Source organism: Pseudomonadota bacterium (genome assembly GCA_027620075.1).
Classification (GTDB): domain Bacteria; phylum Pseudomonadota; class Alphaproteobacteria; order Rickettsiales; family UBA6187; genus 1-14-0-20-39-49.
On sequence record JAQCEY010000006.1, the window covers coordinates 1 to 115,343 of the forward strand.

116 protein-coding genes, 1 rRNA gene and 1 pseudogene (1 of these 118 running past the window's edge) are annotated in these 115,343 nt (G+C 39.7%); 65 read left to right on the forward strand and 53 right to left on the reverse strand.

All coding sequences use genetic code 11. The features are described 5' to 3' along the window. On the forward strand, nt 1-594 hold a 594-nt coding region (locus tag O2942_08355), incomplete at its 5' end, for a hypothetical protein (GenBank protein ID MDA0782259.1). A 222-nt stretch (nt 595-816) separates the two neighbouring features. Here the strand turns inward: O2942_08355 and O2942_08360 are convergent. The 4 genes from O2942_08360 to O2942_08375 form a co-directional block, all read right to left on the reverse strand. Further along, nucleotides 817-1,731 (reverse strand): bifunctional riboflavin kinase/FAD synthetase, encoded by a 915-nt coding sequence (locus O2942_08360; protein MDA0782260.1) that lies wholly within the window; start codon nt 1,729-1,731, stop codon nt 817-819. 10 nt (nt 1,732-1,741) lie between these two features. After that, nucleotides 1,742-2,650: a protein translocase subunit SecF gene (gene secF / locus O2942_08365; protein MDA0782261.1), complete on the reverse strand. Its 909-nt coding sequence runs from the start codon at nt 2,648-2,650 to the stop codon at nt 1,742-1,744. Between the two features lie 211 nt (nt 2,651-2,861). Next, a complete protein-coding gene (locus tag O2942_08370; GenBank protein MDA0782262.1) occupies nt 2,862-3,263 on the reverse strand; it encodes a response regulator in 402 nt (133 codons plus the stop codon). Between the two features lie 60 nt (nt 3,264-3,323). After that, complete coding sequence (locus O2942_08375) at nt 3,324-4,154, reverse strand: chorismate mutase (protein ID MDA0782263.1); 831 nt, start codon at nt 4,152-4,154, stop codon at nt 3,324-3,326. Nucleotides 4,155-4,209: 55 nt separating this feature from the next. Here O2942_08375 and O2942_08380 point away from each other — a divergent pair, with 55 nt between their 5' ends. Further along, on the forward strand, nt 4,210-5,376 hold the full coding sequence (locus O2942_08380) for a homoserine O-acetyltransferase (GenBank protein MDA0782264.1): 1,167 nt from the start codon (nt 4,210-4,212) through the stop codon (nt 5,374-5,376). Between the two features lie 55 nt (nt 5,377-5,431). After that, nucleotides 5,432-6,040: a methionine biosynthesis protein MetW gene (metW, locus tag O2942_08385; protein MDA0782265.1), complete on the forward strand. Its 609-nt coding sequence runs from the start codon at nt 5,432-5,434 to the stop codon at nt 6,038-6,040. 7 nt (nt 6,041-6,047) lie between these two features. On the opposite strand, the gene O2942_08390 is transcribed toward metW, so the two are convergent. After that, nucleotides 6,048-6,578: a hypothetical protein gene (locus O2942_08390; protein MDA0782266.1), complete on the reverse strand. Its 531-nt coding sequence runs from the start codon at nt 6,576-6,578 to the stop codon at nt 6,048-6,050. After that, nucleotides 6,578-7,171, reverse strand: coding sequence for a hypothetical protein (locus tag O2942_08395; GenBank protein MDA0782267.1), 594 nt, complete (start codon nt 7,169-7,171; stop codon nt 6,578-6,580). Before O2942_08395 ends, O2942_08390 begins: the two co-directional genes overlap by 1 nt. A gap of 285 nt (nt 7,172-7,456) precedes the next feature. On the opposite strand from O2942_08395, the gene O2942_08400 reads away from it, so the two are divergent. The 8 genes from O2942_08400 to O2942_08435 all read left to right on the forward strand — a co-directional run bounded on the left by O2942_08400 (nt 7,457) and on the right by O2942_08435 (nt 16,770). Continuing rightward, a complete protein-coding gene (locus O2942_08400) occupies nt 7,457-9,259 on the forward strand; it encodes an ABC transporter ATP-binding protein (GenBank protein MDA0782268.1) in 1,803 nt (600 codons plus the stop codon). Next, nucleotides 9,228-9,941, forward strand: a complete 714-nt coding sequence (locus tag O2942_08405) for a lysophospholipid acyltransferase family protein (protein MDA0782269.1) — start codon at nt 9,228-9,230, stop codon at nt 9,939-9,941. The genes O2942_08400 and O2942_08405 overlap by 32 nt, the downstream gene beginning before the upstream one ends. Further along, nucleotides 9,942-11,288: a 3-deoxy-D-manno-octulosonic acid transferase gene (locus O2942_08410; GenBank protein ID MDA0782270.1), complete on the forward strand. Its 1,347-nt coding sequence runs from the start codon at nt 9,942-9,944 to the stop codon at nt 11,286-11,288. A 361-nt stretch (nt 11,289-11,649) separates the two neighbouring features. After that, nucleotides 11,650-13,266, forward strand: coding sequence for a sulfatase-like hydrolase/transferase (locus O2942_08415; GenBank protein ID MDA0782271.1), 1,617 nt, complete (start codon nt 11,650-11,652; stop codon nt 13,264-13,266). Between the two features lie 118 nt (nt 13,267-13,384). Further along, nucleotides 13,385-13,669, forward strand: coding sequence for a hypothetical protein (locus O2942_08420; protein MDA0782272.1), 285 nt, complete (start codon nt 13,385-13,387; stop codon nt 13,667-13,669). A gap of 82 nt (nt 13,670-13,751) precedes the next feature. Beyond that, on the forward strand, nt 13,752-15,110 hold the full coding sequence (locus O2942_08425; GenBank protein MDA0782273.1) for a hypothetical protein: 1,359 nt from the start codon (nt 13,752-13,754) through the stop codon (nt 15,108-15,110). A 9-nt stretch (nt 15,111-15,119) separates the two neighbouring features. Beyond that, complete coding sequence (locus O2942_08430) at nt 15,120-16,028, forward strand: zinc ABC transporter substrate-binding protein (GenBank protein MDA0782274.1); 909 nt, start codon at nt 15,120-15,122, stop codon at nt 16,026-16,028. Next, the gene (locus O2942_08435) at nt 16,018-16,770 is read left to right on the forward strand and encodes a metal ABC transporter permease (protein MDA0782275.1); all 753 of its coding nucleotides are present in this window, start codon (nt 16,018-16,020) and stop codon (nt 16,768-16,770) included. Before O2942_08430 ends, O2942_08435 begins: the two co-directional genes overlap by 11 nt. Nucleotides 16,771-16,852: 82 nt before the next feature. On the opposite strand, the gene O2942_08440 is transcribed toward O2942_08435, so the two are convergent. Beyond that, complete coding sequence (locus tag O2942_08440) at nt 16,853-18,202, reverse strand: HAD family hydrolase (protein MDA0782276.1); 1,350 nt, start codon at nt 18,200-18,202, stop codon at nt 16,853-16,855. A 409-nt stretch (nt 18,203-18,611) separates the two neighbouring features. Between O2942_08440 and O2942_08445 the strand changes: the two genes are divergently transcribed. Continuing rightward, nucleotides 18,612-18,989: a hypothetical protein gene (locus O2942_08445; GenBank protein ID MDA0782277.1), complete on the forward strand. Its 378-nt coding sequence runs from the start codon at nt 18,612-18,614 to the stop codon at nt 18,987-18,989. Nucleotides 18,990-19,329: 340 nt separating this feature from the next. Here O2942_08445 and O2942_08450 read toward each other — a convergent pair whose 3' ends face one another. From O2942_08450 to O2942_08460, 3 genes are all read right to left on the reverse strand, one after another. Further along, nucleotides 19,330-20,007 carry a hypothetical protein gene (locus O2942_08450; protein MDA0782278.1) on the reverse strand — a complete coding sequence of 226 codons (678 nt, stop codon included), beginning with the start codon at nt 20,005-20,007 and terminating at the stop codon, nt 19,330-19,332. Nucleotides 20,008-20,068: 61 nt separating this feature from the next. Further along, nucleotides 20,069-20,920, reverse strand: a complete 852-nt coding sequence (locus O2942_08455) for a hypothetical protein (protein MDA0782279.1) — start codon at nt 20,918-20,920, stop codon at nt 20,069-20,071. A gap of 98 nt (nt 20,921-21,018) precedes the next feature. Further along, complete coding sequence (locus tag O2942_08460) at nt 21,019-21,819, reverse strand: class I SAM-dependent methyltransferase (protein ID MDA0782280.1); 801 nt, start codon at nt 21,817-21,819, stop codon at nt 21,019-21,021. 78 nt (nt 21,820-21,897) lie between these two features. Here O2942_08460 and ppa point away from each other — a divergent pair, with 78 nt between their 5' ends. After that, nucleotides 21,898-22,428 (forward strand): inorganic diphosphatase, encoded by a 531-nt coding sequence (gene ppa, locus O2942_08465; GenBank protein ID MDA0782281.1) that lies wholly within the window; start codon nt 21,898-21,900, stop codon nt 22,426-22,428. Nucleotides 22,429-22,552: 124 nt separating this feature from the next. Here the strand turns inward: ppa and uvrC are convergent, their stop codons facing one another. Then, nucleotides 22,553-24,403, reverse strand: a complete 1,851-nt coding sequence (uvrC, locus tag O2942_08470) for an excinuclease ABC subunit UvrC (GenBank protein ID MDA0782282.1) — start codon at nt 24,401-24,403, stop codon at nt 22,553-22,555. 131 nt (nt 24,404-24,534) lie between these two features. Between uvrC and O2942_08475 the strand changes: the two genes are divergently transcribed. From O2942_08475 to O2942_08495, 5 genes are all read left to right on the forward strand, one after another. Then, the gene (locus O2942_08475) at nt 24,535-25,008 is read left to right on the forward strand and encodes a hypothetical protein (protein MDA0782283.1); all 474 of its coding nucleotides are present in this window, start codon (nt 24,535-24,537) and stop codon (nt 25,006-25,008) included. A 178-nt stretch (nt 25,009-25,186) separates the two neighbouring features. Continuing rightward, a complete protein-coding gene (locus tag O2942_08480; protein MDA0782284.1) occupies nt 25,187-25,339 on the forward strand; it encodes a hypothetical protein in 153 nt (50 codons plus the stop codon). A 141-nt stretch (nt 25,340-25,480) separates the two neighbouring features. Continuing rightward, a 16S ribosomal RNA gene (locus O2942_08485) occupies nt 25,481-26,983 on the forward strand. Nucleotides 26,984-27,405: 422 nt separating this feature from the next. Continuing rightward, nucleotides 27,406-28,023 (forward strand): hypothetical protein, encoded by a 618-nt coding sequence (locus O2942_08490; GenBank protein ID MDA0782285.1) that lies wholly within the window; start codon nt 27,406-27,408, stop codon nt 28,021-28,023. Between the two features lie 323 nt (nt 28,024-28,346). Further along, nucleotides 28,347-28,949, forward strand: a complete 603-nt coding sequence (locus tag O2942_08495) for a hypothetical protein (GenBank protein ID MDA0782286.1) — start codon at nt 28,347-28,349, stop codon at nt 28,947-28,949. Between the two features lie 189 nt (nt 28,950-29,138). Here the strand turns inward: O2942_08495 and O2942_08500 are convergent, their stop codons facing one another. Both O2942_08500 and grxC read right to left on the reverse strand, forming a co-directional pair. Then, the gene (locus tag O2942_08500; GenBank protein ID MDA0782287.1) at nt 29,139-29,489 is read right to left on the reverse strand and encodes a hypothetical protein; all 351 of its coding nucleotides are present in this window, start codon (nt 29,487-29,489) and stop codon (nt 29,139-29,141) included. Nucleotides 29,490-29,577: 88 nt separating this feature from the next. Then, nucleotides 29,578-29,832, reverse strand: coding sequence for a glutaredoxin 3 (gene grxC, locus O2942_08505; GenBank protein MDA0782288.1), 255 nt, complete (start codon nt 29,830-29,832; stop codon nt 29,578-29,580). A 112-nt stretch (nt 29,833-29,944) separates the two neighbouring features. Here grxC and uvrB point away from each other — a divergent pair, with 112 nt between their 5' ends. After that, the gene (gene uvrB / locus O2942_08510; GenBank protein MDA0782289.1) at nt 29,945-31,921 is read left to right on the forward strand and encodes an excinuclease ABC subunit UvrB; all 1,977 of its coding nucleotides are present in this window, start codon (nt 29,945-29,947) and stop codon (nt 31,919-31,921) included. Between the two features lie 605 nt (nt 31,922-32,526). Here the strand turns inward: uvrB and O2942_08515 are convergent. After that, nucleotides 32,527-33,375 (reverse strand): SDR family oxidoreductase, encoded by an 849-nt coding sequence (locus O2942_08515; protein MDA0782290.1) that lies wholly within the window; start codon nt 33,373-33,375, stop codon nt 32,527-32,529. Between the two features lie 116 nt (nt 33,376-33,491). Further along, entirely contained in the window at nt 33,492-34,013 is a 522-nt protein-coding gene (locus O2942_08520; GenBank protein MDA0782291.1) for a GNAT family N-acetyltransferase, read from the reverse strand. A gap of 155 nt (nt 34,014-34,168) precedes the next feature. Between O2942_08520 and addB the strand changes: the two genes are divergently transcribed. Both addB and O2942_08530 read left to right on the forward strand, forming a co-directional pair. Then, nucleotides 34,169-37,090, forward strand: a complete 2,922-nt coding sequence (gene addB, locus O2942_08525) for a double-strand break repair protein AddB (GenBank protein ID MDA0782292.1) — start codon at nt 34,169-34,171, stop codon at nt 37,088-37,090. 132 nt (nt 37,091-37,222) lie between these two features. Continuing rightward, nucleotides 37,223-37,873, forward strand: coding sequence for a hypothetical protein (locus O2942_08530; GenBank protein ID MDA0782293.1), 651 nt, complete (start codon nt 37,223-37,225; stop codon nt 37,871-37,873). A 110-nt stretch (nt 37,874-37,983) separates the two neighbouring features. On the opposite strand, the gene O2942_08535 is transcribed toward O2942_08530, so the two are convergent. From O2942_08535 to O2942_08555, 5 genes are all read right to left on the reverse strand, one after another. Continuing rightward, nucleotides 37,984-38,562: a CarD family transcriptional regulator gene (locus O2942_08535; protein ID MDA0782294.1), complete on the reverse strand. Its 579-nt coding sequence runs from the start codon at nt 38,560-38,562 to the stop codon at nt 37,984-37,986. 180 nt (nt 38,563-38,742) lie between these two features. Further along, nucleotides 38,743-39,192 (reverse strand): DNA polymerase III subunit chi, encoded by a 450-nt coding sequence (locus O2942_08540; GenBank protein ID MDA0782295.1) that lies wholly within the window; start codon nt 39,190-39,192, stop codon nt 38,743-38,745. After that, nucleotides 39,189-39,533 (reverse strand): gamma-glutamyl-gamma-aminobutyrate hydrolase family protein, encoded by a 345-nt coding sequence (locus tag O2942_08545; protein ID MDA0782296.1) that lies wholly within the window; start codon nt 39,531-39,533, stop codon nt 39,189-39,191. The genes O2942_08540 and O2942_08545 overlap by 4 nt, the downstream gene beginning before the upstream one ends. Beyond that, entirely contained in the window at nt 39,514-39,657 is a 144-nt protein-coding gene (locus O2942_08550) for a hypothetical protein (GenBank protein MDA0782297.1), read from the reverse strand. Before O2942_08550 ends, O2942_08545 begins: the two co-directional genes overlap by 20 nt. Nucleotides 39,658-39,724: 67 nt before the next feature. Continuing rightward, a complete protein-coding gene (locus O2942_08555; protein ID MDA0782298.1) occupies nt 39,725-41,212 on the reverse strand; it encodes a leucyl aminopeptidase in 1,488 nt (495 codons plus the stop codon). A gap of 104 nt (nt 41,213-41,316) precedes the next feature. Here O2942_08555 and O2942_08560 point away from each other — a divergent pair, with 104 nt between their 5' ends. Continuing rightward, nucleotides 41,317-42,123: a M48 family metallopeptidase gene (locus O2942_08560; GenBank protein ID MDA0782299.1), complete on the forward strand. Its 807-nt coding sequence runs from the start codon at nt 41,317-41,319 to the stop codon at nt 42,121-42,123. Between the two features lie 84 nt (nt 42,124-42,207). Here O2942_08560 and O2942_08565 read toward each other — a convergent pair whose 3' ends face one another. The 6 genes from O2942_08565 to O2942_08590 form a co-directional block, all read right to left on the reverse strand. Then, nucleotides 42,208-42,636, reverse strand: coding sequence for a nuclear transport factor 2 family protein (locus O2942_08565; protein MDA0782300.1), 429 nt, complete (start codon nt 42,634-42,636; stop codon nt 42,208-42,210). Nucleotides 42,637-42,671: 35 nt separating this feature from the next. Further along, nucleotides 42,672-44,075, reverse strand: a complete 1,404-nt coding sequence (gene lpdA, locus O2942_08570; GenBank protein ID MDA0782301.1) for a dihydrolipoyl dehydrogenase — start codon at nt 44,073-44,075, stop codon at nt 42,672-42,674. A 91-nt stretch (nt 44,076-44,166) separates the two neighbouring features. Continuing rightward, nucleotides 44,167-44,604 carry a DNA starvation/stationary phase protection protein gene (locus O2942_08575; GenBank protein MDA0782302.1) on the reverse strand — a complete coding sequence of 146 codons (438 nt, stop codon included), beginning with the start codon at nt 44,602-44,604 and terminating at the stop codon, nt 44,167-44,169. Beyond that, nucleotides 44,597-44,875, reverse strand: coding sequence for a hypothetical protein (locus O2942_08580; GenBank protein ID MDA0782303.1), 279 nt, complete (start codon nt 44,873-44,875; stop codon nt 44,597-44,599). The genes O2942_08575 and O2942_08580 overlap by 8 nt, the downstream gene beginning before the upstream one ends. 70 nt (nt 44,876-44,945) lie before the next feature. Beyond that, nucleotides 44,946-46,130, reverse strand: coding sequence for a 2-oxoglutarate dehydrogenase complex dihydrolipoyllysine-residue succinyltransferase (odhB, locus tag O2942_08585; GenBank protein ID MDA0782304.1), 1,185 nt, complete (start codon nt 46,128-46,130; stop codon nt 44,946-44,948). A gap of 46 nt (nt 46,131-46,176) precedes the next feature. After that, complete coding sequence (locus O2942_08590; GenBank protein MDA0782305.1) at nt 46,177-49,026, reverse strand: 2-oxoglutarate dehydrogenase E1 component; 2,850 nt, start codon at nt 49,024-49,026, stop codon at nt 46,177-46,179. Nucleotides 49,027-49,409: 383 nt separating this feature from the next. Here O2942_08590 and O2942_08595 point away from each other — a divergent pair, with 383 nt between their 5' ends. The 5 genes from O2942_08595 to O2942_08615 all read left to right on the forward strand — a co-directional run bounded on the left by O2942_08595 (nt 49,410) and on the right by O2942_08615 (nt 53,193). Further along, nucleotides 49,410-49,802, forward strand: coding sequence for a hypothetical protein (locus O2942_08595; protein ID MDA0782306.1), 393 nt, complete (start codon nt 49,410-49,412; stop codon nt 49,800-49,802). 197 nt (nt 49,803-49,999) lie between these two features. Beyond that, nucleotides 50,000-51,094 carry a hypothetical protein gene (locus O2942_08600; protein MDA0782307.1) on the forward strand — a complete coding sequence of 365 codons (1,095 nt, stop codon included), beginning with the start codon at nt 50,000-50,002 and terminating at the stop codon, nt 51,092-51,094. A 451-nt stretch (nt 51,095-51,545) separates the two neighbouring features. After that, nucleotides 51,546-52,280, forward strand: a complete 735-nt coding sequence (locus O2942_08605) for a hypothetical protein (protein MDA0782308.1) — start codon at nt 51,546-51,548, stop codon at nt 52,278-52,280. Nucleotides 52,281-52,438: 158 nt separating this feature from the next. Continuing rightward, nucleotides 52,439-52,687 (forward strand): CDGSH iron-sulfur domain-containing protein, encoded by a 249-nt coding sequence (locus O2942_08610; protein ID MDA0782309.1) that lies wholly within the window; start codon nt 52,439-52,441, stop codon nt 52,685-52,687. Between the two features lie 23 nt (nt 52,688-52,710). Beyond that, complete coding sequence (locus O2942_08615; protein ID MDA0782310.1) at nt 52,711-53,193, forward strand: PDZ domain-containing protein; 483 nt, start codon at nt 52,711-52,713, stop codon at nt 53,191-53,193. A 63-nt stretch (nt 53,194-53,256) separates the two neighbouring features. Here O2942_08615 and O2942_08620 read toward each other — a convergent pair whose 3' ends face one another. The 3 genes from O2942_08620 to O2942_08630 form a co-directional block, all read right to left on the reverse strand. After that, nucleotides 53,257-53,814 (reverse strand): cytochrome b, encoded by a 558-nt coding sequence (locus O2942_08620; protein ID MDA0782311.1) that lies wholly within the window; start codon nt 53,812-53,814, stop codon nt 53,257-53,259. 19 nt (nt 53,815-53,833) lie between these two features. Further along, complete coding sequence (gene pdxH / locus O2942_08625; GenBank protein ID MDA0782312.1) at nt 53,834-54,421, reverse strand: pyridoxamine 5'-phosphate oxidase; 588 nt, start codon at nt 54,419-54,421, stop codon at nt 53,834-53,836. A 99-nt stretch (nt 54,422-54,520) separates the two neighbouring features. Further along, nucleotides 54,521-55,063, reverse strand: a complete 543-nt coding sequence (locus O2942_08630) for a hypothetical protein (GenBank protein MDA0782313.1) — start codon at nt 55,061-55,063, stop codon at nt 54,521-54,523. 255 nt (nt 55,064-55,318) lie between these two features. On the opposite strand from O2942_08630, the pseudogene pstC reads away from it, so the two are divergent. The 3 genes and pseudogenes from pstC (at nt 55,319) to pstB (ending at nt 58,298) form a co-directional block, all read left to right on the forward strand. Then, a pseudogene (pstC, locus tag O2942_08635) lies at nt 55,319-56,212 on the forward strand (phosphate ABC transporter permease subunit PstC). Beyond that, on the forward strand, nt 56,205-57,521 hold the full coding sequence (gene pstA, locus O2942_08640) for a phosphate ABC transporter permease PstA (GenBank protein ID MDA0782314.1): 1,317 nt from the start codon (nt 56,205-56,207) through the stop codon (nt 57,519-57,521). Before pstC ends, pstA begins: the two are co-directional and overlap by 8 nt. A gap of 3 nt (nt 57,522-57,524) precedes the next feature. Then, nucleotides 57,525-58,298 carry a phosphate ABC transporter ATP-binding protein PstB gene (pstB, locus tag O2942_08645; protein MDA0782315.1) on the forward strand — a complete coding sequence of 258 codons (774 nt, stop codon included), beginning with the start codon at nt 57,525-57,527 and terminating at the stop codon, nt 58,296-58,298. Nucleotides 58,299-58,328: 30 nt separating this feature from the next. Here pstB and O2942_08650 read toward each other — a convergent pair whose 3' ends face one another. Beyond that, complete coding sequence (locus tag O2942_08650) at nt 58,329-59,486, reverse strand: hypothetical protein (GenBank protein ID MDA0782316.1); 1,158 nt, start codon at nt 59,484-59,486, stop codon at nt 58,329-58,331. A 219-nt stretch (nt 59,487-59,705) separates the two neighbouring features. Here O2942_08650 and O2942_08655 point away from each other — a divergent pair, with 219 nt between their 5' ends. Together O2942_08655 and O2942_08660 are read left to right on the forward strand one after the other, a co-directional pair. After that, on the forward strand, nt 59,706-61,982 hold the full coding sequence (locus O2942_08655) for a hypothetical protein (GenBank protein ID MDA0782317.1): 2,277 nt from the start codon (nt 59,706-59,708) through the stop codon (nt 61,980-61,982). Between the two features lie 15 nt (nt 61,983-61,997). Further along, on the forward strand, nt 61,998-62,450 hold the full coding sequence (locus tag O2942_08660) for a tRNA (cytidine(34)-2'-O)-methyltransferase (GenBank protein MDA0782318.1): 453 nt from the start codon (nt 61,998-62,000) through the stop codon (nt 62,448-62,450). A gap of 5 nt (nt 62,451-62,455) precedes the next feature. On the opposite strand, the gene O2942_08665 is transcribed toward O2942_08660, so the two are convergent. Both O2942_08665 and rpmJ read right to left on the reverse strand, forming a co-directional pair. Continuing rightward, nucleotides 62,456-63,178 carry a hypothetical protein gene (locus O2942_08665; protein ID MDA0782319.1) on the reverse strand — a complete coding sequence of 241 codons (723 nt, stop codon included), beginning with the start codon at nt 63,176-63,178 and terminating at the stop codon, nt 62,456-62,458. 172 nt (nt 63,179-63,350) lie between these two features. Continuing rightward, a complete protein-coding gene (rpmJ, locus tag O2942_08670) occupies nt 63,351-63,467 on the reverse strand; it encodes a 50S ribosomal protein L36 (protein ID MDA0782320.1) in 117 nt (38 codons plus the stop codon). Nucleotides 63,468-63,617: 150 nt separating this feature from the next. Here rpmJ and dapA point away from each other — a divergent pair, with 150 nt between their 5' ends. From dapA to O2942_08685, 3 genes are all read left to right on the forward strand, one after another. Continuing rightward, the gene (gene dapA / locus O2942_08675) at nt 63,618-64,493 is read left to right on the forward strand and encodes a 4-hydroxy-tetrahydrodipicolinate synthase (GenBank protein ID MDA0782321.1); all 876 of its coding nucleotides are present in this window, start codon (nt 63,618-63,620) and stop codon (nt 64,491-64,493) included. After that, nucleotides 64,493-64,960, forward strand: coding sequence for an SsrA-binding protein SmpB (gene smpB / locus O2942_08680; GenBank protein ID MDA0782322.1), 468 nt, complete (start codon nt 64,493-64,495; stop codon nt 64,958-64,960). The genes dapA and smpB overlap by 1 nt, the downstream gene beginning before the upstream one ends. Nucleotides 64,961-65,274: 314 nt before the next feature. After that, a complete protein-coding gene (locus O2942_08685) occupies nt 65,275-66,291 on the forward strand; it encodes a nitronate monooxygenase (protein MDA0782323.1) in 1,017 nt (338 codons plus the stop codon). A 73-nt stretch (nt 66,292-66,364) separates the two neighbouring features. Here O2942_08685 and O2942_08690 read toward each other — a convergent pair whose 3' ends face one another. Next, a complete protein-coding gene (locus O2942_08690) occupies nt 66,365-66,946 on the reverse strand; it encodes a YceI family protein (protein MDA0782324.1) in 582 nt (193 codons plus the stop codon). Between the two features lie 194 nt (nt 66,947-67,140). Here O2942_08690 and O2942_08695 point away from each other — a divergent pair, with 194 nt between their 5' ends. Further along, nucleotides 67,141-68,379: an aspartate kinase gene (locus O2942_08695; GenBank protein ID MDA0782325.1), complete on the forward strand. Its 1,239-nt coding sequence runs from the start codon at nt 67,141-67,143 to the stop codon at nt 68,377-68,379. Between the two features lie 18 nt (nt 68,380-68,397). On the opposite strand, the gene O2942_08700 is transcribed toward O2942_08695, so the two are convergent. Then, entirely contained in the window at nt 68,398-69,144 is a 747-nt protein-coding gene (locus O2942_08700) for a hypothetical protein (GenBank protein ID MDA0782326.1), read from the reverse strand. A gap of 109 nt (nt 69,145-69,253) precedes the next feature. After that, a complete protein-coding gene (locus O2942_08705) occupies nt 69,254-70,135 on the reverse strand; it encodes a LysR substrate-binding domain-containing protein (GenBank protein ID MDA0782327.1) in 882 nt (293 codons plus the stop codon). A 116-nt stretch (nt 70,136-70,251) separates the two neighbouring features. Between O2942_08705 and O2942_08710 the strand changes: the two genes are divergently transcribed. Next, nucleotides 70,252-70,665, forward strand: a complete 414-nt coding sequence (locus O2942_08710) for a VOC family protein (GenBank protein MDA0782328.1) — start codon at nt 70,252-70,254, stop codon at nt 70,663-70,665. Nucleotides 70,666-70,754: 89 nt separating this feature from the next. On the opposite strand, the gene O2942_08715 is transcribed toward O2942_08710, so the two are convergent. Continuing rightward, the gene (locus tag O2942_08715) at nt 70,755-71,195 is read right to left on the reverse strand and encodes a hypothetical protein (protein MDA0782329.1); all 441 of its coding nucleotides are present in this window, start codon (nt 71,193-71,195) and stop codon (nt 70,755-70,757) included. A gap of 113 nt (nt 71,196-71,308) precedes the next feature. Then, nucleotides 71,309-72,019 (reverse strand): hypothetical protein, encoded by a 711-nt coding sequence (locus O2942_08720; protein MDA0782330.1) that lies wholly within the window; start codon nt 72,017-72,019, stop codon nt 71,309-71,311. Between the two features lie 175 nt (nt 72,020-72,194). On the opposite strand from O2942_08720, the gene O2942_08725 reads away from it, so the two are divergent. Beyond that, nucleotides 72,195-72,905, forward strand: a complete 711-nt coding sequence (locus O2942_08725) for a heme ABC transporter permease (GenBank protein MDA0782331.1) — start codon at nt 72,195-72,197, stop codon at nt 72,903-72,905. A gap of 68 nt (nt 72,906-72,973) precedes the next feature. Then, complete coding sequence (locus O2942_08730) at nt 72,974-73,309, forward strand: ferredoxin family protein (protein MDA0782332.1); 336 nt, start codon at nt 72,974-72,976, stop codon at nt 73,307-73,309. Between the two features lie 101 nt (nt 73,310-73,410). Here O2942_08730 and map read toward each other — a convergent pair whose 3' ends face one another. Next, entirely contained in the window at nt 73,411-74,202 is a 792-nt protein-coding gene (gene map / locus O2942_08735) for a type I methionyl aminopeptidase (protein ID MDA0782333.1), read from the reverse strand. 95 nt (nt 74,203-74,297) lie between these two features. On the opposite strand from map, the gene O2942_08740 reads away from it, so the two are divergent. The 3 genes from O2942_08740 (at nt 74,298) to O2942_08750 (ending at nt 78,458) form a co-directional block, all read left to right on the forward strand. Continuing rightward, nucleotides 74,298-75,029: a molybdopterin-binding protein gene (locus O2942_08740; protein ID MDA0782334.1), complete on the forward strand. Its 732-nt coding sequence runs from the start codon at nt 74,298-74,300 to the stop codon at nt 75,027-75,029. Between the two features lie 237 nt (nt 75,030-75,266). Next, nucleotides 75,267-77,798 carry a type I DNA topoisomerase gene (gene topA, locus O2942_08745; GenBank protein ID MDA0782335.1) on the forward strand — a complete coding sequence of 844 codons (2,532 nt, stop codon included), beginning with the start codon at nt 75,267-75,269 and terminating at the stop codon, nt 77,796-77,798. 93 nt (nt 77,799-77,891) lie between these two features. Continuing rightward, entirely contained in the window at nt 77,892-78,458 is a 567-nt protein-coding gene (locus O2942_08750; protein MDA0782336.1) for a hypothetical protein, read from the forward strand. A gap of 3 nt (nt 78,459-78,461) precedes the next feature. Here the strand turns inward: O2942_08750 and O2942_08755 are convergent, their stop codons facing one another. From O2942_08755 to hisA, 4 genes are all read right to left on the reverse strand, one after another. Next, nucleotides 78,462-78,839, reverse strand: coding sequence for a histidine triad nucleotide-binding protein (locus tag O2942_08755; GenBank protein MDA0782337.1), 378 nt, complete (start codon nt 78,837-78,839; stop codon nt 78,462-78,464). Continuing rightward, nucleotides 78,826-79,167, reverse strand: a complete 342-nt coding sequence (locus tag O2942_08760; GenBank protein ID MDA0782338.1) for a phosphoribosyl-ATP diphosphatase — start codon at nt 79,165-79,167, stop codon at nt 78,826-78,828. Before O2942_08760 ends, O2942_08755 begins: the two co-directional genes overlap by 14 nt. Before the next feature lie 62 nt (nt 79,168-79,229). Continuing rightward, on the reverse strand, nt 79,230-79,988 hold the full coding sequence (hisF, locus tag O2942_08765) for an imidazole glycerol phosphate synthase subunit HisF (GenBank protein ID MDA0782339.1): 759 nt from the start codon (nt 79,986-79,988) through the stop codon (nt 79,230-79,232). A gap of 110 nt (nt 79,989-80,098) precedes the next feature. Beyond that, nucleotides 80,099-80,827 carry a 1-(5-phosphoribosyl)-5-[(5-phosphoribosylamino)methylideneamino]imidazole-4-carboxamide isomerase gene (gene hisA / locus O2942_08770; GenBank protein ID MDA0782340.1) on the reverse strand — a complete coding sequence of 243 codons (729 nt, stop codon included), beginning with the start codon at nt 80,825-80,827 and terminating at the stop codon, nt 80,099-80,101. 152 nt (nt 80,828-80,979) lie between these two features. Between hisA and O2942_08775 the strand changes: the two genes are divergently transcribed. The 11 genes from O2942_08775 to era all read left to right on the forward strand — a co-directional run bounded on the left by O2942_08775 (nt 80,980) and on the right by era (nt 91,418). After that, nucleotides 80,980-81,702, forward strand: coding sequence for a hypothetical protein (locus tag O2942_08775; GenBank protein MDA0782341.1), 723 nt, complete (start codon nt 80,980-80,982; stop codon nt 81,700-81,702). Nucleotides 81,703-81,785: 83 nt separating this feature from the next. Next, nucleotides 81,786-82,388 carry a dCTP deaminase gene (gene dcd, locus O2942_08780; protein ID MDA0782342.1) on the forward strand — a complete coding sequence of 201 codons (603 nt, stop codon included), beginning with the start codon at nt 81,786-81,788 and terminating at the stop codon, nt 82,386-82,388. Next, entirely contained in the window at nt 82,381-83,661 is a 1,281-nt protein-coding gene (gene murA, locus O2942_08785; GenBank protein MDA0782343.1) for a UDP-N-acetylglucosamine 1-carboxyvinyltransferase, read from the forward strand. Before dcd ends, murA begins: the two co-directional genes overlap by 8 nt. A 158-nt stretch (nt 83,662-83,819) precedes the next feature. After that, entirely contained in the window at nt 83,820-85,136 is a 1,317-nt protein-coding gene (locus O2942_08790; protein MDA0782344.1) for a S41 family peptidase, read from the forward strand. A gap of 22 nt (nt 85,137-85,158) precedes the next feature. Beyond that, complete coding sequence (locus O2942_08795) at nt 85,159-86,271, forward strand: divergent polysaccharide deacetylase family protein (GenBank protein ID MDA0782345.1); 1,113 nt, start codon at nt 85,159-85,161, stop codon at nt 86,269-86,271. Between the two features lie 12 nt (nt 86,272-86,283). Next, nucleotides 86,284-86,778 carry an RNA pyrophosphohydrolase gene (locus O2942_08800; GenBank protein MDA0782346.1) on the forward strand — a complete coding sequence of 165 codons (495 nt, stop codon included), beginning with the start codon at nt 86,284-86,286 and terminating at the stop codon, nt 86,776-86,778. Further along, nucleotides 86,762-87,271 (forward strand): DciA family protein, encoded by a 510-nt coding sequence (locus O2942_08805; GenBank protein MDA0782347.1) that lies wholly within the window; start codon nt 86,762-86,764, stop codon nt 87,269-87,271. The genes O2942_08800 and O2942_08805 overlap by 17 nt, the downstream gene beginning before the upstream one ends. A gap of 221 nt (nt 87,272-87,492) precedes the next feature. Further along, entirely contained in the window at nt 87,493-89,028 is a 1,536-nt protein-coding gene (gene gpmI / locus O2942_08810) for a 2,3-bisphosphoglycerate-independent phosphoglycerate mutase (protein MDA0782348.1), read from the forward strand. Next, nucleotides 89,025-89,846 (forward strand): signal peptidase I, encoded by an 822-nt coding sequence (gene lepB / locus O2942_08815; GenBank protein MDA0782349.1) that lies wholly within the window; start codon nt 89,025-89,027, stop codon nt 89,844-89,846. Before gpmI ends, lepB begins: the two co-directional genes overlap by 4 nt. After that, nucleotides 89,843-90,538 (forward strand): ribonuclease III, encoded by a 696-nt coding sequence (gene rnc / locus O2942_08820; GenBank protein ID MDA0782350.1) that lies wholly within the window; start codon nt 89,843-89,845, stop codon nt 90,536-90,538. The genes lepB and rnc overlap by 4 nt, the downstream gene beginning before the upstream one ends. Beyond that, nucleotides 90,528-91,418 (forward strand): GTPase Era, encoded by an 891-nt coding sequence (era, locus tag O2942_08825; GenBank protein ID MDA0782351.1) that lies wholly within the window; start codon nt 90,528-90,530, stop codon nt 91,416-91,418. Before rnc ends, era begins: the two co-directional genes overlap by 11 nt. A 100-nt stretch (nt 91,419-91,518) precedes the next feature. On the opposite strand, the gene O2942_08830 is transcribed toward era, so the two are convergent. From O2942_08830 to bamE, 5 genes are all read right to left on the reverse strand, one after another. Further along, nucleotides 91,519-92,763 carry a pentapeptide repeat-containing protein gene (locus O2942_08830; GenBank protein MDA0782352.1) on the reverse strand — a complete coding sequence of 415 codons (1,245 nt, stop codon included), beginning with the start codon at nt 92,761-92,763 and terminating at the stop codon, nt 91,519-91,521. Nucleotides 92,764-92,859: 96 nt separating this feature from the next. Beyond that, on the reverse strand, nt 92,860-93,318 hold the full coding sequence (locus O2942_08835; protein MDA0782353.1) for a hypothetical protein: 459 nt from the start codon (nt 93,316-93,318) through the stop codon (nt 92,860-92,862). 130 nt (nt 93,319-93,448) lie between these two features. Further along, the gene (locus O2942_08840) at nt 93,449-93,883 is read right to left on the reverse strand and encodes a PAS domain-containing protein (protein MDA0782354.1); all 435 of its coding nucleotides are present in this window, start codon (nt 93,881-93,883) and stop codon (nt 93,449-93,451) included. Between the two features lie 275 nt (nt 93,884-94,158). Beyond that, nucleotides 94,159-94,974 (reverse strand): carbon-nitrogen hydrolase family protein, encoded by an 816-nt coding sequence (locus tag O2942_08845; GenBank protein MDA0782355.1) that lies wholly within the window; start codon nt 94,972-94,974, stop codon nt 94,159-94,161. A 20-nt stretch (nt 94,975-94,994) separates the two neighbouring features. Then, a complete protein-coding gene (gene bamE, locus O2942_08850; protein ID MDA0782356.1) occupies nt 94,995-95,465 on the reverse strand; it encodes an outer membrane protein assembly factor BamE in 471 nt (156 codons plus the stop codon). Nucleotides 95,466-95,590: 125 nt separating this feature from the next. Here bamE and rpmF point away from each other — a divergent pair, with 125 nt between their 5' ends. From rpmF to O2942_08880, 6 genes are all read left to right on the forward strand, one after another. Beyond that, nucleotides 95,591-95,806, forward strand: a complete 216-nt coding sequence (rpmF, locus tag O2942_08855) for a 50S ribosomal protein L32 (GenBank protein ID MDA0782357.1) — start codon at nt 95,591-95,593, stop codon at nt 95,804-95,806. A 215-nt stretch (nt 95,807-96,021) separates the two neighbouring features. Further along, nucleotides 96,022-97,056 (forward strand): phosphate acyltransferase PlsX, encoded by a 1,035-nt coding sequence (plsX, locus tag O2942_08860; protein ID MDA0782358.1) that lies wholly within the window; start codon nt 96,022-96,024, stop codon nt 97,054-97,056. A 31-nt stretch (nt 97,057-97,087) separates the two neighbouring features. Next, on the forward strand, nt 97,088-98,047 hold the full coding sequence (locus O2942_08865) for a ketoacyl-ACP synthase III (GenBank protein MDA0782359.1): 960 nt from the start codon (nt 97,088-97,090) through the stop codon (nt 98,045-98,047). Nucleotides 98,048-98,075: 28 nt separating this feature from the next. Beyond that, nucleotides 98,076-98,732 carry a hypothetical protein gene (locus O2942_08870; protein ID MDA0782360.1) on the forward strand — a complete coding sequence of 219 codons (657 nt, stop codon included), beginning with the start codon at nt 98,076-98,078 and terminating at the stop codon, nt 98,730-98,732. A gap of 191 nt (nt 98,733-98,923) precedes the next feature. Further along, on the forward strand, nt 98,924-99,238 hold the full coding sequence (locus tag O2942_08875) for an integration host factor subunit alpha (GenBank protein ID MDA0782361.1): 315 nt from the start codon (nt 98,924-98,926) through the stop codon (nt 99,236-99,238). A gap of 45 nt (nt 99,239-99,283) precedes the next feature. Next, nucleotides 99,284-99,874 (forward strand): MerR family transcriptional regulator, encoded by a 591-nt coding sequence (locus tag O2942_08880; protein ID MDA0782362.1) that lies wholly within the window; start codon nt 99,284-99,286, stop codon nt 99,872-99,874. 18 nt (nt 99,875-99,892) lie between these two features. On the opposite strand, the gene O2942_08885 is transcribed toward O2942_08880, so the two are convergent. Beyond that, entirely contained in the window at nt 99,893-100,411 is a 519-nt protein-coding gene (locus O2942_08885; protein MDA0782363.1) for a hypothetical protein, read from the reverse strand. A gap of 320 nt (nt 100,412-100,731) precedes the next feature. Then, on the reverse strand, nt 100,732-101,478 hold the full coding sequence (locus tag O2942_08890; GenBank protein MDA0782364.1) for a ComF family protein: 747 nt from the start codon (nt 101,476-101,478) through the stop codon (nt 100,732-100,734). 37 nt (nt 101,479-101,515) lie between these two features. On the opposite strand from O2942_08890, the gene O2942_08895 reads away from it, so the two are divergent. From O2942_08895 to O2942_08915, 5 genes are all read left to right on the forward strand, one after another. Beyond that, entirely contained in the window at nt 101,516-102,325 is an 810-nt protein-coding gene (locus O2942_08895) for a methyltransferase domain-containing protein (protein ID MDA0782365.1), read from the forward strand. A gap of 85 nt (nt 102,326-102,410) precedes the next feature. Then, nucleotides 102,411-104,987 (forward strand): response regulator, encoded by a 2,577-nt coding sequence (locus tag O2942_08900; protein MDA0782366.1) that lies wholly within the window; start codon nt 102,411-102,413, stop codon nt 104,985-104,987. Next, nucleotides 104,984-106,486: a HAMP domain-containing sensor histidine kinase gene (locus tag O2942_08905; GenBank protein ID MDA0782367.1), complete on the forward strand. Its 1,503-nt coding sequence runs from the start codon at nt 104,984-104,986 to the stop codon at nt 106,484-106,486. Before O2942_08900 ends, O2942_08905 begins: the two co-directional genes overlap by 4 nt. 80 nt (nt 106,487-106,566) lie before the next feature. Next, nucleotides 106,567-107,385: a hypothetical protein gene (locus O2942_08910; GenBank protein MDA0782368.1), complete on the forward strand. Its 819-nt coding sequence runs from the start codon at nt 106,567-106,569 to the stop codon at nt 107,383-107,385. An 83-nt stretch (nt 107,386-107,468) separates the two neighbouring features. Beyond that, nucleotides 107,469-110,387: a S8 family serine peptidase gene (locus O2942_08915; protein ID MDA0782369.1), complete on the forward strand. Its 2,919-nt coding sequence runs from the start codon at nt 107,469-107,471 to the stop codon at nt 110,385-110,387. Nucleotides 110,388-110,390: 3 nt separating this feature from the next. On the opposite strand, the gene O2942_08920 is transcribed toward O2942_08915, so the two are convergent. From O2942_08920 to O2942_08935, 4 genes are all read right to left on the reverse strand, one after another. Next, nucleotides 110,391-111,146 (reverse strand): hypothetical protein, encoded by a 756-nt coding sequence (locus tag O2942_08920; protein ID MDA0782370.1) that lies wholly within the window; start codon nt 111,144-111,146, stop codon nt 110,391-110,393. Between the two features lie 60 nt (nt 111,147-111,206). Then, entirely contained in the window at nt 111,207-111,857 is a 651-nt protein-coding gene (gene mnmD / locus O2942_08925) for a tRNA (5-methylaminomethyl-2-thiouridine)(34)-methyltransferase MnmD (GenBank protein ID MDA0782371.1), read from the reverse strand. Nucleotides 111,858-111,883: 26 nt separating this feature from the next. Then, a complete protein-coding gene (locus O2942_08930; protein ID MDA0782372.1) occupies nt 111,884-112,075 on the reverse strand; it encodes a hypothetical protein in 192 nt (63 codons plus the stop codon). 178 nt (nt 112,076-112,253) lie between these two features. Beyond that, nucleotides 112,254-113,867, reverse strand: a complete 1,614-nt coding sequence (locus O2942_08935; GenBank protein ID MDA0782373.1) for an ABC transporter ATP-binding protein — start codon at nt 113,865-113,867, stop codon at nt 112,254-112,256. A gap of 131 nt (nt 113,868-113,998) precedes the next feature. On the opposite strand from O2942_08935, the gene O2942_08940 reads away from it, so the two are divergent. After that, nucleotides 113,999-115,343: the 5' portion of a hypothetical protein gene (locus tag O2942_08940; protein MDA0782374.1), read on the forward strand. It continues 899 nt past the right edge of the window; the window shows 1,345 of its 2,244 coding nt (coding positions 1-1,345); its start codon is at nt 113,999-114,001; its stop codon lies beyond the right edge, outside the window.

The window sequence follows — 115,343 nt, forward strand, 5'->3', positions numbered from 1 at the left end:
AAATATATGGTAGCAGAGCCTAACCGTACCGTAAAAGCCGACAGAACAAAGATAGGAAGCTATGAAAGCTTCGTTTTAGAAAGCGGCGGAAGTAGCTCGGGAGGTGGTGGAACAACGCCTCCGACAAGTAGCGGTTCAAGTAATCTACAGGTTAGAATAAACGGAGAGTGGAAAGCGGTATGCTGTGAAGGCGGCACACTTAAAGTATCCGATCAAAGCTGTTCTTGGAAGGAAAGCAGTCGCTATCTGACGGAAGGCGGTATAAAACTTAACTGCCCTGAAGTTAAAGACAGACAAGGCAGTGCATGGTCTAAATACACCGACCTTTACCCAAAAACATGTAACTGCACTACCGGCGGTGAAGCCATGCATGGTGCTCCTCACCAGAACTCCGGCGCTCACGTAAAAGAAAGTTTAAAATTAAATGACGGTGCACCTATATTTCCGAATAACGGTCGTGAAAGATGCGTTAAGGTACAAAGTGACGGTCAGCTAAAAACCGAACGTTCAAGTGTTAGAGGTGAAAAATGGAGCAATAGTTCCGGATGGCCTGATAAATCTTGTCCGCATTTTAGATTAATTAACTTCTATTAAAATCTATTAAGAAAAGCCGTTCATAAAAATGAACGGCTTTTTTTATACTTATTCGGATATTTTACCGGTGTTTTTATATGTAAAGTATAGTAAATTTGAATTTAATTTACGCATATTTGTCATGCTGAATTTATTGCAGCATCTCACTTTATTTTAAAAAGACCGTGAAACAAGTGCACCGGTGACAAAAAAATATAAAAAACCAATTAATGGGACATTCCGTTACTTTTTTGCAGCTATACAATCCTGTTTTATCTGAACTACCAGTTCACTTACGTCTTGGAATTTCCGTTCCTCACGAATATATGATAGAAACTCTATTTCTGCCGTTTTTCCATATACATCACGGTTAAAATCAAATATATGTACCTCTAATACCTCTTCAGAGCCGCTGAAGGTAGGTTTTATGCCCAAATTGGCAACACCCCTCAATATCTCGTTCTTGCCCCCGATTGTCACCCTGACGGCATATACGCCCCTTTTAGGACGCAAATATTCACCCATATCTACATTTATGGTAGGAAAGCCAATGGATTTCCCCCTGTTTTCACCCTTTACAATAATGCCGGATAGTTTGTAATTTCTGCCAAGAATAGAGCTTGCTTCCTTTAAATCACCATGTTTTAATGCATTCCTTACACGTGTCGATGAAAAACGTTGCTCATCGCCCACTGCTTCTACTTTGGTATACCCAAAACCATGCGTTTTTGAGTATAGTTCCAGCATATCGGCATCACCGCCCTTATTATAACCGAATATGAAATCATAACCGGTTACGATGTGAGAAGCTTGTAATTTTTCCAGCAGTATCTTCTCAATGAAATCTTCTGCCGTTATTGCCGCAAACTCCTTATTAAAATTTACAGCATAAAGATAATCAATCCCTAACCTTTCTAGTAAATATGCTTTTTGCTCTTTGTCGGTAAGGCGGTAATTCTTTATTTCAGGCTTAAAAACATTTATTGGGTGAGGTTCAAAGGTCATAACTGCCGACGGCACTTTATTTTCCACGGCTATATTTACTGTCGTGTGTATTAGTTTTGCATGTCCCTTATGTACCCCGTCAAAATTACCGAGGGCTATAACACTTCTGTTTGCGGCATCAGGTCTTTTATTATAATCGTTAATAATCAGCATGGTCAAAGGGTTAATTTGTATCCGGTCTTAGCTTCATGTAGATAAGTACAGGAGATGCAATATAAATAGACGAGTACGTACCTATGATAACGCCGAAAAGAGCCGCTAAAGAAAAGCTCTTTATAACCTCACCACCCATTAAAACCAATGCTAAAAGTGCTACAACCGTAGTAAGGGAGGTAAGCATGGTACGAGTCAGGTTATTATTGACGCTGACATTAATAAGCTCATGCATAGGCATCTTTTTATATTTGCGTAAGTTCTCACGGATACGGTCGAATACTACCACCGAATCGTTTATTGAGTAGCCGATAATCGTAAGTATAGCTGCGATTGAGGATAAGTTAAACTCAAGCTGTGTAAGGCTGAAAAAACCAAGCGTAATTACGGCATCATGTATTAAGGCTATAATGCCTCCGACACCATATTGCCACTCAAAACGAAGCCATATATATACCATCATCGCAGCGAACGCTAAAACAAGCGATAATGCTCCTGATCTTATAAGCTCGCCGCCAACTTTAGGTCCTACGTATTCAGTATTACGGTACTCGATATTTCCGCTGAAATTAGATGCCAGTATTTCCTTTATATTGTCGATAATTACTATCTTGTCGGACTCAATATCCGAATTTTCACCGACGCGGATAAGTATGTTATTAGGCTCGCCGAAAGTCTGTAAGGAAACATCACCTATATCCGCACCTTTTAAAAGGTCACGCATCTTGCTCAGTTCTACAGGCTGTTCGAATTTTGCGTCTATCAATATGCCGCCTGTAAAATCTATACCGAAATTAAGCCCCTTGGTCGCAAGTAGAAAAATTGTAGCGCATAGCAAAAATGCCGAAAAAGCGAATGCTAAAATTTTACTTTTAATAAAATTTATCTTTGTGTCGGAAGGAATAATTTTTAATGCCATAATTTTTATACTTTAATATATTATTTTTAACGACTTATATAAAATAATCAACGTCGCTCATATTACTATACTTAAGCCGTTGCCGTATAGTAATATTTTAATATTCAGTTACAATCCTTAAAAAAACAAATGAATTGACTATAAATAACAAATGCTAACTAACATAGTTTTTTATAGTTGGCAATATTTGGTGGGATTTACTTTGTTCAACTTAGTCAAGAAGACCGGATTTTATCAGTTTTGTTTCAAGCATTTCAGGAGAGAACGGCTTTAGGATATAATCATTTATGCCAAGTTTGGTCATTTTATGAACCGTGGCCTCATCGTTCCGTGCAGAACAGGCAATAACATATGTCCGTTTGTCCCCCTGAATATTACGGAACTCACGTAAAAACTCTATACCGTCCATTTTAGGCATCATAATGTCAAGTATTATCAGGTCGGGTTGCGTTTTCTTGCAGTATTCTAATGCTAATTCGCTGTCACCCATTTCAACGGGGTGGACATGTAGTTGGGAAAGAACCTTGGACGCTACCTCACGGGCTATTTCATTATCATCTAAAACCATAAATAAAGGCATACTAACCTCAATATCAGCACATATCAATACCACTTGTGTAACTTATATGTTACAAGGAAGTGGTTAACAAATGATTAACTTTTGTGAGATGCACTATAGCCTTATAGGAACCGCATAAGAACCCATAAGCCTTATATATGAACGGTTATCGCCTTTGTTGAACGACAAATTAATGTCTTTTAATACCGAGCTACCGACCTCTAAGAACTTATCTACCTGTATAAGGCGTGCATCGTTTTTTCTTGCGAGAATAGTAGCGTTCAGGTCAAAGCCTTTGAAAATATCAATAATAACCCCGTTATCACATGAGCCGCAAAATGATATTATCGAAACGTCGTCATCGGTCTTTTCAGGCATAACATTAGCAATTGCCAAACTTGGTTTTGACCTGTCATCACTGCTTTCTATAAAAGGAATACGTGCAAATATATATATATTATTTTTCTCGTCTTGCGGTCTGTCCCACCATGGTTTTTCAGATGTATCGAGCAAAGGCAGCATACCTATGGAAGAATTGCCCGATGCTACGTTATCTATAACTTGCTGTGTGGATTTCTCGCATGTTGTCCTGACGAATGTTCCGTAATACTCCCTTGCGTGCCAATAGCAGTCATTATGGTCGGAATCGGCATAAGCACTTATGGACATTTCCTGCTCGGTGCATAATGATGTGGAGATTATCATACGCCAGATAGTGGCTATCGCAGCGGGAGGAAAGCTGCTATTTGCTTTTTTTGTCAAATCACGAAGCATTGAAGCTTCACGTCCTGCCCTTATGAAATTTTGCGTAGGGCTGTTCTGGGATTTATACTTGCCGACCTGCTTTACTATCTCCATTCTTTCTTGCAAAAGAGATATGATTTTATCATCAATTTTATCAATTTGTTTACGAAATTGCGATAAATCTTCTTTTTGTGCTGACATAATTGCAAAATCCTGTATTTTGAGCGAGATATTTTTTTATATTAATAAGTAATGCATGTCAAAGAAAGTTAAAGAGATATTCGGACCCGAATATAAAGAGTTTGAAATCGGCGATATAATCTATCTTGCCGAAGAAGAACCGCTTATGCTTGATTGCGGGAAAGAAATATCAAATTTCCCCATAGCCTACCAGACGGCAGGAAAGCTGAATAAAAATAAATCCAACGCCATATTGCTTTGTCACGGTCTTACCGGCGACCAGTATTTTATGAGAACTCACCCCGTTACAGGTAAACCCGGTTGGTGGGAGGAGATAGTCGGTAAAGGTAAACTGATAGATACCGATAAATATTTCGTTATATGTGCCAATGTGCTAGGCGGTTGTATGGGTTCTTACGGTCCTAAGCATATTAACCCCGAAACAAATAAGCCTTACGGGCTTGATTTCCCCATAATCACTATCGGGGATATGGTGCGTTCGCAAAAGCTATTGATAGAGCATTTGGGTATAAAAAAGTTGGCTGCGGTAATAGGCGGCTCAATGGGGGGTATGTTGGCACTTGAGTGGGCGGTAAGCCACGGTAAAATGGTATATTCCGCTGCCATAATAGCCTCAGCCTCACGTCATACGGCACAGAATATCGCATTCCATGAAATCGGTCGCCAGACTATAATGGCTGACCCCAACTGGTGCGAAGGTAAATATATTGAGGAGAAGAAATATCCGGTAGCAGGTCTGTCCGTTGCGCGTATGACGGCACATGTAACATATCTTTCCGAACACGGGCTGCAACGCAAATTCGATAGGGGGCTACAGGACAGGGAAGCCGTAACCTACGGGTTTGATGCGGACTTTCAGGTTGAAAGCTACCTTCGTTATCAAGGGCGGTCGTTTGTTGACAGGTTTGACCCTAATTCATATCTGTATATTACAAGGGCTATGGATTATTTTGATTTGGTAGATGCAAATGGCGGTAATCTGTCAAAAGCTTTTAAAAACGTAGATACTAAGTTCTGCATAATTTCCTTTTCAAGTGACTGGTTGTTCCCGACTTCGGAAGCTAAGAATATCGTACATGCATTAAGTGCCGCTGCGGCAAAGGTCAGCTTCGTGGAGGTGGAAACCGATAAAGGGCATGATGCCTTCTTACTTGATGAGCCTGAGTTCTTTGAGACATTAGGCGGTTTTGTAAACGGAATTACCGAGGAGCTAGGAATTTAGTTTTTAATAATATAAAAGTATAATAGTTTATAAGAAAGATGTCTTTAGTGAAAAAATGGAACATAAAAATTTAAGACCCGACCTACAACATATCGCCGACCAGATAGAAAAAAACAGCCATATTATGGAAATAGGCTGTGGTGACGGGTTGTTGCTTGAGCATTTAGCCAAGCATAAAAATGTTGACGGCAGGGGGATCGAACTATCGCAAAAAGGCGTAAGCAGATGCGTAAAGAACGGCTTGTCGGTTATTCAGGGTGATGCCGATGAGGATTTGCAGTATTATCCCGACCTGTGCTTTGATTATGCGGTTTCCAGTCAGGTTATACAGGCTACCAAAAACCCTAAGGAAGTATTGCAGGAAATGATGAGGATATCTAACAAATGCATAATATCTATTCCTAATTTCGGATATTGGTATAACAGATATTACCTTACGCTAAAAGGTCGTATGCCTGTTTCAAAAACTCTCAGCTATCAATGGTATGATACGCCCAATATCCACTTTAGCACAATAAAGGATTTCGAGATTTTGTGTAAGGAGTTAGGATATAAGATAGAGAAAAAAATATATCTACAACCCTCAGGAGAAGTGGCAAGCTCAATGTTAGCAAAGGCATTTCCTAATTTTTTCAGCGAGAAATGTGTTTTTGTGATTGCGTAGAAATCTATTAAGATTTAATAGTGTTTTCTTCAGGTATTGATTCGGTAGCATCGACCTTGTGACCATTTACAATTTTATAAAACGTTATTTTTTGTTTCAACTCATTCAGTTCCTTCTTACACCGCAAGCTGTGAAAATAGTTAAAAAGGAAGCATAGCGGTAATGGGGCTACTAATAATAAATCAATCCAAGCAAAGTAAGTGTAATAGTTCGAACTGGCTCTTGTGAGAGAAGAATAAAATAACTGGCAGGATAAAATAAGTGTGAAGAGTGCGGCGACTTTTTTAGCATTGTCCGTGCAAGATTCCGATTTTTCTGTAAATGAATCCTTTATGTCGTTAGCCATTAAAAGGATATTGTTAATTTTACCTTGCTCTGAAGTAGAATCTTTCGCCATATCAAGTATATCTTTACGGACTTCTTTATAGAAATGTGTCACCGGTTGTGAAACTTTTTCTCTTACCCCTTCAAAAAGGGTAAATAGAAGATTTACTCCGATTGCAAAGCAAACAAAATTGTTGAGGGCTTCCAGTTCCATTATATTGATAAAGCCTCATTACTGTTTTCAAACATCTTGTTAAAACGAGTATGAAGTTTTATTGCGTTTTCGTGGTTACCGAAATTAGCGACCGCTGTTCTTTTTAATCTATCGGTTTCTTCCCTGTATGCCGAATTATCCATAACGGTAAAATGATCGGAAGTTTCGGAGGTAGTGCGAACATTTAAATTACCTACTTTTTTCTCGTCGCTTTTACCTTCTCTCTTTTTTCTAAATAGTGCAGAACCTACTTTGTAAATAAGCGGTCTATCCAAAAAATCATTGCCGACACTTTGTTCAAGAATAATATTTATCTGTCCTTTACGCTTAGTTGTGAAAGAAATGGCATTTTCAATCAGATCCGCATTGTCGTACACTTCATCGGACAATTTTTCGCAGTAGATATTTACGTGATTTTTTGCGTTTTTGAACATAGCAGACAGAAGCACCGAGGCGTGCGATGTTGCACTATTAGATATATCCTTATTAATGCCCCTTGCAGCCAGATCATTTACCATTTCCTCATATGAGGAATATGTAATAACCTCATTGTCAGAGTTACAGTCTTTATCCGAATAGTTTTCTTTTTTCATGTTGCTTTCCCATCACATTTACCTAATGCAACTTTTGTTAAGTTTATTCTATCAATTTTTTAAAGAAAAGAAAGTAAAGATTACTAACAATTCTAAATTGAATTGCAAGTAATTTAATAAAATCATTATAAGATATCTGAAATTGTTGCGCAAGAATGTCCCGATACATAATATAGGATATATGGTCGTATTATAAGTTTACTCAATAAGTGACAATTTACTATAGTTAGTTTATAACCTTTATTGCCATAATGACGGCGAGTGAGAAAAATAAAATAAAACACTATGACTAACGAAATTATAGTATCTGAAAATTATAATAACAGCTCATATCTTATAAAGAGGCTGTTTTTCCATCATATGCGTCCATATCTTGGTATAGTGGGCATTGCGGTGGTATGTATGATATTGGTTGCGACCACTACCGCCGGAACCGCATATATCATGGAACCTATAATGGACGATATCTTTTTAAAAAAAGATGAAACAATGTTAAAGGTAATTTCGTTATCCGTATTGCTCATCTTCTTAGTAAAAGGTGTTGCCATGTTCGGGCAGAATTATCTGATGCAATGCCTTGGACAGCGGATTATTACCGATATGCAGATGGCATTATTCAGGCATCTTTTGTGCCTTGACCTTTCGCAGGTAACCGTAGAATCGTCCGGTAAGATAATCTCACGTTTTACCAATGATATAAATATATTAAGGCAAAGCGTGGTTATAATCCTGACCGGAATGGCAAGGGAAACATTAACGCTTGTAATGCTTGTGGGGCTTATGTTCTATCAAAATGCCAGTCTGGCGTTAATAGCGTTCTTCGCTTTTCCGGTTGCCGTATATCCTGTTATCAGGCTTGGAAGGAGAATGAGAAAAATATCAAATAATACTCAGGAAGAAATGGGAGAGTTTACGCACAGGCTTGATGAAACATTCCGCAGTGCAAAAGTAATTAAAGCTTATCAGCAGGAAGAATACGAGATATCAAGGGCAACAGATGCGGTAGAAAGAATATATGCCCTATATAAAAAGGCCGCCAGAAACCAGTCTGCCGCATCACCTATTGTTGAAACAATCGGTGGTTTTGCCATAGCTGCCGTTATATTTTATGGTGGAATGCAGGCAATTGAAAGTGACGCTACTTCAGGCAACTTTATGTCGTTCATTACAGCCGCATTATTGACCTACAGACCTGCCAAAGTGCTTTCTAAAATGAACACCACTTTACAGGACGGGCTTGCCGCTGCAAGGAGGTTGTTCATACTGCTTGATACCGAGCCTCAAATAAAAAATTCTCCTAACGCCAAAACCCTTAAGATAGTAAAACAAGGTGCATCTGTCGGCTTTAAGGACGTAAAGTTCAGCTATACGGAAGAAAAGCCTGCCTTAAAAGGTGTATCAATAGAGGCGAATGCAGGTGAAACTATAGCTCTTGTCGGCCCTTCCGGAGGAGGAAAGTCCACTATAATGAACCTGATATTGCGTTTCTATGACGTAAGTGAGGGAGTAATTACGATAAATGGCAGTGATATAAAGGATTTTACCATCTCCAGCCTGCGTGACAATATCTCGTATGTCAGTCAGGAAATATCATTGTTCGATGATTCGGTAGCGGCAAATATAGCATATGGCAACCCTACGGTTTCTATGAAAAAAATCGAGGAGGTGGCAAAAGCTGCCGCCGCACATGACTTTATCTCCAAACTGCCGGATGGTTACCATACCCTTATAGGGCAGGACGGTACAAGGCTTTCAGGCGGTCAGAGGCAAAGAATATCTATTGCAAGGGCAATGCTAAAAGGTTCGCCGATATTGCTGCTTGATGAGGCAACATCCGCTTTGGATAAAATCTCCGAAAACAAAATTCAGGCAGCCCTTGAAAAATTAATGAAAGGAAAAACTACTATAGTTATTGCACACCGCCTAAGTACCATAGAAAATGCCGATAAAATATATGTGATAAAACAGGGAGAGGTGGTAGAAGAGGGCAAACACAGCACACTCATAAGAAAAGAAGGTGAGTATAAAAAATTATATAAGGGTATAGAAAAAGACAATGAGACCGGGAAAAAAAATCCTAAAAAGTAAGGCGTTCCATGTTTTTATCTGTTGGTTAGCCCATAAATATATATGGTTTGTTTACCTTACGAGTCGTTGGGAAGTAAGAGGGGCGGAACACAGGATAAAACTGGAAGAACAAAAGCAGCAATGTATATTTGCTTTCTGGCACGGAAGGTTACTGATGATACCGCCTTTTGCCCCTAAAGTGGCAAAGATACACGTGCTTATCTCAAACCATAATGACGGCGAACTTATTGCACGTACCATGACACATTTCGGTTTCGGATTGGTAAGGGGTTCTACAGGAAAAGAAGGGCTGACAGCCCTGCGCAATATACTAAAAATATTCAAGAAAGGTGAAAATCTGGCAATAACCCCCGATGGTCCTAAAGGTCCTCGCATGAGAGTTTCAGGAACTGTCATAGATATAGCTAAAATGTCGGGACTGCCTATCATTCCGCTAACCTTTTGTGCAAGTAAATGCAAGGTGCTGAGAAGCTGGGACAGATTTATTGCAGCAAAACCGTTTTCAAAGGGTTGTTTTATATATGGTGAACCTTTATACGTTAAAAAAGACGCAAATGAGGAAGAATTGAAAAAAGCTGGTATTGAGCTTGAAAATAGGTTAAATAAAATTACTGAAGAAGCGGATATGGCTGTAGGTATTGAACCTGTTCTTCCTTGTGAAGATGTAAAGGAGAAGCGATAAATGGAAAAATTTCCGAATCCGTCGAATGATAATACTTTTAACGAAGCGAAAAATAATTATATGTTGTTAAAACTATATAAATTCCTGACCTTTATAGGCTCACCGCTGATAGACCTGTATCTTTTTAAGAGAAAAAAAACAGGTAAGGAAGACAGCAAACGTTTTCCTGAAAGATTGGGTTATCCTGCCTTTCCAAGACCGGAAGGTACGTTGGTGTGGGTGCATGCCGCAAGTGTGGGCGAGGCTTTATCGGTGTTGCCTATCATAAAGAAATTATCCGATTCCAATGAAGATACAAATTTCCTGCTTACAACGGGAACCACAACCTCTGCCAAATTAATTGAAAGCAGATTGCCCGATAAAGCGTTCCATCAGTTCGTGCCTGTCGATATGCCGCTTGCGGTAAGGCGTTTTTTAAAACACTGGAAACCCGACCTTGCCCTATGGGTGGAGTCGGAGCTTTGGCCGAACCTTGTTACCCAGACAGGAAAAAAATGTAAGATGATATTGGTAAACGGACGTATTTCCGATAATTCATACAGGAAATGGTTACGTTATAAATCGCTTGGTCAGCAAATATTAAGGTGTTTTACCCTTACATTGCCGCAAAGCAAACTTGATGCAGAGCGTTTTGAAGCACTTGGTGCGGGTAATGTTAAGTATTTCGGTAATATTAAATTCGATGCACCGGCATTGCCATCTGATTCGCAAAAAATGGGAGAGTTGGTAAGTCAGGTAGGGGAGCGTCCCGTATGGCTGGCTTCCAGTACCCATGAAAATGAAGAAGTAATAATAGCTAATATCCATAAAGAACTAAAAGAAGAAAACCCTAACCTGCTTACTATTATAGCTCCTCGCCACCCTAAACGTATGGCGGAGATAGTAAAGGATATAAAAGAAACAGGGCTTAATATTGCAGTGCGTTCAAAAGAAGAGCCTATAGAAGAAGAAACAGATATATATATAGCCGACACATTAGGGGAGCTGGGTATTTTTTATCGTTTGGTATCTATTGTTTTTATCGGAGGCTCATTGGTGGATAAGGGAGGACAGAACCCTCTGGAAGCGGCAAGGCTTGACTGTACTATTATTTACGGCCCTTACATGGATAATTTTAAAGAAATAAAGCATGAGTTGGAAGAAGCGGAAGCCGTTATTTGCGTTAATAATAAGTCCGACCTGAAAAACACAATAGAAGAACTCATAAAAGATCACGAAAGGCAGGACGAACTTGCTAAATCCGCCCGTAAACTTGTCGATGAAAAAGCCGGTGTACTGGATTCCTACGTAAAGGAAATAAATACATATCTTGAGCAAATTACAGGGAAAAAAGACAAAGCCGCCTAAATGCAAGGCTAACTAACTGTTTTTTTTAAATTCTATTTGCATACACATTGTCATGTGCAGGCTTTATTTACGTTCGTATCCGCACACGATCGCATGGATTCGCCGAACGGATTCGGTGAATGACAACAAAAATACCACTATAAAAAAACAGAGAGCCTTCAAAAAAACAGAGAGCCTTCTTAAAGGATTTTGCACAAATTTAGATGAGTTAGCATTGAATGTTTTCTTAAAAGAACTTTAAAAAAAGTAATAATGGTACTATAATGAAAAACTAACTTTTAAAATAATTTAACATAGCATGAAATATTCAAGACCTTTATTTGTATTTATAATATCGATAATATACTTTTGTATGTACAGCATGTCGTCTGTTATGCACGAAACCTTCCTGATAAATAACTATAACACTATGATAGCAGAGGACAAGGTGCTTCTTCATACACTCCTGTATGGACTTGAATCTTTTCAAAGGGCGTTTATCATACTGTTCGTTCTTACGATACATAGATATGTATTTGCTTTGTTCGTACCTTTTTTATTTGTATGCAGTGCATCTGCATCATATTTCATTTATTATTTCAAGATACAGATAACTCCGTATATTATGGCTGCTTTTTTTGAGGCTACAAATAATGAGATAGCTTCTTTCATGAATTTACAATTAATTTTATGGTGTGCTTTTGCTCTGATATTATCTCTTGTATTTGTATGGATATTCGTTAAATATGATAAGAAAGATACTAATAGGAAAAGAAACAATATATTTGTTTTTTTTACAGGCATCTTTGCCCTATGTGTTATAGTATTGCCCGGACACGCAAAAAATACTCAGTATATGCCGTTCGATTTTTTAAAAAGTACATATAAATACACCGTCAACAAATATATAAAGGTATTACGCGATGATATTTCTAAGATACCTGCTACCGTAAATGAAGAAGATCTGGTTGTTGTACTAATTATCGGGGAGTCTACCAGAGGTGACCATTTCTCTCTTAACGGTTATGAACGCGAAACAAATCCTAATCTCAAACAAATAGATCATCTTATTAACTTCACTAATGCCGGATCTTGCCACAACCTTACCGGTGTTTCGGTACCTTGTATGCTTACAAGGGCTATAAAAAGCAACAAGGATCCTATATATGAAGAAACTTCTGCAATAAGTGTTTTCAGGAAGCTCGGCTTCAAGACTTTCTGGATAGATAATCAGGGCTTAAGGAATACTATAGTTCTTTCATCTATATCCGACCTTATACAGGAGGCTGAAGTAGCGATTTCTTCTAACCGCATATCCGAGGGGCTGGATAAATCGGAGAAATTATACGGTGACGAAAAGTTGCTTCCTATATTAGACGGTATACTTGCCCAACAGGGCAAAGATAAAAATAACACACTGGTTATTTTACATACTATGGGTAATCACTGGCAGTATGACCACACATATAATCCCAAATATAAAGTATGGAGTCCTATATGTAGACCTTCTAAAGAAAATTATGACCCCGACAGAGAAGTAAAGTGCGATACGAGTGTTCTGCTTAATTCATGTATAGCAGCTAATAACATGGCACTATGCAGTAAAGATGAGTTGATAAACTCATATGATAACAGTATCTTACAAACAGATGCATTTGTCAGTGAGGTTATTAAAAGGCTAGAGGACAAAAAAGCTTTCGTAGTATATAGCTCGGATCACGGCGAGTCACTTGGCGAGGACGGTTTTTACCTACATGGTCAGGGCAGTGACCATTTTTTCAGACCTGAACAGTTCCACATACCTATGTTAATATGGGCTTCTGAAGAATATAGGAAAAATAATCCGGAAAAGTACGAGAACATAAAAGCTACCGCTGATAAACGGGTTGAGCATGACGTTCTTTTCCATACTTTGCTCGGATGCAGTAATATTGAAACCGAGCTGATAAATAACGAGTTGAACCTTTGCAGTAGTGAGGCTGACTTGCCTAACAAGTAAAAATCCGACTATAATAAAATACCGCATATAAAACGCCTAATGATGTAACAAAAAAACTACTTGACAAGTGTGGTATAATGTAAAATTTTAAGGTGTCATATAACTTAATTTGTTAAAAATGAGCAAAAAACTCGGTTTATTTATTATTGTTAGCTTGGTTAGCGTGCAGATACTATCGTTTTTGCATATGGCTAATTATGGCTTGGAAAAGCACGAGCATGATGGTCGGGTTTGTGATATTTACCTGCATTGCGAGAATACTAAACACAGCACACCTAGCGTTGCCGTTGTACCTAACCTCACCGAATATTCCACATTTTCCCTCGCTTTGCCTGAGCTTACGTTGGTCGGGTTGCAAAGCTATAGCTTAGCATCGCCACGCGCACCGCCTTTTTTCTTCTAAACACCAAAACTATATAAACAATTTTACAAACCGCCCTGTTATTCAAGGGGTCGGTTATATTTAGTCTTTAGGAGAAAAGAAAATGTTAAAAACAAAATTTGCGGCTTCTGCCGCTTTAATCACTATGCTTTCAAGCACTTCTGCACCGGCCGCATCGGATAAGGATATCGAGGCATTACGTGCCGAGATTCAAAATATGAAAAAGACCTATGAAGGTCGTATTGCCGAGTTGGAATCAAAGCTTAGCAAGGTGGAAAAAACTCAGGCTAAGGCGGTCGCACCTGTACCTGCTGCACCTGCCACTCCTGCCACTGCAAGGCGAGATGTGAAGGATAACAGTTTTAATCCTTCCATAGGAGTAATCTTAAACGGGCAGTATAATCAGTTTTCTTCTGATGAAGGAGAAATTGCAGGATTTGCCGTCGGTCACGAAGGGGAACGTCCTCGTGAGGGATTTGCGGTAGATCATACCGAGATTAACTTCTCGGCTAATGTCGATGACAAATTCTTTGGCAGCACCACGGCAGCAATCGCCCAGCATGAAGGGGAAACCGAGATAGAACTTGAAGAAGCCTTTGTTCAGACACTACCCGGCATAGGGCTACCAAACGGTATGAGCGTAAAAGCCGGACGTGCCTTTTGGACACTGGGTTATCTCAATGAGCATCACAGCCATGCAGATGATTTTGCCGATCGTCCGTTGCCTTATCGTGCATTCTTAAATGAAGCCTTCAATGATGATGGCGCCCAGATATCTTATGTACTGCCAACCGACTTTTATTCTGAAATCGGTGGCGGTTTATTTCGAGGTGACGACTTCCCGTTTGGTGAAGGTGACGGCGAAGGAATCGGAGCTTGGTCGGCATTTGCTCGTATCGGCGGTGATATAGGCGATAACCAAAGCTGGCGTTTAGGGGGCTATATCCTATCAGGCGAAGCGGACGGTTCACGCCTTACCAATGAAGATATGGTTAGCTTCACAGGCGATACCGATATTTACGCCACTGATATCCGCTATACATGGGCACCTACCGGCAACGCACACAACCAAGAAGTAATCCTACAGGGGGAATATTTCCTGCGTAATGAAGACGGTGTGTATGAAGATACCGATGCGGGTACAGGTGCGGTCAACTTTGATGATTCTTCAAGTGGCTGGTATGCACAGGGAGTTTACAAGTTTGCTCCGCAGTGGCGTGTCGGTTTGCGTTACAGCCGGCTTGAAGCTGCCGATGTTCCTGCCGGTTTAGCAGGAAGTGCATTGGATTCTGAGGGGCATGACCCGAAAGCTTATAGCACGATGCTGGATTGGACAAATAGTGAATTTAGCCGTGTACGTCTGCAATATAACCGTGAAGAACTAGCACGCGGGCAAGATGACGATCAGTTAATGGTGCAATATATCATGAGCATTGGTGCTCATGGTGCGCATAAATACTAAGGTGGCGTTATGAAACAATTCCTCGGATTATTTGTGGTGGGGCTGCTTTGTGCAGTTCCACTTGCTGCACAGGCGAAGGTTAATATCTTCGCCTGTGAACCTGAATGGGCTGCACTGGCAGAGGAAATCGGCGGCGACAAGGTGGAAGCCTTCTCCGCCACCCATGCCGGACAAAACCCGCATCATATCCGTGCCAGACCAAGCCTGATTGCCAAGGCACGTAATGCCGATTTGATAATCTGCTCCGGTGCAGGTTTAGAAGTCGGCTGGCTTCCTATATTACTGCAAAAAGCAAGTGCGGAAGTTCAGCCGGGGGCGGTCGGTCATATTATGGCATCGGAGTTTGTGCCGATACTGGAAAAGCCGTTAGAAGTTGATCGCAGTATGGGTGACGTGCATCCTGAGGGCAATCCGCATGTGCATCTAAATCCGCATAATATCCTGTTAGTAGCCGCTGTGCTGACTAAAAGGTTGGAATCAATTGATATAGCCAATGCTGATTTTTATCGCAGTCAGTCGGAGGATTTTACTTCTCGCTGGCAGAAGGCTATTTCTCGTTGGGAAAAAGAAGCTGTTGACCTGAAAGGAAAGCCGGTGGTAGTGTATCACAAATCGTTTAGTTACCTGCTTGATTGGTTAGAGTTAAAACAGGTAGCCTCTTTGGAGCCAAAGCCCGGTATTCCGCCTACTGCTTCGCATTTGGAGGGATTATTGCAACAACTCAAAGCAAAGCCTGCCAAAGTAATTATTCGCACGCCGTATGAGCCGAATGATGCCGGTAAATGGTTATCGGAGAAAACCGGCACACCTGCCGTTGTGCTGCCTTATACGATTGACGGAGATACTGAAAGTAGCGATTTATACGCACTGTTTGACCGCTCTATCGGTCTATTAAAAGAGGCAATAGATGGTAAGTAATGAAATGATAAGCATTGTGGGGCCGGCATTAGTAGCCGGTCTTATGATTGCTTTAACCCACGCACCGCTCGGCATAGAAGTTCTAAGGCGTGGCATTATATTCATTGACCTTGCAGTTGCCCAGATTGCAGGGCTTGGACTGGTGGCGGCATCAACCTTTCTACACCAACCGTCAACATTGCTGATACAAGGGACGGCACTTTTATGTGCTATTATAGCAGGACTGTTTTTCCGCAAAGTAGAAAAGGTTATACCCGAACAGCAAGAGGCAATTATAGGCGTAAGTTTCGTGCTGGCAGCATCACTGGCTATTTTAATTCTGGCAGATCATCCGCATGGCGGTGAAGAAATCCAACACCTATTATCCGGGCAAATGCTGTTTGTTACATGGGAAGATGTTTTAATGCACGCACCGATCTACGTTCTGATTATTGCGGCATGGTTTTTTAAACCGTCCTTACGCAGCGGCATCGGTTTTTATCTGCTGTTTGCACTAGCCATAACCTCATCGGTACAGATGGTCGGAGTGTATGTAGTATTTGCCGGCTTGATTCTTCCTGCATTGGCAGCAGTAAAGTCCAATCACCCGCATAAGGTAGCATGGCTGTGCGGTATATTTGCCGTAGTAGCCGGAATTATTACAGCCATGATTTCAGACATTCCCGCAGGGCCGTTAATTGTGGTGAGTTACGTTTTAACTGCCGTCAGTTTTGTAATCGGAAGAAGATTAACTCGTGTATAGAATGAGGCACTGCTTTTCTTCTCCCAAACCTTCACCTTCACGGAAATGCCTGTAAATTGTAGGGAAGGGTTTCGAAATACTTTCACTGAAACTTACTAATTACTTCGATAAGTAACTCTTTTAACCATGGGGCAGCTATTATAATAAGCCCTATCAAATAGAATGTATTTAGCTTTTGAGCGGAACGTATTTTAAATCCTAAAAACGTAGAGGGACTTTCATTTGAAATAGATTTTGTTAGTGCTAATTCCGGCAATATATGAAAGTACTTATTCTCTATACTCTCTGCTTGTTTTACCGCTCCTATAAGTAATGGATGATAATGGAGTCTATCCATTATAAAAAAAGCAATCCAAGCACATGATAAAGCAGAAGATATATGAGAGATTATTGAAGAATCAATTCCCTCACTACCTACTTTTATCCCATATGCTCCTATTGATATTCCAAGTATGGAAATTGCAAGCGATCTTATTTTAAGAGCAATGTCATTGAAATGCTTTTGAACATCTATAGTTTGTTTCCATATATCAACGATATTTTGATTTATATTATTGTTAATATTTTTTTGAAAAGGAATAAATTCAAAAAATTTTTTTATTTCGTCAAAAGAGTTTAGAGAAATAGATGGCTCAACATCTTTAACCTTTAACTCCCTTTCTTTTTGAACATCTTCATCTGTCCAGTGAGTTACTTTTTTTAATAACTCATATTCCTTTTTTTTATGCGACACACCATATTTTGCGTGAACATCGGTTATACACGCATGTTGAGCCATCACTATGTCTTTAAAAAGGCTATCTCCTATATACACACACTCATCTAAATTTGCGTCAATATCCTTTATAATATCTTTTAAAAGCTCAGGGTTTGGTTTAACTTCATCTACAGGTGTAAATCTATGTTTTGTATGCTTAAACTTATATTCTTCCGGAGAGTATTTTCTTATTTCTTCTTTTTCTATATGCAATCTATGATCTTGCGACGAATATAGTATATCTATGATACCGTCGAGCTTAAGCTTTCTAAGCCGATAATTTGTATAATATGCCATAGACTCCGTATAAGCCACGACAAGACAACCTTTTAATTTAAAAAACTCAAGAGTTTCTTTTACTCCGTCATATAATTTTAGGTGCTTTTTTCGTTCAGAATTAAAAGCGTGTATTGCCTCATCGTAAACTTTTACCAATTCTTCATTGGGGTGCAATCTTTTTAAAGAAGGAATCTCTTGAATCAAGAAAGCATACTCGGCAGTACCATATTTTTGATGAATCTCCTTAATTTCAGGAAGTAGATTTTCTTTACTAATACCGCTTATTTTTTCAATTTTATTAAGCATAGCGTTAAATGGATAGTACCAAATGTCAAACCAGTTGTATAAAGTATTATCCAAGTCTGTAATAACCACTGAAACCTGTTTCTTGTTCATTAAAAAACCTTTTAAATTAAAATCTACAATATTATTCTCAATCTGCCTATTGTACCCTCATTTATCTCTCTATGCCCCCCCGATATTTGATAAATCTATATAGGAAAAACATAAAACCAAAGATACGAACAATATCTTTATATATCAAGGAAATCCGCCACTTTGTAGGATTGAATGACGGGAGGGTGGGATTCTAACTTACGGTACGATTGTTTGCTTGCAGGTTTTCAAGACCGGTTCCTTAAGCCATTCGGACATCTCATCTGAAATAAAAAGGAAAGCTACTTTTGACTACTATATCATGTCTCGTTTTCAATAATTATTGAAAAGACCGAAACACTATATTTAATCCTTTTTTAATATTTATATGTAAAAATAAAGTCACAACAATTGCATATAAAGATGTAAAATGAAACTGACATTATTAACATTGATTTGTATTATTTTACAAAGCTGCTCTGTAAGTACGGCAATGAAAGGGAAAAAAACACCTGACTTGTCCGCCATAAATCTTGGTGCGGATTACGATACGGTAAACAGTATTCTGGGCGAGCCTGACAAAGTAAAAACGATATATAACGGAAAGCGTCTTCATATCTACAAAAGAATTGCCGGGCTAAAACCGAACATGATAGAATTCGTCCCTAACTTAATCCTCGATATATCATCGTTGGTGTTATGGGAATTTGTACCATATAACAGCCGAAAATTGTCCACATACTACATAACATACGATGATAACCGGAAGGTTGATAGTATAAACAAATATATTATTGATAACTCATGATATTGAACCTACTTAAGCCTATATTATTTATAAAAGCAAATTTATAAATAATATTATATTTTACACTTATGATTATATTATCAAAAATTTTACAAGAACTTCCTGAAAATTCATCTGTACTTGACTATGGCCGCCTTGGTTGGAACCTGACCGAAATATCTGTCCGGAATGATATAACACATCATGGTTGCGATCTATCAAAGCCTCATGACACCCCTAAAGGTGTCGTATTCCATCAAGTTGACCCTATCGCACGTAAAATCCTTATCAGGAGCGATTATTTCGACCTTGTTGTAGCATCGCATGTTTTTGAGCATGTACAAGACCCTTTAGAGCTGTTTCAGGAACTTGTACGCATATTCAAACCGCTACTTTTTTGCCCCGACTTAAACAGTGCCAAACTCCCATTGCCATCTTGTTCTTTTGAAGATTCTTTTAACCCCGCCTCAATTTTTTCTCCAGCTGAGCTTTTTAACTGAGCCGTTTTATAGGCAGTATCGTCTTTTTTGTTACTTATTTCACGGTTGGTTTCTGTTGAAGTAACATCGGAGGCTTTTTTTGTATCGGTAGCTCCGTATTTTTTCAAAGTTTCTATCGTTTTATCAAGTTCTTCAGGCTTTGCTCCCCTATATTTGTCATTTGTCTTCAAGGACTCTGCAAATTCAAGAGGAGAATGTAAGCCTCCAATCTTTCTATTAACATCTGCACCGCTTTCAAGTGCGGCTTTCACTCTACCGGCATCACCTCTTATAACTGCCGTATCAAGTATGCTATATCTATATTTTTCAACAACTTTACTATCGCCGGATTTTTCCTGAACTCTTTTATATTCCTCACTATCCTTACTAACTCCCATAATCTCCGCCAAGCGATCGATTTTTTCATTGAGATGTTGCTTTAAACCTTCATCGTCGAAAGTGTTCTTTCTACCGTTTTTATCTTTATTTGTGTATGTTTCCTGAGATTTGTCCTGCTTTTTCTCATCTGGCTTGGGTCCTGTTAGCTTTTCCCCATTCACATAAAGTGTTTCTGCGGTGTTTAGTGCAAGTGATGATATCTTATCAAAGTTAGTTGGCCCCTCATGATTTATAATCTTTCAGATTCTCAGTTCCAAATGCAAAAGAAGTCGGATACTTACGGCTTGAATATGCTACAAAATCCATCTGCTCTTCTGGCAAAGGTGGTTTTGCCGTACCGCCATGGCAACTTCCTACAACCATAAGAAATTTATTGCCGCCACCTTCTTTTTGTTCATCTTTGGGCAAACTTTCTTTTATACGTTCGCCTATTATATCTATTGCACCTTGAGTATTTGATTCTCCGTACCTTCCTTTTTCTTCCCTTTGTTGTTCACCGTGCTGATGGATTACTATTAACGCACCTTCAGCCAATTTATCTGATTTTGGAAAATCACGATCTATGCTTCGTTTATCTAAAAATTCCTCTTGTGCGTCACCTATGATTCTATATGAATCGTTGCTTTTATTTTCTTTTTGTGCCTTTTTATCCAGAATATTTTCAAAATCTTGAAGATGTTGTTTTGACAACTCTTTACTTGTTTGCATTTCCGAGCCAAATGCCAGTAATGTGCTGACTTCATTTTTTTGAGGCAGCACTTCTTCTTCTTTATTTAAGGGTGTTTTATCTTGTTTTTTGAAAGGCTTGAAACTTGGTATGGCTAGTTTTTTTGTCGGTTTCGGCGGTTTTTCTTTCTTCACTTCCTGAGTACCGAAAAAATCATCGGTTCCGAATATATCATTGCTTTCAAATCCTTTTTCCCAATCTGAATCAGGTTTAAGCGAACTAAAATCAGCAAAAAAATCATCTCCGAAACCATCAGATTTATTTAATGGAGTTTCAGCTTCTTGCCCCTTGTCCATGTTTTTACTTGGTTTTTTACCGTCTTCAAAATTTTCCCACTCATTATTCATTACATGATACCTTTTTATCCCTTTGATGTATCCATTATACCACATATGGTCGGTGGTTAAAATAGAATTATGGTGTTTTCGCTTGTTTATAGGGGCAATCACCGACTATCATAGGATTTGGAGTCAACCGTATAAACATCAAAACGATTGGCTTTACCCTCCATCATATAAGTAGGGGCTTTATCCATGAGGTGAGGGGACTTTCGCGGACGTTTTACCACTACCCGACGCTTTGCTTTTTCAAGTGATATATCAAGGAGTTTGTCGGAGTCTTCATCAGTACCCAATATATTTTTTAATATACGCATTTCCTTTTTTACCAGAGCCGATTTATCCCTTTGCGGAAACATCGGATCAAGATAAATAATATCAGGTTTTCGGATAAGCGAGGATATATAAGAATAGGAGTCCTCGCAAGTCAGGGACATGTTATTTATTATTGAAGGTATCCCGCCCTCTTTTTTTGCACGAATAAGACCGTCTTGTAAAAGTGCGTTTATTATGGGGCTTCGTTCAACCATGTCCACTTTGCAACCAAGACAGGCAAGAACAAACGAATCCCGCCCCAGACCTGCGGTAGCGTCTAATATATGCGGATTTTTGAACTTATTTAAACCTACAGCCTTTGCTAGCATTTGCGACTTGCCGCCACCGAACTTGCGGCGGTGGTCTGCCTTGCCGGATACAAAATCAACATAGATACTACCGGGTGCGTCCTTACCGGTTTTTTGCAGAGATATTTTTTCAGCGTCTATTACCAGTACCGCAAAATAATCCGTTATGTTCCGTATATCCTGCTCGGCAAGTAGTGGGACTGAAAGTTTTTCAGATAGGATTTTAGCCTCATTTGCAAGCTGTTCGTTTGATATAACGGCGATTTTGTTATTTAAAATAATCATAATTTTAATTGAAAATATAACAATATTAATATATATAAACACAAAATATATCACTTATGAACAAAATAAGGAATTAAAATGGATATCAGTAAAATACCCGTAGGCAAGAAAGCCCCTGAAGAAGTTAATGTTATAATAGAAGTGCCTCTTGGTGCCGACCCTATAAAATATGAAATGGATAAAGAGTCGGGTGCAATTTTTGTAGACCGCTTTTTGCATACTGCTATGCATTATCCTTGTAACTACGGTTTTATTCCTCACACATTATCTGATGACGGTGACCCTGCCGATGTTCTTGTTGTAGGTCGTCGCCCTGTTATACCGGGAGCTGTTATGCCTGTGCGTCCCATAGGTGTGTTGCTTATGGAAGATGAGTCGGGTATGGACGAGAAAGTGTTAGCCGTTCCTGCATCGTCATTACACCCTTTTTATGATGATGTTGATGAATATACGGATCTGCCGAAAGTACTGCTTGACCAGATAGCTCATTTCTTTGAACATTATAAAGACCTTGAGCCTAATAAATGGGTAAAGATAATCGGCTGGAAAGGTAAAAAAGAAGCTCATGAAATTATCAATAAGTCTATTGAAATGGAAAAGGCGGCTTAGTTTCAACAGCAGAAGATTTAAAAATAGTGAAAAGTCGCCTTGGAAAAACTAAGGCGGCTTTTTTTATTAGACTCTAAAGCAATTTAAGTGTGATAAATTCCCACGAGCCATATTGTTTTTACTCTTAATGAAAATAATTATAAATAATTTCAGCCATTTTCTTATCTATTCCCGATGCTTGTTCCAGCTCTTCTAATGTTGCAGCTTTTACATCTTCTGCCGAACCAAAATGATTTAGCAATATCTTTTTGCGTTTTGGACCTATACCCGGAATTTCATCAAATGCGGATTTTGTAACGGACTTAGCCCGTTTGTTCCTGTGTGAACCTATAGCAAAGCGGTGAGCCTCATCACGCAATACTTGCAAAAAATACATAGCAGGGTCGGTTTTCGGCAATGTGAACGAATCCCTTCCCAACATGTGGAATTGTTCTTTGCCCGCATTCCTGTCCACTCCTTTGGAAATACATACGAAAGTAAGATCATCGGTTAAGCCTAAAGAATCAAATACCTTTGTAACCGTGGTCAGATGTCCCGCACCGCCATCTATCAGAACAAGTTCAGGCCATATTCCCGCAGTTTTATCGGGGCATTCCATTTTTAGACGTTTGAAGCGGCGTGTTAAGACTTCTTCCATCATTGCATAATCGTCACCGCCCTTCATGAATTTATTGCGGATATTAAAACGTCGGTATGCCTTCTTATTAAAGCCTTCTTCGTCCGCTACGACCATTGCACCTATCTGATCCTGCCCGAATGTGTGGCTGTTATCATATATCTCTACACGCTTGGGGGGCGATTGCATATTGAACAATTCGGCAAGTTTTCTCAGCATGTCCTTCTGCCTTGTCTTGCCGATAAGTTTTTGCTGCAAAGCAGCTTTTGCATTGCGGTTAGCCTCATCAAGAAGTTTTTTCTTATCGCCTGATTTAGGTATGGTTATCCTTACTTTATAATTGGCACTATCGGAAAAAAATTCCTCAAGAAATTCCTTATCCTCAATATTCTCGGATATGATTATATCCTTAGGAGGAATATTATTGTCCTGATAATATTGGCATAAAAAGGCATTCAATATATCGCTATCGGACTGTTCAGCGGTGTTTTTAGGAAAGAATGAGCGGTTGCCGTAATGCTGTCCGCCCCTATAGAAAAACACCTGAATACAGGCTACGCCACCTTCATTGGCAATCCCTATAATGTCAGCGTCATTTAATGTGGTCACACCGATTGTCTGTTTTGCCTGAACCTGATTAAGTGCCTTTATGCGGTCACGATAGACAGCAGCTTTTTCATAATTGAACTTACGGCTTTCCTCTTCCATTTTCCGGACTAGTTCTTCTTGAATGGCACGGCTCTTGCCGCTCATGAAATCATTAGCCTGTTTTACCAAAATTGCATATTCTTCCTTTGATATATAATCAACACACGGAGCAGAACATCTTTTTATCTGATATTCAAGGCATGGTCTTTGGCGGTTGTTAAAATAACTATCGGAGCATGGACGTAGCAAAAACGCTTTTTGTAAATCTGATATTGCCGTATTTACCGCTCCTGCCGATGCAAAAGGGCCGTAATATTTACCCTTTGTTTTTCTTGCTCCGCGATGCTTTACAACTCTTGGGAAATCTTTTTCAGACTCTATCAGGATAAACGGATAGGTCTTGCCGTCCTTTAACAGTATATTATAACGAGGCTCGAATTTTTTTATCAGGTTGGATTCAAGTAGTAATGCCTCTGCCTCAGTCTTGGTGGTAATAAACTCTACTTTTTTTACGTTGGAGATCATTGCTTGTATGCGATATTCAAGCCGTTCGGGGCGTGTATAATTTACTACCCTTTTCGCCAGATTCTTTGCCTTGCCGACATAAAGAACTGTTCCGCCCTCATCTATCATTTTGTAGATACCGGGGGAGGTGGGCATCGCCTCCAGATGCTTTTTTATTATTTTTATTCCGTTTTTGATGTTGGTCATTTTTAGTTTTTCAATTTTTATATCCGGTAAGTATACCTAAAAAAAGAAAATTATAGAACAGTAATATATTGACATTGATGTTTTAATAAATAAATTCCAACAAAATAAGTGTAATTTATAGGGTAAAATAAATGGCGGATGATAGATTCCACAAGAACATGAACGCAGCGTTTTTAGGGCTATTTGCCGGTATGAAAGTTGCCGATAATTATTCACAGAAAGCTTTTGATGAAGGTAAGGTTGTACAAGGTGCGGCAATAATGACGGTATGTGCAGTTGCCGGAGCTTTTTTCGGCATCATTAATAATGATGCTATTTACCAAACGGCACATGATGAAGGTAACCGATATAATATAAGTAGTACTACTGAAAATAAAAAGAGACTTGCCGTTGCGGGAGCTTTGGCCGGAGCTGATATAGCCAATAGTTTTTTGCCGGATATTTATAAAAAAGAATTACCTGAGATAGGTTATAGTATCGTTGCTGCAAGTGCTGTCGCCGGAGGGGCTTTAGGATATCTAAATAGTATATTAACTGAAAATGAAGCGTTGAGTCATGCTAACGTAATTTTAAATGAAAGGACTAACAATACTATTGAGCGATAATTTTTAGGAAAAATATGATTAACGCTAAAGGAGTGATGTAGAACGGATATTATTCTCAGCTTTGTTAGAATTTACTATAAACGATGTTATGATTAGGCTAATTATTAGTTAATCGTATATTTAAATTATAGTCGCAATTAAATTGTACGTACGTTAAAATCTTGTTTTTTATAGATTTGTGAAAAAAAATGCAAAAAAGTTTAAATTAGTGTTTGACAGGTTGGAAAGAAATGCGTATAACACACCTCCCGACACGATGCAAAACGCATTTAAGTGTCAGCAAGGTGAGATGTTTGAAATTGTAAATGAAGAAGAGAAACAAAGGCGGTAGCGTACTAAATAATACATTTTGTACGTTGTTGTCTAAGTTTTAAATAACGAACTTTATTGGTTTTATATCAATATAAGTCAGCGCAACAATGTGCGGAAAAAAGAAATTTTTTCTGTCAATTAATTGACAGGACAAACTACTCAACTTGAGAGTTTGATCCTGGCTCAGAACGAACGCTGGCGGTATGCTTTACACATGCAAGTCGAACGAGTATGGACCTAGCTTGCTAGGGACCCAGCTAGTGGCAAACGGGTGAGTAACGCGTGGGAACCTACCTTATAGTATGGAATAGTCTTGGGAAACCGGGTTTAATACCATATACGCTCTACGGAGGAAAGATTTATCGCTATAAGATGGGCCCGCGTTAGATTAGTTTGTTGGTGAGGTAATGGCTCACCAAGACTACGATCTATAGCTGGTTTGAGAGGATGATCAGCCACACTGGGACTGAGACACGGCCCAGACTCCTACGGGAGGCAGCAGTGGGGAATATTGGACAATGGGGGAAACCCTGATCCAGCAATACCGCGTGAGTGATGAAGGCCTTAGGGTTGTAAAACTCTTTCAGTAGGGAAGATAATGACGGTACCTACAGAAGAAGCACCGGCTAACTCCGTGCCAGCAGCCGCGGTAATACGGAGGGTGCAAGCGTTGTTCGGAATTACTGGGCGTAAAGCGCGCGTAGGCGGCTTGGAAAGTTGGAAGTGAAAGCCCAGGGCTCAACCCTGGAATTGCTTTCAAAACTATCAAGCTAGAGTATGGTAGGGGATAGTAGAATTCCTAGTGTAGGGGTGAAATCCGTAGATATTAGGAGGAATACCAGAAGCGAAGGCGACTATCTGGGCCATTACTGACGCTAAGGCGCGAAAGCGTGGGGAGCGAACGGGATTAGATACCCCGGTAGTCCACGCCGTAAACGATGGATGCTAGTTATTGGGGCAATTTGCTTCGGTGACGCAGCTAACGCGTTAAGCATCCCGCCTGGGGAGTACGGTCGCAAGATTAAAACTCAAAGGAATTGACGGGGACCCGCACAAGCGGTGGAGCATGTGGTTTAATTCGATGCAACGCGAAGAACCTTACCACCTTTTGACATCTGGATCGCGGAACATGTAATGTGTTCCTTCAGTTCGGCTGGATCCAAGACAGGTGTTGCATGGCTGTCGTCAGCTCGTGTCGTGAGATGTTGGGTTAAGTCCCGCAACGAGCGCAACCCCTACCCTTAGTTACCAGCGGTTCGGCCGGGCACTCTAAGGGGACTGCCCGTGATAAGCGGGAGGAAGGTGGGGATGACGTCAAGTCATCATGGCCCTTACAAGGTGGGCTACACACGTGCTACAATGGCGGTGACAATGGGTTGCTACACAGCGATGTGATGCTAATCTCAAAAAGCCGTCTCAGTTCGGATTGGAGTCTGCAACTCGACTCCATGAAGTCGGAATCGCTAGTAATCGTGGATCAGCATGCCACGGTGAATACGTTCCCGGGTCTTGTACACACTGCCCGTCACGCCATGGGAGTTGGTTCTACCTGAATTGGCTAAGCTAACCTTTTAGGAGGCAGGTCAACACGGTAGGGTCAGCGACTGGGGTGAAGTCGTAACAAGGTAGCCGTTGGGGAACCAGTGGCTGGATTACCTCCTTTCAGACATTTGATGTTAGCTTCTGTTTTTTAGCAGAAAATACTAACATCTATAAGTCAATGAACATAGTATCGCTACCGTCTTTGCTTCTCTTTTTTAATTACAGTTTATTCTAAACGCATCAATCAAACACAAAATAATAATGTTTAACATATTGTTATACGTTAATTAACTTAATCCCTTTGCGAATTATAAGTTATCTATGGTGTTATATATTTCATTCATTTTTATAGTATTTACCGTTTTCAATAATTATACGTCAATCGTACAGCTCATATCGCCTTGATTTCCTATAATTTTCTACGAAAATTCTAGAAATGACAAACTATGACACTTCTTGCTTGCAATACCGTTTGTAATAAAAGCTTAACAAGGGTGCGTTAAAATATATATAGTCATAATATGTAAAGAAAAATTGGGCGATATGGATAAAAAAACAGAAAACGGTATTTTATATAAAGAGAAACAATCCAAACTAAAAGGGAGAATGGTTAGTTTTGCCGACGATCCGGTTTCAGGAAAGCCGGTTACGACAGAACATGAGAATAATATTGAAGGATATGTAGACGACATGGCCGCAAGAAAAGAGCATATAGATATTATAATAAACAGTATTCGTAGCGATCCTATGGAGCGTTATGCAATGAAAAACGATGTTCGTGATTTGAAAATGGAGTGGAAGAGAGAGGCGGAACAAAACAAAACGGAATTAGATGTCGATTCTTCTTATGAGACCGAAAACCAAAGGGATAATAAAATTCGGGAAACGGCTGAACAAAAAAGTGATTTGTCGGTTTATCAGGAGGCAAATTTCGGTATGACAGTTATGGTACTAGATGAGAAGGAAATGGAGTCCGAGCAAAATACAACGAAAAGCCAAAGAGAAGGTAATAAACATCGAAGGCAACAATCTCGTGGAACTCAAGATTTTGAATCAATCTTCTCAAGTAAAGAAGGTAAGGAAACAAAATGGGCTGATGCCGTTAAGAATGAATCCGATAATAAAGAAAAATCCAATAGGGATAAGTCGCCTTCTTTTTGAGATAAAATTGCAAAAAAAGCGAAAACGCTATATTACGGCGTGACAGGTTCTTCACGAGATTGGGTAAGTCGTTGATTAAGAATATTCCCGTACCGTGATAGATGTTTTACTTTCGTATAGTTGATAATGAAATGAGGTTAATAAGAGTTCTGCATCAGAAACAAGATTTTTCTTCAAAGTCTTTTGATTAAAAGTTCCTATGACCAAACTACTGCGTATAATTGTCTTTATTTCATAAATTATCTCTTTAATGGTTATATAAGATCCTTGTTGACAAAAATCAATAAATGTAGTAAAAACGGGACATTGGGGAGGGGCTAGGTATGGAAGGAAAAGATAGATTTTTGTTAGTGTGTGATAGAAAAGATTTAGTCATCAAGTCAGGGTATTGTCGTTTACGAGATAAGTATGACATACCTGATGAAAATATTATATTTTGGAAAAACCAACCAACTGAGGATGATATTAGAGCAATATCTAGTATTTCAAGGAATCAGCGTCTTTGCATAGTGGCACACGGTGATTCGGATTGTAAGGGAATAGCTGCAAAACCTCATGATTCATCAAACAGACATGTTAAAACTGAAAAGAAATCAGCATCAGATGTCGCTGATAAGTTATCTGAAATGGGATTAAGAGAAGCCGGTATTCTAAGATTCGAATCCTGTTTTAGTTCCAGCGAGTTTTTACATGATTTTCATAATGCTGCTAAAGACCGAGGAATCAACTTTGGCTATATTAGTGGATATGAAGGTGCACTTGCATCAAGCATCTTTCGACCGGGAAAGCCGACAGGTGTTTCATTGCACGTTCCACAAAGAATGAGAGAAAAAATGACACCTGAATCTATACAAAAATATAATGATATTCTCAGTATACCTAATGGTCATTTTTTCCTTTCTCAAAAAAACTATCAAGTGCAGTAATAAAAGGTGATATTGATATAGAGTTTCCCGGAACCAGATATACAGGATCAGGAACGGTCTGGGCTAACAAAGTGAGTCGTAATACAGAACCACCAACAAGAGGTTAAAAATCTTGGTATTGCTAGCTAATCATAGTTATTTTGCAAAAGAGAAGTGTATATAAAATTGCAAAAAAGCGAAAACGCTATATTACCGCTCTCTGCCAGGATTGTTATTACGTTGCTGATTAATCCGTTCCTGAAACGTATCGTCCTGCTGTACTTCTTGTGGCGGCTGGGGGGCTTGTGCCGGTGGTGCCGGTTGCGGAACATCAGGATTCGGAATCCTTGCCTCTATTATCCTTTGCAATCTTGGAGCCTGATTAGGAGCCGGATTGTTACGGGGCGGCTCAAAAGCATCCCTTAATTCTTGTTCTCTCGCCTGACGATCTCTTTGGCGTGCAGCCTGCCTTTGCTCTTCGACGGAGTCATCTGAAACTACCCTTGATATTTGATTTTGTTCGTTATTGCCGTTCTGACCGTTCTGACCGTTTCTATCCATGCTATATTACCCTATTTGTTGTATGCCGCATTATAGTATAGTAACACAAATGAATCATGCATTCAATGTTCAAATGTATTGTTGTCAATTAACCGGCAAGCAACTCATCAAGTTTTCCCTTGCTTTCAAGCTCATACAGGTCATCAGCACCGCCTACATGGGTATCGCCTATATATATTTGCGGAACTGTTCTTGCACCGCCTGTTTTTTCTATCATTGCGTCACGGTCTTCGGTTTTGCTTACATCAATTTCCTTAAAATCAGCACCTTTTTTCTTTAGAAGCATTTTTGCCCTTACGCAGTGTGGGCAAACTTGTGTGCTATATATTGTTACTTTTTGCATGTCTGATTCCTTACTTTATCCGGTAAATATTTATTAATTATATTTAACATGTTTTTAGTTAAGATGACAATTATTAATATACATGTATATTAGCAAAAAAAACAAAACAAATATGGCTAAAAAATTCCAATTAAATTCTAAATTCAAACCGGCAGGTGACCAGCCTGTTGCAATAGAAAGGCTCGTAAGCGGTATGAATAACGGAGAGCAAAATCAAGTTCTGCTCGGTGTTACAGGTTCGGGCAAAACTTTCACTATGGCAAATATTATCCAACAAACTCAACGCCCAACCCTGATAATGGCACATAACAAAACTCTTGCGGCTCAGTTATATTCGGAAATGAAGGAATTTTTCCCCAATAATGCAGTTGAATATTTCGTATCGTACTATGATTATTACCAGCCTGAGGCATATATAGCAAAAACAGATACTTATATAGAAAAGGATTCTTCCATCAACGAGCAGATAGATTTGCTCAGGCACTCGGCGACAAGGTCTATGTTAGAAAGGAGAGATGTTATTGTAGTGGCATCGGTTTCGTGTATCTACGGTATCGGTTCGCCGGAGCTTTATTATCAGATGACAATTCCTTTAAAGGTTGGTGATGAAATAAATCAATCGGGATTTACCAAGCAGCTAATAGAGCTTGCATATGAAAGAAACGATATAAATTTTGTGCGTGGTGCGTTCAGGGTAAGGGGTGATATTATAGATATATTCCCGTCACATTATGCCGATATGGCATGGCGGCTTTCGTTCTTTGGCAATGAGTTGGAGGAGATAAGCGAGTTTGACCCGCTTACAGGCGAGAAAATAGCCGATTTAGATGAAGTTGTGATATATGCCAACAGCCACTATGTTACTCCACGTCCTACGTTATTGCAGGCTATCAAGGAAATAAAGGTTGAATTAAAAGAACGCCTGAAATTCTTAGAGGAAAGCAACAAGTTAGTCGAAGCCCAACGTCTTGAGCAAAGGACTATGTTTGATATGGAGATGATAAGAGAAACAGGCTCTTGTAAAGGTATCGAAAATTATTCGAGATATTTATCAGGCAGGAATTCGGGGGAACACCCTCCTACTTTGTTTGAGTATCTGCCGGATAATGCCATGTTGTTCATTGATGAAAGCCATGTTACGACACCGCAGGTGGGGGCTATGTATAAGGGCGATAGGTCACGCAAAAATAATCTTGTAGAGCATGGGTTCAGGCTGTCATCTGCTCGGGATAACAGACCGCTCAAATTCGAAGAGTGGAACAATATGCGTCCGCAGACATTGTTTGTATCGGCAACACCGGGAGTGTTTGAGCTTGACTTAACGGGAGGAGAATTTGTTGAACAGCTTATCCGCCCGACGGGGCTTATCGACCCTGAATGTGTTATCAAACCTGTGGGAACGCAAGTTGATGATGTTATAAAAGAATGTAAAAAAGTTGCTAAAAAAGGCTATAGAACCCTTATTACAACACTTACCAAACGCATGGCGGAGGACTTGTCAAACTACCTACAAGAGGCAGGGTTGAATGTGACATACATGCACTCTGATATCCAGACATTGGAGCGTACCGAAATAATTCAGGATTTAAGGCGTGGTGTACATGATGTGTTGGTCGGGGTTAACCTACTGCGTGAGGGATTGGATATTCCCGAATGTGGATTGGTGGCAATTATGGACGCTGATAAGGAAGGCTTCCTGCGTTCGGAAACATCTTTGATACAGACAATAGGGCGTGCAGCAAGGAATGTGGACGGCTATGTTATTTTATATGCAGATAAGATTACCAAATCCATGAAAAAGGCGTTAGATGAAACCGACCGCCGCCGTGAGGCACAAAAAGCATTCAATAAGGAACACGGAATAACACCTGCTTCCATACAGAAAAGCATCGCCGAATCTATCAAAGTTGATGAAAAAGAGGATAAACAGAAAAAGCCTGTTTTAAAAGGCAAAGAACTAGAGAAATATATCAATAAACTACAAAAACAAATGATGGAAGCCGCATCAAACCTTGAGTTTGAAAGAGCGGCAGAGCTTAGGGACGAGCTGCATAAGCTTGAGAATAAGGAATTGGGGATTAGGGCTTAGTTTTAAAAAACATGTTTCATACTCCGGCTTGACCGGAGTATCCAAAAAAGCATAGATATGTATGTGCCTTGCTCATGCTCTTTTTTACTCCTTAGACCCTATGGTCAAGCCATAGGGTGGCGTATAGGTGGTTTTTAGAAAATTTCTTCTTCTTTCTCTAAATCAATAAACATTTGCAGGGCAGGGGGCATCCAATAATCCGTCTCCTCCCAGAATAATGCTTAGTAATTTTAAGAAGTGTTCCGCAAAGAAATAAAGAATAGATGGTAGATAAATCATTATTGTTATAAGCCAATACATGGGACTTCTAAAACATGTTTTTCTTTTTCTGATACTATACCTCATGTGTAATATTAGTAGAATTACGAGAGATGCTACTATTTGGATAGTAGTATGAACGCCGTGTTGTAGTAAGGAGATTAAGTAACATACTATTGCGGCTTCTTCTACTTTGTTAGGTAGTTTAACTGAATCTGAGGCAATAGTTGTGTTGATGCTTATAAATATGAGAGCGGTATGAAGTAAAATGAATAGCACATGTATTTTTTTCATAAAATTAATCCTTATCAATATTTATACTTTACGATAAAGCAATAGGGTGAAATTTACAAACACCCCTCCAGCCCCGATTTATAATCGGGATATTTTAATTTAACGCCAAGTTCTTCCTTTATTTTTTTATTGGAAACCCTGCGGTTGCTCATATAGAAGCTGCGAGCCATGGGGGATAGGTCGGCTTGTTCAAAAGGTACTAGTTCAGGTGGCTTGATGCCAATCAACTTAGCCGCATATTCAACTACCTCTGCCTGAGGGCAGGGGTGGTCATCGGCACAGTTATATATTGATGATGGGTGTGGCTTTTCAATAGAGGCTGTTAATATTTGAGCTATATCCTCAACATGTATGCGGGAGAAAACCTGTCCATGCTTGTCGATACGCCTTGCCGTACCGTGCTTTAAAGATTCAATGGAGCTTCGCCCTTTGCCGTAAATGCCTGCGAGGCGGAATATATGGACGGGCAATCCTGATTCCAGCCATGCGTTTTCAGCTTCAACCCTGTATCGTGAACGGTCATTAGGCGGATTTGTCGGGGTTTCTTCATCTACCCATTGTCCCTGCCGGTCGCCATAAACTCCCGTAGTCGATAAATAACCTACCCATTTTAAATCGGGTAGTTTTTTCAAATCATCAAGATGGTAATTCAATACTATATCGCCTTCTTCATTGGGAGGTATTGAAGTTAGGATATGCGTTACCGAGTTAAAATCCCACAGATTATCAAGCGGTAAGTCATAGTCAAAAATATGCGGAGTGATACCGAGCGTTTTTAATTTCGGGAATTTTTCCGTAGTGCGGCATGTCCCTGAAACACGCTGACCCTGAGCCAACAAGCCTTTGGCAAGTTGTGTTGCACTATAGCCTAGTCCGAAGCAAAATAAGTGGTTTTGTTGCATGTTACCCTTATGACTTAGATTCGCCGGTCGTTGCCGTCGAATAACATTATAGATGCATTGTCATACACCGACTTGATCGGTGTATCCATAAATTTTTGGAAAAAGTTAATACTATACTAGTCAACCGAATATTGCATTATTATCGTATCCATCGGTTCATTGAACTTCCAACCCACCTTCTTTAAGTGACCGACTTTCTCAAATCCGCAGGATTGATGCAAGCCAAAAGACGCTACGCTATCTTCCGAATGACCGTGACGCAATGTTATAACGGCGATTATCTGCTTGTAATTCATTTGCTTTACCTTTGCGACAAGACCTTTTAGCAAGCTTTTACCAAGCCCCTTATTATGGTAACCTTCTTCAATATATACCGATTCTTCCACGGTAGAGCGGTAGCCGCTACGCTGTCTGTAAGGAAATGCATAGGCGTAACCGCGTATCTTGTTATCATAGCCGGCAACTAAAAAAGGCAGACCCCTGTCAGTGGCATCACGCCACCTTCTTGTTATCTCTAATACGGAAGGAGCTTCTTCCTCAAATGTTGCAGGGCTTTTCTCAACATAATAGGCGTATATAGACGCAATTGCTTTCATGTCCCCTTCCTCTGCCTGACGGATAATAATTCCTGTAGTCATCTTTGCTTCTTATTTTTATTAAGCTTAAAATATAGTATCGTTATTTTTATTAAGCTATCATTATTATTAATACATAATATTTCTGTTCGAACATTCTACCAAAATGCCGTATTTTTTCCGTTTATTAATCGGTAAATTAAGGTTATAAGAATGTTATGTATAAGAACATCTATAATATACCTGCCGGTCTTCCGTTTCTTGATAGCTTAGCTGCAAACACCTTAAGGCTGTATGCCGATGACCCTCTGGTGTTCTCCAATATCTCCATATTTCTTCCTAGTCGCAGGGCTTGTAAGGAACTTGCGGAGGCATTTTTGCGGGTAAGCGGCGGCAAGCCTATGTTGTTACCGCAAATACAGCCTTTAGGCGATATTGATGATGATGAGCTGCTATTTTTAGGTTATATTGAACGTGACAATGACATACCGAATGTTATTTCACCCGTAAAACAACGCCTGTTGCTTACCGAACTGATAGAAAAATGGCAAACCGCCCAAAAAACCGATGAAAAGATAACAATACCGCAAGCGGCACATCTGGCTATAGAGCTTTCGTCATTTTTGTCCGAAGTGCAAAAACAGCAATTATCCTTTAACGATATAGAAAAGATAGTACCTGACGAATTATCAAGGCACTGGCAGATAACACTGGATTTTCTGCACATACTGATAGAAAAATGGCCGCAGATACTAAAAGAAAATAATGCCGTTGATGTTAATACCCAAAGGAATATATCTTTAAAAGCACAAGCGGATTATTGGCAGAAAAATCCGTCTGAATATCCTGTAATAGCAGCGGGTTCTACCGGCTCTATACCTGCTACCGCACAGCTTCTTAAGGTGATATCGCAAATGCCGAACGGTCAGGTTATTCTACCGGGGTTGGATATGCATATGGATAATGATGCATGGGAAAAAATAGAGCAGACCCACCCGCAATACGGCTTAAAGAACCTTCTGGAAATAATCGGTATCAGCCGTAATGAGGTAAAAAAATATGATTGTACGGTAGGTAGTGCCGTTGACAGAGATGCTTTGATATCGGTCATGATGCTGCCTGCCGCTGTTACGGATAAATGGAGCAATTCGGTAAAAATTGAAAATAGCCATTTAAAAGGTATAGAGGTTATAGAGGCATCGGGATTGCAGGAGGAGGCAACAATAATAGCCTTAAAAATGAAAGAGATACTGCAACAGCCTGAAAAAACGGCGGCACTTATTACCAACAGGCGTGATCTGGCAAAAAGAGTTTCGGGCATATTGCAAAAGTGGAATGTGCAGATAGATGATTCGGCAGGTTCTCATCTTAATGCCGTGCCGCAGGCGGTTTTCCTGAGGTTGCTGGCTACGATGGTGGCAGATAGGGGTGAAAATTCGGTTTCGCTACTAGGACTGCTGAAAAACCCTTATGCAAATTGCGGATTGAGTGCGAAAGAATTCAAGGATAATGTCAGAAAGCTGGAAATGGCATGTATGAGGGGAATCAGGAACTCTGAAGGCTTTAAGGGATATTATAACAAGATAGATTCAAAATTAAGCAAACGGCTAAAAAATGTTGAAGAAATTCTACAGCCGATGTTCAAATTAATGTCACGTGACCGGATAGCATTTGATGAAATGCTAAAAACCCATATAGAGGTGGCTCAGAATATGGCTGCCGATGATAAGGCTGATGGTGTTGAGCGTCTGTGGAGTTCGGACAGCGGAGGACAGTTAAAGGATTTTCTGGACGAGCTGCTAATCTCGTCAAAGGATTTTAAGCAGATAGACCCTACGGATTATTTGGGGTTATTAGATGCCCTCCTTACGGGACAAACATACAGACCGCAATACGGCTCACACCCAAGACTGCATATATTAAGCCCGATAGAGGCAAGAATGTTGCGGTTCGACCTTGTTATACTGGGTGAGTTGAACGAAGGGGAATGGCCGTTGTCGGGAAAAAGCGACCCGTGGATGAGCAGACCCATGCGAGATGATTTCGGGCTGCCGCTGCCTGAAAAGAAAATAGGTCAGTCAGCCCATGATTTCGTGCAGTTATTGTCATCGGAAAATGTGCTTATAACACGCTCTGAAAAACTTGACGGAACTCAGACAATACCTTCACGCTGGCTGCTCAGGCTAGATGCAGTTTTGAATATTACCGGAAATCAGGACGCACTAAAACCGAAACTACCGTGGGTAAAATGGGCAAGGCTGTTAAATAAGGCAGATAGCTATTTGAAGATGGAAGCCCCATGCCCTAACCCGCCTGTTGAGTGTAGACCGAGGAAATTATCGGTTACTTCCATAGAAAAATTAATGCGTGACCCATACCGGATATACGCAAATAAAATACTGCACTTAAAGAAACTTGATGAAATAGATAAAGAACCCGGTGGTGCTGAGTTCGGTAACTTCGTGCATGACGCATTAGAAGAGTTCGTAAAACAATATGATTCCATAAAACCTGAAGACCGTTATACATACCTACTAGAACTTGGACGCAATATATTGCAAAAAGAAAACCTGAAATCAGCTATAGTATCGTTCTGGTTTCCTAGGTTTGAAAGGATAGCGGCATGGATAGTGCAAAATGAAGAAAAAAGACGAGAAAATAATATAGAAGTGCTTACCGAAATAAAAGGTAAATACAATATAATATACGGTGATGAGATATTTACGTTAGAGGCAAGAGCCGACAGGGTAGAAATAGATGACGAAGGCAACATATGCATCGTGGATTATAAAACAGGTACTCCGCCTTCTGCAAAAGAAGTGAAGCTGGGACTTTCACCGCAAATGACATTAGAAGGCGTAATCGCCCAAAAAGGCGGTTTCGATAGGGAGGGGAAAGTTAAATCCCTTGAATACTGGAAGCTTTCGGGCGGGCAAAAAGATACGCAGAGCAAATATGCAGGTTATAAAAACGCAGAAGAGTTGGCATCATTGCTAGAAGATGCCGAAAGCGGTGTAAGAAGCCTGATAGAAGTTATGTTCTTTAAAGAACATCCGTTCCTTAGCATACCCAACAAAGAAAAAGAAATTACCTATAACGACTATGAGCATCTGGAGCGAGTCAAAGAGTGGGGCGAATAAAGTTTACTTATATTAGTTGTTGATAACAAATTGTTAACTTTTTGATGTTATGGTTAAAACAATGTCTTAAGATAAATTTTGACATTTACTATAAAAGTAAGTAACTTTTGGTTGAATTGAAGGAGGAATTTTATGCATAAGCGTTTTATAGACAGACCTAATGCAAAGCAGATAGTATCTAGTACGGAGGGATTTAAGCTTAGAACCTACGGTTCATACGTGGTTTGGGTTTGCCTTTCATTAATAATACTGGCGGCGGCAGCTAAATTTATTATATCGGATACCGCTACAAATATGTTTGACGATAATAATACTTTAACGGTAGCCGACATATTAGTTTCTATTATAATAATGGCAATTGCCGCTATGGTGTTCGGGGCTTATCTGATATATAATCTGATGAAGTTAAAAGATGTCATAAATATGACGGAGTTTCAGGCTGCATTATTCGCAAGTTCAATGAGGACGCATACACTTTTATGTTGTATCGTGGATTCCAATAAAAACGTAATATATGCGGATTCCGATGCTATGCGTTTATTCAAAAATAAAGATAATGACGTGGAAAAATTAAGGGATATTTTAGCTTATGACGGATTATCGGACGGAAATAAGGCAAAAATAGACCTTGCCGTTGTTAATGCTAAAAAAGAAGAGGTAAGCATTAACTACAAAAATATAAAAGGTGAGAGTGTTGATGCCATATTGGTCGTCGATCCTATCGAAAGACCGAAAGGTTTCAGTGTTATAAGATGTTATGACCTAAAAGAAAAAGTCGTTTAAAATTATTTGAATTTTCTCCTTGGATTTGATTATTTAACTATCCTCCGCAATCGCAGAGGATAGTTTTTTGTGTTATGCAGAGGCTTACAAAATGAAAAATACTATATAGCTTATGCCGCCTCAAACTCGTCCTCTTCTATCACAACAACATCATCATCAACGCTTGATTTAGATGAAGCTACGGCAGAAGCTTTTCTGGCTTTTAATATTGTTATCAGGTTATTTGTAGCTTCTTCGGTAGTTACTTCATTTACAGCCGCAAATTCACCTGCCAAACGACCTAATGCCGACTCATAAATAACTCTTTCCGAATATGAACGGTCGGGGTCATCAACATTTTTATGCAGGTCACGTACAACTTCTGCGATGTTGATTATACTTCCCGAATTGATTTTATCTTCATATTCTTTTGCCCTACGACTCCACATGCCACGCCCCGGACGTGCACGTCCCTTTAAGATGGAAACAGCTTTTTTAACATCATTATCATTACTCAATACACGCAGACCCGAAGCTCTCGCTCTTTTTACAGGAACACGAAGGGTCATTTTATCTTTTGGAAAATCAATAACAAAAAGCTTAAGCTCATGCCCTGCTACACTCTGACTTTCTTCCGATACGATTTTACCTACACCATGCGCCGGGTAAACTACTTTCCCGCCGACTTTAAATTCAGCTACATCTGACATATTCAAACTCCGTAAATATTATAAATTACTTATTGGTAATTTAGCTTTTCAGTCTGTCCGAGACTAAAAATTCAATCGGGAGTATATCACAAAATCAGAGCAAAATAAACCCCTATCTGATACATTTTGCAAAAAAATGCTAAATATATGTAAAAAAACTACCTTATATCTAACATTTTACTATGCCTTTGCTTCCCAGCCGCCCTTAGGTGTTTGCTGCCAATATGTAACTTCATGACCGATTGACTTAAATTCTTTCCAATGTACCCTTGCAGCTTTTAGTTGCGATTCGTCATTTCCGTCGAACATATAAATGCATTTTTCAAAATCATTAAGGTTATCTATAGTGGCATTTTCCACCATAGCCAAAATGGTTGCACCGTTAGCATTTTCATTTGAGGCGGTTAAATAGATAGGCTGTTCATCTTCGAACCCGTCGCCTTTTGCTCCATGCGGCAAGAAGAATTTGGTAGTATATGTCCACATTTCCTTATTTAGCTGTTCAACCCTGATATCATCGGTCAGTTGCACCATAACCCTTTTATCTGCCATGATAGCTTTTTCCAGCAATTTTGGCAGGGCTTTGCCTACGGGTAGTTTTGTCAGATGGTAAAAATTAATCATGGTCATTTTGTTGCCTTTATAAACTCTTTAAATAATCTTCTTTGTTTTGTACTATATATCATAAATTCAGGGTGCCATTGAACGCCCATAATGAACATCTTTTCTAAATCATCACTTTCAATTGCCTGCACCATTTTATTCTCGTCATGGGCTGTTATGGCAAGCCTCTTGCCAAGTTCATCTACTGCCTGATGGTGCATACTATTTACAAGGATTTTCTCAGATGTAAATATATTCCATAGAAAACTGTTATTTTTTACTTCAACATCACGCCTGACCAGTATTTTTCCTATTATACTATCAGTAGGAATGAAATTTTCATAAAAGTCACGTGCGTTTTGGTGCATAGTGTCCAAGCACTTTACGGATTATTTTAGTGATTTGCTCAATCGGCATTCCTGAAAACTCAAGTTCAAAACCTACCTTCCTCTTTTCGCCTGTATAATTCTTCTCAGGAATATTATTTGTCATACAACACCTTATAAAACAATCCCCACATAAATGCGGGGATTGTTTTGTTATAAAAGGAAATTAAATCCTATTCCTCATAATTATCATTTACGAACTTATCCAGCAACCTTACACCGAATCCGGTAGCACCTTTAGGGCAGACACCTTTTGCCTTTTTTGTCCACGCTACACCTGCAATATCCAGATGCGCCCAAGGAGTATCATTTTCGATGAAGCGTTGCAGGAACTGGGCGGCGGTTATACTGCCTGCACCACGTCCGGCACTGATATTTTGCATATCTGCAATCGGCGAATCAAGCATTTTGTCATATGCACTACCAAGCGGAAACCTCCATAATTTTTCATCGGTTTTTTCACCCGCTTTAGACAGCTTTTTACTTAGCTTATCATCATTTGAGAACAAACCTGCATATTCCTCACCAAGTGCTATTACGATAGCTCCGGTTAGGGTTGCAAGGTCAATAATTAGCTGAGGGTTGTGTTTTTGCTGTACATATGTAAGTATGTCGGCAAGTACAAGCCTCCCTTCGGCATCGGTATTTAAAACTTCTACAGTCTGACCGGACATAGATGTAACAACGTCGCTCGGTCTTTGTGCGTTATGTCCCGGCATATTTTCAACAAGTCCGACTATACCTACGGCATTTGCCTTTGCTTTACGTCCGGCTAATGCTTTTAGCAGCCCCACTACGGCAGCGGAACCGCCCATATCGTATTTCATGTCCTCCATACCAAGTGCAGGCTTTATCGAGATACCGCCGGTATCAAATGTCACTCCCTTGCCTACGAATGCTAACGGCTGACTTTTAGGGTCACCTCCGTTATATTCCATAACCACAACATGCGATTCACGTATTGAACCCTGTCCCACTCCGAGCAACGCTCCCATACCTAATTTTTCCAGTTGTTTAGCACCCAATACGGTTACCTTTACACCCAGCCCGGAAAGTTCTTCCTTTATTATTTTTGCATAGCTTTCAGGATAAAGCTTATTAGGTGGCTCGGTAACTACGTCACGGGACAGGAAAACCCCGTCAGCTATCATCTGTAATTTATTGAAGTCCGATTCTGCCTTTGACCTATTATCGACAATAACATCAAGAACCCTCAGGGTAGGAAGACTTTCAGGCTTTTCTTTTGTTTTATATTTACCGAACCTGTATGAGCGTAAGACAGCCCCATATGCTATATTAGTTGCTATATCATCAACATCTTCCACACCTTCGACTATAATAGCGGCATTTTCAGCTTTAACGGAGTTAAGCCCTACATATACGGCAGCTCCCACTTCCTGTGATGCGACATCGTTTATTTTCTTTTCTTTACCTAGTCCTACAAGAAGTATCTGGTTATATTTTACACCTGACGGTGCTACAATTGATAATAGCTCTTTTTTTTCGCCTTTGAACTTTCTGGTTTTTAAGGCTTTTTTTATGGCGTTGTCAGCTTCTTTATTTATTTTCTCTGCGTGTTCGCCCAGCTTTAGCGAGTCGGTAACGGTAACGACTACAGCGTCACAATTTACATTTAACTTATCGGAAAAAGTAATTTTCATATTAATACCTTTAAATTTTTTATTTATTTCATTATAATTTATAGCTCAAAACATAAGAAATCAACGGATAATATATAATTCCTTTGTAAATGAAAGAGGTTGTCATGCATAAAATCATATATCTCATATTAGCGGCAATATTTGTTACGTCATGTGTAAAGCCTACAACTAATTATCCTTCTATGACGCTTGCCGAGATAGAAGCAGAGAAACGATATCAGCAAAGCCTTGTTAATAAAAAAGAAATTGAAAGTCGTACACAGCAGATGGACAAAAAACTAAGGCATCAGGAACTGCTTTTCAGCGTTGCTAAGAAAATAATGCCTGCCGGTGCGGATTTATGTAACGAACTTGGCAAGAGTTCCGGTGGCTGCGTGTATGAATTCAAGCTTGATAAATCAAAAGAAATAAATGCCTATGCCGACGGTAAAAATATAATAGTCACCGAAGGCATGATGGACTTTGCCCGCGACCCAAATGACCTTGCGGTTGTTTTAGGGCATGAATATGCCCATAACATAATGGGGCATATCAGGGCAAAGCAGCAAAATATAGGTATCGGCAGCGTATTCGGTTCGTTAGTCGATGTATTGGCTAGTAGTCAGGGAGTTTCAACGGGAGGTGTTTTCGGTGACTTAGGCACAATGGCAGGTGCTTACGGTTATTCGAAAGAATTTGAAAAAGAAGCTGATTATGTAGGTCTTTATATCACGGAAAAGGCAGGTTACGATATAGACAAAGCTCCTGATTTTTGGCGTAAAATGTCCTTGAGAGATAGCAATTCCATCAATAACGGCTTTACGCACCCGACCAATCCCGAACGATATATTGCACTTGGTAAGGTAATACGTGAAATAAAACGTAAAAAACAATCTGCACAAGCAATGCTTCCCGATATCAGGATAAACTAGGCACGTGCCGATGAGAGCGATGCACGAAAATGTTCGGAGAAGATAGGGAATCGGTATGAGAGAGGAGTTTTTAATAAACGAGCATTATTTATCAAAAGCTATTTGGTTGGTTTCGCAATTTACCGGAAAGGAAATATGTTCATGTATACACTTCCAGACACCATTTTCTTTTTGGAAACAAACCGTTCCTCTTATCCATGAATTTGCCATTTCTTCAGGTACGGGTGCGGTCATTCCCGATATACGGCTTTTAAAATGAGCAACTGCCATGTTGTCGGTTGCCTGAATCTTCATGTCCTTATATTCTGCTTTGGGTTTATCGAAAAAATCAAAGCACTGTTTCCACAGATCTTTTAATCCCTGAACGCTATCAACCGTTACACTAACATCAAACATTCGGTACTCATCGGCATAGTCCTTGTGCATTGCTTCAAGGTCTTTATTGGATAGTGCCTCAGACCATGTTTTTATTGCTTCTTCTACCTCTTTTACTGATTGCGGGTTATTTTTCATATCATCAACCTAAAATTATTTAAATAAAAAAAATATTACATATGAATAGGCTTGAAGAATGTATCCAGTGCCGCTTCTTTTATAGCCTCGTTTAAATCAGGGTGTGAGTGACAAATACGTGCGATATCCTCAGATGATGCCCTGTAAGTCATAGCAACCGATGCCTCACCTATCAAAGTTCCTGCCTGCGGACCTATAATATGAACACCAAGCACCTCATCGGTTTCCTTATCTGCGAGAATCTTTACGAAGCCGTCTTTTTCATCAACCGTTCTTGCACGTGAATTAGCCATGAACGGGAATTTGCCCTTATTATAAGAAACTCCCGCCTCTTTTAATTGTTCCTCGGTCTTGCCTATCATAGCAACTTCAGGGTGGGTATAAATAACGCTCGGCACTAAGTCATAGTCAACATGACCTGCTTGTCCTGCCATTATCTCAACTGCCGCAACACCGTCTTCTTCAGCCTTATGGGCGAGCATAGGGCCTGCAATAACATCGCCTATTGCCCAGATGCCGTCAATATTCGTCTTGAAATGCCCGTCAGTTTCAATACGACCCCTATCGTCTAATTTAACGCCTACTTCTTTTAAGCCCAGACCTTCAGTATAAGGCTTGCGTCCGATAGCAACTAACACAACGTCGGCAGATAATTTTTCTGCGTCTCCGCCTTTGGCAGGCTCAACATTCAGTTCAACACCTTTAGCCGATGCTTTAGCGGAAGTTACTTTACTACCGAGTTTGAAGTTTATACCCTGTTTTTCCAGAATTTTTTGGAATGTTTTACTAACTTCGCCGTCCATAGGGGGAAGTATTTTATCAAGGTACTCTACAACGGTTACTTCCGCTCCCAGCCTACGCCAGACAGAGCCAAGCTCAAGACCGATAACGCCGCCACCAATTACTACCATTTTTTTCGGCACTTCCGTCAGGTGGATAGCGTGGTCGGAAGAAACTATCTTCTTGCCGTCAATCTCTACTCCCGGAAGGTTTGCAACCTCGGAACCGGTAGCTATCAAAATATTTTTAGCAGTTATTTTTTCAGACTTGCCTTTGGCAGGTTTTACCGTAACTTCACCCTTAGCCGTTATCTCACCTGTGCCTACAAAATATTTTACCTTGTTCTTGGCAAAAAGCCCTTCGATTCCTTTGGTAAGCCCCTCTACGATATCGTCCTTATGCTTCTGCATTTTTTTTACATCAATAGAAAGACCGCTTGCTTTAATGCCGTGATTTGCAAAATTATGAGTTGCCTCTTCATATAAATGCGAAGAGTTCAATAGAGCCTTTGAAGGGATACAGCCTACATTCAGGCATGTTCCGCCAAGCGTGCCGCGTTTTTCAACACAAGCTACCTTCATACCGAGCTGTGATGCTTTTATAGCGGCAACATATCCGCCCGGTCCTCCGCCAATAACTACTAAATCAAAATCTGACATTTTTATTCCTTTCGTTGCTAGTTCGTACTCTCACTCTACCCCCTCCTTTATGGAGAGGGAATTTATGTAGAGTTACAGAGTATTGTTAAAATTATAGTGAGCTTTCCAGCATCCACTTGTTTTTTTCATGCGTTGCAATGCGACCTATCATAAGGTCTGCCGTTGCTTCATCATTTTGGTTTTGAGCTTCTTTTAAAGCTACATTCAGCGAATCAATAATCTTTTTCTGGTCGCTTGCAAGTTCTTTTACCATATTTTGTGCAGACGGAGGGGAATCAGGTGCTTCTGAAATATTTGTCAGTGAAGAAAACTGCCTGAAACTACCCGGAGCAAATTCTCCAAGTGTCCTTATCCTTTCGGCTATATCGTCATTTGCGGCAAACAGGTCGTTATATTGAGCCTCAAAAAGAGTATGTAGAGACCGGAAGTTAGAACCTGTAACGTTCCAATGGAAGTTCTGTGTTTTAAGGTAAAGAGTATAGCTGTCTGCCAATACTATTTTTAATTTTGCTACTGGTGAATTACTCATAATTTTTTCCTTTGTTTTTTAATTTCCACCATTTTACCAAACCGTAAGCACTTATCAAGAACCAGAATACCTCAATAATCACCGATGGCAAGTTCCATGTATGTAGTAATGATATGAATATCAACAATGAGCCTACAAGATTCATAAAAGAATATGCAAAACTATGTTTATGCAGCCTATCCGATTGAATCATAAAGTAGGCAAGCAATATCAAAGTAACACCGCATGTGCCTATTATGTTGAATATTATATTTAGGGTTTCAGGTTGCATAAGTATTATCCGTAATATTTGCCCTCACCCTATCCCCCTCCCAAAAGGAAAGGGGACTTATAAGGCTTATTTAAATATCCAACAATAACCTTCTAGGGTCTTCAATAGCTTCCTTAATCTTAACAAGGAAAGTTACCGCTTCACCGCCGTCAATTATTCTATGGTCATATGATAAGGCAATATACATCATAGGACGTATTTTAACTTCACCGTCAATTGCCATAGGACGATCCTGAATCTTATGCAGACCCAAAATACCGGTTTGCGGAGGATTGATTATCGGGGTAGACAATAATGAACCGTAAACACCACCGTTGGATATAGTGAAAGTTCCGCCCGTCATATCTTCCATTGTAAGCTTGCCGTCACGGGCTTTCTTGCCTAGGTTAACTATTTCTTGCTCAACTCCTGCAAATGATAATCTGTCGGCATCACGCAAAACTGGAACTACCAACCCTTGAGGCGTTCCAACCGCAATAGAGATATCGTAGTGATTTTTGTATATTATCTCATCACCTTGTATCTCGGCGTTAACAGCCGGTATTTCCTTTAATGCCTTAATCGCAGCTTTAGCAAAGAATGACATGAAACCAAGCTTTACATCATTCTTTTTTAGGAAGTCGTCTTTGTAAGTGTTACGAAGTTCCATAACGTTGGTCATGTCAACTTCGTTAAAAGTAGTTAAAATTGCAGCAGTGTTCTGTGAATCTTTCAAGCGTTGAGCTATTTTCTGGCGAAGCTTCGTCATTTTAACACGTTCTTCGCGAGGTCCCGCAGGTGCAGGTGAAACACCGCCAATACCGCCTGTAGATACTGCATTTAGTGCGTCAGCCTTAGTAACACGACCGTCTTTACCCGTACCTGACGATAAATTCAGATTATTCTCCGTAGCTATTTTTTGTGCCGCAGGAGAAAGAACGGCAGAACTTTTGCCGGAAGAAGAAGGAGCGGCAGCTTTTGCAGGTGCGGCTTCCTCTTTCTTTGAATCTTCTTTTTTACCGCCGCCTGATTTTGCAGCTTTCTCATCAATTGAGCCTATCACAGCACCGACTTTTACAGTATCGCCCACAGCGAACTTAAATGCCTGAAGAACACCCGCCGAAGGAGCGTTAACCTCCAAAGTTACTTTGTCGGTTTCAAGCTCGACAAGCATCTCGTCCTGCTCAACGTAATCACCTTCTGATTTACACCAATTAGCGATTGTAGCTTCCGATACCGATTCTCCAAGTGGTGGTACTTTAATTTCAATTGTCATTGTTATTATCTCCTAGTTATCCCTTTTTTATTTTGTAGTTTAAAACTTATTTTAATGCCTCGTTCAGCAAATCCTGCAGTTGCTTGTTATGTATTCTGTAATAACCTGCGGCAGGAGATGCAGCTTCTTTACGTCCTACATATTCGGGACGTTTCGACTTGCATTCGGCTTTTTCTAGAACCGCCTCAATACGACGATCCACAAAGTGCCATGCACCCATATTCTGATGTTCTTCCTGACACCATATAACTTCGGCATTCTTGTATTTGTTAAGCTCCTCTACTAAATCCGTATCAGGGAAAGGATAATACTGCTCAAGCCTTATTATAGCTATGTCATTTATTTTCCTTTCCTCACGTGCCTCAAGTAAATCGTAATAAACCTTACCGCTACAGATAATAACTTTCCTAATTTTATCATTCGCAGCTAGTTTGGAAGTCTCTCCTATGACACGTTTAAAGTGAGTACCCTTGTCAAAATCCTTCAGGTCGGAAACGCAAAGCTTATGACGTAGTAAAGATTTAGGCGACATTACTACCAACGGCTTGCGGAATTTCCTGTGTATCTGACGACGCAGAACGTGGAATAAATTCGCAGGTGTAGTACAGTTAACAACTTGCATGTTATCCTCGGCACAAAGCTGAAGGAAGCGTTCCAGTCTTGCCGAGCTATGCTCAGGTCCTTGCCCCTCATAGCCGTGCGGCAATAACATTACCAGACCGCTAAAACGCAACCATTTTGCCTCACCGGATGATATGAACTGGTCAACCATTATCTGCGCACCGTTGGCAAAATCACCGAACTGTGCTTCCCATAATACCAACGCTTGCGGACGTGCAAGTGAATAACCGTACTCAAAACCAAGTACCGCATATTCGGAAAGGTTACTGTCAATTACCTCAAAACCTGCCTGTTTTTCAAACATGTTATTCAAAGGAAAATATTTATTCTCGCTATTTTGGTCGGTAAGTGCCGCATGACGGTGAGAAAACGTTCCACGTACGCTATCCTGACCCGTAATACGTATCGGATGTCCTTCTTCAAGGAGCGTACCGAAAGCAAGTGCTTCGCCCATAGCCCAATCAAGGTTTTTACCCGACTTCATCATATCAATTTTAGTATCCATCTGGCGGGAAAGCTTTTTGTTGATATTAAAATCATCAGGATATGATGCAAGCTTATAGCCTATCTCTTTTAGCTTTTTAACGTCGACTCCGGTATCGACATTTTTCTTCAGCCCCTTTTCAGGATTTTCAAATCCTTCCCATGAGCCTTTTAACCAGTCCGCCTCATCAGCCTCGTAGCTTTGAGCTTCCTCGTACTCCTTTTCCATGAACTGCTGGAAGTCATCTTTCATTTTTGAAAAGTCAGACTCACTTATTACGCCCTCACTTATAAGCTTTTGAGCGTAAACATTCATAGGGGTAGGGTGGTCTTTTATTTTATTATACATAATAGGCTGAGTGAAAAACGGTTCGTCACCTTCATTATGACCGTAGCGTCTATAACAGAAAACGTCGACCACAACATCAGTCTTGAATTTCTGACGGTACTCAACGGCAAGACGGCTTACAAAAACCACAGCTTCAGGGTCGTCACCGTTAACGTGGAAAATAGGGGCATGTGCACCTTTTGCAACATCTGTAGGATAAGGCGATTTTCTCTGGTTGTTCGGATTAGTGGTAAAGCCTATCTGGTTATTTACGACAATATGGATAGTGCCGCCCGTTGTGTAGCCGTCCAAATCGCTCAATGCCATAGTTTCCGTAACTACTCCCTGACCGCAGAAAGCCGCATCACCATGCAATAATATGCCCATAGCTTTTGTCCGCTCGGCATCATTGAAAATATCCTGCTTTGCACGCACACGACCGACCACCACAGGGTTAACCGCTTCCAGATGCGAAGGGTTAGCTGAAAGGGATAAGTGAATTTTATGCCCGTTAAAATCACGGTCGGAAGATGCACCTTGATGGTATTTCACATCGCCGGAGGCATCAAGTTCTTCAGAAAAATGCGACTGCTTGCCCTGAAACTCGGATATCATAGAAGCATATCTTCTGCCCATTACCTTAGTAAGAACGTTCAGCCTTCCACGATGCGGCATACCTATAACGACTTCTGCAACACCAAGATTAGCCGCACGCTCTATTATCTTTTCCATTGCCGCTATTACGGCTTCTCCGCCTTCTACCGAAAACCTTTTTGCCCCCGGATATTTTACATGCAGGAACTGCTCAAAACGCTCAACTTTCGTTATATCTTCAAGAATGGTGATTTTTTCTTCAGCAGATAGTTCGGGAAGACCATGTGCCTTTTCCATGCGGTCGGCAATCCAGTTTCTCCTTTCCAGTTCAGGCAGGTGCATGAACTCAACACCAATTTTTGACGCATATGTCTGCTTTAATTCAGATAGTAGTTCACGCAAGGTAGCTCTTTCAAAACCGAACTCACCCGCTAAATAAATCTCACGGTCATAGTCCGCATCTGTAAAGCCATAGGTAGTAGGGTCAAGGTCGGGGTGCATTTTGTGACCTTCTAATCCCAACGGGTCAAGGTCGGCAAGTAAGTTACCGCGTACCTTAAAAGCACGTATAAGCATTAACGCTCCGATACTGTCACGGCACGCCTGTTCCGAAACTTCGCCTGTAGCAGGCTTTTGAGCAACCTGTGCCTCAACAGGCTTTGCACCGACTACCGATGATTTACGAGGAGCCCATGAAGCACCTTGTTGTTCTTTTAATACCGCTGACAGGGAGTCGCCCATATCTTTAAAAAACGCTTGCCAGCTTTCATCAACAGAAGCGGGATTTTGTAAGTAAAGCTCGTATAGCTCCTCTAAATATGTAGAGTTCGTGCCAAATATCGGAGTAGTCTGATAAAAATCAGTTTTCATATTCACCCTTACTCGAATAAATTAATCATCATTTTAAAATATACCTATACAACTACATGTCCATATCCAAAGCTATGTGATATAACGAGTTATAAAAAAAATGCAATAGAAAACGAAGTTAATTTTTTGTAAGATTTATCAATATTGAATCACTATAGTATAAAAAATGTTTCCCAAATAGATAAATATGAAGTTATTTTTGGTCTTTGTTGCGGTGAGTTCGAGAAATAAACAAAACTCATTATCTAAAACGTATGTCTTCGGGGGTATTTTCCGTTGGAGTCACTATTAATTGATAATATTGAAGTATTTAAATATTAAGGTTGATTTTTATATTTTTGGAAATTATGGGTACTTTATTAATAAAAACTAATGAATGTTAATTGAAAACAGTAGAAAAGAAGGTAGTAATAAAAATGGCATTTGTAAATGAAAAAAATGAGTATCCTACTCCGTCCAGAACAATAGATTATGAACGTAACGCTTATTTAAGGAATATAAAAACGTGTCAGCGTGATCAACAACCAGATGAATTTGAGTTATATTGGAATGATGAGAAAATAAAGTTTAAGGCTCAAGAACATGTTTATGAAGGTGGTACAGTTCGTTGGATAGTTGTAAGTATTTCAACCCCAAATAATTTATCTAGTCAAATCAATGAAATAAAGAGCCTTATAACAGATTCGCTAAGTCAGTATGGTATACGTTACAGTTTAAGGCTAGTAGATAAAGTTGAAGTAATTTTCTCAAAACGTCTAAATGAAGGAGTAAAGTAAATGACAACTCCGTTAGATGATTTAATTAATTTACAACAATCTAAAATTACCTCCCCGCTGGAGGGAAATTATTAGTAAGCTTTAATAAATATTAATAAGTGATTATTCTTGAGTGTGTATAAAATCCAATGTATTAATTCTGTGCTTATCGTAGTTTATTAAAATGTATAGAAATATAATTAGAATATAGAGAAAAAATGTTTTTTAAAAATATAGGAATAACATTATTAATTTGCTTGGCTGTAATTGTTACAATTAATCTGAATAATAGCCATGCTGAGTTATCTGGTGAAGCACGAGTTACACCTAGCAAGAATCCAGATTATTCAGTTGAAATGTTTGAAGATGTAGAGCTAATTGGTTCAAACACTGTTAGTCATATGGATAAAATGGAAATTATTGATTATGTAACTAACTATATTGAGAGCTGTGAGAAATGGATTTTTTTAGTATCACAGAAAAAATCTGATCGAGAAAAAGATTGGGCTGATTTTTATTCCTTTATAAAAAACTCATCTGACATTAGTGCCTTTACAAATTATAACAAGTATTTAAATTTTCGTCAGAAGATTCACTTAAAATATAATATGGTTCCAGAAAATATAAAAAAAATAGATTTATTAAGTATATGGTTTTATCCTGAATTAATTGATTGGAAGTCTCCGGAAAGATCGCTAAAATCATCTAAAGGAGAAAGGTTTGAAGCATCTGTATTATATAAAATAACAAACTCAAAAGGTGAAGAAAAAGTCAAATCAGCAACAATTGCGGTCAGAAGAAGTTCATTTCCGCAGCATCAAGAACTAGAGATAGTTCCTTTTATAACTAAGCATTTTAGCATAATAGACTATCCAATAAATAATTTGCTCCCAGAAATAAACGATAATGATGGTAAAAGCTTTATTGCACCAAGTGTAGGAAAGTATTTTGCTGGAATGCTTGAAAGTATGAACAAAAATAACTCACATATAATATGGCCACAATTAAGAGGCTTATTAACAGAGAGTATAAAAGAGAAAAAAAATTATAAAGAAAAAAGATATACTAATAAATATTCAACGCCGATTTATATTAAGGATGTAGAGTTAGTTTCTACAAAAAACAATATTTCTAATATACGTCTTTATTTAGATACTTTAATTCCAGATTCTAAAGAACTAGAAGAAGCAGTTGCAGAACTCAAAATTGATTTGAACGATGTTTCTGACAAGTCCTCTTTTGCAGACATAATTAACAACGGCAAGGTTTTAGAGTATTCAGTTAATAAGGTTGCCGCAGAAAATCAAAATTGAAAGAACCATAAGATCACAAATTATATTCAAACATTTTTTAGCGATTTATATAAAATAATTACAAAAATCATTCTAATTGAAAGGAATAAATAATGACAACAAACGAACTTATCGTAAACGATTATACCGTTAATAACCCCCCCGCTGGACGGGGTATGTTACCCCGTCCACATGTTCATTTAATTAACTAGAGGATAGCTTGCCCCTCGCAAGACGGGGTTTGTAACCCCGTTCTCGTGTTCATTTAGGAGTTTATATTAGATTCCGACTAATGATATTTATTAATAATTTCACGATAAGCAACTATTGTGATTTTTTGGTTGGTGGGCAATGTAGCTATTAATTGATAATATTAAAATATTTAAATATTAAGGTTGATTTTTATATTTCTATAACGTACCGGTGTGTTTTAGTGCAAATTAATAAAGGTTAATAATCATTAGTAGAAGTTATGATGGACGACAATGAAATTATTAATAAGGGTGAGGTTTTAGAAACTGTCGTGCGTGGGAAAGAGTCCTCAAAAAAGTATCTGAACTTTTTTGGCTCTAAATTCTATATTGCCACGACTAATTACCCCAAGATAGAGAGTTTTTATAGACTAAGATTTCTAGGTACTGGCTTTAATACAAAGTACGCTCAAAAGTACACAAATAAGGTTAGAAATATTATGACCTTGATTTGCTTTGTAGAAATATTAGGCTTTTGTTATTTAGGCTTGTGGTTGCCGATTGTTTTGTCAAATTACTCCGCCTCATTATCAGTTAGGCTCTTGCTTATAACTTTTTCGTTATCTGCGATAATATTATATGTTTATCTTAAACGTGAATATGCAAAAGAAGAACTTGCAGATAGATTATTAGTGCGAGATATCAAAAAATATCTTTCCAAGCACTGGACAAAAAAAGATTATTCACTTTCAAAAGAGGAACAGCACTTATTAAAAGAACTCATCCCATTTACCTCTGATATATCAATGCTATACGGCAATGATTTTTGTGATTTGCCAAATGAAGCCCAAAAATTATCTCGTTCTTTTTTTAAAAATAATCAAATTTTAGAAGGCTTGATTGATAAACAGATTCTCGTTTGTATCCAAGATGTTCAATCAAACACAAATGAATTATACCTCATGCGTTGGGCAAGAGATTTGTTTTACTTAAAACCAGAATTACTTAACGAATAAAAGGAATATTAATGTTTCAAAACCGGTTCTGGGATTATTATAAAATTATAAAAAACATAAAACAAAAGGATTAAGATTTTGCCGTTGCTTATTATTTATTGCGGTATAATATTGTTTTATTATACATTACCTAGTCTAGTTAATAAAAAAGGAAAAAAATGCCGGATAAATCAGAAGCGGTAATCGCAGTAAAAGGTTCTATTAAAATAGATGTGGAAGCGGGGAAAACATATGCATGGTGTGCATGTGGAAGAAGTTCAAATCAGCCTTTTTGTGACGGCTCGCATTCGGGTACGGGGTTCTCTCCGGTGATGTACACTGCCGATGAATCAAAAAGAGTGGGGTTTTGCGGATGTAAACATACGGATATTCCGCCTTTATGTGACGGTGCACATAAGTGTCTGTAATAATATTTTACGGAAGTTTTTTAATGAGGAATATTATGCACAGGATATTTTGTAATTTATTTTTTACGGCTTTTGTTTTCTCGTTCATTTTAACCTCAAATCCTGCCGATAGTGCAGACGACACTTACGGTGATTTCGGCGGTCTTGGTGTTGTATTGGAGGCTGATATAAAAAGTGACTTACCGAGAGTCCTCAATATAATAGAGGGTACTCCGGCAGAAAAAGTTGGCTTGAAAAAAGGTGATCTGATAAGAAGTGCCGACGGAGAATCGCTTGAGGGCAAGAGCTTAACGAGTGTTATAGAAAGGACAAGGGGTGAGCCGGGTACTACGGTAGAGATTTCCGTAATACGTGAAGATAGCGAAATGCCGATAACTTTTAATATAACCAGAGAGATACTGAAAAAAACAGACGGATATAAAGATGATTATATATCACTAATCCTAATCCTGATAATATTAGCCGTCATAGTTGTGTTGAGGTTGATAAGTAAAGGTAAAAAATAAACCTACCGCTTTACTATTAGAATATATAATTGTTATCCATGCTTGGGGCTGTGAAAGTGTCCTTTAGTACTTGTTCCTATCACGCTTTAGCCTTAACATCCTTTTTAAAGTCTCATCTTTTTCTATAAAATGATGTTTTAAGGCTGCCAGTGCGTGCAAAGATGCAAAACCTATCAGGAAGCATGCCAGAAAAAAATGTATATCGCCTGCAATATCTTCCTGTTTGTCTATGCTCCACGGAAGAGCCGGCACTTCAAACAGGTTAAACACCGATATAGGGCGACCGTCGGCGGTGGAAATAAAATAACCACTGAAAAGTACGGCAAATAATAATGCATATAATGCTTTATGCATAAGGTGAGCCAGCTTTACCTCTATCGGTTTATGGCTAGGCAGGGGGGCAGGAGAGCCTGTTTTTAATTTATATAAAAGCCGGAATGCCGTAACAATTAATAATGTGATACCTATGCTTTTATGAATAAAAGGAGCGGTTCTGTACCACTTGCTATAATAATCAAGCTCCGTCATCCACCAGCCGACTACAAAAAGTCCGACCACACAAATTACCGTCAGCCAGTGGATTGTAATAATTACAACACTCCATCTCTTTGTATTTTTCACAACATTACCTATATTATAATTACGGGTACAACAAACCGGACTCCCATTGACCGTTATTTAATGTGTAGTAAGTACGGTCATGTATGCGATACTCGCCCTTTTGCCAGAACTCCATTCTGTTAGGGATAACCCTGAAGCCCGACCAGAACGGCGGACGTTCAACTTTTCCCTTTGCCGATTTTGCACCGTATTCCGCCACTTTCTTTATTAATTCGGATTTACTGCCCAAAGATCGGGACTGCATAGATGCCCAAGCACCTATCCTGCTTTTTAAAGCACGTGAATTAAAATAAGCATCTGCTTCCTCGTCCGATACGGAAACGACATCACCTTCAATCCTTACCTGCCGCCCCATAGCTTCCCAATAAAAACATAATGAGGCTTTCGGGTTTTCCTTTAACTGCTCACCTTTACGGCTTTCAAGGTTGGTATAAAAAACAAAGCCTTTTTCATCATAGCCTTTAAGCAACACCATGCGGTTGGTAGGGATACCTTCTTTAGTTGCCGTAGCAATATTCATAGCCTCAGGCTCAACCACATTTTTATGGTTTTTGGCTTCTTTGAACCATTTGTCAAAATGTTCGAAAGGGTTTTCTTTGTTAGTCATATTCAAATCTTGTTCTATTTTTTCTTAACGGATACCAAAAATATATTCGGCATTGCTTTTTTATAGAACTAAATAATAAATATTACTAATTAATTTATTTTAAACTTCAAAGCTGGCTTCTTTTGCCTGTTGGCGTACATATTGTAAGTCAGGTTTTATCTCGTTCCAGATTCTTACCCTTTCCTCAAAATCTATAAATCCGTCCTCATAAGGTCTGCCTTCAGGAAGAGAGCTGATATCAGGTATGGTAAAAGATCTGCCGTTTAAGTCATTACCTACGGATAATATAGGACCGATATGTTTTTTTCCGTTTTTGCCGGCAGGGGATACCTCTTTCAGGTTAAACCTTGATATAAGCTCGGAAGCAATCCTTGCACCTACTTCGCCTTTGCCCTCTTTTATTACACCCTCACCGCAAAAATCAAAACTGCCGAGCGGGGTATAAAAACGTGAAGGCAAGCCGTAAGAAAATTCAATCAGCAAAGAGCCGTCATCGGCTATTTCAGGTCTGTACGGGTTAGGACCGAGGGTCACCGCACTTTCCATATTATCCTCAATGGACACATCGGGACGGAACTCATTTACTCTGTTTAAAATATACTGACCAAGTACGGCTATACGTTCAAAATATTCTCTACTCATAGTTAAGCTCCTAAGATATAAAAATTTTCTTTTTTTAAATATTCGATATATTGTTTTTAATATACTCGCCGACATCTAAACTTCAAGTGTCATTTTATGATTATTATGCAATTTATAAGTATATTTAAACCATATTAAAACACTAGTATTTTTAATGGTTGAAATTTACATGTTATCTACTATATTCACTAAGCAAGATAGGGGATGATATGGTTGCAACGTATGGCTAACAATTCGATATATTTTAATAAAAAAATAAATCCTACACTGCGTATGGAAAAATGGGTAAGGATCTCCCTGTTTGTGTCTGCAAGTATATCTATTGCCGTTACCATACTTATAGTTCTTTCGGTATTGTTCGAATCAATACGATTCTTTGAAGAAGTGCCTGTAAACGATTTTCTGTTCGGTACGTTATGGAATCCGCAAAGCTCGAACGCATTTGGTGCAATACCAGTATTTGCCGGAACTATTCTAATCACAGTTATAGCAATTTTTATAGCCACACCTTTGGGATTATATTCGGCAATTTACCTTTCGGAGTATGCGTCACGCTCTTTCAGAGCAAAAATAAAACCCGTATTGGAAATGCTGGCAGGAGTACCCACCGTTGTTTACGGTTTTTTTGCGGTAGCTTCCATTGCACCCGCCATAAGAGCGGCAGGCGAAGCTATCGGTCTGGACGTTGCCTCAGAAAGTGCGTTGGTCGCCGGACTGGTAATGGGGATAATGATAATACCTTTCATACTATCATTATCAGATGACGTTATCAATTCCGTTCCCGATTCTTTAAGAGACGCTTCGCTGGCACTTGGCTCAACCAAGGCAGAGACCATAAATAAAGTTGTATTACCCGCTGCATTACCCGGCATTATAAGTGCGGTGCTTCTGGGTATATCACGTGCGATAGGTGAAACCATGATAGTTGTAATGGCGGTAGGTTACACTGCCACTCTTACGGCAAATCCGCTTGAGAAAGTCACTACCGTTACAGTGCAAATAGTAGCACTGCTAACCGGAGATCAGGCATTCGACAGCCCTCAGACATTGGCAGCCTTTGCCCTTGGGCTATCATTGTTCATCGTAACCCTTATACTTAATATTATTGCCCTTAAAATAGTAAAAAGATATAAGGAGCAATATGAATAAGATACAAAAATTCTATAATTTTATAAAGCGAAAACCAAGAGCCTATAAAAAGCTCATGAAGCGTAAACGCATTAATAGAGCTGTAGAGGGAAGTGTCGCCAAAAGGAGAGCCGCCGAAAAAAGGCTTAAAGCCTACGGCATAATAGCTATTTCAATATCGGTAATGTTTCTGTTCAGCCTGCTTTACAGTATAATTAGTAAAGGATATAGTGCTTTTGTCAGCTCGGAAATAAAGCTTTCTGTAAATTATTCTAAAGAACTTGTCGAAGAGGATAACTTCCTGCTGATAATAAAAGAAGCTATAAGAAGCGAGTTTCCCGAAGTTTCAAAACGAAACGAGCAACAAGATCTTGACGCTTTGGTAAGCACAAAGGCAATGGCTTATAGAATAAAGGATTTTTTGAGTGAAAATCCCGAAAATACGGGTAAGATCGTAGATGTTTGGGTGCTGCTATCATCTGATGCCGATATGTATATAAAAGGTAAGGTCGATACATCAATAGATGAAAAACTGCGCAGGTTAAATGACAGGCAATTGGCTTGGCTTGATGAATTAAAGGAAAAAGGGCTGATAAAAAAGTCCTTCAATACCACCTTCTTCTCATCGGGTGACTCAAGCGAACCTGAAACGGCAGGTATCTTGGGGAGTCTTATAGGTTCAATCTTTGTGATAATCTCATGTATGTTGGTAGCATTCCCTTTGGGGGTTATGACGGCTATATATCTTGAGGAATTTGCACCTAAAAATAAATTTACCGACTTTATCGAGGTCAATATCAATAACCTTGCTGCCGTCCCGTCAATAGTTTTCGGATTGCTCGGCGTAGTCGTTTACATACAGATGTTCGGGCTGCCACGCTCATCATCTTTGGTGGGAGGGCTTACTCTGGCTATGATGGCCCTGCCCATAATAGTTATTGCTACAAGAACATCAATAAGAGCTATACCGCAATCTATAAGGGACGGTGCTACCGCACTTGGTGCGTCAAAAGTGCAGACTACTTTACACCATGTACTTCCCCTTGCCATGCCCGGAATCATGACCGGTACTATATTAAGTATAGCCAGAGTTTTGGGGGAAACAGCTCCGTTGCTTATGGTCGGTCTTAACGCATTCGTGGTTGATATGCCGCAGGGATTTACTAGTGCGGCAACGGTAATGCCCACACAGATTTACAGATGGTCGGATACGCCTGAATACGGCTTTAAAGAAAAAGCCTCTGCTGCAATAATAGTTCTGCTTGTAGTACTTATTTTCGCAAACGCATTGGCGGTGTATTTGAGAAAGAAATTTGAGATAAGGTGGTAGTCTATGTCGAAAAATAATGGCAAAATTCGGATGGCTGCACGTGATGTTAATGTTTTTTACGGTAAAAAACAGGCATTGTTCGATGTGGGCATGGATATTCAAAAAAATGCCGTTACAGCTTTAATAGGACCTTCAGGGTGCGGTAAGTCAACATTCCTGCGTTGCCTGAACCGTATGAACGATACGGTTGAAAATTGTAAAATAACGGGAACTATAAAACTTGATGACGAAGACATATACAACAAGAGGGTGGACGTTGTGGTATTGCGTTCAAAAATAGGCATGGTTTTTCAAAAACCCAATCCTTTCCCCAAGTCTATATATGACAATGTTGCCTACGGGCCTAGAATACACGGTCTGACAAAAACAAAAGACGAACTGGATGCGGTCGTTGAAAAAAGCCTTAAAAGAGCAGGCTTGTTTGATGAGGTGAAAGACCGCCTGAATGAATCCGGAACAGGGCTTTCAGGCGGGCAGCAACAAAGGTTGTGTATCGCCCGTGCTATTGCAGTAAAACCCGAGGTAATATTAATGGACGAGCCTTGCTCCGCTCTTGACCCTATAGCAACCGCCACCATTGAGGAGCTGATACTTGAGTTGAAGCAAAAATTCACGATAGTTATGGTAACGCATTCTATGCAGCAGGCAAGGAGAATATCCGATTATACCGGATTTTTCCACTTGGGAAACCTGATAGAATTCGGCAATACCAAGCAGGTGTTTAATGAGCCGCAAGACAAAAAGACTAAAGACTATATCAAAGGCAAGTTCGGTTAATATGTTATCGGTGAACCGGTTAAAAAATAATTACTCATGCTCAATGATATCTTCGGTCACGAATTCTTTTGAGGCAGGCGTGGTAACAGTTTCAATAGTGCCGCCGTTATACAAATGCACTGCCTCAATAAAGCTGTATTTGCCGATATTTATAGCCTGACCTTCTTCCCTCTTCAGGCTGATAACTATATCTTGCCCTTCGTTGTTTGTTTCGGTGGCAACCTTGCTCAAAAAGTCCTTGAAACGTGATATCTGCTTGTCTTTTAGGTTAAATACGGGAAGACCGGATTTTTTGACTATGTCATTTAACACGGTTGCCTGAAAGTCTATGAAGTCCTCATAATTTGATACTTTAATTTCCAGAACGCCATAGGGAAACGCTTCAATATTAGAACCTGCCGCATGACCTTTTACATCAATAGAAAAATTATCGGAACTTACGACAAGCTTGTTGAAGTTAAGCTTATCTCCTAAATCTTCCTTATATATTATATCGGCATCAATATTAAGGTTTCCTATCTTTTTGCCGTTATCTGAAATTTCATTAAATGACTTGAAGTACTGGTCGGCAATATTAGCTTTAAGGTTATATTCGCCCAGACCTATCAAGTCTATCTCGATTGTCTGTCCTTCCGCCGAGGCTATTACTTCCTGAGTAATAGGGTTTATATATGAATAACCTTTATCGATATATTTGGCGTTCTTTACCTGATAAAAGTTCTCATCACCGCCTGAAGATAATGCGGATTTAATTTTTTGAAGCAGTCCTTTTGCATCTGATGTTATGTTTATCCGAGCATTACCGTTATATCTTATAGTATAGTTTTCTTCCAGCGACTCACCGCTCTTTACGATTATATCTTGTGGAAGTGTTGCAGTATAACTAGATGCCAATATGTCGGATTCAACAATAAGAGGTTCATCAGAGGACATATCGACCGAGATATCCTGATCGTTCAGAATAAATCTCGGCTTGTTTATCTGCACCTTATAATTTAAAGGAAAACCGCTAATTTGCGTATCGGAAAATATAAAATCGGACTTTTTACCGCCAAGATCCTTGGTAAGGGTTAAAATAGCCTGTTCGGTGTTTAGCTTTACGGCATTAGCGTTATAGAACCATACTCCGCTATATAAACCGGCAAAAATTACTACAAAAACTATGATAGTGATAAAAAAACGTTTCATTTTTATATGCCCGTATTAAATGTATTTTAATTAATGTTGCCTTAGTTTAAACTCGCTTAACGTAAATTGTAAAGCAATTTACCTCAATAAATTAATTATAAATTGAAATAATAGATTAATAAAACACCTTTAGATTAACAAATGCAAGCATATTTGTTATTTAATAAGGTAAGTATTTGTGATATAATTGATGCTCATAATTTAGTCGAGAACAAATGAATGACAAAAGAGTCCGGTAGAACTGGCAGCGGTAATAACCCTTCATTGAGAGATATCCATGGGAATCAGGGTGAGCTTAATCCTTATTCTATAGATAATAACGATGGCTGGTTGTCAGAAAATAATATAAATGCTTTTTTACAGGATTATAGGTCTGCACTACCGCCTGAGCAGCAGCAAAGGGTGGTAATAGGAAGAAGTCAATCGGCTGAAAGACAGAATATAGGCGGAGATGAAGGAGATATAATACCCGATGTGGGTACTGTCAAAAGGGCTTTTCAGGAAAATCCCGAAGCTGACAGATATTTATTGCCGATAAATAAAGGAGGCGGTCACTGGACAATGGCAGCTTTTGTTAAGGATGAGGGCAATAATATTAATACCGTTTACTACGATTCTTTTGGTGCGGACGGACGCTCAGACACAATAAAAAACGTTATTCAGGTCGAGTTAGATAATGAAAGGGACGCATCATTTAGACCTGTAGGGGATATAAGGGATATTTCAGCTCAACATCAGACTGACGGCATGTCGTGCGGCTATAGGGTGGCTGAGGCAGGCAGGGCAATAATGGAAGCTGATAACCCGCTTGCGATATCTTCTGAAGGCATAGTCAATGCCTTCAATGAGAATTACCCTTCGGCAAATAGTAATGATATATCAGCAAACGGTCAAATAAGGCTAAATGAAATTGCCCAAAGGAACGGTGTGGCACAACAGTCGCAAGCTAGAGGAGTTTCGTTCGACCCAAATGTAAAGTTATATGAATATGAACCGGTATCAAACGATAATTTAAGTGCAGAGGAAATCGGCAATTCATTTTTGCCTGCCGTAAACCGTAGTGATAACAGCCGAATAGATAAATCAAAATGGTTAAGCAATTTCGGTGTTGATAAGGCAAATCGTTCTGCTTTAAGAAATGCGGGTGAAGTTAATCTCTTTGATTCCGACTATGAACCTGTAGGGGCAGTTTCAGACCTTCGCCCTTCCGTAGCTGTTGTTGAGGCTACCGACATAAAAAATTTCGGTGACAGGCTAAAAGAAATACTTGATTCCAAGCCCGATGCCTTACGTGAGCAAAATTTAGCGTCAGGAGTAGCCCCTGACCGGCTTCTTATTCCGCTTAACGTTAATTTTGAAGGAGATATATCTAAAAAAGGTGACCACTGGATATTGGCAGAGGTTAGCGAACGCAGCGGAGAAACCGACGGCAAACAAAATATAGCGGTACGTTATCTTGATCCGGCATATAAAAACGGCAAAAGCCCTAATTTACAACATACGCAAAAGCAGCTTGAAAAACACTTCAATATTGAAGGCGGACAAATCGAAGATCTTTCAAATGCACAGCAACCGATAGGTAACGAGTGGGGTTGCGGTTACATAGTATGTGACGCTATTGAAAAACTGGCAAAAGACCCTGACGATGAATCGGTACAACAACGATATAGCCATAAGCAAATGGATCAATTGCATGATAAGATTGCAGGCGGTGTGGCTAAAGAAGATTCAAGGGTTGATAGAAGTCTGGAAGAACGCATGAAGTCATTGAACGGTACTTTGAAATCTTACCGCAGCCTAATGGACGATCCTTTGCAGTCTGCCGATGTCGCAAAAACAATGCTTGGCTTTATATACGACCCTGCAAATGAAAAGAAACCTGCGGGCAAGAAAACAGGACTAATAGGCAGGATAGAGAATATATTTGACGATTTTAATGCCGATAAGTCTTCCGATATCGTATATTCGGCATATAGCGTAATTGCTAATACCATAGGTCTTTTAAAAGACATTTTTGTAGGTACTGCCGTAGCTGTTCTGGATAATATGGATACAAGGGAGAAAATACAGCAGGATATTAAAAAGTTCGAAGCACAAAAAGATGCCTTGCTACAAAAGCAAATCGCAAGGCAGGATAAGAGTCTTGTCGGTAAAAATGCCGGTGGGTTAGGAGAGATAGAAGATAACTTCAGGAACGTTGAAATTGACACGGGAACGCCTTCAATTGCAAAAACACCAGCCTCTACCGAGAAAGAAAGACCGAAAAACCCTTATGAAGAAATGCTTGATAATAATATTAGAAAAGCATTCAGCCAAATTGAAAATGTCGATTCCGATGATATAGGTAAGGTATCGCCACCTAAAACCCCTGTCGTTGAAAGTGAAAAAAATAAGGTCAAAGAAACATATGACGATACGTCCGATAAGACAAACATACAGAATCACGGCTCCCAGATAAAAAATCAGCGAAACGGCAATCCTTTGCAATCAAGATAAAAAGCTTATCAGTAAATGAAAATAGCCCTTTATCAGCCCGATATAGCACAGAACTTAGGCACGAATCTTCGTACTGCCGCATGTTTGGGGGTTGATGTAGAGATAATAGAGCCTTGCGGCTTCCCGTTTGACGACAGGAAAGTACGCCGTGCGGGTATGGATTATATGGATATGGTGAAATATACCAGACATAACTCATGGGACGATTTTAAAAAATGGACGCAAGAAAATGATTACCGCATTGTATTGCTCTCATCAAAAGCGGACACGCCATATACCGAGTTTTCCTTTCGGGAAAATGATATTCTGCTGTTAGGACGTGAATCGGCAGGTGTGCCGCCTGAGGTTACAAGCTATTGTAAAAACGCCGTAACTATAACTATGACAAAAGGGGTGCGTTCGCTCAATGTTGCCGTATCGGTAGGCATAGTGCTTGGTGAGGCATTAAGGCAGGTTAGGTCTTTGTAGTATATTTAAACCATAACACCGGCACTTGCCGCATGATTAATTTGTTTATCGACATCTTTGATCGGAATGCCGGTCATTTTTTCAAATAATATGTGCCTGTCTTTTTTGCCTATAATGTTTGTTATGGTACGATTGCTTGCATTTCCTTTACGTATTTCATCATAATTTTCTTTGACATATTCAGGTTGTAATGTGTCTGTCCATGCGGATATCGCACTAATTACCCCTTTATGTTCTTCGCCGGTTAACCGATATCCACCATTGCTTCTGTCCTGCATGATATTCTTAAAAGAGTTTACTACGATTTGAGGGTGTGCAATTGCATCTACAACTCCAAGAGCCGCTACAACAGGTAATGCGGTGACCGCAATAACCGATGCTCCGATTTGTTTTTTATCGAACACCCTTGGGTTTAAAAGGTCGGAACAATGCAGCTTCCTCGAATTTTCAGTAAGAAAATCCCTTACATCATTAATCCTGTGTTTAAATTCATTATCCTCCTTATCAAGTGCCAGTTCCCGATATGTGTGTTTACCCGATAATTGTTTTAATTCCCTGAAATAATCAACGGCTATCTTACCCAGATTAGGGTCATACAAAACCCTTTCCAATGCCTTTCTTGAACTTTGCCTCAGGGTTTTATCCTCATTGCCTGAATCAGATTGTCCCATATTACCGACAAAGGCATCTAAGATATCGTGTCTTTCATCATACATGCATTTAAACATAATTTATATACCGTTATCAATTCGCTTATACTACTTAATAGGTAGCTCTGCATAAAGGTTTTTTTGATGGTTTTTCGTAGTATAGTAACTTATTACTACACTAAACGGCATAAAAAAAATCCCATGCGAATAACATAGGATTTCTTAATATTCTTCTAACAAGCTATATAAATTAGCCTTGAACCTGCTTGTGACGAGGGTTAGTTTTGCAGATAACACGTAATTTGCCCTTACGCTTGATGCTTCTGCAATCTTTACACATTGGTTTTACTGATGCTCTAACTTTCATTGTCTTGTACCTGTTTTCTATAATCCAAAAAGGGAGGCAACTTATAACCCCTTAGTTAAATAATGTCAATTATTTTTCATCACCCCTTGCTAAAAACTTGTCAAAATAGTATAAAAACGCATCATTTATATAATTATAACGGGATTAAGGATGTTTAAAGGAGCTATTACGGCACTGATAACGCCGTTTAAGGACGGCAAGGTTGATGAGCGGAAATTCGCTGATTTTGTACAGTGGCAGATAAAGGAAGGCATACACGGTTTAGTCCCTTGCGGTACTACGGGTGAATCGCCCACCCTTACGCATGAACGTCATAATCAGGTAATCGATATATGTGTTGAGGCGGCAGAGGGTAAAGTGCCTGTTATCGCCGGTGCAGGTTCAAATTCTACCGCAGAGGCTATAAACCTTGCACAGCACGCCCAAAAAGCAGGAGCCGACGCAATCTTGGTTGCCACCCCTTATTATAACAAGCCTAATCAGGAAGGTTTGTATCGGCATTTCAAGGCAATACATGATGCCGCCGATATTCCGATGATATTATATAATATTCCCGGTCGTTCGGTTATAGATATGAAAGATGAAACTATAGTACGCCTTGCCGAACTTGAAAATGTCGTAGGTATAAAAGATGCCACGGGGGACTTGTCCCGTGTAGGCTCATTGATAAATAAGCTTGAGGGGCGTGAATTTTGCCTGCTTTCAGGCGAGGACGCAACTGCCGTCGGGTTTAACGCACAAGGCGGTGTCGGTGTGATTTCCGTAAGCTCCAATGTTGCTCCGGCAAAAGTGGTAAAAGTTCAGGAGTTATGTCTTGCAGGTAAATATGACGAGGCTACAAGGCTACAAAATGAACTGATTGCTTTGCATACCGCCATGTTCTGCGATTCAAGCCCCGCTCCGGCAAAATATGCCGCTTCCCTTATGGGCTTATGTGAAAACGAACTACGCTTGCCTTTGATACCTCTTTTAGAAGAGAAAAGACCGCAGGTTGAAAGGGCAATAAAAGATTTAGGGTTAATATAGTGGGTAAGCAGGGCGAGAAAGAGAGAAAGGTTATTGCCCAAAATCGCAAGGCACGGCATGATTATTTCATTGAGGATAGTTTTGAAGCAGGCATAATGCTGCATGGCAGCGAGGTAAAGTCGATACGTGCAGGCAATGTGAATATAATAGACTCATTTGCCGAACAAAAGAACGGTGAAGTTTATATGATGGGGGCTTATATTGCCGAATATAAAGGAGCTACCCATTTTCAGCACCACACCAGACGACCGAGAAAATTACTGATGCACCGTGCCGAGATACAAAAGCTTTTCGGTAAGCTGAAGGTAAAGGGCTATACCCTGATTCCATTGTCGGTTTATATTAATGAAAGAAACCTTATTAAAATCGAGATAGGTCTGGCAAAGGGTAAAAAACAGCACGATAAGCGTGAAGCTTTGAAGGAACGTGACTGGCAGCGGCAAAAAGATCGTGTTATGAAAGAATAGCATGAACACTCCTAAAAAAATAGACGCAAATTAACTTCCTTAATATGTGGTTTTGCTGTATAGTGACGTGCTTTTTATAGTAAATTTGCATTTAATTTACTATTCTGTCATCCTATGGAAAAAATTTAGTAGAAATTTTTTACCATGGGATCCAATTCGAAAAGTTTAGGAAAACTTTTCGATATTAAAAAAGTTTCCTAACTTTTTTAAATGTGGATTCCACTATAATTTGTTTTACTAAACAAATTCGTGGAATGACAATAATAGGTAAATTAAATGCAAATTTACTAAAATTATATAAAACAGGTCGGAAAATGAAGAGATTAAAAGATTTATGGAAACGTGGGGCTGAGTTTTTAGGCACTGAATATGCGATAATGGGCGGTGCGATGAGCTGGGTTTCAGAACGCAATCTTGTATCTAGCATTTCAAATTCAGGTGGTTTTGGCGTTATCGCATGCAGTTCAATGACTCCCGATCTGTTAAGAACCGAAATTCAAGCAACAAAAAAGCTTACCGATAAGCCTTTTGGCGTTAACCTTATAATTATGCACCCTGATCTGGAAGCGTTGGTTGAAGTCTGTAAAGATGAGCAGGTAACGCATGTTGTTTTGGCAGGCGGTTTGCCATCTTCAAAAACTATAAAGGATATTAAGGCGTTCGGTGCGAAGGTAATATGTTTTGCACCTGCGTTGGTTATAGGTAAAAAGCTTATACGCTCCGGTGCAGACGCACTGGTTATAGAGGGAATGGAAGCCGGAGGTCACATCGGGCCGGTAGCTACATCTGTATTAGCACAAGAGATTATCCCCGAACTGAAAAACGAAGTTCCCATATTCGTAGCCGGTGGTATAGGCAGGGGCGAGGCTATGGCTTCATATTTAGAGATGGGTGCGGCAGGAGTGCAGCTTGGAACACGTTTTGTATGTGCTACCGAATCTATCGCACACCCTAACTTCAAACGGGCTTTTATAAAAGCCGCCGCAAGGAACGCAATGCCGTCGGTACAGATAGACCCTGACTTCCCTGTAATTCCCGTACGTGCGATTGAGAACAAAGCTACTGAGGATTTTAAAAAAATACAGCTTGAAACGATAGCAAAATTCAGAGCAGGCAGTCTTGATAAAGAGCAGGCACAGTTACAGATTGAGCATTACTGGGCAGGAGCATTACGCAAAGCAGTCATTGACGGCGATGTAGAAAACGGCTCACTTATGGCAGGGCAAAGTGTAGGCATGGTTAAAAAAGAGCAGCCTATCGCTGAAATACTGGCAGAATTGATATCTCAGGCAGATTCTTACCTGAGCGAAAAAATGTGTAATGCGGCGTAACATTACCCAACTATTAAAAAAATCCCCATAGCAAGCTACGGGGATTTTCAATGATACAATAGTTAGTTGATTGTTACTGTTTAATCCCTTCGACCGATAGCACCATTTCAACTATTGTAGAAGCTGGCCCCAAGTCACGCTCAATACCGAAATCCTTTAGCTTGAAAGCCGTTCTTCCTTCAAAGCCGGCTCTATAACCGCCCCAAGGGTCTTTGCCCTCTCCTACCAACTCTACATTTATTTTTATAGGTCTTGTAATATTTTTTAATGTAAGATCACCGGTTAAAACACCTGATTTTTTATCTTCGTTTAGCTCAAGAGCCGTAGATACGAACTTGGCCGTAGGGTGAATATCCGTATTCAAAAACTCTTCCGCCCTTAAATGCTTATCCCTTTCGGCATGGTTACTATCTATAGAGGATGCGTCAATATCAACATTTATTTGTGAGTTCTCAAGGTTTTCACGGTCTATCGTAAAATTTCCTTCAAACCTGTTGAACCTTCCGTATAGCCAGCTATATCCTAAGTGCTTTATACGGAATTGGATAAAGGCATGTGCACCCTCGGTATCTATTTTATATTTTTCCACTTCTGCAGAAGCATTTGTTGAAAATGCCAGCCAAACAGAAAATGCTAAAAGTAATATTCTTTTCATATAGCAAACCCAAATAAAAATTTTATATGCCGAATATACCACGGCAACCAAAAAACAGTACGAACAAAGGTGTAAATTGTCCAGTGGTTTTTGATTAAAACTTTTTCACTATATAAAACATATAAGCACTATAGACATTTCATGAAAAAACCACTATATACGCCTGTGCTTATAAATAAATACATATAATTATCATGGGTATAATAGTACAGAAATTCGGTGGAACGAGCGTTGCGGATATTGAACGCATCAGGCACGTTGCCACATTAGTAAAGCGTGAGATAGATGCCGGCAATCAGGTAATTGTTGTAGTTTCTGCTATGTCCGGCAAGACCAACGAGCTTGTAGGCTGGGCAGAACAGGTTTCAGACCTGCGTGACGAGGCGGCATTAAAAGAATATGACTCACTGGTATCGTCCGGCGAACAAGTAACGTCAGGATTGCTTGCCCTTACATTGCAGTCAATGGGACTAAAGGCTCGGTCATGGCTTGGCTGGCAGATAGGCTTCCAGACCTGTGCTTCTCACAGCAAGGCACGCATTGAGAACATAAAAACGGATATCCTCAAAGAATCTCTGGATAACGGTGAGATAGCGGTTGTGGCCGGTTTTCAGGGCGTGACCGATGAAAACAGGATAGCAACATTGGGTCGTGGCGGTTCGGATACATCTGCGGTAGCAATTGCAGCGGCGATGGATGCGGAGCGTTGTGATATATATACCGATGTTGACGGCATATATACAACCGACCCGAGATTAGTACCCAAGGCACGTAAATTAAATAAAGTAGCCTACGAAGAAATGCTGGAAATGGCATCGCTTGGTGCGAAAGTGTTGCAGACACGTTCTGTTGAAATGGCTATGAAATACGGGGTGCGTGTTCAGGTTTTATCAAGCTTTGCCGATGTTGAGGGAAGCTTATTAGTTGACGAGGAGGAAGTCGTGGAAAGAAGATTGGTAACAGGTGTAACTTACAGCAGAAACGAAACACAGATAACACTTACGAAGGTTCCGAACACTCCGGGGCTGGCTGCACAGGTTTTTCAGCCGCTTACCGATAAGGATATCAATGTTGATATGATAGTACAGAATATCAGTGAAGGCGGCGGTGAAACGGATATGACATTTACGGTATCAAAGTCAGATGCCGATAATGCGGTAGCGTCGATTGAATCCGTTAAAGATAAATTAAAATATAAGTCCATGCTGGTAGATAAGAACGTAGCTAAAGTTTCAGTAATCGGTGTAGGCATGAGAAGCCACGCAGGTTTGGCACAAAAAATGTTCAAAACATTAGCAGAAAAAAGCATAAATATTTTGGTTATCTCAACTTCTGAAATTAAAGTAAGTGTCCTTATAAGTGAAGAATATACTGAACTTGCTCTTCGTGCATTACATACAGCTTATGGACTTGATGCTGAAGAAGAGAAGTAAACGGTTGAAATTTATTGATTATAAATTCTTACCACTCTTTTCTGCTTGCAGGCTTCTATCGCTATAAATTTCCTCAGGTTTTAGTTTACTAGCTCCAACTACTTCCTCAGCCTTCTTAAGTTCTTTTTGAAAATATTTATCTGCAGTACTTCCTTTATCTACTTTAACACCGCCGCAGTCACCCAACTGTAGTTTATCATCTTTCACATAAAGGTTATCGTCTTTCATAATATCTTCTCCCAAATAAAAACCAAGCTTATCTAATCGGCTGACAAGTTTTTCTATTTGCTTCTTTTCCTTTATATAAAGCTGCGGATTCTTGTCTTCCAGGTCTTCGGCAGTTCCCTCTCTTCTCAATTCCATAGTAAAAGGCAGAGTATGCTGCTTTTGAGAATCTACAAAAGATTCTGTGCTTTTTTCAATATTATAAACTTTATTAACTCTATCTTGATCAGGATCACCTTTATCCTCTAGAACTTGGCGCATCGCTTTTTTCATAGTATATTCTAACAATTGCATCTTATTATAGTCTGGATACCCACTTATTGGTATTTTTAAGGCGACCTCCTCACCGTTTTTATGGGTTGCACGATAAACCTCTCCCTGATCGCCTGCTCCAATAAACTTGTCTACCTCATCATCAGCGTGAGTTTCTGCTCTTGGATTATTTGTTATTTCAAGACCATCAAGAGTATTTCTCCTTCGCAACTCCCTAACACTTTTATTGCTTCCTACCTCTTTATTTTCATCATCACCCTTTGACACCACAACCTCTGAAAATTACATTGCAACCACTTTACGCCACCTTATAGTAACATAAATAGCTCAATTCTCAAAAGTCTATTTTAAATATAATAGTTAGGCTATGATATTATCAATAATCCTGACTTAACCAATTTCTAAATGCCCTTACTTTTCTACTAGATTTTTTACGCTCCTGATACGCCATATAGTACGAATAACCTGTTTCGTATTTTATGTTCAGAGGATTTATCAGGTTACCTTTTTCAAGCTCCTCCTCCACCACTATGTCAGGTACTAATGCAAATCCCATTCCCTGCTTTGCGGCTTTTGTTATCATAAAGAAATGTTCAAATGCCAGAACATTCTTCTTACTCTTATAGCTAATCCCCAATGATTCAAGACATTGCTCCCATACAAATGATCTACCCGTATGTTCCAACAAATTATATTTTGTTATGTCCTCAATTTTAAATTCATTATCCTTTATTAATGATGGAGTGCAAACCATTAACATTGCTTCATTGAACAGAACTTCATTCTCAGCTCCTTTCAGCGGTTTATCACTCACCCTAATAACGATATCAGCATTTATATTCTCAAAATCAATATTTTCACCATCACCGATATTAATTACCACATCAATATCGGTGTTCTTATCCTTAAAGTCCTGTATCCTCGGTATTAACCATGTTGTTGTTAAGCTTGGTAATATGTTTATCGTAAGTAAATTATCCGGCTCAACATCTTTGAATATATAATTGGTAGAATTCTCTATATTATTAAAAAACTCTTTAAGACTCAGGTAATATTGTTCGCCTTTTTCTGTAAGAGCAAGCCCAGATGATGTTCTTATAAAAAGTTCTGACTCAAGATACTCTTCTAAAAGTTTTATCTGCTTACTAACAGCCCCTTGGGTTACGCAAAGCTCATCGGCCGCGACTGTGAAACTGCAATGCCTTGCAGCAGATTCAAAGGCTTTTAAACTGTTTAGTGGTGGCAAGTTGCGCTTCATATATCATACATTATGAGTTTTTCTCATGCACGACGCAAAATAACTCGTTTGCGCTAATAAATCAAATAAATCATATTTGTCTATACAAACTATACACACAAAAAAAGAGAAACGTCATGCAACCATTCCACCTTGCAATAGCATCAAATGATCTGGACAAAAGTAAGAAATTCTATTCCCAGTTATTGGGCTGCACTATTGGTCGCTCAAGCAAAAAATGGATAGATTTTAACTTCTTTGGTCACCAACTATCAGTCCACTTAAAGCCGGAAGAAACCACTAAAGCTCAAAACAACAAAGTTGACGGCAAGTCTGTTCCTGTCAGGCATTTTGGTATAGTGCTTGACTGGGCGAACTGGCTTAAGCTTGCAAAAGAACTCGAAGAACAAAATATGGATTTCATTATAGAGCCTTATATAAGATTTGAAGGAAAACCCGGGGAACAGGCAACAATGTTCTTCTATGACCCTAGCGGTAATGCATTGGAGTTCAAATCTTTTAAAGATGAATCAATGTTATTTGCGGCATAAAAATATAAGCAGTGTTCAATAAGGTAGATTCTGTCAAAAAATACGATTTTTACGAAATCTATATTTATCGAACACTGCTAAAATATACGTTACAAAATTGCTTTTAACTTTTTTGCTACTTCGTTGTATTCCTCTTTATTTTCTTCTTTTAGGGTTTTCAGACCGGCAATAAGCTGCTCGACATTGCCGTTACATACTTTTTGCAGACGTTTTTGTTTTTTAGTTTCCTCAATTTTAGTTGCCATTTCCTTAAACTCTTTAACAGCGTCTTTTTGCTCTTTGTTCAAAGAAGCGGTAGAAGGCAAAGTTTCTATTACGGCTTCTAAAGCATATATTATTTTGCCAAGCTGCATACCGTAGCCGGCAACACCTTCAATTATAGCGGCTTCAGTTGCCGGAGCTTCCGATTTATAGTTGGTTATGTTTATAAGGCTTGCGGAATTATTTCCCCATTGCTCACCCCACCATTGCCAAGGATTGATAGCCTGCGTTACATCTCCTGAAAAAGGACTTTTAAATTTAGCGTTCATATTTTTTTACCCCCAGAATGCTTTTAAAAATCGGAAAGTTCCGTCTAATCGGCGGAACATTCTGTAAAGAATTATAAAATTATAGCAAATTAATATAAACACAATAGGGATTTTTACTTGGAAAAAACTTTTGGGTTAAAAGCCTTTTCGCTCCCTTCTTTTAAAGACTCCTGCCATTTTTCGGGATTACCTAAAAATCCTCCGCCATTTAGGACTTCATCTTTAATCTCTTTTTCAAAATCTTTTTCTGTAAAATTTACAGGTGACTCAACACCGCGTAACCCTCTGGTAAAACTGTCTATAGGGCTTTTTTCCGAGTATCTTCGGACTACCCTGTTAACCCACGTTTTTTCATTTGATGCCTCGGTTTCGGGAACATAGACACGCTTTTTAAACGAACTTAAACTTTCATCATCAAATACGGTTTGACCTGATTCTTTTAACTTTTCTTTGACTTTACCTACCATTTCCTGAACAAGTTCGGGGTTATTGGCATTATCTTTATAAACAGCAGACTCACGCAACGCTTGAGAAGTTTTTTTATAAAACTCCTCATCAAGAACGCTTTTTTCTACTAATTTCCCGTTTTCATTTGCAAGATTATAGCCGTTAGCAAGAAGCGTTTCGTTGACTGTTGCAATAATTGACCTTTTTCCGTCTTTTCCGGAACTTTTATAATAAGGTTTTAATTGCTCTAAAAAATTTCTGTAATCTCTATTACCTTCTTTTTTATTGGTATCCCCACCCCTTCCTTTTAATATAATCCGTTCTTTTATAATTTTATCGGTATCGCCGTTTCTATTTGATTTATCCGTGGATTTCATGATTATACACTCCCTATGCTGCTTTTAATATCTTCCGAAAATATGGAGGTATTATTTATAAATCGTCTAAAAGTCAAGTATTTGTAACTAAAAAAACTTAATTATTTGCAACAGCTTGCAATTAGTCATCAATAATGCTACATGTAAGAATCATTTAATATTGACAGCAAAATAAATGCATAAATATTTCAATCCGGGAAAATTCGGCAGGATTGCGGACAGGGTTCTTCCTTTTTCGGCGGGTCTGACGGCTATTTTGATGATATCGGGATTATACTGCGCCCTTATAGGATCTCCACCTGATTATCAGCAGGGGGAATCCGTTCGCATCATGTATATACATGTTCCTGCGGCAACTATGGCATTGGGTGTTTATACCTTCATAGCGTTAGTTTGTGCGGCATCACTAATATGGAAAAACCCTTTGTCCGACATGATAGCTATATCGTCAGCTCCCATAGGGGCAGGTTTCACCATAATTTGTCTTATTACAGGTTCGCTTTGGGGCAAACCTATATGGGGAACTTGGTGGGTATGGGACGCACGTCTTACTTCCGTTTTGATATTGCTCTTTTTCTATCTTGGCTATATGGCACTTTATAACGCCTATGATGACAGAAGGCGTGCAGGACAGACCTCGGCAATTTTGGCATTGGTAGGTTTTATAAACGTACCTATCGTAAAATTTTCCGTTGACTGGTGGAACACGTTGCACCAGCCTGCGAGCATAGTTCGCATGGGCGGACCTAAGATAGACCCTTCTATGATGACACCTTTGATAATAATGTTTTTTGCGTTTATTTCGTTCTTTATAACCGTGTTAATATTAAGGATAAAAGTTGAAATTTTATCACTAAAACAAGAAAGATTAAATTTAGGTAAATAAATTCCTTTACATCGGTGCAATAAGAATATAAACCACAAAATATTGAAGAATTTAATTCCGGAGATATTATGACGTACGTTGTTACAGAAGATTGTATCATGTGCAAATACTCGGACTGTGTAGAAGTGTGTCCTGTTGACTGCTTCTATGAGGGCGAGAATATGTTGGTTATCAATCCCGATGAGTGCATTGATTGCGGTGTGTGTGAACCTGAATGCCCGATTGAAGCTATTCAGCCCGAATCCGAAGAAAACATTCAATGGCTTGAGCTAAATCGTGAATATTCGCAGCAATGGCCTAGCATAACTCAGAATAAAGACCCTATGGAAGAAGCCGAAGAGCATAAGGGCGAGGCTAATAAATACGAAAAATACTTTAGCGAAAACCCCGGTAAAGGCGATTAATCGCTAAAAGTTATTAAATATGAATATTAAGAAGGGGCGTTTAAAAAACGCTCCTTTTTAATATTTTAGTTTATATATGTATGAGTTTTTCATTTTCTATTTTACTTATAAGGCGGACAATGCAAACCTTTCGGCGATTCGGTAAATAGCTCGAAACCGTCCGATGTTACTGCTAAACTATGTTCAAACTGGGCGGACAGGGATTTGTCCTTAGTCCACACCGTCCAGCCGTCTTTTCCGCTCAAGGTTGTTTGCCAGCCTCCGGCATTTACCATAGGCTCTATGGTAAAGAACATGCCTTCTTCCAGCACCATGCCTTCACCTGCCTTGCCGAAATGCATTACGGAAGGGGCGGTGTGAAATATTTTACCAAGCCCGTGACCGCAATAGTCACGCACTACCGAGTAATTATGTTTTTCAACGAAGGTCTGAATGGCATGACCTATATCACCAAGCGTATTGCCGGGCTTTACCTTTTCAATGCCCAGCATCATAGCGTCATATGTGACCTGACATAATCTTTTGGCTTTTATTGAAGGCTCTCCGACAAAAAACATACGGCTTGTATCGCCGTGCCAGCCGTTTAGCTTTGCCGTTACGTCAATATTTACGATATCGCCGTCTTTTAACTTCTTGTCGCTTGGAATCCCGTGACATACGACATGGTTTACCGATGTACATATTGATTTCGGGAAGCCTTTATAGCCGAGCGGGGCAGACTCGGCTCCGTTTTCAACGGTCATTTTATGACACAGGTCGTTAAGCTCGTTAGTGGTAACACCGGGTTGTACATAATCGACTATATAATCAAGCACACGTGCAGCAAGATTTCCTGCTTTTCGCATTGATTCAAAGTCTTCGTTAGTGTGTATAGTAATTTGTTCTTTAGCCATTTTGATAAGTTATTAGTTGCAAGTTTAAAGTTACAAGTAGTAATATAGCCAAAAACCAGAGCATGCAACTAATAACGAAAAAAGAATACTAAAATATGACAAACAATTCTCCGACGGCGGCACTTCTTATTATAGGCAATGAAATATTATCCGGCAGAACTCAGGACAAAAACCTTAACTATATTGCAAAAGGTTTGGGTGAGGTCGGTATCAAATTTATGGAAGTCAGGGTCATACCGGATATTCACCTGACTATCATAGACACCTTAAACGAAATGCGGGCAAAATTTGATTATGTGTTCACAACGGGCGGTATAGGCCCGACCCATGATGATATTACGGCAGAATGTATCGCAAAGGCTTTTGGGGTAGAGCTTAAAGTTAATGAAGAATATTATAAAAAAATATATGAATATTATAAAGGCGAACTAAACGAAGGGCGTATTAAGATGGTAACATTGCCCGATGGGGCAGTGCCGATAGCCAACCCGATAAGTACCGCTCCGGGGTTTTATATACAAAACGTATATGTTATGGCAGGCATTCCCAACGTTATGCAGGCAATGTTTGATGCGGTAAAAGGGACTTTAAAACATGGTGCGGTAGTCCTGTCAAAAGAAATCCGGATATATGCCTCTGAAAGTAAAATAGCGACTCCTTTAAGTAAGCTGCAAGATGAATATGATAATGTGGAGATAGGCAGCTATCCTTTCGTTGAAGATAATAAAATAGGGGTTATTCTTGTGTTCCGTTCATCTGATGAGGCGGCTTTAGATGAGTGTTTAGGCAAGATGAATACTGTTTTGCAAAGAAGTAAAATTGCATAATATTAAAATTAATTAATATAACTAATTTTAAAAAACACTTTCTTTCACACTTAAATTATCTATAACTTCTCATATAGCTTTTTCATTAATGCTATAAAAACACTTGTAGCTAATTGTAATTACATACAATGTCAGACCATGAAATAAATTCAGAATGACATGAGTACAAGAGTAAAAGATATACTAATTTTAAAAAGTTTTTTAAAGAATAACTAGTGTAAGGAATAGTTTTTTTATATGAATCTGGTAATTGTAGAGTCACCGGCTAAAGCCAAAACAATCGAGAAATATTTAGGTAAAGATTATAAAGTGCTGGCATCTTTCGGGCATGTGGTAGACCTGCCTTCAAAAGACGGCTCTGTTCGTCCTGATGAAGATTTTGCAATGGATTATCAGATATCCGATAAATCAAAAAAACATGTGAAAGCACTAGTTGATGCCGCCAAAAAATGCGATGCCATATATCTGGCAACTGACCCCGACCGTGAAGGCGAAGCTATTTCGTGGCATGTGGTGGAAGTGTTATTGCAAAAAAAAGCCATTAAAAAATCTACACCCGTACATCGTGTAGTATTCCATGAAATCACTAAAAAAGCCGTAACTTCTGCGGTTGCTAATCCACGCACATTGGATATGGATTTGGTGAACGCACAGCAGGCAAGGCGTGCTTTGGATTATTTGGTCGGTTTTACTTTGTCACCGGTATTATGGAGAAAGCTACCCGGTAGCCGTTCGGCGGGGCGTGTTCAATCCGTAGCCTTACGTATTATCTGTGACCGTGAAAATGAAATAGAAGAATTTAAATCCAGAGAATACTGGGATATAAAGCTGGGCTTAAAGACCTCTGCCTCAGAGGATTTTATAGCACGTATAACGCATATTGACGGTAACAAGCTTGACCAGTTCGATATAGTAACGGAAAAAGCCGCAGGCGATATCGTAAAAAAACTGGAAACTAAAGAATATATTGTTGACACTTTAGAGAAAAAACAGGCAAGGCGCAATCCGCAGCCGCCTTTTACCACCTCTTCACTGCAACAGGAAGCCTCAAGAAAGCTCGGCTTCGGAGCAAAAAGGACTATGAGCGTAGCGCAAAAGCTATATGAGGGAATTAACTTAGGCGGTGAAACAGTCGGTCTTATAACCTATATGCGTACTGACGGCGTTACCGTATCGCAGGACGCTATTTATGCTACAAGAGAACTGATAGGCAAGAACTACGGTGATAAATATGTGCCTGCTAAACAAAGGCACTATGCCACAAAAGCCAAGAACGCTCAGGAGGCACACGAAGCTATCCGCCCGACAGACTCAAAAAGAACTCCCGAACAGGTGTCCGGGTTCCTAGATGATGACCAGAAGAAGCTATATGATCTTATATGGAAGCGTATGGTAGCATCACAAATGGAATCTGCCGTTCTTAATCAGGTGGTAATAGATATAAAATTACAGGACGGCTATGCCGTTGCAAGGGCGAACGGTTCAACTATCGCATTTGACGGTTTTTATAAAGTCTACCGTGAGGGGCGTGACGACGATAAAGACGAGGAAGGAAGGATATTACCTTCGATGGAAGTAGGTGAAAAATTAGGCTTAAACGAAGTTACGCCGGAACAGCATTTCACACAGCCGCCGCCAAGATATACCGAAGCATCTTTAGTCAAAAAACTCGAAGAACTCGGCATCGGAAGACCTTCTACCTACGCAAGTATTATATCTGTCTTGCAAGACAGGGAATATGTAAGGATAGATAAAAAAAGATTCTTTGCAGAAGACAGGGGGCGTATAGTAACGGCATTTTTGAAAAGCTTCTTTAGCCGATATGTCGAATATGATTTTACCGCAAAATTAGAAGATGAACTTGACCATATCTCGGCAGGTGAGCTTGAATGGAAAGCTATGCTGCGTGCGTTCTGGACGGATTTTAATTCTAATATTGAAAGCGTAAAGGAATATAAGTTAAGCGATGTAATTCATGAGCTTAATATATTGTTGGGTAGCTGGTTATTCACTAAAGATGAAAAGGGCGAGATAGACAGAGGTTGTCCCAAATGTGACGGCGGTCATCTGAGCCTGAAATTAGGTAAGTTCGGTGCATTCTTGGGCTGTTCTAACTATCCTGAATGTAATTACACACATCAGCTAGGCGGCTCCGAAGAAGAAAAAGCAAGCGGTGCATCGGACGTTTTTGAACCTAAGATGTTGGGGGTTGATAAAGAATCAGGTCTGGACATATTGGTTAAAAAAGGCCCGTACGGTTTATATCTTCAGCTTGGTGAGCCTGAAGATAAAAAAGAAAAACCCAAAAGGGTATCAATTCCTAAAATGTATGCACCGGACGATGTCACTTTAGATATAGCAGAAGGCTTATTGTCTTTGCCAAGGCAGGTAGGTAAACACCCCGATACCGGAAAAGTCATAGCGGCGGGAATCGGTATGTATGGCCCATATGTCAGGCATGACGGTAAATATACATCTTTAAAGGAAGATGACCCTGTTACTATAGGAATAAACAGGGCGGTTACCCTAATCGCCGAGAACCAAAAAGGTGCTAAAAAAACCGAGCCGTTACGTGTTGTCGGAAAACACCCCGATAACGGCAAAGATATAGAGATTTTTGACGGTAAATACGGCCCTTATGTCAAAAATGAAAAAATAAATGCTTCGCTTACTAAAGATATGACTGTTGAAGACGTAACTGTTGAACAGGCGGTGGAACTTCTTGCTAAACAAAAAGATAAGAAGAAGTCAAAAAAAGGCAAAAAATAATCAGCGATTGACAATTTTTATTGTGCATCTTAAAAGGTTAATTATTATTAACATTCCCATTTTTTTTGGGAACTATAAGAAAAGAGTAATTAGATGCACACACAGTTACAATCTAACAAAAGAAAATTTGAAGAAGAAAAGAAAGAAGAATCAGCACAACCCGACCAAAATGGACGGAAAGAATCTCTATTGCAAAAATCCGATTATATAAAAACTAATCTGCCAAAAGAAGGGAAGCATGTTACCATGTTAAAAGAAGCTTCTTCTGTATCGGCTTCTCAAAGGAAAAGCCGTTCCGTTTTAAATGAAGATGACCTGAGTTTAATATATAATTATGTCTTAAATGACGGAAAAGACTCAAACGGAGAAAATATAAAATTGACCCATGCACAGAGGGTTTTCTATAAAGGCTCTGTATCGGACTCATTTGCGTATATGCAGCAAGTTGTCGGTAACCGGACTCTTGATTATGACAATATAGAAAAAACATTACAATTTGCCGAAGATAAAACAAAAGAGTCAAAAGCGGCATATAAAGAAGGCAAAATGGAAATTGCTCTTGCTACACTTGTAGACAGTAATGTTTTGAAAGAATTAGCACTGGGTAAGGCACAGAATAATAGCTTATGCGGTCAGATAACAAACGTTATGGCTATATAAAGATTACCGTTCCAACTTGTCAGACTGTAAAAGACCGCCGAGTTTTTTACCGCCTAATATGTGAACATGAAAATGTGGCACTGCCTGATTTGCGTCTGCCCCATGATTGCTGATAAGGCGGTATCCTGTTTTATCCAGCCCGAGTTCGGCGGCTATTTCCCTTACTTTGGCAAAGAAGCCGGCTACCCTATCAGGGCTTGAATTGGCTACAAAATCGTCAAATGAAACATACTGACCCTTGGGAATAACCAGAACATGTACGGGTGCGGCAGGTGCTATATCTTTAAACGCAAAAACATCATCATCGCTATATACTTTGTCGCAAGGTATCTCGCCCCTGATTATTTTTGCGAAGATATTATCGTTATCATAGCTGTGCATTATTTTTTACCTTTCTTAACTTTTTTTCCTCAATGCCTGATATGTCCTTACGTTTTTCAAGCTCGAACATAACCTTTTCAGGCTTAATACCCATTTCAACCCAAAGAACAAGAAGGTGAAAAAGAAGGTCGGCACTTTCTTCAATAGTTTCTTTTTTGTTATTTGCCGCAGCGTCTATAATGGTTTCAATAGCTTCCTCCCCAACCTTCTGTGCGATCTTCTTGCGTCCTTTTTGGAAAAGCTTTGCACAATATGATTTGTCAGGATTGGCAGTCCTTTTGGCTTTTATGGTATCGAAAAGTTCATCGAGAGTTTTGAATTCTGACATCGTTCTACCTTAACTATACTTTAGTGTTTTTAATCGGTTTAATGAATTTAAGGATAAACCTATTACAATCTTACGGCAATACCTTTTGTTTGCATGTGTTTTTTTACTTCTTCAATGCTATATTCGCCGAAGTGGAATATTGAAGCGGCAAGAAGGGCAGAAGCGTGACCTTCTTTTACTCCGTCCACAAAATCATCAGGCTTGCCCACACCACCCGATGCAATAACCGGAACCGTTACAGCATCAGCTATTGCACGGGTTAGCTTATTATCAAAACCCTGCTTAGTGCCGTCCCTGTCCATTGAGGTAAGTAATATCTCTCCCGCACCTAGGCTAACCATTTTTTTAGCCCAAACGATTGCATCTATACCCGTGGCTTTACGTCCTCCATGTGTGAAAATCTCGTATTTGCCTTCGCCTGTGGATTTTGCATCAATGGCTACCACTATGCATTGCGAGCCGAATTTATCGGCGGCATCTTTTACCAGTTGAGGATTAGTAACGGCAGCAGTATTAATCGCTACTTTATCCGCACCTGCCAAAAGAAGATTTCGCACATCATCAACCGAACGTACACCACCGCCGACCGTCAGCGGCATAAAGCATTGCTCGGCAACACGTGTGATAACGTCATACATGGTATCACGGTTATCACTTGATGCGGTGATATCCAAAAAACACAACTCGTCCGCCCCCTGTTTGTCATAAACTTTCGCCTGCTCTACAGGGTCGCCCGCATCTATCAGGTCAACGAAGTTAACGCCTTTTACTACACGTCCGTCTTTTACGTCTAAGCAGGGAATGATTCTGGTTTTTAGCATTTATTTATTAGTGTTAAGTGTTAGTGTTAAGTGTCATTTTTACGGATTTTATAGGGAGAATAAAATTATAGTGAAATCCACAGTCCTAATAACACTTGTGGATAAATCAATCAGGCGGCTATCTGCAATGCCCTTGCTATATCTATCTTTCCTTCATAAATAGCCCTGCCTACTATCACACCGGCTACGCCTGAACCCTCAATATCTTTTACCGCCTGTATATCTTCGGTACATGACATTCCGCCTGATGCTATTACAGGAATATTAACCGATTCGGCAAGTTGTTTAGTGCCTGAAAGGTCAGGACCGGTCATTAGTCCGTCACGGTTGATATCTGTATAAATTATTGCGGCAACTCCCGCATCTTCAAATTTTCGGGCTAAATCTATCACCGAAATATCGGAAGTTTCCGCCCAGCCCTCTACGGCAACCATGCCGCTTTTGCCGTCAATACCCACAACTATCCGGTCGGGGAATTTTTTACAGGCATCAATGACAAGTTCAGGATTCTTTAGTGCGATAGTGCCTAGTATTACACGAGTAACCCCCGCATCAAGCCAGCTTTGTATAGTGGCTATATCCCTTATACCGCCACCTAGCTGAACCGACATTTTGCCGCCCAGTTCATTTAAAACGGATTTTACCGCATCAATATTCACAGGCTTTCCGTCAAAAGCTCCGTTTAAATCAACTATGTGCAGCCAGTTAAAACCTTGCGAAAGGAATGTAGCCGCCTGATTGGACGGGCTTTCATTGAAAACCGTAACCTTGTCCATCTCGCCTTTTTGCAGACGCACACACTGACCGTCTTTTAAATCTATCGCAGGAAAAATAATCATAAGCTTATGTATCTTGTTAATTTTAAGTGCTTATTACACCAAGGCGATACAAATTTCAAGATATATAGAAAACAGTACCATTATAATTGACAAGTTACATGGATAAAGCCTACACTTGCAATGAGTTGCAATTGTCGAAGTATGGGGGCGTTATGAGGCAAAAGCAGATAAAATCCCAAGTGCAAAAATGGTTATCGGATAGTTTTTATGATTCTATAGCCAATGGTAAATATACAACCTCAAGAATAAGTGAAGAAAAAATCGGTCATTATCATAAACGTCATCTATATACCGATCTGCTTGCAACTATGTATACGAATCAAAAGAAAGTAATAGACCTTGATGAAAAAGGTTTTGCTGTTGATAAGCAAATAGAAACGGGTTTCCGTAATAAGGAGGTTCTAGCAACTATGTATGACAATTTGCAAAATTCCAAACAACTAGATGATATCGGCGTTAGTTATGACATGCAGGCAAAATTAGGGTTGAAGTTAGGGAAGCATTTTCAAAATCTATATAATAAAACCAAAGAAATTGAAGAATTTGTTAGTAAAAACGATATCTCACCAATCTTACTGACCGGATATTTGATGCAAAAGGGAGAGCCGGAATATTTGATTGCAGAGAGTAACCCTGTAAAAACATCCGTTGAAATAGAGAAGATGAATTATTGTAGTGAGTTTTTGCAGGTGATACCAAGCGTTATGTCTGCCATGCTATCCGATGGTATCCCTCAACTAAATCTTCCTGAAGATGTTGGACGGGTCATAGGTGATAAGCTGGTTAAACAATCTACGGGAACTCGCGATTATAGAGCGTTAGTTCGGCTATCCGAGGTCAATAGAGGTGCAATGCAGGTATCAAAATTTAGATAGGTATTTATTAACCCTTGCACTATTTCCTTCTTAACGTATATATTACTAGGTTTGGAGACGAAAAAGAAAGGGGACATAATAAAATGCCGATAATGCCTGATAAATGGATTAGGGAACAAGCGTTAGAAAACGATATGATAACGCCGTTTGAGGAAAAACAGCAACGTCAGGGTGTAATATCATACGGAGTGTCGTCATACGGATATGACGCAAGAGTGTCTAACGAGTTCAAGATATTTACCAATATAGATTCATCAATAGTAGACCCCAAACAGTTCTGCCAAAAAGGGTTTGTGGACAGAACGGAAGATGTATGCATTATACCCCCCAACAGTTTTGCTCTGGCAAGAACTGTGGAATATTTCAAAATACCGAGGGATATGCTGGTTATATGTGTCGGTAAGTCTACCTATGCAAGATGCGGTATAATTGTGAATGTTACCCCCCTTGAGCCGGAGTGGGAAGGGCATGTAACCTTGGAATTTTCAAATACCACGCCTCTTCCTGCAAAAATATATGCGAATGAGGGAGCTTGTCAGTTCCTGTTCTTTAAAGCGGATTCGGTTTGTGAAACCTCTTATGCAGATAAGGCGGGAAAATATATGGGGCAGGTTGGTGTAACATTACCCAGAATTGACGGTAAACAGGAAAATATACTAGACCGGAAGGTATCGGTTAATGGATAAAATAAAGATAAACGGAGGCATACCGCTTAAAGGCGAGGTAAAAATAGGTGGTGCAAAAAATGCCGCACTTCCTTTAATGGCTGCGGCAATGCTTACCGAAGGTCGCCTTAAATTAAATAATCTGCCGCATATTGCGGATATTTCCACTATGGCAAACCTGCTTGTTCAACACGGTGTGGATATGGAACTGGACGCAGTGGAGGGAAGTGCAGGCGGCGGCATTATATCACTTTGTGCCAAAAATATAAAAAGCTTTGAAGCTCCATACGATATCGTAAGGAAAATGCGGGCTTCCGTTCTGGTTTTAGGACCGCTACTTGCAAGGTTCGGTGATGCTAAGGTATCTTTGCCCGGAGGCTGTGCTATAGGAACACGTCCGATTGACCTTCACCTACAGGCGTTTGAAAAAATGGGTGCAAAAATAGAGCTGGAAGAAGGTTATATAAAAGCATCGGTTAAGGGGAAGTTGAGGGGTGCTGAAATACATTTTGAAAAAGTTTCCGTAGGGGCTACTGAAAATGTTATGATGGCGGCATGTCTGGCTGACGGCGAGACTACAATAATTAACGCGGCACAGGAGCCTGAAGTTGTAGACCTTGCTCAATGCCTTGTTAAAATGGGTGCAAAAATAACAGGCATAGGAACAGGCACACTAAAAATAGAAGGCTTGGAAAAATTAAACGGAGCCGAACATTCGGTTATAAGTGACCGTATTGAAGCCGGAAGCTATATGATAGCTGCCGCCATAACAAACGGGGATATAAGGTTGCATGGTGTTGATTTGTCAATCATGGAATCAACAATTGAAAGACTGACGGCAGCAGGTGTTCTGATAGAGGAGCTTTCAGATAATTCGGTTAGAGCGGCGCGTAAACAAGATAAGCTAAAAAGTGTAGATGCTATTACCTTGCCGTATCCGGGATTTCCGACCGATATGCAAGCTCAGTTTATGGCATTGATGTGTCTTGCCGAGGGTAACTCGATTATAAACGAAACCATCTTTGAAAACAGGTTTATGCATGTATCGGAACTAACTCGCATGGGAGCCGATATTTCTATAGAAGGACATAAAGCTTTGGTAAAAGGTGTTACCGAACTAAAAGGTGCGGAACTTATGGCTACCGATCTGCGTGCATCGGTGTCATTAGTGCTGGCAGCACTGGCAGCAAAAGGACAGACCGTAATAAACAGAGTTTACCATATCGACAGGGGATATGAACGCATTGAAGAAAAAATGATGATGCTGGGTGCCGATATAGAGCGGATAAAATAAGATACTGTATATGACCGAATTTACCTACAAAGAACACTGCTAAGTTATGCTATTAGAATATATCGTTGCATAATTATTATCTTTGGAGTAGATTTGATCTGGTCGTTAAATAGTCGGCTTTTTTGCCGTAGTTCCAAAAATTTTTAGGATAATTAATTATGAATAAACAGTTTTACGGAATATTCCTGATTTTAGTTTTTAGTTTTTTTGCAACATCTGCACAAGCGAGTTCTAAAGATACAATAAAGCTGCTTGACCTTTTCGGAGATGTTTTTGACAAGGTTAAGAGGGACTATGTAGAGGAAGTGGACGATAAAGAATTGGTAGAATCTGCTATTAACGGTATGCTTTCATCTCTTGACCCGCATTCAAGCTATCTTAATGAAAACGATTTCGATGAAATGAGAATACAGACCAGAGGTGAGTTCGGCGGTCTGGGTATTGAGGTTACTATGGAAAACGGTCTGGTTAAAGTGGTTTCTCCTATTGATGATACGCCTGCGTATCGTGCAGGATTAGAGGCCGGAGATTATATAAGCCAGATAGACGGCGAGGCGGTTATGGGAACTACGCTTTCCGAAGCGGTTGATAAAATGAGAGGCAAGCCCGGCACGGAGATAGAACTTACCGTGTTGCGTGAAGGTGAAAATGAGCCGCTTACATTCAATATAAAAAGAGATATCATTAAAATAAAATCGGTTCGTGCCAGAAAAGAGGGTGATGATATCGTATATGTAAGGGTCACATCTTTTTCTGAAAGTACGTCAGATAGTTTAAAGCGTGAAGTAAAAAAACTAAAAAGTGAAATAGGTGAGGAAAAGTTCAAGGGTGTGGTGCTTGATCTTAGAAATAATCCGGGCGGATTGCTTGATCAGGCTATAGAAGTATCGGATGCGTTCCTTGGTAAAGGTGAGATTGTATCTACCGGCGGAAGAGTGCCTGACAGCAATAAAAGATTTAATGCGTCACGCGGCGACATCATTGACGGCAAACCGATAGTGGTAATGATAAACGGCGGTTCGGCATCTGCTTCCGAGATTGTTTCGGGTGCGTTGCAAGATCACAAACGTGGCATTGTCATCGGTACGAAGTCCTTCGGTAAAGGTTCGGTTCAAACCGTAATACCTCTATCTGCAAGCAAAGGTGCTATGCGTCTTACGACTTCAAGATACTACACTCCTGCGGGGCGTTCTATTCAGGCTGAGGGGATTGAGCCTGATATAATTGTCGAGCAGGCAAAGCTTGAAGAGATAAAAGCTCGAAAAATGTCTTCTGAGGCAAGTTTAAGAAAGCATTTGAAAAATAATAACGGTAGCGTTAATAACGATAGCAGCAGCGATGCTAATAGTGATGCAAACAAGGCTGTAGAAGGTGAAAAAGAAAGCACCGACTCGGCGTATGAAAAAGATTACCAGTTAGGCAGGGCATTGGATTTACTAAGGGGAATTCATATTTATAACGAGAGTAAGATGTAATTTTTAATTCGTTCCTTATGTTATGAAGTTTTTATCAGGTCTGAAGTTCAAAATGGCGGATTTTAAGTTCAGCCCCTCCACGATAGTGGCAGGGGTTGTAACTTTTTTTATAGTAACCTCATTAGTTGCCGTAATATCCGAACTTTATATAGGTAGAGATAAAAGGGCGGAAAAAGCTCTTGCCTCCGGTGCAAGGCTTGAGTTTAATCTTTCTACTGAGGAGATTACAGGGCTTATCCTCTTAACCGAGGATGGTGCTGAAGCAGAAGATGAGAGTAATGAGACTAAATCTGAAAAGGACGCCGAAGATAAAAAAACGGTTGAAAATAAACTTGCATGGTTAAATGAGGATTTTATAGGTCCTAGAATGCCTCAGGCTTTTGTTGATGTTTTGATGGCAGGCGTGGCTTCAAACATAAAGATTAACAAAGTTAAATTAAGTGAACTTAGTAATAAACCCATAATAGTTGTCATACTCAAAGGTCTGGGGCTAAGTGCCTCTACTACCCAAAGTGCTATGGAACTGCCTAAGTCGGTTACTTTCGGTCTTTCGCCTTATTCTGCCACTATTAATGACTGGGCGGAAAAAGCTAAAAAGCAGGGCAGAGAGGTTGTGCTGCATATACCGATGGAAACTAAAGACTATCGTTTGAACGATCCGGGACCATACGCACTTTTAACGCAGTCATCAAAAGAAGATAATATCACACGTCTTAATATGTTGTTGGGACTGGTAAAGGGGTATGAAGCTGTGTACTCGGAAAAGGAGGAGGTATTTACCCATACGCTTTCAAGTTCAAAACCGGTATTGCAGGCTTTAAAAAACAAAAGGAAGTTCCTTATATTTGGAGGTGGCTATGCCGATTTTTCACTGATACAGCTTGCCAATGAGCTTGAGTACCCTCTGCTTGTAAATGATTTTATACTAGATGACGATATATCTCAGGACAGTATAAACGCTAAATTCAAAGAAGTTGAAGAAACCGCACTAGAAAAGGGGTATGTTGTGGTTATGGCACATCCGTACCCTATAACAATAAGAATGCTGGAAAGGTGGCTGCCTGAAGCTGAAGAAAGAGGGTTTTTCATTGCTCCGGTTTCATTATTACTTGGAAAACAAATTGTAAAAGAATAAAAGAGGAAAAAATTGGTTAACGTAAATAGTTTGCCATACCGTTATGGCGTTGGAATGATGTTGGTAAACAAAGATTCACAGGTTTTTGTCGGTAAGAGGATAGATACTTCAAGTGAGGCATGGCAGATGCCTCAAGGTGGTGTCGATAAGGGTGAAGATGAAAAAACGGCAGCCTTCAGAGAATTGCAAGAAGAAGTGGGAACCGATAAAGCTACTCTTATAGCACAAAGTGCCGATTACTATTATTACGACCTGCCGGAAGATTTGATACCCGATGTTTGGGGGGGTAAATTCCGTGGACAAAAACAAAGATGGTTCGTGTTTCTGTTCGAAGGTGATAGCGATGATATAAATATCGCTACCGACCACCCTGAATTTTGTGAGTGGAAATGGATAAACGCAAATGACCTGCCTGATGTTATAGTGCCGTTCAAAAGAAAAATATATTCCGACATACTGAGTGAGTTTTCAAACCTTATAGAAAAGATAAATGAATCGGACATCTAAATATACAAAAAAATATGCCGGTGTTAATAGCTTGTCAGCAAGTTTAAATACCGTTACAACTCCTTTTTTCAAAAAACGCGGCTTTGCCGAAAATAAAATTATTACCGACTGGAACTATATTGTAGGCAAAGAGTTGGGAAATAGCAGCACTCCCAAACGAATAACATTTAACAGAGATAAAAAAACCGACGGCACATTGACGGTTGAAGTATATGATAGCGGTATTGCTATGGAAATGACATATATGGAGCTGGTGCTTATCGAGAAGATATCGGTTTATTTCGGTTATAGAGCGATTGCCCGCCTCAAGATTATGCAAAGACCCGGCGGACAGCCTCATCTTGATGAGGAGAGAAAAATCCCCGTAAGGAATATATCGGACGATAAGAAAAAAGCACTGGATAATTATCTGGAAGATATTGATGATGCGGAGCTAAAAGAAGCATTGAAAAGCCTCGGTGTGGGGGTTATGTCGGATTATAGTAAATTATAAATTCATATCCTATAAGAGAAACGTCATTACCCGAGTTTCCGTAGGAAACTATAGGGTAATCTCATGAGATCGCCCTATAGTTTCCTACGGAAACTCGGGCGATGACGTAAATGAATTTAGAATTTACTATAGTAGTAAAATAACATAAAAATTTTACGGATATTTGCAAAATAAAGGATTTAAGTATATATAGTACGAAAAAAACTTTAAACGGAAAATAAATGACAAAAGATAAAAGACCAAAGCCGGTAGTTTTATGTATATTGGACGGCTGGGGAGAAGGAGAGGCGACTAGCGATAATGCTATAACAAGTGCTAATACGCCTTTTTGGGATAAGCTGGTGGCATCATGCCCCAAGTCATTGCTGAACACTTCGGGTTTAAGCGTAGGGCTGCCGGAAGGTCAGATGGGTAATTCGGAAGTAGGACATATGAATATAGGCGGCGGTCGCATAGTTATGCAAAATCTGCCTAGGATTGACAAGGCATTTTCAGGCGGTGAACTTGAAAATAATGAGCTGCTAAATAAATTCGTTGAGTCGGTTAAGGAGCAATCGGGAGCTGTGCATATTATGGGGCTGATGTCCCCCGGCGGTGTGCATTCTCACCAGATGCATATGGCAGGGCTTGCTAAAATAATTGCTAAAAAAGGCGTATCTGTAAAGATACATGCATTTTTGGACGGACGGGACGTACCGCCTGCCAGTGCTATAGAATATCTGGAAAATTTCAATAAAGAGATAGCGGGGTTTGATGCTCAGGTGGTATCGGTGTGCGGGCGTTATTACGCTATGGACAGGGATAACCGCTGGGACAGGGTAACGCTTGCCTATGATGCTATGACACAGGCAAAGGCAACAAAAGCCGCCTCTTTGGAAGATGCTATTGAAGAAAATTATAAGAAAGACGTTTATGATGAGTTCATAAAACCGATTGTGCTTGATGAATATGAAGGAATGAACGACGGTGACGGGCTATTTATGGCAAATTTCCGCTCGGATAGGGCAAGGCAGATTCTTAATGCTTTTGTAACGCCTGATTTTGATGGCTTCGAAAGGAGTAAGGTAATAAATTTTGCAGGTAGGATAGGCATGGTTGAGTATTCGTCCGAGCTTACAAAATATGTCGATATATTATTCAAGCCTGTTGAGCTGAAAAATAATCTTGGGCAGGTAATTGCCGATAATAATATGACCCAGCTAAGGATTGCCGAAACGGAAAAATATGCGCATGTGACATTCTTTTTCAATAGCGGCAATGAACAAGAATATAAAGGCGAGGAAAGGATAATGGTTCCCTCCCCTAACGTTAGAACATATGACATGAAACCTGAAATGTCCGCCGTTGAGGTTACCGACAAGCTGGTTGATGCGGTAAATTCCGGTAAGTTCGACCTTATAGTAGTAAATTACGCAAATACCGATATGGTAGGGCATACGGGAAGCTATGATGCCGCAGTTAAAGCCGTGGAAACTATAGATAGCTGTCTGGAAAGGTTGGCAAATGCGGTTGAGAACTCAGGAGGCTCAATATTTATTACCGCCGATCACGGTAATTCGGAGCAGATGAAAGATGATAAAACGGGGCAACCGCATACATCGCACACAACTAATCCGGTGCCGTTAATAATGGCAGGATATGGTGCGGATAAATATAAATTACAAAACGGCAGGTTATGTGATATCGCTCCTACCATATTAAATATTATGGGAATCGGGCAACCGGAGGATATGACGGGGGAAGTGCTTTTTAAGTGAAAAAGGAAGATGATAAAATGAAAGATAAGGTTGATACGGCTTCTGATGTAGATATTAATACAAAGGAGGCAAAAGGCAAAAAAAAGGAAACTAAAGGCGAGACGGTACGCTCGCTTGCTATTGCCATAATACTTGCCGTTATATTCAGGAGCTTTGCTTTTGAGCCTTTTTATATTCCGTCAAGTTCGATGAAATCTACTTTGCTTATCGGTGATTATGTGTTCGTATCAAAATATACTTATGGTTATAGCCGTTATTCGTTCCCGTTCGGATTTGGTATATTTGAAGGTCGTATCGGAGGCGATAAACCGCAAAGGGGCGATGTTGCAGTGTTCAAACTTCCGACTAACCCGAGCATTAACTATATTAAACGGCTTGTAGGTATGCCCGGTGATAAGATACAGGTGATAAACGGAGAGCTTTATATAAATCAAGAGAAGGTGCCGAGAAAAAAGATAGAAAACTTTTTGGATAAGGACGAAAGGGGCAATGTTACGTCCATACCGCAATATATCGAAACCTTACCCGGCGGCGTATCATACCGAGTGCTTGACCAAAGGCGCAACGGAGATTTGGATAATACCGAGGTCTATGAAGTGCCGGAAGGGCATTATTTTATGATGGGTGATAACAGGGATAATTCTGCCGATAGCAGGGTTTTGCTTAGTGTGGGGTACGTGCCGGAAGAAAATCTTGTAGGCCCTGCCAACCGTATATTCTTCTCATCGGAGGACTCACTTCTTAAAATATGGACATGGCCTAGCAGCCTGAGGTTTAGCAGGTTCTTTTCAAGCATAAAATATGACGGTGAGAAATAGTGGATAAGATTGAAAAAGCTCTATCATATAGTTTTAAAGATCATTCTTTGCTTGAAGAGGCACTTACACATCCTAGCATCTCAAAACAAAGATGTGATAAAATATCCTTTTTTAATTATGAGCGTTTCGAGTTTTTGGGCGATGCCGTACTAGGTCTGGTCATAGCCGAGTTGCTGATAAATAAATATCCTGAGGAAAAAGAAGGCTCTCTGGCTAAAAGGCTGGCAGGTCTGGTACGTGGCGAGGCTCTTGTTTCCGTTGCCAGAAAGCTGAATATAGGTGAGTTTATAAAGATGACTCAGGGTGAAGAGGTTATGGGAGGCAGGGATAACTCAAGCAACATTGAAAATACGTTGGAGGCTATCATCGGAGCTATATATATAGATTCAGGCTTGGAAAGTGCAAGGGATTTTATCAGTAGGCACTGGATAGAACTGGTAGATAATATGAAAGAGCCGCCTAAAGACCCTAAAACGGAATTGCAGGAATGGTCGCAAGGCAGGGGTTTGCCGATTCCCGAATATAAGGTTATAAAACAAACAGGCCCTTCACATGACCCTTTCTTTGAAATAAGCGTCAAGGTGGAGGGAGTGGAAGAAGTTACGGCAGACGGAAACTCCAAGAAAAAAGCTGAAAAAAATGCCGCAAAAAAATTGTTAAAAATAATAAAAGAAGAAGATAGTGGAAAATAATCAAAAATGCGGTTTTATCGCCCTTATGGGTGCTCCGAATGTGGGCAAGTCCACTTTAGTTAATAATCTGGTAGGAAGCAAAATATCTATTGTTACCCCTAAAGTACAGACTACAAGAGCAAGTATAAAGGGTATATATACACAAGGTGATACGCAACTCATATTCATTGACACGCCGGGGCTTTTCAACGCAAAGGAAAAGCTGGAAAAAGCTATCGTAAAAGAAGCATGGAGCGGGGTGGAGGCGGCTGACTATCTGGCATTGTTGATAGATGCGAAGAAAGGCATATGTAAAGACACCGCTCAGGTAATAAAATCGCTAAAAGAACAGGGCAAAAAAGCAGCTCTTATAATAAATAAGATAGACCTTATCCAAAGGGAAAAGTTGTTTGAGCTGGCAACAAAACTAAACGATGAAGGCGTGTTCACCGAGACTTTCATGGTATCGGCATTAAAAGGGGACGGCACTAAAAAACTTATAGAATATTTCGGCTCGATTGCTAAGAATAGCCCGTGGATGTTCCCTGAAGACCAGATAATGGACGCTCCGATAAAATTCTATGCGGCTGAAGTTACTCGTGAAAAGATATTCATGAAATTGCAGCAAGAAATACCCTATTCCGTAGCGGTGGAAACCGAAAAATGGGAAGAAACAAAAAAAGCCGTCAATATCCATCAGGTGATATATGTACGTAAACAGGGGCAAAAAGCTATCATACTGGGCAAAGGCGGCACAATGATTAAGCAGATAGGAGCCTCCTCCAGACGTGAGTTAGAAGAGGCTTTAGAGTCAAAAGTAAATCTATTCTTGTTTGTTAAAGTCCGTGAAAACTGGGTGGATAACCCGAGCATCTATAAGGAAATAGGATTGGATTTATAGTTTACGTGTGGAGATTATCCGGAATATAAGCCCTCTCCCTTTGGGAGAGGGCTTATAAGCGTTTGTGTATATATTTCCAAACAATTAACAGTACGTTTTATTAATCTATTTCGAAGCCGATAATGCCTTCGGTGATAACGCCGTCGAAATTACTGTCGTTTATTAGGGTATCCATAAAATTAGCTCCGGTAAGGTTTGCACCTGAAAAATCAGATTTCTCAATTTGAGCTGATTTTAAATTTGCGTCCTGTAGATTAATACCTTTTAAAACTGCCCCTTTTATACTTGAGCCTTTCAAGTTTGAATCTTGGAAATTTGCATCGGATAGATCGGTTTTATCTAATATCGCATTCTTAAAATCGGCATCTTGTGCATTTGCATTACGCATGATAGCGCCGTCAAGATCAGCTCCGTAAAAGCTTGCACTATCCGGATTAGCCCCGCTTAATTTAGTATCCCAAAGCTGTGCTGACGTAAAAATCGACTTAGTTGCATTAACATTTTCAAGATTAGCTTCCCAAAGGTTAGCGTCGGTAAGATTTGCTTCGATTATAGACGCACCTGTAAGGTTGGCATTTTGCAGGTCGGAATGCTGCATATTTGCCTGATTGAAAATAGCACCCTCCGCATTGGCTTTATCCATTCTTGTTCTGTACATGAATGCACCCTCAAGGTTGGCATTTTGCAGGTTGCTATTGCCAAGGTCGGCATAGTCAAAATCGGCACTTAACAAGTTAGTATCTTTAAATATAGCGTATTGTGCGGTTGTGTAGCTCAAATCCGCACCTTCTAACCTGCTGCCGGTAAAGTCTGCTTTGTATAAATCGGCACTTTCAAGATTTGCATATGAAAAATCAATGTTGTTTGCAACCGATTCTTTTAAGTTAGCATTCTTTAAATTTGCATATGAAAGGTTGGAGTCTTTTAATTGTACTCCCTCAAAATCGGCTTTTGCAAGGTTGGTGTATGAAAAGTCAGTGTTATTTATCGTTGCCTCTTTCAAAGAGGTGCGGCTCATATTTGCGTATTTGAAATTAGCACCTGAAAGGTCGGCATTTTCCAGATTGGCATTACGTAAATTAGCATAAGACAGGTCGGCATTAGTCAATATCACGTTGCTTAAATTCATGCCCTCAAAATTCATCTTACTGAAATTAGTGCCGAATTTCTTTGTGATATCAATGTTTTCGTTGTTAGCACGCTTGTCATCAATGTAGCCGATAACCTTTTCTTTTATCGGTTTTTCAGGTTCAATCTGCTTGTTATTCAAACCAAGCCTGTACGAACCTATTGCAACAAAGCCGATAATAACGGCTGATAAAACTAATTTTATTATAGTGTTCATCTTCAATACTAATTATTTAGAATTTGTTTCTCAATGTGTAAAAGTATCTAAACTATTACAATGATATGGAATAATTATCAAGAATTATTTTATTTGTTACGATTTTTGTGTATCGGATTCGTTAACAGATTCAGGCTCTTGTTGTGGCTGCTCTGATTCGGTTTCGGGTGTTTCAGGAGTTTCCGGCACTTCTTCAGTAGATGGTTGAGTTTCAGATAAGACGGCATTTTCAGTGTTTTCTGCTGCGTCATCTGCCGTAAGTTCTTCTAAGTCCTCGGCAAATAATATATCAGGCATTCTGCTATGTGTATTTATTATTTTATGCGGTGATTTTATTTTTCCGTCACGAATAGCGTGGGTTATCGACTCGAAAATAACATTCTCAAAATTTTTAGGATCGGAATAAACCATATAGGAGTTATCTATAGCCTTTGCTCGCTTTAGCTTTTTATAAGACAATTCTTCAAAGCCGTATTTTTCAAAGAGATTCTCTTCACAACTTTCGTTGTTATCAGAATTAATCCCTGATAATCGGTCACTTTCTTCAAAAAACATGTAAATTCTCTAGTTAACCATATAAATACAACATATGTAATTATATTATAACAAAAATGTTAACCAAAGGTTAATTTGTCATGTTTTTGATGGTGTTTTGTTCAGGCGAGTTTGGCATTCAACGGACATTCTACTGGTAGGAACGCCAACGCAGACAGCCTAAAATATAAGATATCTCATCATTATCGGATAATAGCGGCAAGAAGCACCTGCGATACTTTATTGTTACACCATATTGGTTTTCAAATGAAGAATCGTTAGAAACAGGAGATTTTGATGCCAGAACTTCTTTTACGATATAAGGTATGTTACTGTTTTTCGGACATAGTAAGTTATTGTAAATATCCTTTATTATAATGCTGTTTCCGTCTTTTATGGCTTGAACGTCATCTCCCATAAAATCATATTCGTTTGACGTGGTTTTTAGCATAAAACAACTATTCCACAAGTCCTGAATATCATTAGGGTTTATCATTGATTTATGAGGGATACGCTCATATTTTCGGTATAAACTTTCCCAATATCTTAAAAGGCTTTTATTAATTCGTTTTTCAGCGGCTTTCATTTTTTTAGTAATTTTAATTACGTTATGTAACTAAAGTAAATTTGAATTAAATTCACTTTACTTCTTAAAAGTTTCCTAACTTTTTTAAATGTGGATTCCACTATAATTTGTTTTACTAAACAAATTCGTGGAATGACAAATATAAGTAAATTAAATTCAAATTTACTATACTTGCGTGGTTTTTATGCAACTACAATTGCGACTAATATAAGTAATAATCATTATCTAAAACTTATATATAATTAATATGCTCGGATTAAAAGCCTAAAATGCAATTATTTAAAATTACGGTCATGTTCAAGGCTAGGTAGTTGCTTTCTTACATCACTTACAACTTTAAGATCAATTTCAGACATGATGATAGTTTCCGACTCTCCGGCATCACTTAATATTCTGCCCCAAGGGTCGATTATCAATGAATGACCGAATGTCTTGCGGTTGGCGGGGTGTTCTCCGGTTTGTGCGGGAGCTACTATAAAACATGCATTTTCAATAGCTCTTGCCCTTAATAAAGTGTGCCAGTGTGCTTGTCCGGTTACTCTTGTAAAAGCCGATGGAACGGTTATAACCTTAGCACCTGATTTTGCCAGACTCCTGAAAAGATGCGGAAATCTAAGGTCGTAACAAACCGTCATGCCTATATCGCACCACTTTGTGTTGCAGATTACGGCTTTTTTGCCTGCCTCATAACGTTTTGATTCGGTGTGTGACTCGCCTTCTGTAACCGCCGCGTCATATAGGTGTATCTTGTCATATGCGGCAGCTATATCGCCTTTTGCATTTATCATTATACTGCGGTTGGCAAGTTTTTCGGAGTTTTTTAGCTTTACTGAAACGGAACCTATCAGAATCCATATTTTCTCCAGATTAGCCAGCTCCTGCATTTTTAAAACGGCAGGATGTTCTTCTTGAAAGTATGAATTTTCATATAATTCTTTGGCACTTTGCCCCATAAAGAAAACGTTTTCCGGCGTTGTAACTAAGTCGGCACCATCTGACTTCGCCTGTGTGATTAACAAGGCGGTGCGGGATATGTTGTAATCCATGTTATTTTGACTGTTGGTCTGGAGGCATGCAATGTTAAATTTCATAATTATTATAAGTTATGTTCTTATTGTCCTCCCGTTGCCGTATCTCTTCGGTCGGTATTGAAACGCCCGACATTGCCCAGTATCTGACCCAGTACACCCTGTTCATGACCCTCTGTCGCAGTCTCTTCCTCGGATATCTTTATATCACGTGCGTCAGCCTCGTCATACTGTTCTATCTTTGCTATGGTTTCGTTGTCATCAAATTCTATGGCAACTACTTTTTGTGATTTTAATTTAGGTTTTAAAAACGCTACAGATTCTTTTTCCGATGAAATATAATACCATGTTTCCTTGCCGTATGTAGATACGGCAGAAGGTGAGCCAAGCTCCCTTTTCACTATGGCTTTACGGGTCTTGCCTACGACAAGATTGTTTATTTTGTCTATTTCGGGACTGTAGCCGACATTTTTTACGGTTTTTATACATCCGCCCAAACAGGCTGAGATTACCAGAAATAGCGTGATTTGAAGGGTTTTTTCTATTTTTTTCATGTTTATTTATAATATATTGTTAATTTAACTGGATTTTATTGTTAAATTGTATTATATACGTCCGCTCACCTTTATGGTAAACGAAAATTATTAAAGACGCAAAAGATAAATAGGGAAATTTAATCATGGCAGTTCCTAAGAAGAAAACCAGTAAATCCAAGCGTAACATGCGCAGGTCACATCATAAACTAAAAACAGTTAACGTTGTTGTTGATCCGGTAACCGGAGAGTATAAGCTACCTCATCAGATGTCTTTGGCTGACGGTACGTATAAGGGACGTCAGATTGTGCAGCAGACAGGCAGCGATTTTATTGATGAAACCGAGGCTGAAACACTATAGTGTTTTTTATGCCGTTTGAGTCCGATGCCAAATTAGTGGTGATAAACTTCGCACTTTAGATATTCAATTGCATTTTTATATGAAAATGAAATTAATTGACTGTGTGATTTTGTCGATTATTTTGATTCGGTTGCAAATTTTTCACTTTTTTAGTGTAAATAAAAAGCAAAATAATTATAGTCTATGTAAAGACGTTTAAATTTACAGGAAAGTGAATGACAGGGGTCGGTGAAATTGTTATAGCACTTGATGCAATGGGAGGGGACAACGCTCCCGATGCAGTTTTACAAGGGGCTGAAATAGTTCTCGGTAAATACGATAATGTCAGTTTCCTGATATTCGGTGACGAAGAAAAAGTAGAGCCGATATTACAAAAACTACCTAAATTAAAACAAAAAAGCGAACTTCATCACACATCTGTTTTTATAGATAATTATGAAAAGCCTTCAGTTGCCTTGAGAAAAGGTAAAGGCTCCAGCATGCGTCTTGCCATAGATTCGGTTAAGGACGGTAGGGCGGCAGCCTCGCTTTCCGGAGGTAATACGGGTGCGTTAATGGCGATGTCCAAGCTTATATTAAGACCTCTGCCCGGTATAGATCGTCCGGCTATAGCATCTGTTTTCCCGACACATAAAGGACGCTGTGTCCTACTTGACCTTGGGGCTAATGTTGATTGTAACTCCGATAATCTGGTTCAGTTCGCTATTATGGGCGATGCTTTCGCCAAGGTTTTATTAGGGCTTGCATCTCCGAAAGTGGCACTTTTAAATGTAGGTGAAGAAGAAACAAAAGGCTCTGAAGTGGTGAAAGCCGCAGCGGACGACCTAAGAGAAGGCGATTACCCGATAAATTTCACAGGTTATGTAGAAGGTGACGGTATCGTAGAAGGCGTTGCCGATGTTGTGGTAACCGACGGATTTACAGGCAATGTAGCCCTGAAAGTTGCCGAGGGTACGGGGCGGATATGCCTAAAATATATAAAAGAAGGATTCAGCGGTTCACCGCTTGCTATGCTTGGAGGGCTGCTTGCCAAGAGGTCTTTTAAAAAAGCCCTTAATAAAATGGATCCGAGAATGCATAACGGTGCTATGTTCTTGGGGCTAAACGGAATATCGGTAAAAAGCCATGGCGGAACGGACGGTGTGGGCTTCGCAAATGCCATATCGGTAGCAATTGAACTTGCAAGTAATGATATTAATAAGAAAATAAGTGATGAACTGGCTTTTTATGAAGGTCTGTTTGCCACCTAAACATAAGTTCCGGAAAGGTGAAAAGTATTTTATGGTTAATTCTGTTGTTATCGGTACCGGCTCGTATTTGCCGGAAAAAATCCTGACAAACGATGACCTTGCAAAAATCGTCGATACTAATGACGAGTGGATATCTACCAGAACGGGAATCAAACAACGACATATAGCCGCAGATAATGAAACCACTTCAGATATGGCGATACTTGCTGCAAAGCAGGCTATGGATAAAGCCGCCGTTGCTCCTGATGATATAGACCTTATAATAGTTGCGACCACAACTCCCGATAGCACTTTTCCGTCTACTGCGGTCAGGGTTCAGTCGGGGCTTGGTATAAAAGGCGGTGCTGCTTTTGATGTTCAGGCAGTTTGTACGGGGTTTGTCTACGCGATGACGATTGCCGATAGCTTCATAAAAACAGGACAGGCAAAGAATGTGCTGGTAATAGGTGCAGATAAAATGTCATGCATACTGGACTGGGAAGACAGAAGCACCTGTATATTATTCGGAGATGGTGCGGGGGCGGTGATTCTGACGGCTTCCGAGCAGGAAGGGCGTGGGGTTATTTACTCGAAATTATATTCCGACGGGGATTATGCGGATATACTCAATACTACCGGCGGTGCATCGTCAACCGGAACTGTAGGTAAAGTGCATATGCTGGGACAAGAAGTGTTCAAACATGCAGTAGCTAAAATGACATCTTCGGTAAAAGAAGGGTTGAAAGCCAGCGGAAGAACCGTTGGGGATATAAATGCGTTTATTCCGCATCAGGCAAATGCCAGAATATTGGACATGGTGTCTAAAAAACTAAGAATATCAGATGATAAGGTTATATCAACGGTTGCACAACACGCCAATACCTCCGCTGCGTCCATACCGCTTGCTATAGCTGAAGCAGACAGGAGAGGTTGTTTTACCATGGGCGATTTGGTCGTTCTCACCGCTATCGGCGGCGGTCTTACTTGGGGGACTTGCTTTTTAAAGTGGTGAGATGTTTGTATAAAACTTTGGAGTTTTTATGCGTTTGTTTGTATTATTTTTTATTGTCGCTTGTTTTTTTTATATAGAAACTTCTTTAGCTTCTCCCGATTCAGGTGAAATTTTTGACAACGAGATCGAGCCTATAAATGATGTTTTTGTTGAGCCTTTTGGCTGCCCTGCCGGCTCCTCTAAAGAAGATTGCGGAATAAGATATAAGGTGAGAAATGTAAATATTTCCGGTGAGGGAAATGTTGTATATCTTGAGTCCGGTGGGCTTTTTCATGTTACAATGGAAATTTTGCATGATTGTGATTTTTGTGGAAATGCCATAAACCAAATAATTGTAGGGCTTTCATCGGATGAAAAAGCACAGATATCCGTATGGAACGGTAAAAAAAGGAGTGGTGGGGTGATGAAGATTGTAAATCCCAAAACTCCCGTGGCAAGCTTTGCAGAGGATAATAATATTGAGGCTGAGTGGGTTAAGGTGTATTTTGTAATTGATGTTCCAAATAAAAAAGGCGTTTATTACCTAAGAACTCGTTATTCTCAGGCTTATACGGGAAATGTTTTGACCCATGAAAACTCACATGCCGAACAGGAGGTGGCAATTGAACCTTTGGGATGGTGGAAGGTTGATAGATTAAACGGACCGTCATCTAAATCTAATATAGGTGCTTTTATAGTTCGGTAGCCACATTATCACTAAAAGTTAAAAAAATACATTTTCTTATAACTAATGGTTGCGTCTTCTTTCGTGCTATATATACTGTTATCAAGTTTTTTGTTATTCGCTCTCAAAAATCTTGACGTAAGTTATTCAAAAAGCTACCTTCCACGGGAAGTTAGTTATTAATTTTTACACAAAATGTGAAAGGATAAAAAATGTCAATACAAACAGTTAACGAAGAAACAGTAACAAGAGCTTATTTGACCGAATCCGTGTATAGGAAGCTTGGCTTTTCAAGGGCGGAATGTTCGGATCTGGTCGATGCGGTTTTAGATGAAATAAACAACTCGCTTGTTGAAAACGGAGAAGTAAAAATTTCGTCTTTCGGTACTTTTAAGGTTAAATCTAAAAAAGCCCGTGTGGGAAGAAACCCTAAAACGAAAGAAGAAGTGCCTATTTCAGCGAGAAAAGTTGTAAGTTTCTATGTGTCCAATATACTTAAAAAACGTATAAACGGACAGGCCGGATAGCAATTTTGCAACAAAGGTTTGAAATTTGAAAAAGGTATTTTTTAGATGGTGTCTAACGGTAAGTCGGATAATGCATTACGTACAATAGGTGAAGTAGCGGAAACTCTTGATGTGGCTACGCATGTTCTTAGGTTCTGGGAAAGTAAGTTTCATCAGATAAAGCCTCAAAAAAGGCGTGGAAGGCGTTATTATAGACCTGAGGACGTTAATATAATCATCAAGATTAAAGAACTGTTGTACGAAAAAGGCTATACTATTAGAGGCGTACAAAAATATCTTCTCGAAGAAGCTAAAAATAAAGTTGCCGATAAAGCAGAGTCGGAAGATAGCGTAAGCTCACCTGCAACGGCTTCCACGGCAGTTTCTTCAGCACCTTTAAATCCTGCTTTGTTCGGCAAGCCTTCGGCAGTATCCGTGCCGCAAGGGGATTTTACGTCCTTTAAAACGGATATTTTCGGTAATATAGTTCCTGCCAATGCTGTTCCTGTTGCAGGTGTGGGGAACCAGAAAGTGGTACAACCTAACCCACAGACGGTTGCCGTAGATGATAAATACAGTTCTGAAGATGTCCAAAAGCTAGAAGATATCTATAGCGGATTGCTGGAAGCCAGAAAAAGGCTAAAAGACGTAGCTTGATTTTCTCCGACCTGTCCTTTAGTGCAATAGCTTTTTTGTTTCCTTGTAAGCATTAACGGTGTGTTTGGGGAATATATTATTGAAACGGTCTTGTGCATCAATGCCCATGCACGTGTTAAAAAGTGCTAGACCTATCAATAGGTTTGCCTCTATTTGAGCATGTTCTAATTTTGCTATCGCAACACCAAGATTCTGCTGCTCCTTTTCACCGTTAATATAGCAAAGGATATGTAGGGGCTTGTTAGACTTTTTATATTGCGATAAAGCTATTTTCAAAGATTCAGGGTCGGAAGCCGAGTAAGATATGGTTGATTTGCCGAGAGTATCGGTGCTTTCAAGGGCATCGGTTCTGTCCCATTGCGGAAGAAGCTCTATTATCTGTTGCAACAGCCTGTTATTACGCTCTATCGCCGCAGCATGAAGTATTGAACGGTTAAAATCGTATATCCCTCTGGTAATATTATAAAAAATAAGATCTTGTGGCGAAATCAGGATTTTATTATATTCCGTTTCAATTTCAAAGTTGTTATAATTCATTGTAAAATAGATGTTAATTAATTTTTTCGTTAATATTAAGTATTATATTCTTAAAATATTAATTTTTTATTACTCTGTTTTGAGTTAATTTTTTAGTAACTTTGAATTTAATTTACGTATATTGTGGGATTGTTCAATAAATATAGTTTTTGTAAAAATTGTACTGAAGTCTTTAATTCTTTGTCATGCTGAATTTATTTCAGCATCTCTAACGTGACAAAGAAGATACTGAAACAAGTTCAGTATGACAAAAACTATATTTATTGAACGCTTCCTGACAAGAGGCGTAAATTAAATTCAAAGTTAATAAAAAAAGTGAATCAGTTCTTTACCGTCATAGCTAAAGTCAGGACAAATACATTTGACGCACCTGCGCGCAGTAGGGTTTTTGTGCAGGCATCTATTGTCGAGCCTGTGGTTATAACGTCATCAATAAGTAAAATGTTTTTGCCGTCAATTTCGCTTACGAATTTTTTATTTACCTTAAAAGCGTGTTTTACGTTTTTTATACGGGTCTTGAATGTTAAGCCTGCCTGCGGTCGGGTATGTTTATGGCGGATTATAAGTTCGTTATTCACCTGTTTTTCAGCTAGCTTACCCAAGCTGTTGCATAAAAGTGCCGACTGGTTATAACGCCTGCCGAGCAGCCTTATCTTATGCAGGGGAACGGACGTTATTATATCGGATTTTTCAATCAGTTCATTACCCGTTCTAAGTAGCCATGCGGCAAAATACTTGCAGTTATGTGTTTTATCATAATATTTGAAATCGGTAATTATCCTTGAGCTTTTATCATTATAGCAAAATACCGACCTTGCATTTGTAAATAAAGGCGGCGAAGCTATGCAGCTACCGCATATAGAGCCGTTTTGTGCCGCCAGTTCAAACGGAGTGCCGCAAATATTGCATTGCGGCGTGGTTATAAACTCAATTGCTTCCCAGCATGTTGAGCATAAACTTCCCTGTGATTCAATATTCCGGCGGCATGAAAAACATTGCGGCGGGAACAGTATATCAGTAGTGCGGTTTATTAATGCTTTTATTTTTCTGTTAGAAGTGTATATCATTTGTTTGTAAAATATAACTGTTGATAAAAATTACTTAATGGACAATATACCGATTATTTTTGATAGGGATAAAGTTAAAAAATTCCGTAACCGTGCTGCAAAGAATATCAGTGAACATGATTTCCTGATAAACGAAGTTTCAAACCGTATATTACAAAGCCTTGATGCAATAAGGGGAGGTTATGAAAATGTTCTTTATATCGGATATCCATGTAAAATTATCACGGAGCATTTTGAAAAGCAAAAAGATACGAAATTATTTGTTATTCAGGATATAGCTTTGAATATGGCGGCTAAATACGGCGGTATAAAGGTCGTTGCCGATGAAGAAAAAATACCTTATGCGGATAAGTCTTTCGATCTGGTAATAGCAAATCTTGTAATGCATAATGTTAACGACCTGCCCGGTACCTTAGTGCAGCTTAGGAGGGTGCTTAAAAATGACGGTGTCTTTTTTGCGACAATTTTCGGGGTTGATACGTTAAAAGAACTAAGAAATGTGCTTTTAGAGCTGGAAAGTGAAATAACAGGCGGTAGTTCTCCAAGGATATTCCCTTTTACTGATGTAAAAACAATGGGTTCGCTAATGCACAGGGCAGGATTTTCAGAGCCTGTTGCCGACTTTGACAATATAAGGGTGGAATATGATAATGCCTTTGAACTTATGTACGATATTAGGGGAATGGGAGAGTCTAACTCTTTGATAAAGAGCGGTAAAACGTTAAACAAGAGGGTGCTGCAATATCTAAATGAGAGATACGGCGAGAAATTCCCCGATAGCGGGCAGGGTATAGTTGCAACCTTTAATATAATAAATATCACTGGACTTGCAGCTTTTGGTGTTTAAAATGAACAAGGTCGGTTATCAAATTGCAAATATGAAATGAATCCGACATAAATTTATCTTAATATATTTTATTAGAGGATGCTCTGTGGTAGGTCGTTTTATTGATGACTTGGAGTTTTTAAAGGATTCTAAAGATTTTGCCTTAAGGGACGAAACGGAATCTCACTGGTATATCGGACTGGCATTTGCCGTTTCATTTATGCTGATTATATCGTCGTTCGTTTTTGCGGGTTTCAATAATATTTACGTAATAATAGCCTTTGTGCTGGTTGCTATGTCGGGTCTTATGTATTTAGTTCTGGTATATATACGAGATAAGCAACGTATAGTGTCTGTTTCCGAATTACAGAATGCTATCTTCTCCGGTGCCGCACAGATGGTTACCGAATTATGTATAATATTGCGTCAGGACGGTAAGGTAGTGTACATCAGTCCCGAATACAGAAAGAAAATAGTGAAAGATAATAATCTGAAAAACGTTAATATAGATACGTTCTTCAAGCAAGGGGCTATAACTAAATCCGACAAAGAAAAATTGGAGAAAAGTTTAAGTGAAGGGAAGTCTACTCGGATAACTTTCTATATCTCAACCGTTGAAAATGAGCGAAATGAAGTAGCGTTTTCCCTGCACCCTATCGGAATCCATAAAAAGAACGATGATATTAAAGGCTTGCGTCTTGCATCACAGCCTATTGCCAGACCTTCGGGCTATTTTCTCCTTGAAGCCCCCAAAGAAGATAAAGAACTGATAGAGGAAAACAGAAAATATTCATTATTGAAGAATTTTGCTATCGGCTATTACTCGTTAAAAAAGAACAACGAATTTAAAGAAATCGGCGGCTCGCTTGAGCGTGATTTGGGCTATCAGGAAGGGGAAATGAAAGGTCTGGGACTGCATTTTAAGGAAATATTTTACGATTATGAAGTGCTTTCCGACCTACTGAAAACAAAAGAGGATTGGCAGGTAATTATTATGCTCCGTAATAAGGAGAATATGGTAATACCCTCACTGGTCAGTCATCGTATCATCAAAAATAAAAATAACACGGTGCTTCGGAGCTATGGGCTTGTAGTGCCGTTTGAAGAAACTATAATAGATAATTCATCTTCCGATAGCTCGTGGGAATCATTTGATATAATCAATAATTCCCCTATCGCAACTGCCGTATTAGACGGCGTGGGTAAAATCCAGACATCTAATAAATCATTCAGGAGTATTATTAAAAATAACAGTAAAGCAGGGACGGTTACTAAGTTGCAGCAGATAATAGCAACCGGTGATAATGATGATGTCAATAAACTGCTAAAAGGACTGGCTACAGGGCAGATAGAGGCTTTAAACCCTATAGATGTAAAGATAAAGGGTACGGGAGAAGAGACCGCTTCTTTGTACCTTTCGCGTATTACGGGTAAATATGGCGGTTTTGACGGAATAATAGTACATTTGATAGATACTACCGAGCTGAAAAACCTTGAGATGCGTTTTGTGCATTCACAAAAAATGCAGGCAGTAGGACAGCTTGCAGGCGGTATAGCACACGACTTTAACAACTTGCTTACGGCGATGATGGGGTTTTGTGACTTGTTACTTATAAAACATCCTGCGGGAGACCCGTCATTTGCCGATATAATGCAGATAAAGCAAAATGCCAACCGTGCGGCTAATCTTGTAAGGCAACTACTGGCATTTTCAAGGAAGCAGACATTGCAGCCTAAAATAATCAGCATTACCGATGTGCTTGCCGACCTTTCCAACCTTATAGGACGGCTGATAGGTGAGAATATCGAACTGAAAATGGAATACGGTAATGATATCGGGTGCGTCAGGGTGGATAAAGGACAGCTTGAACAGGTGATAATCAATCTTGCGGTAAATGCACGTGATGCTATGCCCGACGGCGGAAGTCTTACCATAAAAACAAGCAACATCAAGATAAACTCCAAAAAAGACTTGAACAGGAAACTGATACCTGCATCGGTAGATGATGTTATAGAAAAAGGCGATTATGTTTTGGTGGAAGTTATAGATACCGGCTGTGGTATGGATAAAGAGCAGATATCAAAGATATTCGAACCTTTCTACTCTACAAAAGAAGTGGGGGCGGGAACAGGTCTGGGGCTTTCAACGGTATATGGTATTATAAAACAAACCGACGGCTATGTTTATGTTTCAAGTATGCCGGGTAAAGGAACCAACTTCAGTATATTCCTGACCCGTCATAATCAAAAAGAAGAAAGTGCCGATGTAAAGGCAATTGCGGATAAAGGCAATGCCGGTGATCTTGTGGGAACGGGGACGATATTGTTGGTTGAAGATGAAACGCCTGTCAGGATATTTAGTAAAAGCGCACTAAATAGCAAAGGATATGATGTTTTGGAAGCGGACTGCGGAGAGGCGGCGCTGGAGATAGTTAAAAAACAGGGTAAGGACATAGACCTTATAGTTTCAGATGTTGTTATGCCGGGTATGAGCGGCCCTGATATGATAAAAAAAGTATCGCAAGACCACCCTGAAATAAAGGTTATCTTCATTTCAGGTTATGGGGAAGATGCTTTTATCGAAACATACGGAGTAGAACGTAAATTCAATTTCCTTTCCAAGCCATATACATTGAAACAACTGGCGACAAAAGTTAAAGAAGTTTTAGAAGAAAAATCATGAAGAAAAAGAAAAGACGTTTCTCGATTAAGCACAAGCTTATGACGATGAGTATGGTTACCGGTTTTTCAGCAGTGTTACTAACATGCATATTATTTACGGCATACGGAACTTTCCTTGCCAGAGGAAGCTTGGAAAAAGAACTATATCTGGTCAGCCATATTTTGGGTAACGGCATAGGAGGTTATATCAATGAAGGCGACAGGGGTTTTGTAAAGAACAGTATAAGCGACCTTAGTATAAAAGAATCAGTGGTACTTGCATGTGTGTATGACGCTAGCGGAAGCGTGTTTGCCTCTTACCTGAAAACACCCGATAGCCGATGTCCGCTAACACCTGAAAAGAGCGGGGTGTTTAAAAGCCGGAACAGTATGGCGTTATATAATGATATAATGGTGGCAGGAAAAATCGCCGGTTATTTATATATAGAGTCAAATCTTCAGGAAGTAAGGGACAAGATACCTCAATATATTATGTTCGCATTTGCCTTAATGACTTTTGCTATCGCACTTGTCTATTATATTTCGGCAAAATTCCATCGTATGATAGCCGACCCTATAATAAATCTGGTGAAAACTGCACATAACGTAATAAAAGAAGATAATTACAAGGTTAAAGCTGTAAAATATGATAATGATGAAATAGGTGATTTGACAGGTGCGTTTAATAAGCTGATGTTGCAGGTGAAAAATGAGCGTGAGAATCTTGAGCAAAATGTGCAGGAAAGAACCCAGCAGCTTGAAGAGGAAAAAGAAAAGGCGGAAGCCGTAAATATTGCAAAAAGTGAGTTTTTGCGGAATATGTCCCACGAGTTCAGAACCCCCCTGCATGGTATGTTAAGCTTTTCAACATACGGTATGAACGAGGCACAGACCGCACAAAGAGTCGACCTGCAACGATATTTCACAAGGATAAATCAGGTTGCAAACCGACTGTTAAAGCTGGTTGAGGCAATACTTTCCATAGCCCAGATAGAAAGCGGCAAAGAGCCTATGAATATTGAGCAGAACAACCTGCTTAAAACAGTTCGGTCCGCAATAAGGGAGCAACAGGCATTGCTGATGGAACACGGGATATCCGTAAATCTGCAAGAGCCTAATATAGAAACCGATGCCGATTTCGATAAAGATAAAATGGTGCAGGTAATAACCAATATATTAGGTAATTCAATTAAGTTCACCCCGGAAGGGAAAGAGATAAGGATATATTTCGGTGAAAGAATGTTCACAAGGGACAGAAGAAGGAAAGAAGCACCATGCATTACAGTTTCAATAGCCGATCAGGGAATCGGTATTCCCGAAGACGAACTTGAGACGATATTCGATAAGTTCGTGCAAAGCAGCCGTACCGATACCGGTGCCGGTGGAACGGGACTAGGGCTTTCAATCGCAGCGGGTATTGTTAAAATGCACGAAGGAATTATTGAAGCTGCCAATAATGAATCCGGAGGAGCTGTATTTACCGTAACAATCCCTCGTGAATCTCGCAAGAAGGTTGCTTAAAAAATTAATAAAACCTCTATACTTTTTTATATTTTTGCCTATTTTTATAATTATAGGAAAATAAGGAAGGATTGGTAATCATGGGAAAAGACGAAAAAAGCGGTGTTATAATATATCAGGATATATCGGTACAGTCCAATAAATCAGACTCATCGCATTCGGCGATTAAGGGAGCTGCAAATTCTAAAGGAGCATTAGGGCTTAAAACAGAAGACCTTTCGGTACGTTTTGCTAATGGGGCGGTACAGGTTGGTTGGGTAGAATCTGTTAAAAAAGACGACGAATCGGTTTTAAAGTCAAGGCTGACCAGAAAAAGAAATGAGGGACACAGGTTAAAAGTAGATTTGGCAATGTATAAAAAGATATCAAGGGATATCAATAACTTCATGGATCAGGAGTTTGAAAAAAATAATGATAAGAACGGGGATATTTTAATAGTAGGCAGAAAAATTAAAGCATCTCTTGAAGATACGGGAAGCATTGCGACTTATTTCAGGTCAAAGGGAGCGTGGGCAAGTATAGCACAGGATTTATATAGTCGTGATATAATAGCGGCAGCAGGGGGATTTGACAAAAAGTCAGTTGATGAGCTTGAAGAATCTTCAAAGAAGGTTGATGTGGAGGTAGATAAAAATGCAAACTACTATAAAGCTGAAACGGTTGAGGCTTTTTTTGAAGAGCTTGGAAGGTTCAAGTTCGGTAAGAACAAAAAGAATGAGAAGATAAAGTTTGATAAAGACGAACAATTTTGTATGGAACGGTTTTCTAAAAGTGCAAGGAAATCCGCTGAAGACGGAATCTTTGAGCGTGACGAAAGCCTGCCTATGGCAGAGCAATACAGACAGTATGTTTATAAAAGTGCTATAAAAAAAGGCTCACAAATGTGCGTCATATCATAAATCTAATTAATAAATTACTTTTAAACTATGCATTATACATATATAAATTCTACTATTAGTATAAGAATTGTAGGTAGTTTATAGTGAAAAAGAATCTTTTCAGCTTATCGGTATTATTTTTATCATTATTTTTGTTTCCTCAAAAAAGTTATGCACTTTTCGGTTTTGGAAAAGTACAAAGGGCAGGAGTTCCTATCATAGAAGCTACTGAGCTTGGTAACGGCGAATATGTCAAGAATCTTATAGAGCAAGGGGTTGATATAAATGCCGTAGATAAAAACGGGCAAACGGCTTTGATGAGGGCCGCAGCGGCAGGTAACGACCAGATGGTAGCGATACTTATAACAAACGGTGCGGATATTGGGTTACAAGATAGTAAAGGTAATACCGCCCTGCATTATGCTGCTGCAAACGACCATGCAAGCACCACAAAAATGCTCATAAATAACGGGGCTATAATAAACATTACCAACCGTAAGGGACAGACACCGCTTGAACTGGCTATCAAAAACGGTAGCGTCTACGCAATCAGGGTAATTGATTCGGGTGCTTTGGCAGTGGTGGAGACTAACGCAGGATTTACTATCGCTGCCGCATCTGCCGCAGGTTCGGGTATTTCAACTACGACTATAGTAACAACGGCAGGTGTTACCGCCGCAGGTGCAGGAGTTGCCGTTGCCGCAGGCGGTGGAGGAGGGGGCGGTGAAACCGCTTCATCAGGTGGCGGGAACAATGATAACGAGATTCCAAATGAAAACCCTCCCGGTAATCCTCCCAATAACCCTCCGCCTTCTCCTCCCCCAACGTCGCCAAACCCTTTTGTGGTTGAATATAATCAGCAACAGGGGCTGGCTCTGATAAAAGCCGATATTGCCTATAGCCGAGGTTATACCGGAAATAATGTAGTGGTTGCGGTAGTCGATACAGGCGTTGACCTTGACCATGTTGAACTCGATAGCCGTATAGTGTCGGGAGCCGGTGCAACTTTCAATAACGGTGTGCAGGTTGGTAACGGTGATGAAGAAGGCTTCGAGATAACAGATAGCACAACTAATGCGGAGTTAAATAATGCGGACTTTTGGCACGGCACGCATGTAGCAGGCATAATTGCGGCTGAAAAAAACGGTGTGGGAACACACGGGGTTGCCTATAATGCAAAGATATTGCCCGTTAATGTTTATACTATTGCCGATAAAAGCCTTTATAATGTAGATATAGCCAAAGGTATAGATTATTCGGTGGCAAATGGGGCAAGGGTAATAAATATTAGTCTGGGTGGTGGGGAAGACGCACAGATAAAAACAGCCATACAAAACGCAGTCAATTTTAGTGGGTCTGATGCAAACGGCGATAAGAGTATATTAGTTGCGGCGGCGGCAGGTAATTTATATGCAGATGACGCTGTTTCAGTTGCCGATAATCCCGTTTATCCGGCAAGGCACGCAGGCGATACTGATTTTAATCCTACAAATGTAGGTGATGCGGGAAGTGACGGTGCGTTGCTTGCCGTTGCGGCAGTTGATAATAACGGCAATCTGGCATCTTTTAGCCATAAATGCGGCGATGCAAAGAACTGGTGTCTTGTCGCTCCCGGTGTAAGTATCTTTTCAGACCTGCCTGATAATTATCTGGCATGGGTTAGCGGTACTTCAATGGCAACTCCGCATGTGTCCGGTGCTGCCGCAGTCCTTATGGATATGGATCCGCACCTTACCGCAAGAGAAGTGGCGGAAATATTATTGCTGACCGCAACTGATAAGGGAAATGCGGAATTATATGGGCATGGACTTTTAAACCTTGATAAAGCCACTCAGCCTATCGGAGTGGTTTCCGTTCCTATCGGAAATAATGTGAATGATTCGCTAATAAGTCTTGATGCAAGTTCAATTACGGCAAGCTCGGTATTCGGCGATGCTTTTACCTCTGCAAACCTTTCTTTCAAGTCACTTGACGTTTATAAAAGGGCATATGATGTTAATATGAATGATTTTTATCATGAAAAGAACCGCTTTACCGTTTTTGAAAACAAATTCAGGGATTTTGGTGATGATATAATAAAAAAACGTGAAAAAATAGGCGAGAATATCAGTTTTGTTGCCGTTAATCTGACAGATAGCGACCCACGTAAAGAAGAACATGAAAAAGAGGAATTCGTAAGAATGTCATTTGCGGCAGATAGTGAATATGGCGGTTTTGAATTTAACCATAATGTACCGATGAATCAGGCATTCAGGTTGTCGGCGTTAGGTGATGTGTCAATGTCGGTTGATAATGTCGGCACAAATTCGGTTCTGGGGCTGGTTTCATACGGCTCAAGCTATAATAACAGATATGTGGTAGATAAGAACAGCTCGTTTAGTTTCGGAAGCTTTCAAGGTGAACAGGAATATGGCGATGTATCGGGTGTGGTAAGTCAGTATAGCAGATATAACGATGAATATGAACTTGCGTTACAGGCAGGTATGATAAACGAGCAGAGCAGTTTCTTGGGCAGCAATACCGAAGGTGCTTTTGCGTTAGGCGAGAATACACCTACATGGTTCTATAATGTGGCGGCAGCCTATAATATATCAAATTCGGTTAAGTTGTTCGGTGCGGCTAATTACGGCATTTCATTTCCCGATGTTGCAGCGGATTCTCTGATAAAGGACGTATCGCAGATAGAAACCTACTCATTTAGTGCAGGTATCAGCAAAAATGCGGTTATCGATAAAAGTGACAAGTTTGAGTTCATTATCTCGCAGCCGTTAATGGTTACGGGGGGAAATGCTAATGTAGTTTTACCTGTGGCAAGGGACATAAGCGGTAATATAACTACGGCTTCATATGACCTTAGCCTTTCACCATCGGGGCGACAGGTCGATTACGGTGCTTTTTATTCAATGGATTTCGGCGGTATATCAAAATTAAGCACGGGTGCGTTATATATTACGCAAGCAGGGCATAATAAAGATGCCGATGATGAAATGCTGTTCATGACCAAATACGGGTTAAAGTTCTGATAATTATTTCAGGTAATAAAACGCCATAACGCATGATTCTGACGTGTCATATGGCAAAAATTCAGCACTGCCGGCTAAATCCCAGCTACCCCTGCTTATACATTTTGTCCTGTGTGATTCAAGGTCGTCACCCCTCATTGTGAGAACGTCGCCGGTACTTGGGTTGCCGTCATCAATTTTGGTTTCAATAGCCTGAGCATCTTGAGGTGTTATTGCCGAATCCCAACCTGCTCCGTCAGTGGTCTTGGCTGAACCTAAAATAATATTAGGCAATGCCGGTTTCTCAAAAAGAGGGTATTTGTCACTTTTGTAGTTGGCAAAGCTGTAGAACGCGTCCCTGCTATATGCGGAATCAGGAGTATTAATACCGGGCAGATACATATCCGACCTTCCCCATTGCCCGCTATATTCGGTTGAAATAATGCCGCTTAAATATAAATGCTGCGGTAAATATACGCCTTCTAAATATTGCTCGTCATCACTATCTGAAAAGGATTCATTGTACAGATCGCCATTACCGTCGCCATTATTTGCCTTCTTGTCTAAAATCTCAACGGCATTCGGCAGGTCACCGGGTAAATACTCATATTTTGTCTTAAATGCCAGCACGGAAGACTGAAGGTTTTTTACCTCGGATATTACGGATTTTATTTTTGAAGATTCCTCGGTTGCCACGGTCTGTGCAACACCCATAGTAGCCAATCCTGTTGCTACAATTGAAACAAAAATACTCGTTAATGTAAAATTTGAACTACCCATATTATGCCCCGATAATGTAATAAACAAACACCATTGTAACACATTGGTAACATCTAGTCACTATAATATTTTTCCTCTTAGCATCTCACGTTTTTTGCCGAAGCCACGTTGCTTTATTACAGTGAAGTTATTTTCTTGTAGCCCCCTTCTGACGATTCCGGCGCTTGTAAAAGTTGCGAACGTACCGTCTGGCTTTGTACGAGCGGACATTGTTTTGTACAATTCTTCACACCACATATCGGGGTTTTTTGACGGTGCAAAGCCGTCTAAGAACCATGCATCGGCACTTATGTTAATCTTCGGTAATGCCGTTTTTATATCCTCAAACAATATTTTGATACTGCAATTTTCCAGCTTTATGTCTTGGCAAGGGTATTGCTTGAGAAATGCGTCTAATTGCTTGCTAAATTGAGGGTATTTTGAAATTGCTCCTACGATATCTTCGCTGCTTAAAGGGTATTTTTCTATTGATATGTAATTTAACATGCGATTCGGGCATAGTGACTTCCAAAGCTCGTATGCACAGAAAAAATTAAGCCCCGTACCAAAACCGGTTTCGATGATGGTGAAATCATCTGAATTATCTTGCCAGCGATTCTTTAGGTCGTTACCTTCGATAAAAACATAATATGTTTCTTCCTTGCCGTCTTCCGTTGAAAAATATATATCATCAAATTTTTCAGATACGGGGTGACCGTCTTTCCATTTCATAAAATTGTAAAGTTAATGTTATCTCGTTATTCATCTCCAAGAACTTCCATAATCTTAGAGCCATATTTCTCGTCCTGAAGTTCGCTACATTCTTTTTTTGATATGCCGTTTTTGCCGATAACTAAATCAATTATTTCATACGGGAACATAGATAATATCATAACAGGTATTACTACTTTATAAAATACCTCGTTTATAGCTCTCTTTATTTCCGTCATTGTGGAAATAGTAAAGTACAAAAATATAATAGATATTATTATTAAGACGGAATATTCCTCAAGAAATTCGGCGACAGTGCATATCTCAGGACTTAAATTTAACTTTTTGGAGGCAAATGATACGCTTGGTATTATTAATATACTTAAAATTAACAAGTATAGCGTTCTTATCATGTACTTAAACCCCCGAAGCCTTTATCAGCTCTTTTGTGTAATCTTTAGCAGGCTTATCAAATATATCGGATACCGTTCCCGATTCTACGATATCACCGTCCTTCATTACCAGTATCCTATGCGATATTGCTTTGATTACCCTCAGGTCATGGCTTATGAAAATATACGATATTAATTTTTCCTTTTGCAGTTTTCTGAGCAGGTCGATTATCTGGGATTGAACTGATAAGTCAAGAGCCGAAGTCGGTTCGTCCAGAATAATAATCTTAGGATTCAGTACCAAAGAACGTGCAATTGCAATACGCTGACGCTGACCGCCGCTGAACTCATGCGGATAGCGGTTAAGCATATTCTGTTCCAGTCCTACATCAGTCAAAGCCCGTCCGATTATGGTATGACGCTCCTGTTTTGTTGTTCCGATATTGTGAGCTTTTAGTCCTTCTTCAATTATCTGTGACAACGACATGCGAGGGTTAAGGCTGGCAAAAGGATCCTGAAATACTATCTGAATTTCCTTTCTTAACGGACGCATGGATTTACCGTCAAAAATATCAATACGCCTTCTGTCAAAGTCTATAACGCCCTTACTTGAAACCAGACGCAATATAGCCATAGCTAAAGTAGATTTACCCGAGCCGCTTTCACCTACTATCCCTAAGGTTTCGCCCTGCTTTAAGTCTATAGTGGCATGCTTTACCGCATCAACGAAACTTACGGGAGTACCGAAAAAGTTCCTTTTTATAGGAAAAGATACGTTTAAGTCATCTGTTCGTAATATTGTTTTTGCATTTGCAGGCAGTTTAACAGCCCCTCCTTTAGGTTCGGAAGATAGTAGATGCTTTGTATATTCATGTTGGGGTTTTGAGAAAATGGTCTTCGTATCGGCAGTTTCAACCAATTCACCGTCATTCATCACACAGACATTATCGGATATTTTTCTGACTATCGTAAGGTCATGTGTAATCATCAAAATTGCCATGCCCAGTTTGTTTTGCAGGTTTTTTAATAACTTTAATATCTGTGCCTGAACGGTAACGTCCAGAGCCGTAGTCGGCTCGTCTGCTATCAGCAGGTCAGGCTCGCATGCAAGTGCCATAGCTATCATAACCCTTTGCCTCTGACCGCCGGACAGTTCATGCGGGTATATGTTAAGCCTGTTTTTCAGCGAATCAAGCTCTACCATATCCATTAATTCCCTGCAGCGTTCCTTTACCTTTTCCGAAGAAAGTCTTCCATGTAGGTAAAGTATTTCGGATATTTGCCTTTCAATCGTATGCAGAGGGTTTAATGATGTCATGGGTTCCTGAAATATCATAGATATCTTATTGCCCCGTATGCCCCTCAATTTACTATCGGGTAAGCCCATAAGGTCATTGCCCTCGAATAGTATGCGTCCGCTCGGGTGATATGCCGTAGGGTAGGGCAGTAACTGCATTATCGAAAGTGCAGTAATGGACTTTCCCGAGCCGCTCTGACCGACTATTGATAGCAATTGTCCTTTGTCCAGATCAAATGAAACTCCCCTAACAGCCTCGATATCTTTGCCGTTACCCTTAAAAGAAATACTTAGATTTTCTACCTGCAATAGAGGTTCTTTACATTTATTAATCTTATTCATTGATAAAAATTCATTTGATTGTTAAAATATTATAAGTAATGTTGTTAAATAGTAAACTGAGATGACAGTCAGTCTTATATTAACATCTTATTACAGAGTGTGAATCTTTTTCATAAAATTAGTAAAATATTATGCATAACATTTTAAAAAACAAAAAAACTATCGTATTTTCAGTTGTTTTTTCAAGCCTGATAGCCTTGGCAAGCTGTAGCTCGTATGAAAACGATACCAGCATGGGAAAAAGAAAAGCCGAATCAAGAGGAACCGTAACGGACAAGGTGTTATATTATCCGAGAAAGACAAGCAATTGGTTTTCGAATTTTTGGGATAAACATGTAAAAGGTGTTCCGCCTGACTGGCAAAGATATATGGATTTGGGGCAACCTCGCAAGCCCGTATATAATCCGGGCGGTCAAATGTATATGAACCAGCCGGGAGAGCCTGTAATAATGCCGCAAGACAAGCATATGTATGGCGATTCCGGACAAATGCCTAGCCAGCCTAGCTATGGCGGAGTTCCTATGCAACAAAGACCTATGCCTGAACCGGGTTTCGGTTATGCTACGCCTGAAGATAATTACGGTGTTTATAATGAGCAACCGTATAACCAGCCGGCATATGTTCCGCCGCCTTCAATAGCCCCGGTGGAACAGCCGCAATACACCCCTTTGATGCCTTCTCCCGTAGGTTCGGCATCGCAGGGTGATGAGATGGGGCAGTCATTACCGTGGCAGCAGCCCGATAGTTCATACCAAAGCGAGCCTATACCTCTTTCTCCGCAATCGGGAGGCGTTCAAAAGGATCAATATTATGAAGGAGATGTAGACATAAGACGGGATGGTTTTGTACCGGCTCCACTGGCTCCGTGGGAAAGGGATCCTAACTACACGGGAGGGGCGGAATCAGGTTCACAGGAATATAAACCCGTATATCAGGGAGGGGCATATGAACCGTCTAGCATGCAGTCACCTTATGATGAGGATCTTTCAAATGTAGGCGGCACTGTAGACCCTTATGAGCCGGGAGGCTTTGAAAAAGGGTTTAACCCTCCTTCGTATGACGAGCTTGAAAAAATGGGCGGTGATCCGTTTGCTCCTATGCAGCATAAATATATAAGGGTGTTTGAACCTGTTACCGCCGAATATTATTACGATGAAAGCGGTAATGTAGTTTCTAAGGAGCAAAAATCGGAGTTCGTACCTGTGCCTGTTGTTAAAAAAAAAAGCTCCTCACGTTCCGTAAGTAAAAATATGTTTCCTCTTGAGGAGTACGCCCCGAAAAGCAGTGTCGGCGTGAATAATTATTTCAGTTCACCTCAACAGCAAGGGTTCGTATCTTCTGCGAATAAAGAAAAAGTTAACTCAAGAATTGATGAGTTGATAATAAAACTTGGGGAAGAAACCGCTTTAGTTACCCTAGATGCCGGTAATTATGGAGCAAAAATAGAAAAAGAACAAAAAACCGATGAAAATGCTG

Bases quoted from the DNA above. Each gene is read 5' to 3' on its own strand.
- O2942_08360 (MDA0782260.1), bottom strand. From the start codon at position 1,731: ATGCTGATTATTAACGATTATAATAAAAGACCTGATGCCGCAAACAGA.
- secF (MDA0782261.1), bottom strand. From the start codon at position 2,650: ATGGCATTAAAAATTATTCCTTCCGACACAAAGATAAATTTTATTAAA.
- O2942_08375 (MDA0782263.1), bottom strand. From the start codon at position 4,154: ATGTCAGCACAAAAAGAAGATTTATCGCAATTTCGTAAACAAATTGAT.
- O2942_08380 (MDA0782264.1), top strand. From the start codon at position 4,210: ATGTCAAAGAAAGTTAAAGAGATATTCGGACCCGAATATAAAGAGTTT.
- metW (MDA0782265.1), top strand. From the start codon at position 5,432: ATGGAACATAAAAATTTAAGACCCGACCTACAACATATCGCCGACCAG.
- O2942_08390 (MDA0782266.1), bottom strand. From the start codon at position 6,578: ATGGAACTGGAAGCCCTCAACAATTTTGTTTGCTTTGCAATCGGAGTA.
- O2942_08395 (MDA0782267.1), bottom strand. From the start codon at position 7,171: ATGAAAAAAGAAAACTATTCGGATAAAGACTGTAACTCTGACAATGAG.
- O2942_08400 (MDA0782268.1), top strand. From the start codon at position 7,457: ATGACTAACGAAATTATAGTATCTGAAAATTATAATAACAGCTCATAT.
- O2942_08405 (MDA0782269.1), top strand. From the start codon at position 9,228: ATGAGACCGGGAAAAAAAATCCTAAAAAGTAAGGCGTTCCATGTTTTT.
- O2942_08410 (MDA0782270.1), top strand. From the start codon at position 9,942: ATGGAAAAATTTCCGAATCCGTCGAATGATAATACTTTTAACGAAGCG.
- O2942_08415 (MDA0782271.1), top strand. From the start codon at position 11,650: ATGTCGTCTGTTATGCACGAAACCTTCCTGATAAATAACTATAACACT.
- O2942_08420 (MDA0782272.1), top strand. From the start codon at position 13,385: ATGAGCAAAAAACTCGGTTTATTTATTATTGTTAGCTTGGTTAGCGTG.
- O2942_08425 (MDA0782273.1), top strand. From the start codon at position 13,752: ATGTTAAAAACAAAATTTGCGGCTTCTGCCGCTTTAATCACTATGCTT.
- O2942_08430 (MDA0782274.1), top strand. From the start codon at position 15,120: ATGAAACAATTCCTCGGATTATTTGTGGTGGGGCTGCTTTGTGCAGTT.
- O2942_08435 (MDA0782275.1), top strand. From the start codon at position 16,018: ATGGTAAGTAATGAAATGATAAGCATTGTGGGGCCGGCATTAGTAGCC.
- O2942_08440 (MDA0782276.1), bottom strand. From the start codon at position 18,202: ATGAACAAGAAACAGGTTTCAGTGGTTATTACAGACTTGGATAATACT.
- O2942_08445 (MDA0782277.1), top strand. From the start codon at position 18,612: ATGAAACTGACATTATTAACATTGATTTGTATTATTTTACAAAGCTGC.
- O2942_08455 (MDA0782279.1), bottom strand. From the start codon at position 20,920: ATGAATAATGAGTGGGAAAATTTTGAAGACGGTAAAAAACCAAGTAAA.
- O2942_08460 (MDA0782280.1), bottom strand. From the start codon at position 21,819: ATGATTATTTTAAATAACAAAATCGCCGTTATATCAAACGAACAGCTT.
- ppa (MDA0782281.1), top strand. From the start codon at position 21,898: ATGGATATCAGTAAAATACCCGTAGGCAAGAAAGCCCCTGAAGAAGTT.
- uvrC (MDA0782282.1), bottom strand. From the start codon at position 24,403: ATGACCAACATCAAAAACGGAATAAAAATAATAAAAAAGCATCTGGAG.
- O2942_08475 (MDA0782283.1), top strand. From the start codon at position 24,535: ATGGCGGATGATAGATTCCACAAGAACATGAACGCAGCGTTTTTAGGG.
- O2942_08490 (MDA0782285.1), top strand. From the start codon at position 27,406: ATGGATAAAAAAACAGAAAACGGTATTTTATATAAAGAGAAACAATCC.
- O2942_08495 (MDA0782286.1), top strand. From the start codon at position 28,347: ATGGAAGGAAAAGATAGATTTTTGTTAGTGTGTGATAGAAAAGATTTA.
- O2942_08500 (MDA0782287.1), bottom strand. From the start codon at position 29,489: ATGGATAGAAACGGTCAGAACGGTCAGAACGGCAATAACGAACAAAAT.
- grxC (MDA0782288.1), bottom strand. From the start codon at position 29,832: ATGCAAAAAGTAACAATATATAGCACACAAGTTTGCCCACACTGCGTA.
- uvrB (MDA0782289.1), top strand. From the start codon at position 29,945: ATGGCTAAAAAATTCCAATTAAATTCTAAATTCAAACCGGCAGGTGAC.
- O2942_08515 (MDA0782290.1), bottom strand. From the start codon at position 33,375: ATGCAACAAAACCACTTATTTTGCTTCGGACTAGGCTATAGTGCAACA.
- O2942_08520 (MDA0782291.1), bottom strand. From the start codon at position 34,013: ATGACTACAGGAATTATTATCCGTCAGGCAGAGGAAGGGGACATGAAA.
- addB (MDA0782292.1), top strand. From the start codon at position 34,169: ATGTATAAGAACATCTATAATATACCTGCCGGTCTTCCGTTTCTTGAT.
- O2942_08530 (MDA0782293.1), top strand. From the start codon at position 37,223: ATGCATAAGCGTTTTATAGACAGACCTAATGCAAAGCAGATAGTATCT.
- O2942_08535 (MDA0782294.1), bottom strand. From the start codon at position 38,562: ATGTCAGATGTAGCTGAATTTAAAGTCGGCGGGAAAGTAGTTTACCCG.
- O2942_08540 (MDA0782295.1), bottom strand. From the start codon at position 39,192: ATGACCATGATTAATTTTTACCATCTGACAAAACTACCCGTAGGCAAA.
- O2942_08545 (MDA0782296.1), bottom strand. From the start codon at position 39,533: ATGCACCAAAACGCACGTGACTTTTATGAAAATTTCATTCCTACTGAT.
- O2942_08550 (MDA0782297.1), bottom strand. From the start codon at position 39,657: ATGACAAATAATATTCCTGAGAAGAATTATACAGGCGAAAAGAGGAAG.
- O2942_08555 (MDA0782298.1), bottom strand. From the start codon at position 41,212: ATGAAAATTACTTTTTCCGATAAGTTAAATGTAAATTGTGACGCTGTA.
- O2942_08560 (MDA0782299.1), top strand. From the start codon at position 41,317: ATGCATAAAATCATATATCTCATATTAGCGGCAATATTTGTTACGTCA.
- O2942_08565 (MDA0782300.1), bottom strand. From the start codon at position 42,636: ATGAAAAATAACCCGCAATCAGTAAAAGAGGTAGAAGAAGCAATAAAA.
- lpdA (MDA0782301.1), bottom strand. From the start codon at position 44,075: ATGTCAGATTTTGATTTAGTAGTTATTGGCGGAGGACCGGGCGGATAT.
- O2942_08575 (MDA0782302.1), bottom strand. From the start codon at position 44,604: ATGAGTAATTCACCAGTAGCAAAATTAAAAATAGTATTGGCAGACAGC.
- O2942_08580 (MDA0782303.1), bottom strand. From the start codon at position 44,875: ATGCAACCTGAAACCCTAAATATAATATTCAACATAATAGGCACATGC.
- odhB (MDA0782304.1), bottom strand. From the start codon at position 46,130: ATGACAATTGAAATTAAAGTACCACCACTTGGAGAATCGGTATCGGAA.
- O2942_08590 (MDA0782305.1), bottom strand. From the start codon at position 49,026: ATGAAAACTGATTTTTATCAGACTACTCCGATATTTGGCACGAACTCT.
- O2942_08600 (MDA0782307.1), top strand. From the start codon at position 50,000: ATGTTTTTTAAAAATATAGGAATAACATTATTAATTTGCTTGGCTGTA.
- O2942_08605 (MDA0782308.1), top strand. From the start codon at position 51,546: ATGATGGACGACAATGAAATTATTAATAAGGGTGAGGTTTTAGAAACT.
- O2942_08610 (MDA0782309.1), top strand. From the start codon at position 52,439: ATGCCGGATAAATCAGAAGCGGTAATCGCAGTAAAAGGTTCTATTAAA.
- O2942_08615 (MDA0782310.1), top strand. From the start codon at position 52,711: ATGAGGAATATTATGCACAGGATATTTTGTAATTTATTTTTTACGGCT.
- pdxH (MDA0782312.1), bottom strand. From the start codon at position 54,421: ATGACTAACAAAGAAAACCCTTTCGAACATTTTGACAAATGGTTCAAA.
- O2942_08630 (MDA0782313.1), bottom strand. From the start codon at position 55,063: ATGAGTAGAGAATATTTTGAACGTATAGCCGTACTTGGTCAGTATATT.
- pstA (MDA0782314.1), top strand. From the start codon at position 56,205: ATGAATAAGATACAAAAATTCTATAATTTTATAAAGCGAAAACCAAGA.
- pstB (MDA0782315.1), top strand. From the start codon at position 57,525: ATGTCGAAAAATAATGGCAAAATTCGGATGGCTGCACGTGATGTTAAT.
- O2942_08650 (MDA0782316.1), bottom strand. From the start codon at position 59,486: ATGAAACGTTTTTTTATCACTATCATAGTTTTTGTAGTAATTTTTGCC.
- O2942_08655 (MDA0782317.1), top strand. From the start codon at position 59,706: ATGACAAAAGAGTCCGGTAGAACTGGCAGCGGTAATAACCCTTCATTG.
- O2942_08660 (MDA0782318.1), top strand. From the start codon at position 61,998: ATGAAAATAGCCCTTTATCAGCCCGATATAGCACAGAACTTAGGCACG.
- O2942_08665 (MDA0782319.1), bottom strand. From the start codon at position 63,178: ATGTTTAAATGCATGTATGATGAAAGACACGATATCTTAGATGCCTTT.
- rpmJ (MDA0782320.1), bottom strand. From the start codon at position 63,467: ATGAAAGTTAGAGCATCAGTAAAACCAATGTGTAAAGATTGCAGAAGC.
- dapA (MDA0782321.1), top strand. From the start codon at position 63,618: ATGTTTAAAGGAGCTATTACGGCACTGATAACGCCGTTTAAGGACGGC.
- O2942_08685 (MDA0782323.1), top strand. From the start codon at position 65,275: ATGAAGAGATTAAAAGATTTATGGAAACGTGGGGCTGAGTTTTTAGGC.
- O2942_08690 (MDA0782324.1), bottom strand. From the start codon at position 66,946: ATGAAAAGAATATTACTTTTAGCATTTTCTGTTTGGCTGGCATTTTCA.
- O2942_08695 (MDA0782325.1), top strand. From the start codon at position 67,141: ATGGGTATAATAGTACAGAAATTCGGTGGAACGAGCGTTGCGGATATT.
- O2942_08705 (MDA0782327.1), bottom strand. From the start codon at position 70,135: ATGAAGCGCAACTTGCCACCACTAAACAGTTTAAAAGCCTTTGAATCT.
- O2942_08710 (MDA0782328.1), top strand. From the start codon at position 70,252: ATGCAACCATTCCACCTTGCAATAGCATCAAATGATCTGGACAAAAGT.
- O2942_08715 (MDA0782329.1), bottom strand. From the start codon at position 71,195: ATGAACGCTAAATTTAAAAGTCCTTTTTCAGGAGATGTAACGCAGGCT.
- O2942_08720 (MDA0782330.1), bottom strand. From the start codon at position 72,019: ATGAAATCCACGGATAAATCAAATAGAAACGGCGATACCGATAAAATT.
- O2942_08725 (MDA0782331.1), top strand. From the start codon at position 72,195: ATGCATAAATATTTCAATCCGGGAAAATTCGGCAGGATTGCGGACAGG.
- O2942_08730 (MDA0782332.1), top strand. From the start codon at position 72,974: ATGACGTACGTTGTTACAGAAGATTGTATCATGTGCAAATACTCGGAC.
- map (MDA0782333.1), bottom strand. From the start codon at position 74,202: ATGGCTAAAGAACAAATTACTATACACACTAACGAAGACTTTGAATCA.
- O2942_08740 (MDA0782334.1), top strand. From the start codon at position 74,298: ATGACAAACAATTCTCCGACGGCGGCACTTCTTATTATAGGCAATGAA.
- topA (MDA0782335.1), top strand. From the start codon at position 75,267: ATGAATCTGGTAATTGTAGAGTCACCGGCTAAAGCCAAAACAATCGAG.
- O2942_08750 (MDA0782336.1), top strand. From the start codon at position 77,892: ATGCACACACAGTTACAATCTAACAAAAGAAAATTTGAAGAAGAAAAG.
- O2942_08755 (MDA0782337.1), bottom strand. From the start codon at position 78,839: ATGCACAGCTATGATAACGATAATATCTTCGCAAAAATAATCAGGGGC.
- O2942_08760 (MDA0782338.1), bottom strand. From the start codon at position 79,167: ATGTCAGAATTCAAAACTCTCGATGAACTTTTCGATACCATAAAAGCC.
- hisF (MDA0782339.1), bottom strand. From the start codon at position 79,988: ATGCTAAAAACCAGAATCATTCCCTGCTTAGACGTAAAAGACGGACGT.
- hisA (MDA0782340.1), bottom strand. From the start codon at position 80,827: ATGATTATTTTTCCTGCGATAGATTTAAAAGACGGTCAGTGTGTGCGT.
- O2942_08775 (MDA0782341.1), top strand. From the start codon at position 80,980: ATGAGGCAAAAGCAGATAAAATCCCAAGTGCAAAAATGGTTATCGGAT.
- dcd (MDA0782342.1), top strand. From the start codon at position 81,786: ATGCCGATAATGCCTGATAAATGGATTAGGGAACAAGCGTTAGAAAAC.
- murA (MDA0782343.1), top strand. From the start codon at position 82,381: ATGGATAAAATAAAGATAAACGGAGGCATACCGCTTAAAGGCGAGGTA.
- O2942_08790 (MDA0782344.1), top strand. From the start codon at position 83,820: ATGAATAAACAGTTTTACGGAATATTCCTGATTTTAGTTTTTAGTTTT.
- O2942_08795 (MDA0782345.1), top strand. From the start codon at position 85,159: ATGAAGTTTTTATCAGGTCTGAAGTTCAAAATGGCGGATTTTAAGTTC.
- O2942_08805 (MDA0782347.1), top strand. From the start codon at position 86,762: ATGAATCGGACATCTAAATATACAAAAAAATATGCCGGTGTTAATAGC.
- gpmI (MDA0782348.1), top strand. From the start codon at position 87,493: ATGACAAAAGATAAAAGACCAAAGCCGGTAGTTTTATGTATATTGGAC.
- O2942_08830 (MDA0782352.1), bottom strand. From the start codon at position 92,763: ATGAACACTATAATAAAATTAGTTTTATCAGCCGTTATTATCGGCTTT.
- O2942_08835 (MDA0782353.1), bottom strand. From the start codon at position 93,318: ATGTTTTTTGAAGAAAGTGACCGATTATCAGGGATTAATTCTGATAAC.
- O2942_08840 (MDA0782354.1), bottom strand. From the start codon at position 93,883: ATGAAAGCCGCTGAAAAACGAATTAATAAAAGCCTTTTAAGATATTGG.
- O2942_08845 (MDA0782355.1), bottom strand. From the start codon at position 94,974: ATGAAATTTAACATTGCATGCCTCCAGACCAACAGTCAAAATAACATG.
- bamE (MDA0782356.1), bottom strand. From the start codon at position 95,465: ATGAAAAAAATAGAAAAAACCCTTCAAATCACGCTATTTCTGGTAATC.
- rpmF (MDA0782357.1), top strand. From the start codon at position 95,591: ATGGCAGTTCCTAAGAAGAAAACCAGTAAATCCAAGCGTAACATGCGC.
- plsX (MDA0782358.1), top strand. From the start codon at position 96,022: ATGACAGGGGTCGGTGAAATTGTTATAGCACTTGATGCAATGGGAGGG.
- O2942_08865 (MDA0782359.1), top strand. From the start codon at position 97,088: ATGGTTAATTCTGTTGTTATCGGTACCGGCTCGTATTTGCCGGAAAAA.
- O2942_08870 (MDA0782360.1), top strand. From the start codon at position 98,076: ATGCGTTTGTTTGTATTATTTTTTATTGTCGCTTGTTTTTTTTATATA.
- O2942_08875 (MDA0782361.1), top strand. From the start codon at position 98,924: ATGTCAATACAAACAGTTAACGAAGAAACAGTAACAAGAGCTTATTTG.
- O2942_08880 (MDA0782362.1), top strand. From the start codon at position 99,284: ATGGTGTCTAACGGTAAGTCGGATAATGCATTACGTACAATAGGTGAA.
- O2942_08885 (MDA0782363.1), bottom strand. From the start codon at position 100,411: ATGAATTATAACAACTTTGAAATTGAAACGGAATATAATAAAATCCTG.
- O2942_08890 (MDA0782364.1), bottom strand. From the start codon at position 101,478: ATGATATACACTTCTAACAGAAAAATAAAAGCATTAATAAACCGCACT.
- O2942_08895 (MDA0782365.1), top strand. From the start codon at position 101,516: ATGGACAATATACCGATTATTTTTGATAGGGATAAAGTTAAAAAATTC.
- O2942_08905 (MDA0782367.1), top strand. From the start codon at position 104,984: ATGAAGAAAAAGAAAAGACGTTTCTCGATTAAGCACAAGCTTATGACG.
- O2942_08910 (MDA0782368.1), top strand. From the start codon at position 106,567: ATGGGAAAAGACGAAAAAAGCGGTGTTATAATATATCAGGATATATCG.
- O2942_08920 (MDA0782370.1), bottom strand. From the start codon at position 111,146: ATGGGTAGTTCAAATTTTACATTAACGAGTATTTTTGTTTCAATTGTA.
- mnmD (MDA0782371.1), bottom strand. From the start codon at position 111,857: ATGAAATGGAAAGACGGTCACCCCGTATCTGAAAAATTTGATGATATA.
- O2942_08930 (MDA0782372.1), bottom strand. From the start codon at position 112,075: ATGACGGAAATAAAGAGAGCTATAAACGAGGTATTTTATAAAGTAGTA.
- O2942_08935 (MDA0782373.1), bottom strand. From the start codon at position 113,867: ATGAATAAGATTAATAAATGTAAAGAACCTCTATTGCAGGTAGAAAAT.